109 protein-coding genes and 5 tRNA genes (2 of these 114 running past the window's edge) are annotated in these 114,845 nt (G+C 54.7%); 83 read left to right on the top strand and 31 right to left on the bottom strand.

The window, feature by feature from the left end:
- The 10 genes from GXP72_RS16575 to pdxK form a co-directional block, all read left to right on the top strand.
- Positions 1–40: the 3' portion of a GNAT family acetyltransferase gene (locus GXP72_RS16575; protein ID WP_024907604.1), read on the top strand. Its footprint begins 386 nt before the window's first position; only the last 40 of its 426 coding nucleotides appear in the window; its start codon lies off the left edge, out of view; the stop codon is at positions 38–40.
- Positions 27–476 (top strand): DUF2919 domain-containing protein, encoded by a 450-nt coding sequence (locus GXP72_RS16570; RefSeq protein ID WP_208763133.1) that lies wholly within the window; start codon positions 27–29, stop codon positions 474–476. Before GXP72_RS16575 ends, GXP72_RS16570 begins: the two co-directional genes overlap by 14 nt.
- A gap of 63 nt (positions 477–539) precedes the next feature.
- Positions 540–1,115: an RpoE-regulated lipoprotein gene (locus tag GXP72_RS16565; RefSeq protein WP_032659315.1), complete on the top strand. Its 576-nt coding sequence runs from the start codon at positions 540–542 to the stop codon at positions 1,113–1,115.
- A 92-nt stretch (positions 1,116–1,207) separates the two neighbouring features.
- Positions 1,208–2,107 carry a Dyp-type peroxidase gene (locus GXP72_RS16560; protein WP_208763132.1) on the top strand — a complete coding sequence of 300 codons (900 nt, stop codon included), beginning with the start codon at positions 1,208–1,210 and terminating at the stop codon, positions 2,105–2,107.
- A gap of 173 nt (positions 2,108–2,280) precedes the next feature.
- Positions 2,281–3,294, top strand: a complete 1,014-nt coding sequence (locus GXP72_RS16555) for a sulfate ABC transporter substrate-binding protein (protein WP_023344640.1) — start codon at positions 2,281–2,283, stop codon at positions 3,292–3,294.
- Positions 3,294–4,127 carry a sulfate/thiosulfate ABC transporter permease CysT gene (gene cysT / locus GXP72_RS16550; RefSeq protein ID WP_004123378.1) on the top strand — a complete coding sequence of 278 codons (834 nt, stop codon included), beginning with the start codon at positions 3,294–3,296 and terminating at the stop codon, positions 4,125–4,127. The genes GXP72_RS16555 and cysT overlap by 1 nt, the downstream gene beginning before the upstream one ends.
- Positions 4,127–5,002 (top strand): sulfate/thiosulfate ABC transporter permease CysW, encoded by an 876-nt coding sequence (gene cysW, locus GXP72_RS16545; protein ID WP_090420070.1) that lies wholly within the window; start codon positions 4,127–4,129, stop codon positions 5,000–5,002. Before cysT ends, cysW begins: the two co-directional genes overlap by 1 nt.
- Positions 4,992–6,086 (top strand): sulfate/thiosulfate ABC transporter ATP-binding protein CysA, encoded by a 1,095-nt coding sequence (cysA, locus tag GXP72_RS16540; RefSeq protein WP_008501607.1) that lies wholly within the window; start codon positions 4,992–4,994, stop codon positions 6,084–6,086. Before cysW ends, cysA begins: the two co-directional genes overlap by 11 nt.
- A 117-nt stretch (positions 6,087–6,203) precedes the next feature.
- Positions 6,204–7,115, top strand: coding sequence for a cysteine synthase CysM (gene cysM / locus GXP72_RS16535; protein ID WP_208763131.1), 912 nt, complete (start codon positions 6,204–6,206; stop codon positions 7,113–7,115).
- A gap of 5 nt (positions 7,116–7,120) precedes the next feature.
- Positions 7,121–7,957, top strand: a complete 837-nt coding sequence (gene pdxK, locus GXP72_RS16530; protein WP_208763130.1) for a pyridoxine/pyridoxal/pyridoxamine kinase — start codon at positions 7,121–7,123, stop codon at positions 7,955–7,957.
- A 44-nt stretch (positions 7,958–8,001) separates the two neighbouring features.
- On the opposite strand, the gene crr is transcribed toward pdxK, so the two are convergent.
- The 5 genes from crr to cysZ form a co-directional block, all read right to left on the bottom strand.
- A complete protein-coding gene (gene crr, locus GXP72_RS16525) occupies positions 8,002–8,511 on the bottom strand; it encodes a PTS glucose transporter subunit IIA (protein WP_003861316.1) in 510 nt (169 codons plus the stop codon).
- Positions 8,512–8,551: 40 nt separating this feature from the next.
- Positions 8,552–10,279, bottom strand: coding sequence for a phosphoenolpyruvate-protein phosphotransferase PtsI (gene ptsI, locus GXP72_RS16520; RefSeq protein WP_032646702.1), 1,728 nt, complete (start codon positions 10,277–10,279; stop codon positions 8,552–8,554).
- Positions 10,280–10,323: 44 nt separating this feature from the next.
- Positions 10,324–10,581 (bottom strand): phosphocarrier protein Hpr, encoded by a 258-nt coding sequence (ptsH, locus tag GXP72_RS16515; protein WP_000487600.1) that lies wholly within the window; start codon positions 10,579–10,581, stop codon positions 10,324–10,326.
- A gap of 317 nt (positions 10,582–10,898) precedes the next feature.
- The gene (cysK, locus tag GXP72_RS16510) at positions 10,899–11,870 is read right to left on the bottom strand and encodes a cysteine synthase A (RefSeq protein WP_014884739.1); all 972 of its coding nucleotides are present in this window, start codon (positions 11,868–11,870) and stop codon (positions 10,899–10,901) included.
- 163 nt (positions 11,871–12,033) lie between these two features.
- A complete protein-coding gene (gene cysZ, locus GXP72_RS16505; RefSeq protein WP_024907612.1) occupies positions 12,034–12,795 on the bottom strand; it encodes a sulfate transporter CysZ in 762 nt (253 codons plus the stop codon).
- Positions 12,796–13,025: 230 nt separating this feature from the next.
- On the opposite strand from cysZ, the gene zipA reads away from it, so the two are divergent.
- The 3 genes from zipA (at position 13,026) to GXP72_RS16490 (ending at position 16,326) form a co-directional block, all read left to right on the top strand.
- Positions 13,026–14,024, top strand: a complete 999-nt coding sequence (gene zipA / locus GXP72_RS16500) for a cell division protein ZipA (protein ID WP_208763129.1) — start codon at positions 13,026–13,028, stop codon at positions 14,022–14,024.
- A gap of 69 nt (positions 14,025–14,093) precedes the next feature.
- Positions 14,094–16,109, top strand: coding sequence for an NAD-dependent DNA ligase LigA (ligA, locus tag GXP72_RS16495; RefSeq protein ID WP_208763128.1), 2,016 nt, complete (start codon positions 14,094–14,096; stop codon positions 16,107–16,109).
- A gap of 1 nt (position 16,110) precedes the next feature.
- Positions 16,111–16,326 carry a DUF3820 family protein gene (locus GXP72_RS16490; protein WP_003861328.1) on the top strand — a complete coding sequence of 72 codons (216 nt, stop codon included), beginning with the start codon at positions 16,111–16,113 and terminating at the stop codon, positions 16,324–16,326.
- On the opposite strand, the gene GXP72_RS16485 is transcribed toward GXP72_RS16490, so the two are convergent.
- The gene (locus tag GXP72_RS16485; protein ID WP_024907615.1) at positions 16,323–17,318 is read right to left on the bottom strand and encodes a bile acid:sodium symporter family protein; all 996 of its coding nucleotides are present in this window, start codon (positions 17,316–17,318) and stop codon (positions 16,323–16,325) included. The genes GXP72_RS16490 and GXP72_RS16485 overlap by 4 nt on opposite strands.
- 89 nt (positions 17,319–17,407) lie before the next feature.
- Between GXP72_RS16485 and GXP72_RS16480 the strand changes: the two genes are divergently transcribed.
- The gene (locus GXP72_RS16480; RefSeq protein ID WP_148770405.1) at positions 17,408–18,343 is read left to right on the top strand and encodes a LysR family transcriptional regulator; all 936 of its coding nucleotides are present in this window, start codon (positions 17,408–17,410) and stop codon (positions 18,341–18,343) included.
- Here GXP72_RS16480 and GXP72_RS16475 read toward each other — a convergent pair.
- Entirely contained in the window at positions 18,340–18,678 is a 339-nt protein-coding gene (locus tag GXP72_RS16475; RefSeq protein WP_032659298.1) for a FlxA-like family protein, read from the bottom strand. The two genes, GXP72_RS16480 and GXP72_RS16475, sit on opposite strands and share 4 nt — an antisense overlap.
- A gap of 207 nt (positions 18,679–18,885) precedes the next feature.
- On the opposite strand from GXP72_RS16475, the gene xapA reads away from it, so the two are divergent.
- From xapA to GXP72_RS16460, 3 genes are all read left to right on the top strand, one after another.
- Positions 18,886–19,710 (top strand): xanthosine phosphorylase, encoded by an 825-nt coding sequence (gene xapA / locus GXP72_RS16470; protein WP_148770407.1) that lies wholly within the window; start codon positions 18,886–18,888, stop codon positions 19,708–19,710.
- 51 nt (positions 19,711–19,761) lie between these two features.
- Complete coding sequence (locus tag GXP72_RS16465) at positions 19,762–21,018, top strand: nucleoside permease (protein ID WP_090420055.1); 1,257 nt, start codon at positions 19,762–19,764, stop codon at positions 21,016–21,018.
- A 67-nt stretch (positions 21,019–21,085) separates the two neighbouring features.
- Positions 21,086–21,976, top strand: a complete 891-nt coding sequence (locus GXP72_RS16460; protein WP_061714688.1) for a LysR family transcriptional regulator — start codon at positions 21,086–21,088, stop codon at positions 21,974–21,976.
- A 47-nt stretch (positions 21,977–22,023) separates the two neighbouring features.
- Here GXP72_RS16460 and GXP72_RS16455 read toward each other — a convergent pair.
- The 3 genes from GXP72_RS16455 to GXP72_RS16445 all read right to left on the bottom strand — a co-directional run bounded on the left by GXP72_RS16455 (position 22,024) and on the right by GXP72_RS16445 (position 22,296).
- Positions 22,024–22,099, bottom strand: a tRNA-Lys gene (locus tag GXP72_RS16455).
- A gap of 4 nt (positions 22,100–22,103) precedes the next feature.
- Positions 22,104–22,179 (bottom strand) — tRNA-Val (locus GXP72_RS16450).
- 41 nt (positions 22,180–22,220) lie between these two features.
- Positions 22,221–22,296: transfer RNA gene (locus GXP72_RS16445), tRNA-Val, on the bottom strand.
- Between the two features lie 258 nt (positions 22,297–22,554).
- Between GXP72_RS16445 and gltX the strand changes: the two genes are divergently transcribed.
- Positions 22,555–23,970 (top strand): glutamate--tRNA ligase, encoded by a 1,416-nt coding sequence (gene gltX / locus GXP72_RS16440; RefSeq protein ID WP_024907621.1) that lies wholly within the window; start codon positions 22,555–22,557, stop codon positions 23,968–23,970.
- Between the two features lie 38 nt (positions 23,971–24,008).
- On the opposite strand, the gene GXP72_RS16435 is transcribed toward gltX, so the two are convergent.
- A complete protein-coding gene (locus GXP72_RS16435; RefSeq protein WP_032645222.1) occupies positions 24,009–24,401 on the bottom strand; it encodes a YfeC-like transcriptional regulator in 393 nt (130 codons plus the stop codon).
- A gap of 1 nt (position 24,402) precedes the next feature.
- On the bottom strand, positions 24,403–24,765 hold the full coding sequence (locus tag GXP72_RS16430) for a YfeC-like transcriptional regulator (RefSeq protein WP_048992413.1): 363 nt from the start codon (positions 24,763–24,765) through the stop codon (positions 24,403–24,405).
- A gap of 217 nt (positions 24,766–24,982) precedes the next feature.
- Between GXP72_RS16430 and GXP72_RS16425 the strand changes: the two genes are divergently transcribed.
- Positions 24,983–25,058: transfer RNA gene (locus tag GXP72_RS16425), tRNA-Ala, on the top strand.
- A 215-nt stretch (positions 25,059–25,273) separates the two neighbouring features.
- Positions 25,274–27,463, top strand: a complete 2,190-nt coding sequence (locus GXP72_RS16420; protein ID WP_208763127.1) for an EAL domain-containing protein — start codon at positions 25,274–25,276, stop codon at positions 27,461–27,463.
- 45 nt (positions 27,464–27,508) lie between these two features.
- On the opposite strand, the gene GXP72_RS16415 is transcribed toward GXP72_RS16420, so the two are convergent.
- Positions 27,509–28,696, bottom strand: coding sequence for a NupC/NupG family nucleoside CNT transporter (locus GXP72_RS16415; protein ID WP_024907625.1), 1,188 nt, complete (start codon positions 28,694–28,696; stop codon positions 27,509–27,511).
- 348 nt (positions 28,697–29,044) lie between these two features.
- On the opposite strand from GXP72_RS16415, the gene GXP72_RS16410 reads away from it, so the two are divergent.
- Positions 29,045–30,283, top strand: a complete 1,239-nt coding sequence (locus GXP72_RS16410; protein ID WP_024907626.1) for an Nramp family divalent metal transporter — start codon at positions 29,045–29,047, stop codon at positions 30,281–30,283.
- Positions 30,284–30,316: 33 nt separating this feature from the next.
- Here GXP72_RS16410 and GXP72_RS16405 read toward each other — a convergent pair whose 3' ends face one another.
- Together GXP72_RS16405 and mgrA are read right to left on the bottom strand one after the other, a co-directional pair.
- Entirely contained in the window at positions 30,317–30,667 is a 351-nt protein-coding gene (locus GXP72_RS16405; RefSeq protein WP_024907627.1) for a DUF2502 domain-containing protein, read from the bottom strand.
- A gap of 127 nt (positions 30,668–30,794) precedes the next feature.
- Positions 30,795–31,793 (bottom strand): L-glyceraldehyde 3-phosphate reductase, encoded by a 999-nt coding sequence (mgrA, locus tag GXP72_RS16400; protein WP_208763126.1) that lies wholly within the window; start codon positions 31,791–31,793, stop codon positions 30,795–30,797.
- A gap of 187 nt (positions 31,794–31,980) precedes the next feature.
- Between mgrA and ipdC the strand changes: the two genes are divergently transcribed.
- The gene (ipdC, locus tag GXP72_RS16395) at positions 31,981–33,639 is read left to right on the top strand and encodes an indolepyruvate decarboxylase (protein ID WP_208763125.1); all 1,659 of its coding nucleotides are present in this window, start codon (positions 31,981–31,983) and stop codon (positions 33,637–33,639) included.
- Here ipdC and GXP72_RS16390 read toward each other — a convergent pair whose 3' ends face one another.
- Positions 33,640–34,875 (bottom strand): ion channel protein, encoded by a 1,236-nt coding sequence (locus tag GXP72_RS16390; RefSeq protein ID WP_024907630.1) that lies wholly within the window; start codon positions 34,873–34,875, stop codon positions 33,640–33,642.
- 205 nt (positions 34,876–35,080) lie between these two features.
- On the opposite strand from GXP72_RS16390, the gene glk reads away from it, so the two are divergent.
- Complete coding sequence (glk, locus tag GXP72_RS16385; RefSeq protein ID WP_208763124.1) at positions 35,081–36,046, top strand: glucokinase; 966 nt, start codon at positions 35,081–35,083, stop codon at positions 36,044–36,046.
- A 35-nt stretch (positions 36,047–36,081) separates the two neighbouring features.
- Here glk and GXP72_RS16380 read toward each other — a convergent pair whose 3' ends face one another.
- Positions 36,082–36,813 (bottom strand): LytTR family DNA-binding domain-containing protein, encoded by a 732-nt coding sequence (locus tag GXP72_RS16380; RefSeq protein ID WP_208763123.1) that lies wholly within the window; start codon positions 36,811–36,813, stop codon positions 36,082–36,084.
- Positions 36,814–36,816: 3 nt separating this feature from the next.
- The gene (locus GXP72_RS16375; RefSeq protein WP_024907633.1) at positions 36,817–38,523 is read right to left on the bottom strand and encodes a sensor histidine kinase; all 1,707 of its coding nucleotides are present in this window, start codon (positions 38,521–38,523) and stop codon (positions 36,817–36,819) included.
- A gap of 386 nt (positions 38,524–38,909) precedes the next feature.
- Here GXP72_RS16375 and alaC point away from each other — a divergent pair, with 386 nt between their 5' ends.
- Positions 38,910–40,148 (top strand): alanine transaminase, encoded by a 1,239-nt coding sequence (gene alaC / locus GXP72_RS16370; protein ID WP_090420042.1) that lies wholly within the window; start codon positions 38,910–38,912, stop codon positions 40,146–40,148.
- Positions 40,149–40,200: 52 nt separating this feature from the next.
- On the opposite strand, the gene ypdK is transcribed toward alaC, so the two are convergent.
- On the bottom strand, positions 40,201–40,272 hold the full coding sequence (ypdK, locus tag GXP72_RS16365) for a membrane protein YpdK (RefSeq protein ID WP_099458937.1): 72 nt from the start codon (positions 40,270–40,272) through the stop codon (positions 40,201–40,203).
- A gap of 358 nt (positions 40,273–40,630) precedes the next feature.
- The gene (gene lpxP, locus GXP72_RS16360) at positions 40,631–41,551 is read right to left on the bottom strand and encodes a kdo(2)-lipid IV(A) palmitoleoyltransferase (protein ID WP_090420251.1); all 921 of its coding nucleotides are present in this window, start codon (positions 41,549–41,551) and stop codon (positions 40,631–40,633) included.
- A gap of 12 nt (positions 41,552–41,563) precedes the next feature.
- On the opposite strand from lpxP, the gene GXP72_RS16355 reads away from it, so the two are divergent.
- The 24 genes from GXP72_RS16355 to GXP72_RS16240 all read left to right on the top strand — a co-directional run bounded on the left by GXP72_RS16355 (position 41,564) and on the right by GXP72_RS16240 (position 71,977).
- A complete protein-coding gene (locus GXP72_RS16355; RefSeq protein WP_159427010.1) occupies positions 41,564–41,701 on the top strand; it encodes a hypothetical protein in 138 nt (45 codons plus the stop codon).
- Positions 41,702–42,340: 639 nt separating this feature from the next.
- The gene (gene tssB / locus GXP72_RS16350; protein WP_024907635.1) at positions 42,341–42,838 is read left to right on the top strand and encodes a type VI secretion system contractile sheath small subunit; all 498 of its coding nucleotides are present in this window, start codon (positions 42,341–42,343) and stop codon (positions 42,836–42,838) included.
- A gap of 32 nt (positions 42,839–42,870) precedes the next feature.
- Entirely contained in the window at positions 42,871–44,415 is a 1,545-nt protein-coding gene (gene tssC, locus GXP72_RS16345) for a type VI secretion system contractile sheath large subunit (protein WP_208763122.1), read from the top strand.
- Between the two features lie 18 nt (positions 44,416–44,433).
- On the top strand, positions 44,434–45,771 hold the full coding sequence (gene tssK / locus GXP72_RS16340) for a type VI secretion system baseplate subunit TssK (protein WP_208763121.1): 1,338 nt from the start codon (positions 44,434–44,436) through the stop codon (positions 45,769–45,771).
- Entirely contained in the window at positions 45,768–46,421 is a 654-nt protein-coding gene (tssL, locus tag GXP72_RS16335; RefSeq protein ID WP_048990073.1) for a type VI secretion system protein TssL, short form, read from the top strand. Before tssK ends, tssL begins: the two co-directional genes overlap by 4 nt.
- Before the next feature lie 3 nt (positions 46,422–46,424).
- Complete coding sequence (locus GXP72_RS16330) at positions 46,425–48,149, top strand: OmpA family protein (RefSeq protein ID WP_157189526.1); 1,725 nt, start codon at positions 46,425–46,427, stop codon at positions 48,147–48,149.
- A 4-nt stretch (positions 48,150–48,153) separates the two neighbouring features.
- On the top strand, positions 48,154–48,645 hold the full coding sequence (locus tag GXP72_RS16325; protein WP_090420027.1) for an Hcp family type VI secretion system effector: 492 nt from the start codon (positions 48,154–48,156) through the stop codon (positions 48,643–48,645).
- Positions 48,646–48,803: 158 nt separating this feature from the next.
- The gene (tssH, locus tag GXP72_RS16320) at positions 48,804–51,437 is read left to right on the top strand and encodes a type VI secretion system ATPase TssH (RefSeq protein ID WP_208763120.1); all 2,634 of its coding nucleotides are present in this window, start codon (positions 48,804–48,806) and stop codon (positions 51,435–51,437) included.
- 25 nt (positions 51,438–51,462) lie between these two features.
- Complete coding sequence (locus GXP72_RS16315) at positions 51,463–52,104, top strand: hypothetical protein (protein ID WP_061714694.1); 642 nt, start codon at positions 51,463–51,465, stop codon at positions 52,102–52,104.
- A gap of 291 nt (positions 52,105–52,395) precedes the next feature.
- Positions 52,396–54,906 (top strand): type VI secretion system tip protein VgrG, encoded by a 2,511-nt coding sequence (gene vgrG / locus GXP72_RS16310; protein WP_090420018.1) that lies wholly within the window; start codon positions 52,396–52,398, stop codon positions 54,904–54,906.
- 13 nt (positions 54,907–54,919) lie between these two features.
- Complete coding sequence (locus GXP72_RS16305; RefSeq protein WP_024907643.1) at positions 54,920–57,232, top strand: hypothetical protein; 2,313 nt, start codon at positions 54,920–54,922, stop codon at positions 57,230–57,232.
- Entirely contained in the window at positions 57,232–58,203 is a 972-nt protein-coding gene (locus GXP72_RS16300; RefSeq protein ID WP_208763119.1) for an SUMF1/EgtB/PvdO family nonheme iron enzyme, read from the top strand. The genes GXP72_RS16305 and GXP72_RS16300 overlap by 1 nt, the downstream gene beginning before the upstream one ends.
- Positions 58,200–59,171, top strand: a complete 972-nt coding sequence (locus tag GXP72_RS16295) for an SUMF1/EgtB/PvdO family nonheme iron enzyme (protein WP_244319926.1) — start codon at positions 58,200–58,202, stop codon at positions 59,169–59,171. Before GXP72_RS16300 ends, GXP72_RS16295 begins: the two co-directional genes overlap by 4 nt.
- A gap of 70 nt (positions 59,172–59,241) precedes the next feature.
- Positions 59,242–59,637, top strand: a complete 396-nt coding sequence (locus GXP72_RS16290; protein WP_024907646.1) for a hypothetical protein — start codon at positions 59,242–59,244, stop codon at positions 59,635–59,637.
- Positions 59,638–59,784: 147 nt separating this feature from the next.
- Complete coding sequence (locus tag GXP72_RS16285; RefSeq protein WP_071994475.1) at positions 59,785–60,042, top strand: PAAR domain-containing protein; 258 nt, start codon at positions 59,785–59,787, stop codon at positions 60,040–60,042.
- A 2-nt stretch (positions 60,043–60,044) separates the two neighbouring features.
- Positions 60,045–61,226: a hypothetical protein gene (locus GXP72_RS16280; protein ID WP_061714699.1), complete on the top strand. Its 1,182-nt coding sequence runs from the start codon at positions 60,045–60,047 to the stop codon at positions 61,224–61,226.
- A 21-nt stretch (positions 61,227–61,247) separates the two neighbouring features.
- On the top strand, positions 61,248–64,670 hold the full coding sequence (locus GXP72_RS16275; RefSeq protein WP_032645225.1) for an ImcF-related family protein: 3,423 nt from the start codon (positions 61,248–61,250) through the stop codon (positions 64,668–64,670).
- On the top strand, positions 64,670–66,265 hold the full coding sequence (gene tssA, locus GXP72_RS16270; protein WP_024907649.1) for a type VI secretion system protein TssA: 1,596 nt from the start codon (positions 64,670–64,672) through the stop codon (positions 66,263–66,265). The genes GXP72_RS16275 and tssA overlap by 1 nt, the downstream gene beginning before the upstream one ends.
- A gap of 20 nt (positions 66,266–66,285) precedes the next feature.
- The gene (tssF, locus tag GXP72_RS16265) at positions 66,286–68,049 is read left to right on the top strand and encodes a type VI secretion system baseplate subunit TssF (protein WP_061714702.1); all 1,764 of its coding nucleotides are present in this window, start codon (positions 66,286–66,288) and stop codon (positions 68,047–68,049) included.
- Positions 68,004–69,107: a type VI secretion system baseplate subunit TssG gene (gene tssG / locus GXP72_RS16260; RefSeq protein WP_090420010.1), complete on the top strand. Its 1,104-nt coding sequence runs from the start codon at positions 68,004–68,006 to the stop codon at positions 69,105–69,107. Before tssF ends, tssG begins: the two co-directional genes overlap by 46 nt.
- Entirely contained in the window at positions 69,088–69,624 is a 537-nt protein-coding gene (gene tssJ, locus GXP72_RS16255; RefSeq protein ID WP_198314009.1) for a type VI secretion system lipoprotein TssJ, read from the top strand. The genes tssG and tssJ overlap by 20 nt, the downstream gene beginning before the upstream one ends.
- Positions 69,617–70,069, top strand: a complete 453-nt coding sequence (gene tssE / locus GXP72_RS16250) for a type VI secretion system baseplate subunit TssE (RefSeq protein ID WP_208763118.1) — start codon at positions 69,617–69,619, stop codon at positions 70,067–70,069. Before tssJ ends, tssE begins: the two co-directional genes overlap by 8 nt.
- A 14-nt stretch (positions 70,070–70,083) precedes the next feature.
- Complete coding sequence (locus GXP72_RS16245; protein WP_208763117.1) at positions 70,084–70,554, top strand: hypothetical protein; 471 nt, start codon at positions 70,084–70,086, stop codon at positions 70,552–70,554.
- 91 nt (positions 70,555–70,645) lie between these two features.
- On the top strand, positions 70,646–71,977 hold the full coding sequence (locus GXP72_RS16240; protein WP_090419995.1) for a VasL domain-containing protein: 1,332 nt from the start codon (positions 70,646–70,648) through the stop codon (positions 71,975–71,977).
- A 49-nt stretch (positions 71,978–72,026) separates the two neighbouring features.
- Here the strand turns inward: GXP72_RS16240 and GXP72_RS16235 are convergent.
- Positions 72,027–72,098: transfer RNA gene (locus tag GXP72_RS16235), tRNA-Arg, on the bottom strand.
- A 75-nt stretch (positions 72,099–72,173) separates the two neighbouring features.
- Entirely contained in the window at positions 72,174–73,103 is a 930-nt protein-coding gene (locus GXP72_RS16230) for a formate/nitrite transporter family protein (protein ID WP_032646643.1), read from the bottom strand.
- A gap of 316 nt (positions 73,104–73,419) precedes the next feature.
- Between GXP72_RS16230 and mlaA the strand changes: the two genes are divergently transcribed.
- A complete protein-coding gene (mlaA, locus tag GXP72_RS16225; RefSeq protein WP_024907657.1) occupies positions 73,420–74,172 on the top strand; it encodes a phospholipid-binding lipoprotein MlaA in 753 nt (250 codons plus the stop codon).
- A gap of 44 nt (positions 74,173–74,216) precedes the next feature.
- Here the strand turns inward: mlaA and fadL are convergent, their stop codons facing one another.
- Positions 74,217–75,500 carry a long-chain fatty acid transporter FadL gene (gene fadL, locus GXP72_RS16220; RefSeq protein WP_024907658.1) on the bottom strand — a complete coding sequence of 428 codons (1,284 nt, stop codon included), beginning with the start codon at positions 75,498–75,500 and terminating at the stop codon, positions 74,217–74,219.
- 372 nt (positions 75,501–75,872) lie between these two features.
- On the opposite strand from fadL, the gene GXP72_RS16215 reads away from it, so the two are divergent.
- From GXP72_RS16215 to sixA, 4 genes are all read left to right on the top strand, one after another.
- Positions 75,873–76,157 (top strand): YfcZ/YiiS family protein, encoded by a 285-nt coding sequence (locus GXP72_RS16215; protein WP_208763116.1) that lies wholly within the window; start codon positions 75,873–75,875, stop codon positions 76,155–76,157.
- A 277-nt stretch (positions 76,158–76,434) separates the two neighbouring features.
- The gene (gene fadI, locus GXP72_RS16210) at positions 76,435–77,745 is read left to right on the top strand and encodes an acetyl-CoA C-acyltransferase FadI (RefSeq protein ID WP_021241580.1); all 1,311 of its coding nucleotides are present in this window, start codon (positions 76,435–76,437) and stop codon (positions 77,743–77,745) included.
- On the top strand, positions 77,745–79,892 hold the full coding sequence (gene fadJ, locus GXP72_RS16205; protein WP_208763115.1) for a fatty acid oxidation complex subunit alpha FadJ: 2,148 nt from the start codon (positions 77,745–77,747) through the stop codon (positions 79,890–79,892). The genes fadI and fadJ overlap by 1 nt, the downstream gene beginning before the upstream one ends.
- A 209-nt stretch (positions 79,893–80,101) precedes the next feature.
- Positions 80,102–80,587, top strand: coding sequence for a phosphohistidine phosphatase SixA (gene sixA, locus GXP72_RS16200; protein ID WP_024907662.1), 486 nt, complete (start codon positions 80,102–80,104; stop codon positions 80,585–80,587).
- Between the two features lie 46 nt (positions 80,588–80,633).
- On the opposite strand, the gene smrB is transcribed toward sixA, so the two are convergent.
- On the bottom strand, positions 80,634–81,185 hold the full coding sequence (smrB, locus tag GXP72_RS16195) for an endonuclease SmrB (protein WP_008502613.1): 552 nt from the start codon (positions 81,183–81,185) through the stop codon (positions 80,634–80,636).
- A gap of 145 nt (positions 81,186–81,330) precedes the next feature.
- Between smrB and prmB the strand changes: the two genes are divergently transcribed.
- Genes prmB through GXP72_RS16165 form a run of 6 tightly spaced genes read left to right on the top strand, consistent with a single transcriptional unit; the run spans position 81,331 to position 85,882 of the window.
- A complete protein-coding gene (prmB, locus tag GXP72_RS16190) occupies positions 81,331–82,263 on the top strand; it encodes a 50S ribosomal protein L3 N(5)-glutamine methyltransferase (RefSeq protein WP_025757143.1) in 933 nt (310 codons plus the stop codon).
- Between the two features lie 60 nt (positions 82,264–82,323).
- Positions 82,324–83,409 (top strand): chorismate synthase, encoded by a 1,086-nt coding sequence (aroC, locus tag GXP72_RS16185; RefSeq protein ID WP_024908934.1) that lies wholly within the window; start codon positions 82,324–82,326, stop codon positions 83,407–83,409.
- A 2-nt stretch (positions 83,410–83,411) separates the two neighbouring features.
- On the top strand, positions 83,412–84,236 hold the full coding sequence (gene mepA, locus GXP72_RS16180; RefSeq protein WP_024908935.1) for a penicillin-insensitive murein endopeptidase: 825 nt from the start codon (positions 83,412–83,414) through the stop codon (positions 84,234–84,236).
- Positions 84,236–85,045 carry a sulfite exporter TauE/SafE family protein gene (locus GXP72_RS16175; RefSeq protein ID WP_024908936.1) on the top strand — a complete coding sequence of 270 codons (810 nt, stop codon included), beginning with the start codon at positions 84,236–84,238 and terminating at the stop codon, positions 85,043–85,045. The genes mepA and GXP72_RS16175 overlap by 1 nt, the downstream gene beginning before the upstream one ends.
- Positions 85,045–85,590, top strand: a complete 546-nt coding sequence (locus tag GXP72_RS16170) for an elongation factor P hydroxylase (protein WP_048992652.1) — start codon at positions 85,045–85,047, stop codon at positions 85,588–85,590. The genes GXP72_RS16175 and GXP72_RS16170 overlap by 1 nt, the downstream gene beginning before the upstream one ends.
- Before the next feature lie 13 nt (positions 85,591–85,603).
- Positions 85,604–85,882, top strand: a complete 279-nt coding sequence (locus GXP72_RS16165) for a YfcL family protein (protein WP_032646635.1) — start codon at positions 85,604–85,606, stop codon at positions 85,880–85,882.
- A 57-nt stretch (positions 85,883–85,939) separates the two neighbouring features.
- Here GXP72_RS16165 and mnmC read toward each other — a convergent pair whose 3' ends face one another.
- Positions 85,940–87,937, bottom strand: a complete 1,998-nt coding sequence (gene mnmC, locus GXP72_RS16160; protein WP_208763114.1) for a bifunctional tRNA (5-methylaminomethyl-2-thiouridine)(34)-methyltransferase MnmD/FAD-dependent 5-carboxymethylaminomethyl-2-thiouridine(34) oxidoreductase MnmC — start codon at positions 87,935–87,937, stop codon at positions 85,940–85,942.
- Between the two features lie 158 nt (positions 87,938–88,095).
- Between mnmC and fabB the strand changes: the two genes are divergently transcribed.
- Positions 88,096–89,313: a beta-ketoacyl-ACP synthase I gene (fabB, locus tag GXP72_RS16155; RefSeq protein ID WP_023336433.1), complete on the top strand. Its 1,218-nt coding sequence runs from the start codon at positions 88,096–88,098 to the stop codon at positions 89,311–89,313.
- Positions 89,314–89,521: 208 nt separating this feature from the next.
- The gene (locus tag GXP72_RS16150; RefSeq protein WP_208763113.1) at positions 89,522–90,700 is read left to right on the top strand and encodes an MFS transporter; all 1,179 of its coding nucleotides are present in this window, start codon (positions 89,522–89,524) and stop codon (positions 90,698–90,700) included.
- 90 nt (positions 90,701–90,790) lie between these two features.
- Here GXP72_RS16150 and flk read toward each other — a convergent pair whose 3' ends face one another.
- Positions 90,791–91,795 carry a flagella biosynthesis regulator Flk gene (gene flk, locus GXP72_RS16145; protein ID WP_032646631.1) on the bottom strand — a complete coding sequence of 335 codons (1,005 nt, stop codon included), beginning with the start codon at positions 91,793–91,795 and terminating at the stop codon, positions 90,791–90,793.
- 113 nt (positions 91,796–91,908) lie between these two features.
- On the opposite strand from flk, the gene pdxB reads away from it, so the two are divergent.
- From pdxB to hisP, 15 genes are all read left to right on the top strand, one after another.
- Complete coding sequence (pdxB, locus tag GXP72_RS16140; protein WP_024908942.1) at positions 91,909–93,045, top strand: 4-phosphoerythronate dehydrogenase PdxB; 1,137 nt, start codon at positions 91,909–91,911, stop codon at positions 93,043–93,045.
- A gap of 67 nt (positions 93,046–93,112) precedes the next feature.
- Entirely contained in the window at positions 93,113–94,126 is a 1,014-nt protein-coding gene (locus GXP72_RS16135) for an aspartate-semialdehyde dehydrogenase (protein ID WP_024908943.1), read from the top strand.
- A complete protein-coding gene (gene truA / locus GXP72_RS16130) occupies positions 94,126–94,938 on the top strand; it encodes a tRNA pseudouridine(38-40) synthase TruA (RefSeq protein WP_023312566.1) in 813 nt (270 codons plus the stop codon). The genes GXP72_RS16135 and truA overlap by 1 nt, the downstream gene beginning before the upstream one ends.
- 28 nt (positions 94,939–94,966) lie before the next feature.
- Positions 94,967–95,626: a DedA family protein gene (locus GXP72_RS16125; RefSeq protein WP_008502599.1), complete on the top strand. Its 660-nt coding sequence runs from the start codon at positions 94,967–94,969 to the stop codon at positions 95,624–95,626.
- A 154-nt stretch (positions 95,627–95,780) separates the two neighbouring features.
- Positions 95,781–96,686, top strand: coding sequence for an acetyl-CoA carboxylase, carboxyltransferase subunit beta (accD, locus tag GXP72_RS16120; RefSeq protein ID WP_003861408.1), 906 nt, complete (start codon positions 95,781–95,783; stop codon positions 96,684–96,686).
- A 70-nt stretch (positions 96,687–96,756) separates the two neighbouring features.
- The gene (folC, locus tag GXP72_RS16115; RefSeq protein ID WP_032646627.1) at positions 96,757–98,025 is read left to right on the top strand and encodes a bifunctional tetrahydrofolate synthase/dihydrofolate synthase; all 1,269 of its coding nucleotides are present in this window, start codon (positions 96,757–96,759) and stop codon (positions 98,023–98,025) included.
- Positions 98,015–98,719: a cell division protein DedD gene (gene dedD / locus GXP72_RS16110; RefSeq protein WP_208763112.1), complete on the top strand. Its 705-nt coding sequence runs from the start codon at positions 98,015–98,017 to the stop codon at positions 98,717–98,719. Before folC ends, dedD begins: the two co-directional genes overlap by 11 nt.
- 229 nt (positions 98,720–98,948) lie before the next feature.
- Positions 98,949–99,437: a colicin V production protein gene (gene cvpA, locus GXP72_RS16105; RefSeq protein WP_000262116.1), complete on the top strand. Its 489-nt coding sequence runs from the start codon at positions 98,949–98,951 to the stop codon at positions 99,435–99,437.
- A 33-nt stretch (positions 99,438–99,470) separates the two neighbouring features.
- Entirely contained in the window at positions 99,471–100,988 is a 1,518-nt protein-coding gene (gene purF, locus GXP72_RS16100) for an amidophosphoribosyltransferase (RefSeq protein WP_024908947.1), read from the top strand.
- Between the two features lie 89 nt (positions 100,989–101,077).
- Complete coding sequence (locus GXP72_RS16095; RefSeq protein ID WP_029740194.1) at positions 101,078–101,647, top strand: UbiX family flavin prenyltransferase; 570 nt, start codon at positions 101,078–101,080, stop codon at positions 101,645–101,647.
- A gap of 291 nt (positions 101,648–101,938) precedes the next feature.
- Complete coding sequence (gene argT / locus GXP72_RS16090) at positions 101,939–102,721, top strand: lysine/arginine/ornithine ABC transporter substrate-binding protein ArgT (RefSeq protein WP_023312560.1); 783 nt, start codon at positions 101,939–101,941, stop codon at positions 102,719–102,721.
- A gap of 226 nt (positions 102,722–102,947) precedes the next feature.
- Entirely contained in the window at positions 102,948–103,730 is a 783-nt protein-coding gene (hisJ, locus tag GXP72_RS16085) for a histidine ABC transporter substrate-binding protein HisJ (RefSeq protein ID WP_024908950.1), read from the top strand.
- 88 nt (positions 103,731–103,818) lie between these two features.
- On the top strand, positions 103,819–104,505 hold the full coding sequence (locus tag GXP72_RS16080; protein ID WP_208763111.1) for a histidine ABC transporter permease HisQ: 687 nt from the start codon (positions 103,819–103,821) through the stop codon (positions 104,503–104,505).
- Positions 104,502–105,218: an ABC transporter permease gene (locus GXP72_RS16075; RefSeq protein WP_008502590.1), complete on the top strand. Its 717-nt coding sequence runs from the start codon at positions 104,502–104,504 to the stop codon at positions 105,216–105,218. Before GXP72_RS16080 ends, GXP72_RS16075 begins: the two co-directional genes overlap by 4 nt.
- Positions 105,219–105,226: 8 nt before the next feature.
- Positions 105,227–106,000 carry a histidine ABC transporter ATP-binding protein HisP gene (hisP, locus tag GXP72_RS16070; RefSeq protein ID WP_010433274.1) on the top strand — a complete coding sequence of 258 codons (774 nt, stop codon included), beginning with the start codon at positions 105,227–105,229 and terminating at the stop codon, positions 105,998–106,000.
- Positions 106,001–106,099: 99 nt separating this feature from the next.
- On the opposite strand, the gene GXP72_RS16065 is transcribed toward hisP, so the two are convergent.
- The 4 genes from GXP72_RS16065 to yfcG all read right to left on the bottom strand — a co-directional run bounded on the left by GXP72_RS16065 (position 106,100) and on the right by yfcG (position 108,643).
- On the bottom strand, positions 106,100–106,618 hold the full coding sequence (locus tag GXP72_RS16065; RefSeq protein ID WP_157189504.1) for a GNAT family N-acetyltransferase: 519 nt from the start codon (positions 106,616–106,618) through the stop codon (positions 106,100–106,102).
- A gap of 44 nt (positions 106,619–106,662) precedes the next feature.
- Positions 106,663–107,556, bottom strand: a complete 894-nt coding sequence (locus GXP72_RS16060; RefSeq protein ID WP_032646624.1) for a TIGR01777 family oxidoreductase — start codon at positions 107,554–107,556, stop codon at positions 106,663–106,665.
- A 13-nt stretch (positions 107,557–107,569) separates the two neighbouring features.
- The gene (gene folX / locus GXP72_RS16055) at positions 107,570–107,938 is read right to left on the bottom strand and encodes a dihydroneopterin triphosphate 2'-epimerase (RefSeq protein ID WP_023312555.1); all 369 of its coding nucleotides are present in this window, start codon (positions 107,936–107,938) and stop codon (positions 107,570–107,572) included.
- Between the two features lie 75 nt (positions 107,939–108,013).
- Positions 108,014–108,643, bottom strand: a complete 630-nt coding sequence (gene yfcG / locus GXP72_RS16050) for a GSH-dependent disulfide bond oxidoreductase (protein ID WP_024908954.1) — start codon at positions 108,641–108,643, stop codon at positions 108,014–108,016.
- 140 nt (positions 108,644–108,783) lie between these two features.
- Here yfcG and yfcF point away from each other — a divergent pair, with 140 nt between their 5' ends.
- The 3 genes from yfcF to yfcD are packed head-to-tail and all read left to right on the top strand — an operon-like array spanning position 108,784 to position 110,646.
- Positions 108,784–109,428 carry a glutathione transferase gene (gene yfcF, locus GXP72_RS16045; protein ID WP_048029676.1) on the top strand — a complete coding sequence of 215 codons (645 nt, stop codon included), beginning with the start codon at positions 108,784–108,786 and terminating at the stop codon, positions 109,426–109,428.
- Between the two features lie 56 nt (positions 109,429–109,484).
- A complete protein-coding gene (gene yfcE / locus GXP72_RS16040; RefSeq protein WP_048029677.1) occupies positions 109,485–110,036 on the top strand; it encodes a phosphodiesterase in 552 nt (183 codons plus the stop codon).
- Positions 110,037–110,091: 55 nt separating this feature from the next.
- Complete coding sequence (yfcD, locus tag GXP72_RS16035) at positions 110,092–110,646, top strand: NUDIX hydrolase YfcD (protein ID WP_032646619.1); 555 nt, start codon at positions 110,092–110,094, stop codon at positions 110,644–110,646.
- A gap of 3 nt (positions 110,647–110,649) precedes the next feature.
- Here the strand turns inward: yfcD and GXP72_RS16030 are convergent, their stop codons facing one another.
- Positions 110,650–111,669, bottom strand: a complete 1,020-nt coding sequence (locus GXP72_RS16030; RefSeq protein WP_024908958.1) for a LacI family DNA-binding transcriptional regulator — start codon at positions 111,667–111,669, stop codon at positions 110,650–110,652.
- 234 nt (positions 111,670–111,903) lie between these two features.
- Between GXP72_RS16030 and GXP72_RS16025 the strand changes: the two genes are divergently transcribed.
- The 4 genes from GXP72_RS16025 to GXP72_RS16010 form a co-directional block, all read left to right on the top strand.
- Positions 111,904–112,347, top strand: coding sequence for a PTS sugar transporter subunit IIA (locus tag GXP72_RS16025; protein WP_090419968.1), 444 nt, complete (start codon positions 111,904–111,906; stop codon positions 112,345–112,347).
- 80 nt (positions 112,348–112,427) lie between these two features.
- A complete protein-coding gene (locus GXP72_RS16020; protein WP_024908960.1) occupies positions 112,428–112,700 on the top strand; it encodes a PTS sugar transporter subunit IIB in 273 nt (90 codons plus the stop codon).
- A 21-nt stretch (positions 112,701–112,721) separates the two neighbouring features.
- Positions 112,722–114,113: a PTS ascorbate transporter subunit IIC gene (locus GXP72_RS16015; protein WP_023312548.1), complete on the top strand. Its 1,392-nt coding sequence runs from the start codon at positions 112,722–112,724 to the stop codon at positions 114,111–114,113.
- Positions 114,110–114,845, top strand: partial view of a transketolase gene (locus GXP72_RS16010; protein WP_024908961.1) — the 5' portion only. The gene runs 95 nt beyond the window's last position; 736 of the gene's 831 nt are visible here — the first part of the coding sequence; its start codon is at positions 114,110–114,112; its stop codon lies beyond the right edge, outside the window. Before GXP72_RS16015 ends, GXP72_RS16010 begins: the two co-directional genes overlap by 4 nt.

Here is a 114,845-nt window from a genome sequence, read left to right as displayed (position 1 = left end):
GACTTTGGGCAAGCGTCTGATCGAAGATGAAGAGTACTGAGATCCATCCGGCTGACTTTGACGCGCAGGGCCGCGTCAGGCTGCCCTTTTTATTCTGGTGCGTTCTGCTGCTCCAGGCCCGGACCTGGGTGCTGTTTGTGATGGCCGCCGCGTCGCGCGGGCAGGGCGACACGCTGTTGAATCTCTTTTACCCCGATCACGACGCCTTCTGGCTCGGACTACTGCCGGGCGTACCGGCGGTGGTGGCGTTTTTGTGCAGCGGCCGGCGGCAGGCGATCCCGCGTTTGTGGCGCGCGCTTCGCGGGCTGCTGATCCTTGCCCAGATTGCGCTGCTCTTCTGGCAGCCGGTACTCTGGTGGTTCGGTGAGCCGCTAACGGGCATCGGTATTGCGCTGGTGGTGGCCGATATTGTGGCGCTGCTGTGGCTGCTGACAAACCCGCGTCTTCGCGCCTGTTTTGCGCCTCAGGATGATTAATCCGGCACTTTTTGCCGATGTCGCACTCCAACAAGCGTTGATTTAATTAGAAAGGACGTTTCAATGAAATCGCTGCGTTTACTTTTATGCGCTCTCCCGCTGGCATTGACCGGCTGTTCGACGCTCTCCTCCATTAACTGGTCCGCCGCGTATCCGTGGAACTGGTTTGGCTCATCAACGGAAGTGACCGAGCAGGGCGTGGGGAAAATTACCGCCGCGACGGCGCTGGATCAGAATGCTATTCAGGATGCGCTCAGCAGCGATTACCGCCTGCGCAGCGGCATGAAAACAGAGAATGGCAATATAGTGCGCTATTACGAAGCGCTGAAGGGCGACAAGCTGGCACTGGTGATCAACGGTGACAAAGGCACGGTAAACCGGATTGCCGTCATGGATGAAGATATTCCGACCGCCAGCGGCGTGAAGGTCGGGACCCCGTTTAGCGATCTTTATAAGCAGGCTTTTGGCAATTGCACCAGCGTGCCGTCTGACGACAAGGTCGCGGTGGAATGTAAGGCGGAAGGCAGCCAGCACATCAGCTATGTCTTCACCGGAACCTGGAGCGGACCGGAAGGACTGATGCCGTCTGACGACACGCTCAAGAGCTGGAAAGTGAGCAAAATACTCTGGAAGCAGTAATTTGCGCCTGAACAAACCGCCTCGCTGAAATCCGGGTATAATACCCGCCATCAATGCCACGCTGACGTGGCATCTTTATTTCAGGAGGAGCGATGTCTCAGGTTCAGAGTGGCATTTTGCCAGAACATTGCCGCGCGGCGATTTGGATTGAAGCCAATGTTAAAGGGGACGTGGATGCCCTGCGTGCGGCCAGTAAAGCGTTTGTTGATAAGCTGGCCACCTTCCAGGCCAAATTCCCGGAAGCCCACCTCGGCGCCGTTGTTGCCTTTGGCAATAACGTCTGGCGTCAGCTGAGCGGTGGCGAAGGGGCGGAAGAGCTGAAGGACTTCATCCCTTACGGCAAAGGTCTGGCACCTGCGACCCAGTACGACGTGCTGATCCACATTCTCTCCCTGCGTCACGACGTGAACTTCTCCGTTGCCCAGGCCGCTGTGGCGGCCTTTGGCGACAGCATTGAGGTGCAGGAAGAGGTTCACGGCTTCCGCTGGATCGAAGAGCGCGATCTGAGCGGCTTTGTCGACGGGACGGAAAACCCGGCGGGTGAAGAGGTTCGTCGCGACGTGGCGGTGATTAAAGACGGCGTGGACGCGGGCGGTAGCTACGTGTTCGTGCAGCGCTGGGAGCACAACCTCAAGCAGCTTAACCGTATGAGCGTGCACGACCAGGAGATGATGATTGGTCGTACTAAAGAAGCCAACGAAGAGATCGACGGCGACGACCGTCCCGTTACCTCTCACCTGACCCGCGTTGACCTCAAGGAAGACGGCAAAGGGCTGAAGATTGTTCGCCAGAGCTTGCCGTACGGTACCGCAAGCGGCACGCACGGCCTCTACTTCTGCGCCTACTGCGCGCGCCTGTATAACATTGAGCAGCAGCTGCTGAGCATGTTCGGCGATACCGACGGTAAGCGCGACGCCATGCTGCGCTTCACCAAACCGGTGACCGGCGGCTACTACTTTGCGCCGTCCGTTGAGCGTCTGCTGGCGCTGTAATAGCCTTTCTCCCTCTCCCTGTGGGAGAGGGCTGGGGTGAGGGCATCAGGCCGCACCCCTTATTCCCTTTTCTGCTTCTAAATCACCAAACGGTATATAAAACCGTTACTCCTTTCATCCCCGTTATAAATATTATGACTATAAGATAGTCATCACATTTATAAGGGTGCGCAATGGCCGTTACTGTACTAAAAAAAGGAACTCTGGCGCTGGCAGGTTTACTGCTGGTGGCACAGGCGCAGGCGACTGAACTGTTAAACAGTTCGTATGACGTCTCCCGCGAGCTGTTTGCCGCCCTTAACCCACCGTTCGAACAGCAGTGGGCGAAAGACAATAACGGCGATAAGCTGACCATCAAGCAGTCCCACGCCGGGTCGTCCAAGCAGGCGCTGGCGATTTTGCAGGGCCTGAAAGCGGACGTGGTGACCTACAACCAGGTGACTGACGTGCAGATCCTGCACGACAAAGGCAAGCTCATCCCGGCGGACTGGCAGAGCCGTCTGCCGAACAACAGCTCCCCGTTCTATTCCACCATGGGCTTCCTGGTGCGTAAGGGCAATCCGAAGAATATCCACGACTGGAGCGACCTGGTGCGTTCCGACGTGAAGCTGATTTTCCCGAACCCAAAAACTTCCGGTAACGCGCGTTATACCTATTTAGCCGCGTGGGGCGCGGCGGACAAGGCTGACGGTAACGATAAAGCCAAAACCGAGCAGTTCATGACCCAGTTCCTGAAAAATGTCGAAGTGTTTGATACCGGCGGCCGTGGGGCGACCACGACCTTCGCAGAACGCGGTCTCGGCGATGTGCTGATCAGCTTCGAGTCGGAAGTGAACAACATCCGCAAACAGTACGAAGCGCAGGGCTTCGAGGTGGTTATCCCGAAAACCAACATTCTGGCCGAATTCCCGGTCGCATGGGTGGATAAAAACGTGCAGGCAAACGGTACCGAGAAAGCGGCAAAAGCCTATCTCAACTACCTGTACAGCCCGCAGGCGCAGACCATCATTACCGATTACTACTACCGCGTGAACAACCCGGACGTGATGAACAAGCTGAAAGACAAATTCCCGCAGACCGCGCTGTTCCGCGTGGAAGATCATTTCGGCTCCTGGCCAGACGTGATGAAAACGCATTTTGCCAGCGGCGGTGAGTTAGACAAACTGCTGGCTGCGGGGCATAAGTAATGTTTGCAGTTTCGACAAAACGCGTGCTGCCGGGCTTTACCTTAAGCCTCGGGACCAGCCTGCTGTTCGTCTGCCTGATCCTGCTGTTGCCGCTCAGCGCGCTGGTGATGCAGCTTGCTCAGATGAGCTGGGCGCAGTACTGGGACGTGGTCACCAACCCGCAGGTGGTGGCGGCCTATAAGGTGACCCTGCTATCGGCGTTTGTCGCCTCCATTTTTAACGGCGTGTTTGGCCTGCTGATGGCGTGGATCTTAACCCGCTATCGCTTCCCGGGCCGCACGCTGCTTGACGCCCTGATGGATCTGCCGTTTGCGCTGCCGACGGCGGTGGCGGGCTTAACCCTCGCGTCGCTCTTCTCCGTGAACGGGCTGTACGGCGAGTGGCTGGCGAAATTTGACATCAAGGTGACCTATACCTGGCTCGGTATCGCGGTGGCGATGGCCTTTACCAGCATCCCATTTGTGGTCCGTACCGTGCAGCCGGTGCTGGAAGAACTGGGTCCGGAATACGAAGAAGCGGCGGAAACGCTGGGCGCCACGCGCTGGCAGAGCTTCCGCAAGGTGGTGCTGCCGGAGCTCTCTCCGGCGCTGATGGCGGGCGTCGCGCTGTCGTTTACCCGCAGCCTCGGCGAGTTCGGCGCCGTGATTTTTATCGCCGGGAACATCGCCTGGAAAACGGAAGTCACTTCGCTGATGATTTTCATCCGTTTGCAGGAGTTTGATTATCCGGCGGCGAGCGCAATTGCCTCGGTGATCCTGGCGGCCTCGCTGCTGCTGCTGTACTCGATTAACACTCTGCAAAGTCGCTTTGGTCGACGTGTGGTAGGTCACTGATGGCGGAAGTTACGCAATTGAAGCGATACGATGCACCCCGCATCAACTGGGGTAAATGGTTTCTGATTGGGGCGGGCGTACTGGTGTCCGCCCTCATTCTCGTCGTGCCGACGATTTATATCTTCGTTCAGGCGTTCAGCAAGGGTCTGATGCCCGCGCTGGAAAACCTGGCGAACCCGGATATGCTGCACGCCATCTGGCTGACCGTGCTGATTGCCCTGATTACCGTTCCGGTGAACCTGGTGTTCGGTACCCTGCTGGCGTGGCTGGTAACGCGCTTTAACTTCCCGGGACGTCAGCTGCTGCTTACCCTGCTGGATATTCCGTTTGCCGTGTCGCCGGTGGTGGCGGGCCTGGTATACCTGCTCTTTTACGGCTCCAACGGCCCGCTGGGCGGCTGGCTGGATGCGAATAACCTGCAGATCATGTTCGCCTGGCCAGGCATGGTGCTGGTTACCATCTTCGTGACCTGTCCATTTGTGGTGCGCGAGCTGGTGCCGGTGATGTTAAGCCAGGGGAGCAACGAAGACGAAGCGGCGGTGCTGCTGGGGGCTTCGGGCTGGCAGATGTTCCGCCGCGTGACGCTGCCGAACATTCGCTGGGCGCTGCTTTACGGCGTGGTGCTGACCAACGCCCGCGCGATTGGTGAGTTCGGTGCCGTTTCCGTTGTTTCCGGTTCCATTCGCGGTGAAACCCTGTCGCTACCGCTACAGATTGAACTGCTGCAGCAGGACTACAACACCATCGGCGCGTTTACTGCCGCAGCGTTGCTGACGCTGATGGCCATTTTGACCCTGTTTTTGAAGAGTGTGGTGCAGTGGCGTTTAGAAAATCAGGAAAAACGTCAGCATCAGGAGGGAAATCATGAGCATTGAGATTGCCAATATTAAGAAGTCTTTTGGTCGCACCCAGGTGCTGAATGATATCTCGCTGGATATCCCTTCCGGACAAATGGTGGCGCTGCTGGGGCCGTCTGGCTCGGGTAAAACTACGCTGCTGCGTATTATCGCCGGGCTTGAGCATCAGACCAGCGGGCATATCCGCTTTCACGGCACCGACGTGAGCCGCCTGCATGCCCGCGATCGTAAAGTAGGTTTTGTGTTCCAGCATTACGCGCTGTTCCGCCACATGACCGTGTTCGACAACATCGCGTTTGGCCTGACCGTGCTGCCGCGTCGCGAGCGCCCGGATGCAGCAACCATTAAGGCGAAGGTGACCAAACTGCTGGAGATGGTGCAGCTGGCTCATCTGGCGGATCGTTTCCCGGCCCAGCTGTCCGGCGGGCAGAAACAGCGCGTGGCGCTGGCGCGTGCGCTGGCCGTTGAGCCGCAAATTCTGCTGCTGGATGAACCTTTCGGCGCGCTGGATGCACAGGTGCGTAAAGAGCTGCGCCGCTGGCTGCGTCAGCTCCATGAAGAGCTGAAATTCACCAGCGTCTTCGTGACCCATGACCAGGAAGAGGCGATGGAAGTCGCGGATCGCGTGGTGGTCATGAGCCAGGGCAACATTGAGCAGGTTGACGAGCCGGAGCAGCTCTGGCGCGAACCGGCGACCCGCTTCGTGCTGGAGTTTATGGGCGAGGTAAACCGTCTTCAGGGTACTATTCGCGGTGGGCAGTTCCACGTGGGCGCGCACCGCTGGCCGCTGGGCTATACCTCCGCGCATCAGGGACCGGTCGATCTGTTCCTGCGTCCGTGGGAAGTGGACGTGAGCCGCCGAACCAGCTTGGATTCACCGCTGCCGGTGCAGGTGCTGGAAGCTAGCCCTAAAGGTCACTACACCCAATTGGTGGTACAGCCCCTGGGCTGGTATACCGAGCCGCTGACCGTGGTCATGCGCGACGACGTGCCGCCGCACCGGGGAGAGCGCCTGTTTGTCGGTCTGCAGCACGCCCGTATCTATCACGGCAAGGAGCGCATCGAGACGCGCGAGGATATTGCTCTCGCGGAGTCAGCCTGATAGGTTATTAGGATGTTTATCGCCCGGTGGCACTGCGCTTACCGGGCCTACAGTTATCACTGCGTCTTGTAGGCCGGGATTGCTGCGCGCGCCCGGCTTTTTTATTGAGTAAAAAACGTGAATACACTCGAAAACACCATCGGCAACACGCCTCTGGTCAAGCTTCAGCGCATGGGGCCAGACAACGGCAGCGAAATCTGGGTCAAACTCGAAGGCAATAACCCGGCGGGGTCGGTGAAAGACCGCGCGGCGCTGTCGATGATTGTCCAGGCCGAAAAGCGCGGCGAGATTAAGCCGGGCGACGTGCTGATTGAAGCCACCAGCGGCAACACCGGTATCGCGCTGGCGATGATTGCGGCGCTGAAAGGCTATCGCATGAAGCTGCTGATGCCGGACAACATGAGCCAGGAGCGCCGCGCCGCGATGCGTGCCTACGGAGCCGAGCTGATTCTGGTGACCAAAGAGCAGGGGATGGAAGGCGCGCGCGACCTGGCGTTAGAAATGGCCGAGCGCGGCGAAGGTCAACTGCTCGATCAGTTTAATAACCCGGACAACCCGTACGCGCACTACACCACCACCGGCCCGGAAATCTGGCAGCAAACCGACGGGCGTATCACCCATTTTGTCTCCAGCATGGGTACCACCGGCACTATTACCGGGGTATCGCGCTTTCTGCGCGAGCAGGATAAAGCCGTCACCATTGTCGGCCTGCAGCCGGAAGAGGGGAGCAGCATTCCGGGCATTCGCCGCTGGCCTGCGGAGTATATGCCCGGCATCTTTAATGCGCAGCTTGTGGACCTGGTGCTGGATCTTCACCAGCGCGAGGCGGAAAATACCATGCGTGAGCTGGCCGTGCGCGAAGGCATCTTCTGCGGCGTCAGCTCGGGCGGCGCGGTAGCGGGTGCGATTCGGGTAGCAAAGGCAAATCCGGGCGCGGTGGTGGTGGCGATTATTTGCGATCGCGGCGATCGCTATCTGTCTACCGGCGTCTTTGGTGAAGAGAGTTATTCGCAGGGGGCGGGGATTTAAGCGTCATGGAGATGATTCTATTCCGGGATAATACCCGGGCGCAGCAAACCGATATTGTCGCCGTGCAGTCGCAGGTGGTTTACGGCAGCGTGGGGAACAGCATTGCGGTACCGAATATTCGAACCCACAGGCTGAACGTCACCGCCGTGCCGACGGTACTGTTTAGCAACACGCCGCACTACGACACATTTTATGGTGGAGTGATCCCCGACGAGTGGTTCAGCGGTTACCTGAAGGCGCTGGAAGAGCGCGAGATCCTGCGCGAGCTTAAGGCGGTCACTACCGGCTATATGGGAAATGCCAGCCAGATCGTCCTGCTGGCGCAGTGGCTGAAGGCGGTCAAAGCGCAGCATCCCGACCTGCTGGTGCTGGTCGACCCGGTTATCGGCGATATCGACAGCGGAATGTACGTGAAGCCCGAGATCCCCGAAGCGTATCGGGAGCACCTGCTGCCGCTGGCGCAGGGGATCACGCCAAACGTCTATGAACTGGAAGTGTTAAGCGGCAAACCGTGCCGCACGCCGGAAAGCGCCATCGCGGCGGCACAGGGACTGCTCTCTGACAGCCTGAAGTGGGTGGCGATTACCAGTGCACCGGTCGCTGACGACCCGCAGAACATCCACGTGGTGCTGGTGACGAATGAAGGCGTGACCATCAGCGCGCATCCGCGGGTAGAAACCGATCTGAAAGGGACGGGCGACCTGTTCTGTTCAGAACTGGTGAGCGGCATTGTTGAGGGGAAAACCGTTGCCGATGCCATTCGCATGGCCGGCGATCGGGTGACGGACGTGATGCTTTATACCCAGTCGAAAGGTTACGACGAGCTTATCCTCCCCGCATAAACAAAAATGGCGCCCGAAGGCGCCATTTTTCTGTGCGGCAAGAATTACTTCTTGATGCGGATAACCGGGGTTTCACCCACGGTGACGCTGCCAGACAGTTTGATCAGTTCTTTGATTTCGTCCATGTTGGAGATAACAACCGGAGTCAGGGTAGACTTGGCTTTTTCTTCCAGCAGTGGCAGATCGAATTCAATCACCGGGTCGCCAACTTTAACACGCTGGCCTTCTTCCGCGATACGTTTGAAGCCTTCGCCTTTCAGTTCAACGGTGTCGATACCGAAGTGAACGAACAGTTCGATACCGCTATCAGATTCGATAGAGAACGCATGGTTGGTTTCAAAAATTTTACCGATGGTGCCGTCAACTGGAGCAACCATTTTGTTGCCAGTTGGTTTGATAGCAATGCCATCACCAACGATTTTCTCAGCAAACACTACATCCGGCACGTCTTCGATGTTGACGATCTCGCCGGAGAGCGGAGCAACAATCTCAATAGTTCCGGAGTCTTTTTTATCATCAGAAACCAGAGATTTCAGTTTATCGAACAAACCCATGATCTTCTCCTAAGCAGTAAATTGGGCCGCATCTCGTGGATTAGCAGATTGTTTTTTCTTCAATGAACTTGTTAACCAGCGTCATTAACTCGTCCGTTGTCGGTTGAGCAAGAGCCTGCTCTGCTAATACCTTCGCATCTTCGAAGTTCGTGTTACGGATAATCTTCTTAATGCGCGGGATGGAAATGGCGCTCATAGAGAATTCGTCCAGACCCATACCCAGCAACAGAAGTGTAGCACGTTCGTCGCCTGCAAGCTCACCACACATGCCAGTCCATTTACCTTCTGCATGAGAAGCATCAATAACTTGCTTGATCAAGTTCAGTACGGACGGTGACATTGGCTGGTAGAGATGTGAAATCATATCATTACCACGGTCAACTGCCAGGGTGTACTGCGTTAAATCATTGGTACCGATACTAAAGAAATCAACTTCTTTGGCTAAATGACGCGCAATGGTCGCCGCCGCCGGTGTTTCCACCATCACGCCGATCTCGATTGACTCGTCAAACGCTTTACCTTCGTCACGCAGTTCCTGTTTGTAGATTTCGATCTCTTTCTTCAGTGCACGCACTTCTTCAACAGAGATGATCATCGGGAACATGATGCGCAGTTTACCGAAAGCAGAGGCGCGCAGGATCGCACGAACCTGGTCACGCAGGATCTCTTTACGATCCATCGCGATACGCACGGCACGCCAGCCCAGGAACGGGTTCTCTTCTTTCGGGAAGTTCATGTACGGCAACTCTTTGTCGCCACCGATGTCCATGGTACGGACGATAACCGCCTGAGAGCCACACGCTTCAGCCACGGCTTTGTAAGCAGCAAACTGCTCTTCTTCCGTTGGCAGCGCGTCGCGGTCCATGAACAGGAATTCTGTACGATAGAGACCGACACCTTCCGCACCGTTGCGCTCAGCGCCATCAACGTCGCGGACGGTACCGATGTTTGCGCACACTTCAACCTGATGGCCGTCCAGGGTGATGGCTGGCAGGTCTTTCAGCTTAGCGAGTTCCGCTTTTTCAGTCGCAACCTGCTCCTGAACCGCGCGCAGTTTATCGATCTCTTCATTGGTTGGGTTGACGTAAACCAGATTGTTTACGGCATCCAGAATCAGATAGTCGCCATTTTTCACCTGAGAGGTGACGCTACCGGTACCCACGATGGCAGGCAGTTCCAGAGAACGCGCCATGATAGATGTGTGGGAGGTACGGCCACCCGCGTCGGTGATGAAACCGAGGACCTTTTTCAGGTTCAGCTGTGCGGTTTCAGACGGGGTGAGGTCAGCGGCAACCAGGATCACTTCATCCTGAATCGCGCTCAGGTCGATGATGGCCAGGCCCAGGATGTTGCGCAGCAGGCGCTTACCGATATCACGTACGTCAGCCGCACGCTCTTTCAGGTATTCATCATCCAGTTCTTCCAGGGCAGTTGCCTGACCTTCGATAACTTCATGCGCAGCCGCGTCGGCCGTCATGCCTTTATCTTTAATCAGGGCTATGATTTCCTGCTCCAGCTCCTCATCTTCGAGCAGCATGATGTGCCCTTCGAAGATGGCTTCTTTTTCTTCACCGAAAGTTTCGCCAGCTTTAGTTTTGATTGCTTCCAGTTGCGCAGATGCCTTGGCACGACCGCTCAGAAAACGTTCAACTTCCTGATCAACCTTGTCGGCAGAAATTTTTTTCCGGTCGATGACGATCTCGTCTTCTTTCAGCAGCAGTGCCTTGCCGAAAGCGATACCCGGGGATGCTAAAATGCCTGAAATCATAACCCTACCTTACTTGTGACTGATATTTAAAAGAACCCGGAAACTTACTCGAGCTCAGCCATCAGTTTAACCAGATGCTCAACTGCTTTCTGCTCGTCTTCACCTTCTGCAGAGATGGTGACAACGGTGCCCTGAGTCAGGCCCAGAGTCTGCAGTTTGAACAGGCTTTTTGCGCTCGCGCTTTTGCCGTTGGAAGTCACAGTGATTTCAGAAGTGAAGCCTTTTGCTTCTTTAACAAACTGAGCAGCAGGGCGGGTGTGCAGACCGTTCGGAGCGGTAATGGTAACTTCTTGCTGGAACATTGTATTTCCCCAACTTATAGGTTTAGTGTTGTGGAACTAAAGTCTAGCCTGGCGACTGAACTTTAGCCTGTATTGTTAGCGCTGACGTTTCGATCGTCATTAAACATTATGCAGCGAAAGCAAGACTTGAACCAAATCATAAAATCGATTCAGCAAGGCTATTTCGTTTGCCGATTAATTTCACGCATCAAAATAATTGCTGGTTTAAATACCAGACCCTTCGGGGTGAAGCAATGCCAGGAGGGGTAAAAGTTTGAAGCAGGCCACAAAAAAGCACCTGAAAAGGTGCTTTTTTACGCGTTATTAACATGCTGGCACTACTGTTGCAGCTCTTTTTCGGTAAACAGATCGGCAAACAGTGCGGTGCTCAAGTAACGCTCACCCGAGGACGGAAGGATAACCACAATATTCTTATTGGTAAAGGCTTCATCTTCCTGAAGCTTGAGCGCTGCCGCAACGGCCGCACCGGAAGAGATACCCGCCAGAATGCCTTCTTCGTCCATCAGGCGACGCGCGGTAGAGATGGCTTCTTCGTTAGTGATGGTAACCACTTTATCGATCAGCTTCAGATCCAGGTTGCCCGGAATGAAGCCTGCGCCAATACCCTGAATTTTGTGTGGGCCGGGTTTGAGCTCTTCACCCGCCAGTGCCTGGGTGATAACCGGTGAGTCGGTTGGCTCAACGGCAACGGTGATCAGGTCTTTTTTACCCTTTGTGCCTTTAATATAGCGCGACACGCCGGTCAGCGTACCGCCGGTACCCACGCCGGAGATAAAGACGTCAACCTGGCCGTCGGTATCTTCCCAGATTTCCGGACCGGTGGTCTTCTCGTGAATTTCCGGGTTAGCCGGGTTGCTGAACTGCTGCAGCAGCAGATATTTCGCCGGATCGCTGGCCACAATCTCTTCGGCTTTCTGAATGGCGCCCTTCATGCCCTTCGCGCCTTCGGTCAGCACCAGGTTCGCGCCCAGCGCTTTGAGCAGCTTACGACGCTCGATGCTCATGGTTTCTGGCATGGTCAGCGTCAGCTTGTAGCCGCGCGCGGCAGCCACATAGGCCAGAGCGATACCGGTATTGCCGCTGGTCGGTTCCACCAGCTCAACGCCTGGCTTCAGTACGCCACGTTTTTCAGCATCCCAAATCATGTTTGCACCGATACGGCATTTTACGCTGAAGCTCGGGTTACGTGATTCGACCTTCGCCAGAATGCGTCCATTACCGATACGGTTCAGTCGAACCAGGGGCGTATGACCGATAGTCAGCGAGTTGTCTTCATAAATCTTACTCATGGCCTGTCCTTAACTGTATGAAATTGGGATACCGACCCAGCATACCTGCTAAGCAGGTAGGGGGAAGTAAGGAATTCGCATATCTATATACTGCAAGGAAATAATGGGGATCAGTATGGAATAAGGGGCGGCATAAGCCACCCCTGCTTTACACATTTTTGCATTATTTCCATAACGCGTGCTTAGCACGGTAGCAGTCGACCCACATCGCCGTCGCGCCGCAGACGGCGACGGGCATGATGAACAGATTCAGGAAGGGAATCATGGTGAACAGGCTGGTCAGCGCGCCAAACTGCATATTGGCGACCTTCTGGCTGCGCAGGGCGGTGCGCATCGTTTTAAATGGCACCTTGTGGTTATCGAACGGATAATCACAGTACTGGATGGCCAGCATCCAGGCGCTGAACAGGAACCACAGCACGGGTGCCACCGTCTGGCCAATGCCTGGCACAAAGTAGAGGATAAGCAGCACAACCGCGCGGGGCAGGTACCAGGCAAACTTTTGCCATTCACGCTTCATAATGCGAGGGAGGTCTTTCATGATCCCCCATATGCCCGTGTCCGGCGGCGTCGCGCCGGTAAGCCGCGCTTCCAGCTGTTCCGCCAGCAGACCGTTAAACGGTGCGGCTATCCAGTTCGCAATCGTCGAGAAGAAATAGCCAAACACCAGCAGCACGGAAATCACCGCCACCGGCCAGAGCAGGTAGTTCAGCCACTGCAGCCAGTCCGGCACATGGCTCATCAGCGACGGGATCCAGCTCTCCAGCTTGGTGAACAGCCACCAGAACGCGCCGCCCATCAGAATAATATTGATCAACAGTGGGAGAATGACGAAGCGTCGAATCCCCGGCAGGGAGACCAGTTTCCAGCCCTGAGAAAAATACCAGACGCCGCTGCGCGGGGGAGAAGAAGATGTTGAAACCATAGCCAGGCTGTACTCCTTTTTACACAACCAGTGGAATTGCCCGCCTATATTATCCACTTACGGAGCAATGACCAGTTCGGAAATGTTCGAAAAACCAGCAAAAAGCACGATTTCCTTCATCTTTATGCTGTGAATGCTCTGCACACACTTGCACTTGACGTAAACGGCAAATACTCTTAGTGAGTAAATGTTTGCCGTGGTGGCAAGGTGTTAGAACAACAGAGAATATAATGATGCAGGATTTGCGTCTGATATTAATCATTGTTGGCGCGATCGCCATAATCGCTTTACTGGTACATGGTTTCTGGACCAGCCGTAAAGAGCGTTCCTCGATGTTTCGCGATCGCCCACTGAAGCGCATGAAGTCCAGTCGTGATGACGATGACAGTGAAGATGACATCGACGGCAGCGACGACGACGGCGTGGGTGAAGTTCGTGTTCATCGGGTCAATACTGCGCCCGGCGCAGGCCATGGGGAGCAAGAAGCACCTCGTCCTTCGCAGCACCAGTATCAACCGCCGTATGCTTCCGCACAGCCGCGCCAGCCAGCGCAGCAGCCTGTGGAAGAGCCGGTGCGCCAGCCGCCGCAACAGCCTGTCTATCAGCAGCCTGCCCAGCCGGTTCAACAGCAACCGGTGCAGCAGCCCGTGCAACAACAGCCTGCTCAGCCGGTACAACAGCCTGCTCAGCCGGTACAACAACCGCAGCAGCCTGTTCATGTACAGCCTGCGCCTCAGCCCGCTCCGGCACCGCACGTTGAGCCTGAGCCCGTTGTAGAGCCAGAGCCGGTTGTTGAAAAACCGCAGCGTAAAGAAGCGGTGATCATTATGAACGTGGCCGCGCATCACGGTAGCCATCTCAACGGTGACGTTCTGCTTAACAGTATTCAACAGGCAGGCTTCAAGTTTGGCGATATGAACATTTTCCATCGTCACCTGAGTCCTGACGGTAGCGGCCCGGCGCTGTTCAGCCTGGCCAACATGGTTAACCCAGGTACCTTTGATCCGGACATGACCGGTGATTTCGTTACGCCTGGCGTCACTATCTTTATGCAGGTGCCGTCTTACGGCGACGAACTGCAAAACTTTAAGCTGATGCTGCAGTCCGCTCAGCATATCGCTGACGAAGTCGGTGGTGTGGTGCTCGACGATCAGCGTCGAATGATGACCCCGCAGAAACTGCGCGAGTATCAGGACCGCATCCGCGAAGTTAAGGAAGCCAACGCGTAATCGCCGCGTTGACTTCAACTCCTCCTCAACCCCCGCCTGTCGGGGGTTTTTTCTCATTGATGGTGCGATATGGACTCAATCGAACAACAACTCACTGAACTGCGAACCACGCTTCGCCATCATGAATATCTCTATCATGTTATGGACGCACCGGAAGTTCCGGATGCGGAGTATGACCGCCTGATGCGCGAGCTGCGCGAATTAGAGGCGCAGCATCCAGAACTCATCACGCCGGATTCCCCCACCCAGCGCGTCGGCGCAGAGCCGCTGGGGGCCTTCAGCCAGGTGAGACATGAAGTGCCGATGCTGTCGCTGGATAACGTCTTCGATGAAGAGAGCTTCCTCGCGTTTAACAAGCGCGTGCAGGATCGCCTGAAAAGCAGCGACGCGCTCACCTGGTGCTGCGAGCTGAAGCTGGATGGCCTGGCCGTCAGCCTTCTCTATGAAAACGGCGTGCTGGTGCGTGCCGCGACGCGTGGCGACGGCACGACGGGTGAAGACATCACCACTAACGTGCGTACCATCCGCGCGATCCCGCTGAAGCTTCAGGGTGACAACATTCCTGCGCGTCTGGAAGTGCGCGGCGAAGTGTTCCTGCCCCAGGCGGGCTTCGAGAAAATTAACGAAGAGGCGCGTCGCACCGGTGGGAAGGTGTTTGCTAACCCGCGTAATGCGGCGGCGGGCTCTCTGCGCCAGCTTGACCCGCGTATCACCGCGAAGCGACCGCTTACTTTCTTCTGCTACGGCGTCGGTATTCTGGAGGGCGGCGAGCTGCCGGATACCCATCTCGGGCGTCTGCTGCAGTTTAAAGCGTGGGGCCTCCCGGTGAGCAACCGCGTTCAGCTCTGCGACTCGCCGGAAGCGGTACTGGCGTTCTACCACAAAGTGGAAGAGGACCGTCCGACGCTCGGGTTTGATATTGATGGCGTGGTCATCAAGGTGAACTCACTGGCGCTGCAGGAGCAGCTGGGCTTTGTGGCGCGCGCGCCGCGCTGGGCGGTGGCGTTTAAGTTCCCGGCTCAGGAGCAGATGACCTTCGTCCGCGACGTGGAGTTCCAGGTCGGCCGTACGGGCGCCATTACCCCGGTTGCCCGTCTGGAGCCTGTGCAGGTTGCGGGCGTGCTGGTGAGTAATGCCACGCTGCATAACGCCGATGAAATCGAACGCCTGGGCCTGCGCATTGGTGACAAAGTGGTGATTCGCCGCGCGGGGGACGTGATCCCGCAGGTGGTTAACGTCGTGGAGTCAGAACGTCCTGATGATACGCGCGAGATTGTCTTCCCGACCCATTGCCCGGTGTGCGGATCTGACGTAGAGCGTGTGGAAGGTGAAGCGGTGGCGCGCTGCACGGGGGGCTTAATCTGTGGCGCACAGCGTAAAGAGTCACTGAAGCACTTCGTCTCCCGTCGGGCGATGGACGTCGACGGCATGGGCGATAAAATTATCGATCAGCTGGTTGAGAAAGAGTATGTCCACACGCCAGCGGATCTCTTCAAACTGACGGCGGGCAAACTGACTGGTCTGGACCGCATGGGGCCGAAGTCAGCCCAGAACGTGGTTAACGCGCTGGAAGCCGCCAAAGAGACCACCTTCGCCCGTTTCCTGTACGCGCTGGGCATTCGTGAAGTGGGTGAAGCAACCGCAGCAGGTCTGGCAGCATACTTTGGTACGCTGGAGGCGCTGGAAAAGGCGAGCATCGAGGAGCTGCAGAAAGTTCCGGATGTCGGCATCGTTGTCGCCACGCACGTCTTTAACTTCTTCGCCGAAGAGAGCAACCGCGAAGTCATCGGCAAACTGCTGGAAGAGGGCATCAGGTGGCCTGCACCGGTAGTGGTCAACGCCGAAGAGATCGACAGCCCGTTCGCCGGTAAAACGGTGGTGCTGACCGGCAGCCTGAGCCAGCTTTCACGCGACGATGCAAAAGCGCGTCTGGTGGCGCTGGGGGCAAAAGTGGCGGGCAGCGTGTCGAAGAAAACCGACCTGGTGATCGCCGGGGAAGCGGCGGGTTCGAAGCTGGCGAAAGCCCAGGAGCTCGGCATTGAGGTTATCGACGAAGCGGAAATGATGCGTCTGTTAGGAGAGTAACGTGGAGAAAGAGCAGCTCGTTGAGATCGCCAATACCGAGATGCCGTTCGGTAAATACAAGGGCCGCAGGCTGATCGATTTGCCGGAGGAGTATCTGCTGTGGTTTGCCCGCAAGGATGAATTCCCGGCAGGGCGACTGGGCGAGCTGATGGCTATCACGTTACTGATCAAAACCGAGGGGCTGACCCAGCTGGTTCAGCCCCTGAAACGCCCTTAAGCCTTCGCGGCGCGGGTCTCTTCCTGCGCCAGCTTTTCGGTCTGGCGTTTGTAGCGACGCGCCAGCACCGCGCAGACCATCAGCTGGATCTGATGGAAAATCATCAGCGGCAGCACCATCATTCCAATCACCGAGGTCGGGAACAGAATGTTGGCCATCGGGATACCGTTAGCCAGACTCTTCTTCGAACCGCAGAACACAATCGTAATTTCATCCGCTTTGTTGAAGCCGCACTTGCGTGCCACAAAGACGTTTACCGCTATTACAATCGCCAGCAGGACAATGCTGACCACCACGATAAACAGCAGCGAGCCTGCCCCCACCTTGTGCCAGATCCCGTTCACGACTGCTTCGCTGAAGGCGGAGTAAACCACCAGCAGAATCGAGGTCTGGTCGGTTTTTGAGATCCACTTTTTATGCTTCGCCACAAATGCGCCGGTCCACGGACGGGAGAGATGGCCCAGGACAAACGGCAGCAGCAGCTGCAGACAGATTTTACCCACCTGCTCAAGGTTACCTTCCGCACCGTGCATGTTCATCAGCAGGCCCACCAGCAGCGGAGAGACGAAAATCCCTAACAGGCTGGATGCGGATGCCGAGCAGACCGCGGCCGCCACGTTCCCTCCCGCGAGAGAGGTAAAGGCAATGGCGGACTGCACCGTGGCCGGCAGAATACAGAGATACAGGAAGCCAGTGTAGAGTGCCGGGTCAACATTAACCGGTGCCCACCAGGCAAACAGCACCCCGAGGATCGGGAACAGAATGAACGTGCTGCACATCACCCATAGATGCAGTCGCCAGTGTCCGCCGCCTGCGATAATGGCTTCGCGGGAGAGTTTGGCACCGTGCATAAAGAACAGCAGGGCGATGGCCGCCGTGGTCAGCCCTTCAAAGAATGGGACGAAACCGCCGCGAGCCGGGAAAAATGAGGCCAGTAAAACGGTAACCACCAGGGTAAGCGTGAACGGATCAAGGATACGAAAAAGTTTCATAATCTCTCCTGAAAACAGATGTCGCTATTGTGCTTTCTTCCGTTTGAGAAATAAAATTGATTTATTGCATCCATTCATGAATTAAATAGATGAATTATTCATTACGTCAGCTTCGTGTTTTTGTCACCGTGGCGCAGGCTCGTAGTTTTAGCCGGGCAGGGGAGATGATTGGCCTGAGCCAGTCGGCGGTCAGCCACAGCGTGAAAGAGCTGGAGAATCAGACCGGGGTGAAGTTGCTTGACCGTACCACGCGCGAAGTGGTGTTGACCGAAGCAGGTCAGCAGCTGGCCCTGCGCCTCGAGCGGCTGCTGGATGAGCTGAACAGCACGCTCAGAGACGTGGGGAGGCTGGGGCAGCAGCTTTCGGGTACCGTGCGGGTCGCGGCCAGCCAGACGATCTCTGCGCACCTTATTCCGCAGTGTATAGCCGAGGGCAGTCATCGCTACCCGGACATTGATTTTGTCCTGCATGACAGGCCGCAACAGTGGGTGCTGGAGAGCATCCGTCAGGGAGATGTGGATTTTGGTATTGTTATCGATCCCGGTCAGGTGAGCGATCTGACGTGCGAAAGCATACTTTCGGAGCCCTTTTTGCTGCTCTGTCGTGACGACGATCCGCTGGCCACATTGCCGGAAGTCAGCTGGCAGTCCCTGCAGGGCGCGAACCTGGTTTTACAGGATTATGCCTCGGGCAGCCGTCCGCTGATTGATTCCGCGCTGGTGAATCAGGGCGTAAAGGCAACGATTGTCCAGGAGATTGGTCACCCGGCGACGCTGTTTCCGATGGTGGAAGCCGGGATTGGCATCAGCGTGTTGCCAGCCCTGGCGCTTCCCCTGCCGCAGGGAAGCCGGCTGGCCGTCAAGCGATTAACACCCGTTGTCGAGCGAAAGCTGATGCTGGTGCGGCGAAAAAATCGTTCACTCTCGGGGGCGGCGCAGGCTATCTGGGAAGTGGTGCGTATCCAGGCACAACGATTAACCGAAGCCCGCATACGCGACCCACTGTTTAACGCATCAGAAGATTAGATGTAGATATCGATCTGATTATTGTCTGACGGGCTGTTCACCCCTTCCACTTTGCCCAGCTTTTGATCCTGCTTCTTCTGGGCCTCTTCAGCCTGCTGGCGCTGCAGTGCGGCGAGCTGCGCCTGCAGCACTTTGATCTGGGTCTGAATAAGTTCCTGCTGCTTCTTCTTCTCATCCGTGCTGACGGGGCTGTTCGCCAGCTCTTTTAACTGCTGGGTCAGCTTTTTGATCTTGTCGAGAATGCGGGTGATTTGCGCAGAGATATCGTTACTGCTCGAAGTGCCACTCGCGCCGCTGGTTTGAATCTGTTGGGTTGAAGCCTGAATGGTCGTCATACTTTTTCCTCGCGTTATAAAACAGAGGTATCGGCACCGACGGGATTAGCTTGAGCAAAACTGCCATATCTGGCAGGGAGTTGCATCGATACACAATCAGTATTGATGGTGCGGTGAAAGTGTATTGGAGGTCACCGGCAGGCTGCGGATATAAGACGTAAGTCATGCGATCCCCGCTATCGCGATTTTCATCCTTAAGGAGCCTCTATGACCCTCTCGAATAATCCGTGGTACTGCGCCGATATCATTCGCGCCGCTAAGCCGAACTTCACGCCTCGCGTGGCGTTTATTCTCGGCTCTGGCCTGGGCGCACTTGCCGACCAGATTGATGACGCCGTTTCCCTGAGCTACGAAAAGCTGCCGGGCTTCCCGGTGAGCACCGTGAATGGCCATGCCGGCGAGCTGGTGCTCGGGCATCTGGCCGGGGTGCCGGTTGCCTGCATGAAGGGGCGCGGCCATTTCTATGAAGGGCGCGGGATGACCATCATGACCGATGCGATCCGCACCTTTACGCTGCTGGGGTGCGAGCTGCTGTTTAGCACCAATGCGGCGGGCTCACTGCGCCCGGAGGTTCAGCCAGGAAGCCTGGTTGCCCTGAGCGACCATATCAACACCATGCCGGGCACGCCGATGGTGGGGCTGAACGATGAGCGCTTTGGCGATCGTTTCTTCTCTCTGGCCAATGCTTACGACGCGGATTACCGTGCCGTTCTGCAAACCGTGGCAACGAAAGAAGGCTTCCCGCTGCATGAAGGGGTGTTTGTCTCTTATCCCGGCCCGAACTTTGAGACGGCGGCCGAGATCCGCATGATGCAAATTATCGGCGGCGATGTGGTGGGGATGTCCGTGGTGCCGGAAGTGATTTCCGCGCGCCACTGCGGCCTGAAGGTCGTGGCCGTTTCTGCAATTACCAATCTCGCCGAAGGGTTGGGGGAGGTCAAACTCTCGCATGAACAAACCCTCGCTGCCGCCGAGCTCTCCCGCCAGAACTTTATCAATCTTATCTGCGGTTTTCTTCGCCATATTGCCTGAGTAAAACAATAAAGTGGCCCGTCAGGGCCACACTGCTATAAGGAATGAGTTATGAACATCACGACTCGCTTAAAGCTGATGTCCTTTATGCAATATTTTATCTGGGGGAGCTGGCTGGTAACTCTCGGCGCTTACATGATTAACACCCTACACTTTACCGGCTCCGACGTGGGCATGGTGTACAGCTCCAAAGGACTTGCCGCGATTGTTATGCCCTCGCTGGTGGGAATTATTGCCGACAAATGGCTGCGGGCAGACCGTGCTTACGTGATTTGCCACCTCGTCTGCGCCGTCGCGCTCTGCTATGCCGCACAGGTCAATGAGCCCGGCCTGATGTTCTGGGTCATGCTGGTGAATGCGATGGCCTTCATGCCCACGATTGCGCTGTCGAATACGATTTCTTACTCCTGTCTTGAACAGGCAGGGCTGGATACGGTGAGCCATTTTCCGCGAGTACGGGTGTATGGCACCGTGGGCTTTATTGCCGCGATGTGGGCCATAAGCCTGATGGGGGCGGAGCTGAGCAACGTGCAGCTCTATATTGCGGCTGCCGCTTCCCTGCTGCTGGCGCTCTATTCTCTGACATTGCCAGCCATTCCAGTTGCACAGGCGAAAACCTCTCAGTCGCTGGCAAGCAAGCTGGGCCTCAATGCGTTTATCCTGTTTAAACAGCCCCGCATGGCGGTGTTCTTTTTATTCGCGATGCTGCTGGGCGCCGTGCTGCAGATAACCAACACGTTTGGCAGCCCCTTTCTGCATGATTTTGCGCGTAATCCGGCGTATGCCGATAGCTTTATTGTCAAATACCCGTCCATCCTGCTCTCCGTTTCGCAAATGTCTGAGGTGTTCTTCATTCTGACCATTCCGTACTTCCTCGGACGCTTTGGCATTAAAGCCGTTATGCTGATGAGCATGGTGGCCTGGATGCTGCGGTTCGGTCTATTCGCCTTTGGCGATCCGTCCGCGACGGGCTTCGTGCTGCTCATGCTCTCAATGATTGTCTACGGCTGCGCGTTCGACTTCTTCAATATTTCCGGCTCGGTATTTGTTGAACAGGAGGTCAGCGCCGATATCCGCGCCAGCGCGCAAGGGCTGTTTATGACGACCGTTAACGGTATCGGGGCGTATTTCGGATCGGTATTGAGCGGTATGGCCGTTGATTATTTCTCGCTGGACGGGGTGAAGGACTGGCAGACGATCTGGCTGGTATTTGCGGCCTATGCCCTGGCGCTCGCGGTAGTCTTTTACTTCAGCTTTAACTATCGCCACACCAGCAAAAACAGCGGGATGCGCACAGTTGCGCACTAAATTTCCCCTCCGGACGCGGAAAGGCTTTAAGGTAGGCGCATAAGTGTTATCGCCAGGATATGTTTTGATGGAACGCGTCTATCGGACCGATCTCAAGCTGCTGCGCTATTTTCTGGCCGTGGCGGAGGAACTGCATTTTGGACGGGCTGCGGCCCGTCTCAATATGTCTCAGCCGCCGTTAAGCCTGCATATTAAAGAGCTGGAAAGCCAGCTGGGCACGTTATTGTTTATTCGCCACTCGCGGAGCGTCGCGTTGACGCATGCCGGTAAAGTGCTGATGGAAGAGTCACGACGGCTGCTCGCCAGCGCAAACCAGGCTCTGGCTCGCGTCGAGCAAATTGGCCGGGGGGAAGCAGGGCGCATTGAGCTGGGGATTGTGGGCACCGCCATGTGGAGTGAGGTGCGCACGGTTATGCGCGCTTTTTTGAAAGAACATCCGAATGTTGATGTCGTTTTTCGCGAGAAATCCCCGGTCATGCAGATGGCGCTGCTTGAGCGCCGGGAGCTGGATGTCGGGATCTGGCGAATGGCAACGGAACCTACCGCGGGGTTTACCAGCGTGCGGTTACGTGAGGCGGCTTTTCTGGTGGCGATGCCGGAAGATCACCGGCTGGTCAGGGAACCTTCTATTGCGCTCGCAGAATTGCAGGACGAGTATTTTGTCACGATGCCGTCGGCTCACTCTGACTGGGCGTTTTTACATCGCGTCTGCCAGCAGGCCGGTTTTTCGCCGATGATTGTGCGCGAAGCCGTTGAACCGCAAACGGTGCTGGCGATGATCAGCATGGGCATGGGAATTACGCTCGCCGCAGACAGCTACGCGCAAATGCAGTGGCCGGGCGTGGTGTTCCGTCCGCTGAAAGAGCGGATACCGGCAGATTTATATGTGGTGTATGACGAGAAGCAGGCGACGCCAGCGGTGAAGACGTTAATTGCGACGTTGACGGCTGGGAAGTAGACAAATCGCAGATAGCAAAAAAGCGCCTTTAGGGCGCTTTTTTACATTGGTGGGTCGTGCAGGATTCGAACCTGCGACCAATTGATTAAAAGTCAACTGCTCTACCAACTGAGCTAACGACCCGAAATGGTGGGCGATGACGGGCTCGAACCGCCGACCCCCTCCGTGTAAAGGAGATGCTCTACCAACTGAGCTAATCGCCCAATCTCAATTCTTATCTACACTGCGAGTCTACCGAAGTAGATGGTGGGTGATGACGGGCTCGAACCGCCGACCCCCTCCGTGTAAAGGAGATGCTCTACCAACTGAGCTAATCACCCCCGCTGTGTGGAGTCGCATTATAGGGAGAGTTGAAAATGAGTCAACGCATTTTCTAAAGTTTTTATTCGTTCGTCGTAAAATTAAACAAAACGATCGCGAAACGGGCTGTGGCGCATGATTTCTAAACAAAAATCGCAAACCCGGTCATGATAAAGGGATCAACATTGAGGATTCCCCCCACAGTGATAGAATATTGCCCATCGTTTTTTCCCCAGGATTTGCCGATTGCCGGCATCTTTATAACGTAAGGCCATTTCATGAAAATCAAAACTCGCTTCGCGCCGAGCCCGACAGGCTATCTGCACGTCGGTGGTGCACGTACCGCTCTCTATTCCTGGCTTTTCGCACGCCACAACAAAGGTGAGTTCGTGCTGCGTATTGAAGACACCGATCTTGAGCGCTCCACGCCGGAAGCAATTGAAGCCATTATGGATGGGATGAACTGGCTGAATCTGGAATGGGACGAAGGCCCGTATTTCCAGACCAAACGCTTTGACCGCTATAACGCCGTCATTGATGAGATGCTGGTCGCGGGCACGGCGTATAAGTGCTACTGCTCAAAAGAGCGTCTGGATGCGCTGCGCGAAGAGCAGATGGCGAACGGTGAGAAGCCGCGTTATGACGGCCGCTGCCGCCACGACCACAGCGAGCATGCTGCTGATGAACCTTGCGTCGTGCGTTTTGCTAACCCGCAGGATGGCTCGGTGATCTTTGACGACCAGATCCGTGGCCCGATCGAATTCAGCAACCAGGAGCTGGACGATCTGATCATCCGTCGCACCGATGGTTCCCCAACCTACAACTTCTGTGTTGTGGTTGACGACTGGGATATGGAAATTACCCACGTTGTGCGCGGTGAAGACCACATCAACAACACGCCACGTCAGATCAACATCCTGAAGGCACTGAACGCGCCGGTGCCTGTTTATGCGCACGTCTCCATGATCAACGGTGATGACGGCAAAAAACTGTCTAAACGTCACGGTGCGGTGAGCGTCATGCAGTATCGTGACGACGGTTATCTGCCGGAAGCGCTGCTGAACTATCTGGTGCGCCTGGGCTGGGCCCACGGTGATCAGGAGATCTTCAGCCGCGAAGAGATGATCGAACTGTTCTCTCTGAGCTCTGTGAGCAAATCAGCGAGCGCATTTAATACCGACAAGCTCCTGTGGCTGAACCATCACTACATCAATACCATGCCGCCAGAATATGTGGCGACGTATCTGCAGTGGCACATTGAGCAGGCAAATATTGATACCCGCACTGGCCCTGAGCTGGCGGATCTGGTGAAACTGCTCGGCGAGCGCTGCAAAACCCTGAAAGAGATTGCCGAAAGCTGCCGCTACTTCTATGAAGAGTTTGATGCGTTCGACGCGGACGCCGCGAAGAAACACCTCCGTCCGGTTGCGCGTCAGCCGCTGGAAGTGGTGCGTGATAAGCTGGCTGCACTCACCGAGTGGACCGCTGAGAATGTGCATCACGCCATTCAGGCAACGGCAGACGAGCTGGAAGTCGGCATGGGTAAAGTCGGTATGCCACTGCGCGTTGCGGTGACCGGTGCGGGTCAGTCTCCGGCGCTGGACGTAACGGTTCATGCCATCGGCAAATCACGCAGCGTGGCGCGCATTAACAAGGCGCTGGACTTCATCGCTGAACGTGAAAATCAGCAGTAATCACGTCTACAAAAACGGCAGGGTAACCTGCCGTTTTTTTATGCCTCTTTTTCCGCGATACCCAGACGTGTAAGAAAACCGTGTATACCCTCGCGTTTCAATAAAGCGTCCAGACGCTTCTGCTCTGACGGAGTCATACTCTCCAGCGTCTCAATAATGCCCGGAGACAGGTTTGAAGAGGGTCCATTATAGGCAGACGTTGCCTCCGCGAGATGGTAAACCGCCTGACGGTTACGGATCGCCGGGAGGCTTATAATATGTTCCTTCACGCGCGCATCAACATGAATGAGCCGAGCCCGACCCCCCTTTACGCCGTTGAGTCCTTCCGTTTTCCACCCCTGCTGGCGTATCCAGCGATTAACCGTTTGTCTGGCCACGCCTAAACACTCCGCCAGCTCTTCCGTGGTCATTTTGCTACGTAATTTTTTCATATCAGTTCTGATCGCGAATCCCTAAACGTTGCAACAATCCGGTAATCCCTTCCCGCATTAAAAGCGATGTCATCTGCTTCTGCTCTTCCGGCGTCATTTCATTGGCCAGCGTCAGGAGTAGGGTGTGAAGCGAACCGTCATGGCTGGTGCCTTCCGGCAGTTCGGACGTTTCACTTGCCCGACGTGCGCTGCGGATAAAGTCACGGACTTTTTCGTTCACATGCACCAGGCGCGCTTTCCCGCCCTGGACGCCTGGCTTTGGTGATGTAATCCAACCCTCTTTGCGTACCCATTTATTGATGGTCTGGCGGCTATAGCCAGTGAGGAGGGCTAACTCTTCTGGCGTCATTCGTTCCTTGATCATGCAATTTCCTGAATATCTGTGGGGTTAATTAACGGCTCATTTTATAGCACCGTTTTACGTGAAAACGTGACAGGCTTAACTCCTGACTGCGAGCAGGCTCGCAAAGTGATTCATTTGCATGATTTTTCGGCGATTGAATGGCTTGAATTGATTTTGCCGTTGACACTCCGCAGCGGAATTCATATTATGCCGCCCGTCAACATGACAGCTTTACGATGGGGCTATAGCTCAGCTGGGAGAGCGCTTGCATGGCATGCAAGAGGTCAGCGGTTCGATCCCGCTTAGCTCCACCAAAATTGTAAACCCTCGTCAAAAGACGAGGGTTTTTTTTATGTGTTTGTAACACACTCTCCCGTATTTTGTTATCAAAAAGAAGGTATTCTCGTACCTCACCTCAATCGACATCAATAAAGCAGTCTATAAATAGACTTGAACTTGATTCGTGCAATTAATAAACCTATTATCCACCCGGTCAATGATTCGAACGGATAATATACTCATCAGCTTAATGAATAGAAAAACGTACAATAATGTAAAGATATTTATAATTGCCCTGACACTTTGTCTGATTGCGGTACCTGTCTCCCGTTATCTCTCCCCCCGCGCAATGGTTAATGGTCACGACGTTTATTTAGCATGGCTACCGCTAAGCGTTATGCTGGCAGTAATTCTGCTATTTGGGCGCAGGGCAATTCTTCCCATTGTGTTAGGTTTTACTGTCACTAATTTATTTTATGTTAATTTAGCACCGCTACATTATTCAGTTTTACTGTTCTGTCAGACCTTTGCGCTGTTTGCGGTGTGCGGCCTGCTGCGCCTCATGCTGGGCAAGCGCTGGCGTCACAGCATCCCTAACAAGCACATCGGGCTACGTATATTCTGGCTCGGTTTTATTGTGCCATTAGGTATTAAACTGTCGATGTATATGGCAGGCTATTTGTTTGATTTTCCGGTGACTATTTCCACCTTTTTCGGCGAAGGAACGGTAATTTATAACGTTGTGGATATACAAAGCCTGATATGTGCGGCATTGATTTTTACCATGATGTTCTATTACCCATTAAGAATGATAATTAATCCTCGTTATGCCATGACCTTCTGGCGGCGAAGCGTGAAGCCCGTGTTTAATCACAAGAATCTATTATTTATTTTTGTCTGGCTGATGCTTTTAGGCTTCATTCTCGTCATTTTATGTGGTCCTTTTGAATCACCGGTCATTGCGGGCTACTTGATGCCGCTGATTTTTATTCTTTTTACCTTAGCGATAAGCCGCCTGAGCTATGCGCTTATCTCTCTGCTGTGGGCTGCATCCGCGCTCCTGCTGTTGACCTACAACTACAACTTCCTTAACGGGGTGGAATCGGGCCATTCGCTCTCTTTTATCCTGTCCGTGCTTATCTCTTTTGCTATCTGTCTGCTTTACATGTCACGAATTTACCAGCGCAGCGAGTGGTTGAAACGGGGCTGGCAGGGCAGGGCGCTGACCGATCCGCTGACCGGTTTGCCCAATATTCGTGCGCTGGAGGATTACCTCGAGATTCATCCGGAAGCCAAAGTGTGCATTCTGCGTATGGATAACCTGGAGTTTTTGAGCCGCCACTACGGGATTATCATGCGGGTCCACTGCAAACGTACGATCGCCACGTCGCTACAGCCGCTTTTGCAGAAAGATGAGACGCTCTTCCAGCTTCCGGGAAGCGAACTGGTGCTGGTATTACTGGGACCGGGAACCGCCGAGCGTCTCCAGCACATGGTCGATCGGCTGAACAGCCGTAAGATTTTCTGGAACAACACCGGGCTGGATATTGAATTTGGCGCGTCCTGGGGAATGGTCGAAAACGGCGAAAAGCTGCATCACACGCTGGGACAGTTGAGCTGGCTGGCAGAGCAGGCCTGCGGAGAGCAAAACGTTCTCGCGCTCACAAATAGCCTTGAGGCGGCATCAGGCCAAACGACAGAGCGTGTCCTGATGCTGGCGCGAATTAAGCATGCCCTTGAGGCGGGGCAGTTCCATTTATACGCGCAACCGATCCAGAAGGCGGACGGGAGCGGGTATTACGAAATCCTGGCGCGTATGGAGAGCGAGGGCGAGATCTTCACCCCTGACCGCTTTATTCCGCTGATTGCCCAGTTCAACCTCAGCCATCGGTTTGATATGTGCGTCATGGAAAAATTACTGGTATGGCTGCGCGATCACCCTGCAACGCAGGCCGGTGCCCGTTTCTCTGTCAATTTGATGCCGCTCACGCTGATGCAAAAAGAGGTGGCGAACGAGATTTGCGCGCTCTTTGAACGCTACGGCGTTGCGCCGCAGGCCGTCGTGATTGAGATCACCGAAGAGCAGGCCTTCTCAAACTCTGGCTGCAGCATCCACAATATTCAGCAACTGCGGGATTACGGTTTCCGGATTGCCATTGATGATTTTGGTACTGGCTACGCCAACTACGAGCGTCTCAGACGCCTGCAGGCAGATATCATTAAAATTGACGGCTGTTTTGTTAAAGACATTTGTACCGACGATATGGATGCGATGATCGTCCAGTCGATGTGTAATCTGGCAAAGACGAAATCGCTGTGCGTTGTAGCGGAATATGTAGAAACACCTGAGCAGCGGGAGATGCTGCTTCGCTTCGGCGTGGATTACCTGCAGGGCTACCTGATAGGTAAACCCAAACCGCTGGAAGAGTTGCGGGCATAAAAAAACCGGGAGCCAGGCTCCCGGTTTTTTGTTTAACGGTAAACGTTACAGTACCAGTGCCGCGATGGAAGCAGACAGGACGCTCACCAGCGTAGAGCCGTAAACCAGCTTCAGGCCAAAGCGAGAAACCACGTTACCCTGTTCTTCGTTCAGACCTTTAATCGCACCCGCGATAATCCCGATGGACGAGAAGTTAGCGAAGGAGACCAGGAACACGGAGAGAATGCCTTCCGCGCGCGGAGAAAGCGTGCTGGCAATTTTCTGCAGATCCATCATCGCAACGAATTCGTTAGATACCAGCTTGGTTGCCATGATACTGCCCACCTGCAGCGCTTCGTGCGCAGGAACACCCATCACCCATGCAACAGGGTAGAAGATGTAGCCCAGAATCCCCTGGAAGGAGATACCCAGCACCGCGGCGAACAGGGCGTTCAGGCCAGAAATCAGCGCAATGAAGCCGATCAGCATGGCGGCAACGATAATCGCAACTTTGAAACCAGCCAGAATGTATTCACCCAGCATTTCGAAGAAGCTCTGGCCTTCGTGCAGGTTTGACATCTGGATGTTCTCTTCGCTGGCGTCAACGCGGTACGGGTTGATCAGCGACAGAACGATAAAGGTGCTGAACATGTTCAGAACCAGCGCCGCAACAACATACTTTGGCTCCAGCATGGTCATATACGCGCCCACGATAGACATGGAAACGGTAGACATTGCGGTTGCCGCCATGGTGTACATGCGGTTGCGGGACATTTTGCCGAGAATATCTTTATACGCGATGAAGTTCTCAGACTGACCGAGGATCAGGGAACTGACGGCGTTAAAGGATTCCAGCTTGCCCATGCCGTTCACTTTGGATAACAGGAAGCCAATTCCACGAATAATGAACGGCAGAACGCGGATGTGCTGCAGAATACCGATCAGTGCGGAGATGAAGACGATTGGGCAGAGAACCTTCAGGAAGAAGAACGCCAGACCTTCGTCGTTCATTTTACCGAAGACAAAGTTGGTCCCTTCATTGGCGAATCCGAGCAGTTTTTCGAACATTTCGGAGAAGCCTTTTACGAAGCCGAGGCCTACGTTGGAGTTCAGGAAGAACCACGCAAGTAAAACTTCAATGACCAGCAGCTGGACAACATAACGGATACGAATTTTTTTGCGGTCTGTGCTGACCAGCAATGCGAGTGCAGTAACGACAACAAGTGCCAGGACAAAATGAAGGACGCGGTCCATATTTGCTCCAAATATGAGGCAGGTTTAATTTTCGTGCACATTCTATGTAACAAGGGAAAAGAAAACGAGATCGAGGACACACTATAGTTACATCCTGTGACGAGTCTCAAAAATAGTGATCCACAATACATTTTTGTTATGTTAGGTAAATGAGTGAAAAGTTAAGTTTGTGTGCTAGTCTTCACAAAAGCGCGCGCGATTTCAGTTTCTGTTAGATCGCCCCACTTACCCGCCCGTCTATCGTTCAAAGCTATCAGAGAAATCACTGTAAACTTCACAAATGAACTTGATAATCATTCTCATTTTGATAGCATTAAACATAGCAAAGGCTATATTTCAGAGGCAGAAATGACAAACAGTCGCGTAGAGGGTAGCAGTGGCAGAGCCGCGCGCAAGTTGCGGTTCGCATTAATGGGACCTGCGTTCATCGCTGCCATTGGCTATATCGATCCAGGTAACTTTGCGACCAATATTCAGGCCGGGGCCAGCTTCGGCTATAAGCTGCTGTGGGTGGTCGTCTGGGCTAACCTGATGGCGATGCTGATTCAGATGCTCTCTGCAAAGCTGGGGATTGCCACGGGCAAAAACCTGGCGGAGCAAATTCGCGACCATTATCCGCGTCCGGCCGTCTGGCTCTACTGGATTCAGGCGGAAATCATCGCTATGGCCACTGACCTCGCTGAGTTTATCGGCGCAGCGATCGGCTTTAAGCTGATTCTGGGCGTGTCGCTGTTGCAGGGGGCGGTACTCACCGGGATTGCCACGTTCCTGATCCTGATGCTACAGCGTCGGGGTCAAAAGCCGCTGGAGAAGGTCATTGGCGGTCTGCTGCTGTTTGTCGCGGCGGCCTATATCGTCGAACTGATTTTCTCACAGCCGAATCTGGCGCAGCTCGCTAAAGGGATGGCGATCCCAAGCCTGCCAACCTCGGAAGCGGTGTTCCTGGCCGCCGGGGTATTGGGGGCGACCATCATGCCGCATGTGATTTACCTGCACTCCTCGCTGACGCAGCATCTCCACGGTGGGACGCGCAAAGAGCGTTACTCCGCCACCAAATGGGACGTGGCGATCGCCATGACCATCGCCGGGTTTGTCAATCTGGCGATGATGGCTACCGCAGCTGCCGCTTTCCACTTTAACGGTCACACCGGTATTGCCGATCTCGACCAGGCGTATCTCACGCTGGAGCCGCTACTGAGCCATGCTGCCGCCACGATATTTGGTCTTAGCCTGGTGGCTGCCGGTCTTTCTTCCACGGTGGTGGGCACGCTGGCAGGCCAGGTGGTGATGCAGGGGTTTGTCCGGTTCCATATTCCGCTGTGGGTGCGTCGCTCCGTCACCATGCTGCCGTCATTTGTGGTGATTCTGATGGGGCTCGACCCAACGCGAATTCTGGTCATGAGCCAGGTGCTGCTAAGCTTTGGCATCGCACTGGCGCTGGTGCCGCTACTGATCTTTACCAGCGACAAAAACCTGATGGGCGAACTGGTCAACTCAACGCTGGTGAAACGGACCGGGTGGGCCATCGTGGTGGTGGTGGTGGCGCTGAACCTGTGGCTGCTGATTGGCACAGCGTTGGGACTCTAAAAGAAAAAGGAGCCGTGAGGCTCCTTTTTGCTGTTAGTCGTCATGACCGTGGTGGCCATGTCCGTGACCTTTGCCGCGACCCCAGCCGCCGCGACGGTCATCACGATCGTTCCACCCTTCACGGTAGCCGCGCTCGTAGGCGCTGTCTTTATACCAGCCGCGGTGTCTGCCGTTATCATGTTTCCACCAGCGGTCTCCGCGCCACTCATAGTGACGGTTCCAGTAGTCACGGTCGCGCCAGTAGCCACCGTCCCAGTATCTGCCGTAGTCATCACGATCGCCAATTTGTAATTTTACTGATGGCAACAGGGTGATTTCGCCCGCAGTGGCGATCAGCGGGGCTGAAGCCAGTAATACCGCTGCAAGAATCAGTGACCTGAACATACTCTTTCTCCTTCACGATCGGGGCCTTTGTGGGGCCTGTTAACGCAATTTTACGAGTTGGTAAAGCCTCGTTTCATCGCCTCAACTCCGAATTCCTGAGGGAGAGCACTTTTTGCTAAAAGTGGTTCTATTTTGAGCTGTTCAGAATGCCTTCTATACGGGACAGTTCTTCCGCAGAGAAATGGCGGTTTGCCAGCATGCCCACGGCGTCATCAATCTGCGACGCTTTACTTGCCCCAATCAGTACTGACGTCACATTCTCATGGCGTAATACCCAGGCCAGCGCCATCTGGGACAGCTTCTGGCCGCGCTCTTCCGCCATGGCATTCAGCTTTCTAACCTTCTCCAGCTTCTCTTCGGTTATCTGGTCAGGGTTAAGGAACTTACTGCCGCTTGCCGCGCGTGAGTCTGCCGGAATGCCGTTCAGATAGCGGTTGGTCAGTTGCCCGCCGGCCAGGGGCGAGAAGGGAATACAGCCAACCCCTTTTTCCTGCAGCACGTTCAGCAGTCCCGCTTCCGGCGCACGTTCAAAGAGGGAGTATTTCGGCTGGTGGATCAGGCAGGGCGTACCGAGGTCATTAAGGATATCAATCGCCTGGCGAGCCAGAACAGCCGAGTAGTTGGATAACCCGACATACAGGGCTTTTCCCTGGCGCACCACATGGTCAAGCGCTTTCATGGTTTCCTGCAGCGGCGTTTCCGGATCTGGCCGGTGATGATAGAAGATATCCACATACTCCAGCCCCATGCGCTTCAGGCTTTGATCGAGGCTTGCCAGCAGATATTTGCGTGATCCCCAGTCGCCGTAAGGCCCCTCCCACATGGTATAACCCGCTTTGGTAGAGACGATCAGCTCGTCGCGCCAGGGCAGGAAATCCTCCTGCAAAATACGGCCGAAATTACGTTCGGCCGATCCGGGAGGCGGGCCATAGTTGTTGGCAAGGTCGAAATGCGTAATGCCCAAATCGAATGCACGCTGTAAAAGTTGACGGCTGTTTTCGATAAGGGTTGTGTCACCAAAGTTATGCCACAGCCCAAGCGAGATGGCGGGCAACCTGAGCCCGCTTTGCCCGCAGCGGCGATACTCCATTGTCCCGTAACGATTTTTATCCGGCTGATAACCCATTTTCGTAACCTCTGGCGCTGAAGTAAAAAATCAGTGTATGCGTTTACATTTACGTGAAAAAAAGCAGCATAGCGCAGCCTTTTTTGTAAAGCATTCTTTCCATGGTCTTCTTATCGCCAATTCTGGACAGCCATCACGCTTATTTAATACTCAAGGTGAGGTCAAAACATTAGAAGGATACCTGTTTATGCGTACCCCATACTGCGTCGCCGATTACCTGCTGGACCGTCTTACAGATTGTGGAGCCGATCATCTGTTTGGCGTGCCGGGCGACTATAACCTGCAGTTTCTCGACCATGTGATAGACAGCCCGGATATCTGTTGGGTGGGCTGTGCCAACGAGTTAAACGCCTCTTACGCCGCTGATGGATATGCCCGATGTAAGGGCTTCGCCGCGCTGCTGACGACATTTGGCGTGGGAGAGTTAAGCGCCATGAACGGCATTGCGGGCAGCTACGCCGAGCACGTTCCGGTCTTGCATATTGTGGGTGCGCCGGGTACGGCGTCACAGCAAAGAGGTGAGCTGCTGCACCATACGCTGGGCGACGGTGAGTTTCGTCATTTTTACCATATGAGCGAGCCGATCACCGCTGCACAGGCGATCCTGACCGAACAAAACGCCTGTTATGAAATCGACCGGGTATTAACGACCATGCTCCGGGAACGTCGTCCCGGCTATCTGATGCTGCCCGCCGACGTGGCTAAAAAGGCCGCCACACCGCCTGTAAACGCTCTCACGCTCCGGCACGCGCATGCCGATAGCGCCTGCCTGAAAGCGTTCCGGGATGCCGCAGAGAACAGGCTTGCCAGGAGCAAGCGTACTGCGCTGCTGGCCGATTTCCTTGTCCTGCGCCATGGCCTGAAGCATGCGCTACAGAAATGGGTCAAGGACGTGCCGATGGCGCACGCCACCATGCTGATGGGTAAAGGCATATTTGACGAGCGTCACGCTGGTTTTTACGGCACGTACAGCGGTTCGGCGAGCGCTGGCGCGGTAAAAGAGGCGATTGAAGGGGCGGATACCGTGCTGTGCATCGGCACGCGATTTACCGATACCCTGACCGCCGGCTTCACGCATCAGCTTACCCCGGCTCAAACGATAGAAGTTCAGCCTCACGCCTCACGCGTCGGTGATATCTGGTTTACCGGCATCCCCATGCTCCAGGCAATCGAAACGCTGGTGGAGCTGTGTAAACAGCATGTACACGATACGCCGGTACCGTCCTCTCAAAGCGCGATGGCCTACCCGCAGCCGGATGGCTCGCTGACGCAGGCGAATTTCTGGCAAACGTTGCAGACGTTTATCCGCCCTGGAGACATCATTCTTGCGGATCAGGGCACCTCGGCCTTCGGCGCGATCGACCTTCGTCTGCCGGCTGACGTGAATTTTATCGTCCAGCCGCTGTGGGGATCGATCGGCTATACGCTGGCGGCGGCATTTGGCGCGCAAACGGCCTGCCCGAACCGGCGCGTGATTGTGCTGACGGGGGATGGCGCGGCGCAGCTCACTATTCAGGAGCTAGGCTCGATGCTGCGGGATAAACAGCACCCCATCATTCTGGTTCTGAACAACGAAGGGTACACGGTAGAAAGGGCGATCCACGGGCCTGAGCAGCGGTATAACGACATTGCGCTATGGAACTGGACGCAAATCCCGCAGGCACTGAGCCTTGATCCTCAGGCCCAGTGCTGGCGGGTCAGTGAAGCGGAGCAGCTGGCGGACGTCCTTGAAAAAGTGGCGCACCACGAGCGGCTCTCGCTGATTGAGGTGATGCTGCCGAAAGCAGATATCCCACCGCTGCTGGGGGCGCTTACCAAAGCGCTGGAAGCGCGCAATAACGCCTGACTACTTGTCGTTTCGCCAGGCCATCATCATCGGTTTGCCCGCCAGCAGGAGCCAGGCGGGCAACATCACGATACAAAGCAGAGGGAAAAGCGTCGAATCCGGTACGACTACCGCCGCCATGAACAGGCTGAGCCACGCGTCGCGCGTGACCACCAGAACCAGTCCCAGAATAGAGCAGGAGACGGTAATCGCCGCCGGCACCGCATCGACATGTTCGTGCAGCATCAGCCCCAGCGCGACGCCGACAAAGACCGCCGGGAAGATGCGTCCACCGCGGAAACCGCAGGCGGCCGCCACCACCAGCGCTGCCAGCTTGATTACGGCAAACAGCAGATAGTCGGAGACGCTAAATACCTGGCTGAAGGCCAGCTGCTGCATCTCGTCCAGACCTTTAAACAGCGTCACCGTCCCACCGATTGCCCCTAAAATACCGAGGATCAAACCGCCAGCCCCCAGAATTAACACCGGGTGTTTGAGTCTATGCATTAGCCGGTGCAGACGTGGAAGGCACCATACCGCCACCATCCCCAGCGCGATGGCGATAGCGACGACGATGGCGCCGCTGAAAATATCGGCGATTTGCATCTGGCCGTAGTGGGGGAGTGAGAGTGAAAAATGAGGATGGAAAAACAGGCTGGTGGTCAACGCCCCGGCGGCGGCGGCCATCAGCGGCGCAAAGAGTTTATCCCAGAGGGGGACGTCGTTATTGCTGCTGAGCGTCTGCGAAAAGATCAGTGCGGCAGCGACGGGTGTACCGAAAAGCGCTCCGATGGTGCCTGCGGAGGCGAGAATGGTCCAGTCCAGCGCGCCGACGCGGGGCAAAATGCGTGAACCGAGGAAAACCGCCAGGCCAATGTTGACCGCCATAATCGGATGCTCTGGTCCCAGGCTGACGCCACCGGCCAGACCGAGAATCAACGCGATAATCAGCCCCGGCAGTGCCGAAGGAGAAACCGGGGCACCAATCAGCGGTTCCTGTGCCGGGTCTGGTCCAGCATGGCCAGGACTGAAACGGATCACCAGGCCCACCGCAATACCGGTCAACGTTAGCATCACAACGATCCAGGCAGGAGAATCCGCGGTGACCCCCAGTCCTGCAGGAAGCGCGTTCCATAATAGTGTTTGCAGCACCGACGCGACTTTCATCACGACAATGAGCACCAGGCTTGAAACCACGCCAATGATTAGCGCCGGAATGGCCAGCAACAGCATGGTTCTGGCTCGCGGGTGGAGCATGATGATTTCCTTGTACAAAACGGTATTACGTTACTTTGCACATTAAGCTTTATGGCAATAGTGCAAAAGGTGCTGAAACGGTAAAGTTATTCTGTGACGAAGATCGATAATCCATGGGCATTCACCTTACGGCCGTTGTTGTTATCACGCCTTGAATTTACAGTGTCCCAAAGATTTATTCTGACTTTAGCGGAGCAGTAGAAGAATGACAAAGTATGCTTTGGTAGGTGATGTGGGCGGCACAAACGCGCGCCTCGCATTATGCGATGTAAGTAGCGGTGAAATTTCCCGGGCGAAAACCTACTCAGGGCTGGATTATCCAAGCCTTGAGGCCGTTGTCCGCGTCTATCTGGACGAGCATCAGGTTAGCGTTGAAGATGGCTGCATCGCCATTGCCTGCCCGATAACCGGCGACTGGGTCGCAATGACCAACCATACCTGGGCATTCTCCATCGCCGAGATGAAAAAAAGCCTCGGCTTTGCGCATCTTGAAATCATCAATGACTTCACCGCGGTGTCCATGGCGATCCCGATGCTGAAGCCGGAGCATCTGATCCAGTTTGGCGGCGCTGAACCTGTCGAAGGTAAGCCGATTGCGGTTTACGGGGCCGGTACCGGCCTGGGCGTTTCACATCTGGTGCACGTTGCTCAGCGCTGGGTGAGCCTGCCGGGTGAAGGCGGCCACGTAGACTTTGCGCCAAACAGCGAAGAAGAGGGCATTATCCTCGAAGAATTACGCGCTGAGATCGGCCACGTCTCCGCCGAGCGTGTCCTTTCGGGGCCAGGGCTGGTGAACCTGTATCGGGCGATTGTGAAATCTGACGGTCGTCTGCCGGAAAACCTGCAGCCGAAAGACGTCACCGAACGCGCGCTGGCGGACACCTGCATTGACTGCCGTCGTGCCCTGTCGCTGTTCTGCGTGATTATGGGACGCTTCGGCGGCAACCTGGCGCTGACGCTGGGAACCTTCGGTGGGGTCTATATTGCGGGCGGGATCGTACCGCGCTTCCTCGACTTCTTTAAAGCCTCGGGCTTCCGCGGCGGGTTTGAGGATAAAGGGCGCTTCAGAAGCTACGTGCAGGACATTCCGGTTTATCTGATCGTGCATGATAATCCAGGCCTGCTGGGGTCGGGTGCCCACCTGCGTCAGGTTCTCGGTCAAATTCTCTGATGCATGGCCCTCTCCCGCGGGAGAGGGCTTTTTCTTTACAGGTGCATCAGTTGGCGGAACTCTTTCACCTTGCTGCGGCTCACCGGCACCTGAAAATCCAGATCCTTCAGGCGCAAAATGTAGGTGTTGTTAAACCAGGGTTCGATCTCGCGGATCTTGTTTAAATTCACGCAGAACGACCGGTGGCAGCGGAAAAAGTGCGACGCAGGCAGCTTGCTGCAAAACTCGGTGATGTTCATCGCCATCACGTAAGATTCCCGCCGCGTATAAACAAACGTCATCTTTTCATGGGCTTCGGCATAGTAGATATCATTGACCGGCGTCACGATGATGCGCTCATCTTTGACCAGATTAATGGTGTCGTTTTCCCGTACCGTTGGGGTGGCGCTAGCGGGGGCGGTCTGCTGCTGCCATGCGGCCTCCAGCTTTTGCAGCATGCTGACAATCCGCGACTCCTGGTAAGGCTTAAGGATATAGTCAAACGCCTCCAGCTCGAAGGCCTCAACGGCGTGCTCTTTCCAGGCGGTAACGAAAACGATAAACGGCTTATGGGCAAATTGATTGATGTTTTGCGCCAGCAATACGCCATCCAGCGACGGAATGTTGATATCCAGGAAGATAGCGTCGACCCGGTTATGCTGCAAAAACTTCAGCACGTCCAGACCATCATCAAACGTACCCACAATCTCCATCTTGCTGTGGGTGTTGATAAGCCAGGTGAGCTCCTGTTGAGCCAGGAATTCATCTTCTACGATGATAACTTTCATGGGTTACTCCACCTGGGGCAACAGTGATGTTGTCGAATGAACGGGAGAGCGCTCATTCGGGACGTAAAAAGCAATTTCGGTGCCCGGCTCAAGACGCTGAATATGCAGTCCGTCGCCGTAAAGCAGCTTGACCCGGTGGTGCACGTTCAGCAGGCCGATTTTATTCCCGGGCATCTCGTTAGACTCCACGCGCTCAATGACTTTTGGGTCAATCCCGTGGCCGGTATCGCGCACGGCAATGCGTACCCGGTTACCGCTTTCGGTAATGCTGATGGTGACTACCCCTTTGCCTTTACAGGGCTGAATGCCGTGAACAATCGCGTTTTCGACCAGCGGCTGGATAAGCAGGCTCGGAATCACGCAGTTGACCTCTTCATCAATATCGTAAATGACCGTGAGCTTGTCACCAAAGCGCGCCTGTTCAATGGCGATGTAGTCCTTGATCTGATACAGCTCTTTTTTGATGTCGATCTGCTCGTCATCTTTCAGCTCGATGTTGTAGCGCAGATAGCGGGACAGGTTAAAAATCAGCTGGCGCGCGGTGTCCGGATTAAGACGAATGGACGAGGAGATCGCGTTCAGCGCGTTAAACAGGAAATGGGGATTGATTTTGCTCTGCAGCGCGCGCAGCTCTGCCTTATTTGCCATCTCACGCAGCTGTTCTGCACGGGAGACTTCCAGCTGAGTGGAGATAATCTGCGACAGGCCAATCGCCATCTCCTGCAGGGAGGAGGTGATCTGATGCGCGTGACAGTAATAAATTTTCAGCGTGCCCGTCACGACGCCTTTCTCCCACAGCGGGATCACCAGCATGGAGTGGATTTCCGGCGTTCTGTGGGCTTCGTCATTGTTTTTAATAATGATTTTACCGTAATTGATCGCCTGTCTGGTGGTTGGGCTGATGGTGTCATCGTTGTCGCGATAGTTGTGTTCCCCGACGCCAACGTAGGCCAGCACGTGGTCAATATTGGTGATGGCGACGGCGTCTGCGTGGATGTCGTGGCGGATAATCTCGCAGACCTGACGCAACGATTCCGCGTTAACGTGGCGGAAAAGCGGCAGCGTTTTGTTGGCGATATCCAGCGCCAGCTTGGCCTGACGGGCGGCGCTGGCCTCTTTTTCCCCTTCAACGCTTTGCACCAGCAGCACGATAAAACCGATGCACACGCTGCCCAGGATCATCGGAATCCCGATTTTCGAGACGATATCCAGCCCCAGCGCGGTGGTGGGGGCCCAGACGACGACCAGGATCATAGTCAGCGTTTCGCACACCATGCCTGCGACGATCCCGGCGCGCCAGCGCTGTTTTTTCGGGATTTTGCGGCTGATCCAGCCGGAGAGCACCCCGGCGATAATGCTGGTAATAAAGCACGGCACCGCCGTTACGCCGCCGATATCAATCAGGTAGCGATGGGTTCCGGCAATCACGCCGGTGATAACGCCCACCCACGGGCCAAACAAAATTCCGCCGGACATCACGGCGATAATGCGCACGTTAACCAGCGAGCCCTCTACAGGCACGCCTGACCAGGTGCTGAACAGGGCGAACAGCGAAAAGATAGCGGTAACGGCCAGCAGCTCTTTTGGCGAGTGGGCGGATTTGTGCAACAGCTCGCGAAACAGGCGAATGCGGATGAGGAAGAACAGGCAAATCAGCATTAATGCCGCACGGTCAAAAACCGCCAGCAGCATAGTGAATATTTCGTGCACGAGTAGACCTGGGAAAACGGGAAAGAACCATGATAAAAAACCTGGCGCGTATTGACCAGCTATCCGTCAGGTTTATCAAATGAGGAAAAACCATAATTATTAAAGGGGATTGTCCGGAGGTAACGGACACGGCCTGATTTTTTATAGCCAGCGCATCGTCAGGTAACTGTTTTGATATCATCCTGTTAAATAACGGCTATCAGAAAGCCAACCCTGAAACAGGGGCTTCCGCTTTTTGGCACTGCCGGGTTCCGGTTTTCAGGCGATCGCTTTTTTTTCATTTCCCTCTCGACAGCATGATTTTTTTCAGGTTATTTTCTAAGCATGCCACATCGGTGGCAGCGTCGCTCGGACGGTCCGGGCGCTAACGTTAATCTGAGGAATCTATGGCTGAATTCAGTCCTGAACGCCGTTTTACGCGTATCGATCGTCTCCCCCCTTATGTTTTCAATATCACTGCTGAACTGAAAATGGCTGCGCGTCGGCGCGGCGAAGATATTATTGATTTCAGCATGGGTAACCCTGACGGCCCAACGCCGCCGCATATCGTTGAAAAGCTCTGCACGGTTGCCCAGCGTCCGGATACGCACGGCTACTCGACCTCTCGCGGTATTCCCAGATTGCGTCGCGCGATCTCGCGCTGGTATCAGGATCGCTATCAGGTTGATATCGATCCGGAAAGTGAAGCGATTGTCACCATCGGCTCGAAAGAGGGGCTGGCACACTTGATGCTGGCCACGCTGGATCATGGTGATACGGTGCTGGTGCCTAATCCAAGCTACCCGATCCACATCTACGGCGCGGTGATTGCCGGGGCGCAGGTCCGTTCCGTTCCGCTGGTGGAAGGTGTCGATTTCTTTAACGAACTGGAGCGTGCGATTCGCGAAAGTTATCCGAAACCGAAGATGATGATCCTCGGTTTCCCGTCGAACCCAACCGCCCAGTGCGTGGAGCTCGATTTCTTCGAGAAAGTCGTCGCCCTGGCTAAACGTTATGACGTGCTGGTGGTTCATGATTTAGCCTACGCTGACATCGTCTATGATGGCTGGAAAGCCCCTTCCATTATGCAGGTCCCGGGGGCGCGTGACGTGGCGGTAGAGTTCTTTACGCTGTCAAAAAGCTACAATATGGCGGGCTGGCGTATTGGCTTTATGGTGGGTAACAAAACGCTGGTGAGTGCCCTGGCGCGCATTAAGAGTTACCACGACTACGGTACCTTCACGCCGCTACAGGTCGCGGCTATCGCTGCCCTGGAAGGCGACCAGCAGTGCGTTCACGAGATTGCCGCCCAGTATAAGCGCCGCCGTGACGTGCTGGTAAAGGGCTTGCATGAAGCAGGCTGGATGGTGGAAATGCCGAAGGCGTCCATGTACGTCTGGGCGAAAATTCCGGAGCCGTATGCGGCGATGGGATCGCTGGAGTTTGCCAAAAAGCTGCTGCAGGATGCGAAGGTGTGTGTGTCACCGGGCATTGGCTTTGGTGATTACGGCGACACCCACGTGCGATTTGCACTGATTGAAAACAGCGATCGTATCCGTCAGGCGGTGAGGGGCATCAAGAGTATGTTCCGGGCCGACGGTCTTCTCACTTCAAAGAGCGCCGCTGAACATCCCGCGTCGTCATGACATAAAAAAACAGGAGCCGATGGCTCCTGTTTTTTTGACTGCATATTCTTCACTAGATCATCAGGGCAAAGGTTCCGGCCCAGACTAAAACAATCACCGAAATGCCCATAAAGAAATATTTCACGTTTCATCGCTCCGCGTATCTTGTGGTACGCATTTAAAAACAGAGTCCACCTGATTATAGAGAACTGAAATCCGGTCAAAACGGAAATGAGAATTTTCCCGTTACGCCGTTAACTCCAGTTCAGAATTCTGTGCTTTCCTGTTGCCAGACGGCGCTAATGTACGCCTAAAAATGAGGGGTGACAAGAGGCATTTTTTTAAATAATTTCCGTTACTTACGAGTGTCGTGGAACGGCGACAGTTTGATTTCGCATCGCAATAAATTCACTTTGGGCGACGCAACGAAAGAGGGCTTCTCAACGGGATGACAGGTGATTGAAAAGGTTAGTTTCTTAGCGAAACTAACCTTCCTGAAAGACTTAAATATAGAGAGAGGCTTCGCCAAGAGGGCGGGTTTTGAAACGGCGATGCATCCACAGATACTGCTCTGGCGCACGCATGATTTCAGTTTCGATGACTTTATTGATAAACGCTGCGGCTTCGCACTCGTTTTCCGGATAGTTAGCCATTTCAGGGGAGATGTGCAGACGATAGCCTGACTTATCTGCTTTTCTCACCATCGTTACGGTCAGCATGGAAGCGCCCGACAGACGCGAAATGACAAAGGTGCCGTTAGTCGTCGCAACGTCTTTCACCGCAAAGAAGGGCGCAAAGCTGCTGCCTTTACGTCCATAATCCTGATCGGGTGCAAACCAGACGGCTTCACCTTTCTTCAGAGCACCGACCATGCCGCGCAGGTTGTTACGGCTGATCATCGCCTTATTGGAACGCATGCGGCCACGCGTCTGGACCCACTCCATCAGCGCACTGTTGTGGGGTCGATAGGTCGCCATCATTGGCTGGCAAAGGCCCATCACGCGGCCACCCAGCTCCAGCGACATAAAGTGAACGCCAACGACCATCACGCCGCGTTTTTGCATCTGCGCGCGTTTAAGGTTATCCAGTCCTTCTACATCAAACCACTTACGGACACGCTCATCCGGCCAGAACCAGGCCATGCCGGTTTCAAGCAGCGCCATGCCGATAGACTTAAAGTTTTCAGCGATGAGCTTCTCGCGCTCTTCGGCATTGTACTGCGGAAAGCAAAGCTCAATATTTTTCCGTGCGATGGATTCGCGACGTTTCAGGAAGAAGCGGGAAGCGCTGCCCAGTTTCGACCCCAGCAAACGCAGTACAGGGTACGGAAGTTGAACCAGCAGCCAGAGTACGCCAAGACCAAACCATGTAAACCAGTAACGCGGGTGTAAAAACGCGCGTTGAAATTTGGATTGAGACAAAATAGTAAAACCTATGTGAAGCCTGTAAAGGTAGCGCAGAGTTTGCGATACGACGTGCCGATAAGACCGTTCTTCAAGGTGATGGTTGCAGGCTTTACCGAACTTTACGGCGTTGCCTGGCCACTGCTGATTTGGGCGGGCGGCGTAATGTAGCACCGTTATACGATATGTGCTATTACTCGTTTTTGATTAAAAAAGCGGCAGTTCGGAAGGTGATTGATTTTACAGATTTTATAGGCAGTCGCATGAAAGCGCCTTTCCTGCCTGAGCGAAAGGCAAAAGCGTTAGCGTTCAGAGGGAAGGCGTAAAGAAAAAAACGGCATAGTTGATTTGCGCCAAATTAAACATTTACACCTTTATTTATTCCTCCACATAATAAATAAGAATTTTCTTCGTGAAAATTCTTAAGCGTTATTCATACCATCAATGGAATAGTCATCTGCTTTCATCCATTCCTGTCTTCTTTTAATCGTGCCGCAATAAGATATTGTCGTTCTTTCTCGCTTTTTGACGTAATGCTGTGATGCAAATCAAAACAAGATGTTTTTATAAACATCTCTCTGGCTACAACCCCTTCTGCGATACAAATATTCGATTTGTGCGAAAAGAGCAGTTTCTTTTCCTGATTTGATTGGCCTATTTACGATAATGTCTTAGTGGAAAATTCTTAAGAAAATTCTTGAATCGGATTAATGATCTGTGTATTTGATTTTGTTCCGATCATTATTCTATTATTGCGCATCAAGAACGATACCGTGAAGTTGGCATAGCAAAACAAAGAGGGATGATTAGATGGCTGACAGTTTTCAGAATGAGGTGCCTAAGGCACGTATTAACCTGAAGCTTGACCTGCATACTGGCGGAGCAAGCAAGAAAATGGAATTACCCTTGAAATTGCTTGTTGCGGGTGATTTCAGTAATGGGCAGGAATCTGCGACAATATCTGAGCGCGAAAAGATTAACATCACCAAAAATAATTTTGACAGCGTTCTTTCCGAATATTCCCCAAAAGTTAACCTGGCCGTTAAAAATACGCTGTCTGACGATGGTGGTGAGGACAACATTCAGCTGGCTTTCCAGAGCATGAAAGATTTCACGCCAGAGCAGGTGGCTGCCCAAATTCCACAGCTGAAGGCGATGCTGGCGATGCGCAACTTGCTCCGCGATCTGAAAGCCAATCTGCTGGATAACCAGACTTTCCGAAAAGAGCTGGAGAAAATCGTTCTTGACCAGTCACTTAGTGCTGAGTTGCGAAATGAACTATCCGCACTGGCTTCAAAAAAACCTTAACCATCATGCTGTTTTAACGGATTAATCAAGGAATGCTCATGTCTGTACAAAATAATACTGCTGGCGGGGAAAGCGTGGTGCTGGAACGCCCTGGTGTGGGTGGGGTATACGCCTCACTGTTTGAGAAAATCAATCTGAACCCTGTCTCCGAGCTGAGCGCGCTGGATATCTGGCAAGATGCGCAGGCGATGTCGGATGCGACCGCTGACGAGCGTCTGACCGCAGGTATGCAGGTCTTTCTGGAATGCCTGACAAAGGCAGGCTCGAAGGTCGAAAAACTGGATAAAAGCCTGATCGATTACCACATTGCTGAGCTCGATTACCAGATAAGCCGCCAGCTCGACGCCGTTATGCACCATGAAGAGTTTCAGGGGGTTGAGAGCCTGTGGCGCGGCGTGAAGTCGCTGGTTGATAAAACGGATTTTCGCCAGAACGTGAAAATTGAGCTTCTGAGCATGTCTAAAGAAGACCTGCGCCAGGACTTTGAAGACAGCCCGGAAATTATCCAGAGTGGTCTCTATAAACACGCCTACATTGATGAATACGATACCCCGGGCGGCGAGCCGATTGCGGCGCTGATTTCCGCTTATGAGTTCGATGCTTCAGCGCAGGATGTCGCTCTGCTGCGCAACATCTCTAAAGTATCCGCGGCTGCGCATATGCCGTTCATCGGCTCGGCAGGCCCGAAATTCTTCCTCAAGGAGTCCATGGAAGACGTCGCGGCGATTAAAGATATTGGTAACTATTTTGACCGCGCAGAGTACATCAAGTGGAAATCGTTCCGCGATACGGACGACGCTCGCTACATCGGTCTGGTGATGCCCCGCGTACTGGGTCGTTTACCGTATGGCCCGGATACCGTTCCGGTTCGCAGCTTCAACTATGTTGAAGAAGTCAAAGGTCCGGATCACGACAAATACCTGTGGACGAATGCGTCGTTTGCCTTCGCGTCCAACATGGTGCGTAGCTTTATCAATAATGGCTGGTGCGTACAAATCCGTGGCCCACAGGCCGGCGGTGCGGTTCAGGATCTGCCTATCCATCTGTATGACCTGGGTACCGGCAATCAGGTAAAAATCCCGTCTGAGGTCATGATCCCTGAAACGCGTGAATTCGAGTTCGCGAATCTGGGCTTTATTCCTTTGTCCTACTATAAAAACCGCGACTACGCCTGCTTCTTCTCAGCCAACTCCGCTCAGAAACCGGCTCTGTATGACACCGCAGATGCGACGGCTAACAGCCGCATCAACGCCCGCCTGCCGTACATCTTCCTGCTGTCGCGTATCGCCCACTACCTGAAGCTGATTCAGCGCGAGAACATCGGTACCACCAAGGATCGCCGACTTCTGGAGCTTGAGCTGAACACCTGGGTCCGCAGTCTGGTGACCGAAATGACCGATCCGGGCGACGAACTTCAGGCTTCTCATCCACTGCGTGATGCAAAAGTGGTGGTGGAAGATATTGAGGATAATCCTGGCTTCTTCCGCGTGAAGTTGTATGCGATCCCGCACTTCCAGGTGGAAGGGATGGACGTAAACCTGTCGCTGGTTTCCCAGATGCCGAAAGCGAAATCGTAAGGCGAGGGGTGATCAGGGATGAAAATTTACCGCCCACTTTGGGAGGATGGGGCCACTCTGGCCCCGCAACAGTTCCAGCAGCAGGTCCGCTGGATTGAGCACGTTGCCAGCATGGTCGCCCGGATGGGTATTTCTCATCCCTGGGGCGTGGTTGCGGCAGAATTTGATGATGCTGCACTTGCGCTCTCGCGTCTGAATGCCATCCGTCTGGTCGTAAGTTTCCAGGATGGCACGATTGTTGATACGGATCTGGCGGATAATATTCCGCCGGTCTGTGATTTGTCTGCCGCAAACGGCGCAGAGGCCGTTGAGGTGGTTGCCGCATTGCCGCTGCTGAGCGCCAGTGGTGGCAACCTCGATAACGGACAGGACAGTGAACGCCCGCGTCGCTGGAAAGCCGAACGTGTGGTGGTGCAGGAACTGGCTGGGTATGAAAGCGGAGAGTTGGCCATTTTGCGTCATGCGCTGACCCTGCGTTTGTCCAGCCAGGAAAATACGGCATACCTGACCTGTCCGGTGACCCGCCTGGTGCGTAATGCTCAGGGGCAGTGGAGCCGGGACCCGGCTTTCATTCCGCCGATGCTTTCCCTTTCTGCAAGCCCGTCGCTGGCCACCGAACTGGGTGACCTGCTGGTTCGTCTGCAGGCCCGCCGCCGTCGCCTGATGGCTATGCGCCGTGAAAGCAATGAGCGGATGGCAGACTTTGCTGTCGCGGATGTCTCCCTGTTCTGGCTGCTGAATGCGCTGAACAGCGCCGAGCCGGTGTTAACGGAACTTCTGCAGACGCCTGATCGTCACCCGGAACTCCTGTACCGCGAACTGACTCGTCTTGCCGGCAGCCTGCTGACATTCTCCCTGGAACATGACGCCGGGGACATTCCTGCTTATCAGCACGATGCACCGGAACGGGTATTCCCGCCTTTGCTGGCATTGCTGGACAAGCTCTTTGAAGCGAGCCTGCCGTCGCGGGTCGTAAGAATCCACCTCGAGCATCAGGACCAGATCTGGAAAGGTGCCCTGCACGACGCGCGTCTGCGCGAAGGGGCGGACTTCTACCTCTCAGTACGTTCTTCCATGCCGAACCATGAGCTTCAGACAAAATTCCCGCAGTTGTGTAAAGCGGGCAGCTTTGATGATGTTTCGGATGTGGTGAATGTAGCGCTGAGTGGGATGCTGATTAAGCCTTTGACGCATGTTCCGGCCGCTATCCCGTTGCGCCTTGAGAATCAGTATTTCTCGCTGGATCTGAGCAGTGAGGCGGCTCGCGCCATGCTTGAGATGGGCTGTTGCACCTTCTATACCCCGCGCTCGCTGGGGGATGTTGATCTCGAACTCTTTGCGGTGCTGCGTACATGAATAAATCTGAACTCAGCCAGATAGAACGTATTTTCTACCCGGGCTGGCTGATGGCCAGCCAGATACGGGGCGGTCAGGAAGTCCGTGACGGGGAAGGGCTATACCGGAGGGCCTGCCGTCTGGTGCAAGAGGCGAAAGCGGCGCTCACTGAGGCTGGTTACAGCGACATCAGCCGTGACCATATGGTGTATACCCTGTGTGCACTGCTTGATGAGAGCGTGATGAACCGGGGAACCACCGATGCTGGCTACCTGACCTGGCGCCGTGACCCGCTGCAGGCACACTTCTTTGGTACCCTCAACGCAGGTGAAGAGCTGTGGGAAAGGATCCGTAACCTGCTGAAAGAAACAGCCCCTGATACCGCCGTCCTGACCTGTATGTACCGGGCTCTGCAACTGGGGTTCGTGGGACAGTATCGCGCTCAGGATGATGAGCGTAGGGAAGATATTGTTCGCGCTCTCGCAGAGCGGGTGCCCGCCTTCACATTGGCACAAGATGCCCCCATTGTTGCCCGCGCATCGCGTCTGCGCAGCGGCCGTCGCTGGTACTGGCTGAGCTGGGTTGTGGCCGCTGTCGCCCTGGCAGCGCTCTGGTTCTTCCTTTCGTCTTCGCTTACCGAACTGGTAAGCCAGATCGTCAGGCCGGGGTAAGCGATGCGGGATATGTACCGAAGTCTGTTAACTGCCCTGGGTGCCATTCTGGCGCTGTGGCTCGTTCTGGGATTCTGGCCACTGTCCACGGGCAGCCGTGTAGCACTCGGTCTTCTGGTTGCTCTGGCGGCCGGAGTTATTTTCTGGTGCCAGCGTCGGGGTTCTCTGGCGAGGGCAACCGCTGTTCGTGAGATCGTGGATGAAAGCCTGCCGCCGGAAGATTTTCAGGGGGCGGTTATCTTTGTCTGTGGTGATAACGCTCCACTCTTTGTGTCCGGAACCCGTCACCGGGAAACCCGGCAGGGCTGGTATCTGTGGGTAAAGGATGCAGAGCAACTACCGCTCTTTGCACAGCACCTGAGTTTGGTGCGCCCGGCTCTGGTGTCGCAAATCTCGGTCATGCTGGCGGTTGTGCCTGAGCAGCACATATCCAGCGATGATTTTACCCAGTCTCTTCGGGGCTGGCAGCGTGCTGTCGTCCAGTGTCGCGCGGCATTCGGCACGCTCCCTCCATTATGGACCGTAACCTGGGTGTCACCACCGGCGGCGTATGCGGAAGCCGATCCTGTCTGGTTTACCACGGTAAGCCAGCGGAGCGGTATTCAGGTCTATCAGCCTGGTCAGGGCAATGTGTCACTGACGGAGTGGGCCCGGGATACTGGGTCAGACGGACGTTTTTCCCGTCTGAGTCAGATCCTGTGGCTGGACAGTCTGCTTGCCTGGCAGAAGAGCGCGGTGAATGACTTGTTGTCGGTACGGCGGGGTGAGTTACCCGTGATGAAGCCCTGTGTGCAGGGCATGTGCATGGTGCGAGTGAACGGTATCGCGGGCAATCTCTGGCAACAGCACATTACCTCTGTGACGGCGCTGCCGCCGGATGCGGCCGTGACCACAGAGCCACTGCCGCTACCTGAACTGCTTCTGCCGGCGTTACCACGCCGACATGGTATTAGCCGTCGGAAGGTATTCTGGGGTTATGCCGGGCTACTCGGGGGCATTTTCCTTGCGTTGGCGATGCTGGCGTCCTGGATGAACAATCAGCGTCTCATCCGTAACGTTGGCGATCATCTTGCACTGTATCACCAACTGAGCGGTAAGCCTGTTGAACCGAAACTGCACGCGCAGCAGCGCCTGCGGGCTGATAGTGCGTTGCTCGACGACTGGCTGCGTCGTGGGGAACCACTACGTTATCGCCTGGGACTATATCAGGGGCTGCGCCTGGTTCCGCTCGTTGAGGCCGCTCTCAGCGACTGGGCACCTCCGCCACCGCCTCCACCAGTCATTAAGAAAATCATCCAGGGACCGAAAACCATTCGCCTCGACAGCATGTCGCTGTTCGATTCCGGCAAGTTCGTGCTGAAAGCGGGTTCCACCAGGATGCTGGTGAATTCACTGGTTGGCATCAAAGCGAAACCGGGCTGGCTGATTGTCGTCTCCGGGCATACCGATAACACGGGCAATCCGCAGCTGAACCAGACGCTGTCTCTGAAACGCGCCGAAGCGGTGCGCAACTGGATGCGTGACACCGGCGACGTGCCCGAAAGCTGTTTTGCGGTGCAGGGCTATGGCGAAAGCCGTCCTGTCGCAACCAACGACACCCTGGAAGGGCGTGCGCTCAACCGCCGTGTCGAAATCAGTCTGGTACCGCAGGCGAACGCCTGTCAGATACCCGGCAAACACCCGGCGCCATCGCAGGATGATGGCGCTTCACTACACAATGGAGAGTAATTCCATGGCAATTCCTGTTTATCTTTGGCTGAAGGACGACGGCGGCGCGGACATCAAAGGGTCTGTTGACGTTCAGGATCGTGAAGGCAGCATCGAAGTGGTTGCACAGGAGCATAACCTGTACATCCCAACCGACAACAACACCGGCAAGCTGACCGGCACCCGTATCCACACGCCGTTCCAGTTCACGAAGGAAATCGATTCCTCCAGCCCGTACCTGTACAAGGCGGTGACCACCGGTCAGACCCTGAAATCCGCTGAATTCAAGTGGTACAAAATCAACGACGCGGGCCAGGAAGTGGAGTACTTCAACACCAAACTGGAAAACGTGAAGGTAGTGAAAGTGAATCCTGAAATGTATGACATCAAGGATTCTTCTAAAGAGAAGCACAACCACCTTGAACGCGTTGAACTGCGTTACGAAAAAATCACCTGGACCTACAAAGACGGCAACATCATTCATTCCGATTCCTGGAACGAACGCGCCACGGCGTAATCCTGATGCGGGCAGGTTTTCCTGTCCGCAGTTTTTTGCTGAGTGCCTGAGATGCGGGCACTCAGCAAAGAAAAAACAATCTGCCTGCCTGACCTTATGCGCTTTGGTGAACAGCGAGGGGCGGTAGCGTGTCCAGGAACCGACAAAGAGAGAATCTCATGGAAAATCCAGCCATCCTGTTACGTCGTCTGAACCCTTACTGTGCCCGAGCGATGGAAGGCGCAGCTTCGCTCTGTCAGACCCGTGCCCATGCCGAAATTCTGCCGGAGCACTGGCTGCTGAAGCTGCTGGAGCAGGGGGAAGGTGACCTGACGGTGTTGGCGCGTCGCTATGAATGGGATATGGATGGCATCTGGCAGGATTTGCTTGGCTGGCTCGACAGACAACCTCGCTCCGTGCGCCATCGGCCCCAGCTCTCTGATGACATCCAGACTCTGATGCAGCAAGCCTGGCTACTGGCCTCGCTCAATGGCGAAGAGCACATTCGCAGCGTCCATCTGCTGATGGCGCTGGTGGAAAAACCAAAACTGGCACGTTGTGACGGCCTTTGGCCGTTGTTAACGCTTGCTCAGAGCCAGCTGGAACGTCTGCGACCTTTGCTGGATGCGCAATCGGATGAGCGTCCGGAAATGCAGCGCGAAGCCGAGCTGGCACAGAATCATGGTGGTGAGGTGGAGTTTGTCGGGCGTCCGGCTGGTGCGGAAATGAAAGAGGGGGAACTGAGTCCTGCGCTGCAGAACGCGCTGGATAAATTCACCCTCGACGTCACCGCCAAAGCGAAGGAAGGGAAGATCGATCCGGTGTTTGGCCGTGACACAGAAATCCGCCAGATGGTGGATATCCTCTCTCGTCGCCGCAAAAACAACCCGATTCTGGTCGGTGAGCCGGGCGTGGGGAAAACCGCACTGGTTGAAGGTCTGGCGTTGCGTATTGCCGAGGGTAATGTGCCTGAATCACTGAAAACGGTCACTCTGCGTACCCTTGACCTGGGCCTGCTGCAGGCCGGTGCAGGCGTGAAAGGCGAGTTCGAACAGCGGCTGAAAAACGTTATCGATGCGGTGCAGCAATCCCCGTCCCCGGTCATGCTATTTATTGATGAAGCGCATACCATCATCGGCGCGGGCAACCAGGCGGGGGGCGCCGATGCAGCGAACCTTCTGAAACCGGCGCTGGCGCGTGGCGAACTGCGTACCATTGCGGCCACTACCTGGAGCGAGTACAAGCAGTACTTCGAACGCGACGCGGCCCTGGAGCGTCGTTTCCAGATGGTAAAAGTCGATGAGCCTGACGACGACACCGCCTGCCTGATGCTCCGTGGTTTGAAATCCCGTTACGCCGAGCACCATCACGTGCACATTACCGACGATGCGGTGCGCGCTGCTGTTACGCTTTCCCGCCGCTATCTGACGGGCCGCCAGTTGCCGGACAAGGCGGTTGATCTGCTCGACACCGCCGCAGCGCGCGTCCGCATGAGCCTCGACACGGTGCCGGAACAGCTGACCTGCATTCGCTCGCAGATTACCTCACTTGAAATAGAGAAGCAGGCGCTGCTGGAAGATATTGCTGTCGGCAATCAGAGCCATGGTGAACGCCTGACCGTCATTGAGCAGGAAGAGAACGCTCTCATCGTTGCTCTCGACGAGCTTGAAACGCAGTACGGGCAGGAATTGAAACTCTCCGAACAACTGCTGGAAAGCCGCCAGGACATCTCCCGTCAAAGCGAGACGCGCGCGCTGCAGCAGGAACTGAACGGCATGCAGCACAGCAACCCGCTGCTCTCTCTGGATGTGGATGTACGCACCGTTGCCAACGTGATTGCTGACTGGACAGGCGTTCCGCTGTCATCGCTGATGAAAGATGACCAGACCGAACTGCTGATCCTGGAAAATGAAATGGGTAAACGTGTCGTCGGGCAGGATGTAGCGCTCGCGGCCATCGCCCGGCGTTTGCGTGCGGCAAAAGCGGGTCTCACCTCCGAGAATGGCCCGCAGGGCGTATTCCTGCTGGTGGGGCCGAGCGGCGTGGGGAAAACTGAAACCGTGCTTGCGCTGGCCGATGTCATGTACGGCGGCGAGAAGTCACTTATTACGATTAACCTCTCTGAATACCAGGAACCACATACGGTTTCCCAGCTAAAGGGCTCGCCGCCGGGCTACGTCGGTTATGGCCAGGGGGGGATCCTGACCGAAGCCGTGCGCAAGCGACCGTACAGTGTGGTTTTGCTCGATGAAGTCGAAAAAGCCCACCGCGACGTGATGAACCTGTTTTACCAGGTCTTTGACCGCGGCTTTATGCGCGACGGTGAAGGGCGTGAAATCGACTTCCGTAACACCGTTATTCTGATGACCTCTAATCTTGGCAGCGACCACCTGATGCAGCTGCTCGACGAACAACCGGAGGCCAGCGAAGGCGATCTTCACGAGCTGCTGCGTCCGATACTGCGCGATCACTTCCAGCCCGCGTTGCTGGCCCGCTTCCAGATCGTCATTTACCGTCCGCTGGCGGAAGCGGCTATGCGTACCATCGTGGAAATGAAGCTGTTACAGGTTAGCAAGCGCCTGCATCGACACTACGGCCTGAGCACGCACATTGATGAAAGTCTTTATGACGCGCTGACCTCAGCCTGCCTGCTGCCGGACACCGGTGCACGCAACGTCGACAGCCTGCTCAATCAGCAAATTCTGCCGGTGCTGAGCCAGCAGCTGCTCACGCACATGGCCGCGAAGCAGAAGCCACACAGCCTGACGCTGGGTTGGGATTACGAAGAAGGGATTGTGCTGGCGTTTGATTAACTGGTTTATCTAAAAGGTAGCAATTATGGACAGCGCAAAAGAGATTGCCAGAGATATGCTTGAGGCCATTCATATCGATGGGGCTGGGTTTATCGGTGCTGTGGCGAAAGGTGTTATTTCCTTACCCGTCAGCCTTGCCTATCTTGGCTATGATTTTATAGATACGGAACACCGCAGAGAGAATCAGGATGATAAATTTCGGTTAGCAGCACTGGTTAAAAAAGTAACTTTTAACGATGAGGTTATTTATAAGGTTATTAAACCATTTATAGATGATTTTGTTTCTCATGTAGACACGCAGAAAATTTCATATTTTTCAAGAAATATATCTGGAAGTGTTATAGGTAAAATGATGTTCTCGCAGTTTACGGGGGTTAACCTCGGAAGGGCGATTATATCTCAAGGAGTTGGTGCCTTTTTTTCTGGTTCTGTTGCTGGTGGTGTATTGGGAGTTGGTGCTGAGGCATCAAGATCTATTTATACATCGCGGTACTTGCGTGAAAGAAACCCCATAATGTATGAGAAATTAAACAGTATGGGTGATTTTGATCTTTTTTATTATCTTGTTGAGGACATTGTTAGGCCTTATGAGACGGCTTGTGAAATTGAAAAGATAAATCCTGAAGAGTTTAATAATGTCTGCGAATACTTCTTTGGAGGTTTATGAATATAAAAGATTTTATACTTATCATTATTTCACGGATCGTAGCCAGTATCGGGATGACGCTAGGAACTATCAGTATGGTTTACTCTTTCTACTGTTTCTTTTTTTCAGCCGATCCTTACCGCTTTATTCTGGGTGGGGCAGGTATAGTAGCCTTTCTCATAGGTTATGGACTTTATAAATTCGCCTTGAAATATATTTATGATGAATGGGAACATTATAGATGATATTTATCATGTTTGTTGAGTTTGGTTCTATTTAATATCATTCTAACCCAGGACAGGAATTATAGAAATGGAAAATACATTTAAAATGACAGAGGGTATCCTTAATCGCTATAAACTGGATATTCCTTCCTGCCCTTATCCATTGGATGTGGAACGTTTTGATGGTTTAGAACAAATGAGTGCTCTCTATCATTACACCATTCGTTTTACCAGTTCACATCCGGATCTTACGGCTGAAATGATGTTAAGTAAAACCGCTACGCTGAGCATGGGGGTGGGGAAACTATTAGATTCTGTTGTCGGTAAAATTGTTCATGGTGTGGTGACAAATTTCCGACGCCTGGCCGGTTCACGCGATCAGGTTACGTATGAAATTATTCTGGAACCTTTTATATCCTTACTAGATAAGCAGTTTCGTACTCACCGTTTCTTCGTCAACAAATCAGTGCCTGAAGTGGTAGAGCAAATTCTTGGTGAGCATGGTTTGAAGGGGTGGGAATATGAATTCAAGCTTAAACAAACCTACCCAAAACGGGAACAGATAAATCAGTACCAGGAAAGTGACCTCGCGTTTATCGAACGTCTGCTGGCTGAGGTGGGGATTTTTTACTTCTTCACCCTTCAACCGGATACCCAGACTGAAGTGGTGCACTTTGCGGATAAGCAGAGCGCCTGGACATTCGATAAAAAACTGCCACTTAACAGCCCTTCGGGCACCAATGACAATGCCGTTGACTCGGTGTGGGATATCCACGTCTGGCACAACGTGGTGGAACGTTCGGTCACCGCCAGCGACTATAACCATCGCGAAGCGCAGAATATTCTGACGTCCGTCCCGGCAGACATGACCCGGGGCGACGGTGACGGTATCACTTATGGTGATGTGTATCACTATCGTCCGCGTCACCTCGAGCGGGGTGACAAAATTACCCCTGCAACCGAAACCGGTAACTTCTGGGCTCGTCTGGAGCATGAACGTTTTTTGTCCGCCCAGACTACAGTGACCGGCAGCAGTACGGACCACACCCTGGGCCCGGCGCAGGTTCTTACCATTACCGAAACCGCTATCTCGCCGACACTACCCCGTGAAACGGAGAATGGTGTTGTTATTATCCGCACTGGCTACTACGGCAGCCGTAAGAATGCCTTGAAAGTGACATGGGTAGCGATGCCGTACTACGAGAACCGATGCTGGCGTCCAGCCGCGAAAAAGCGTCCGGTGGTCAGCGGCACCCTGATGGCGCGTGTGACCAGTGCCAAAGATAACGACATCTACGCCTGGCAGGATGCATCCGGCATGTACCGGGTGAAGTTTGATGCCGACCGTGATGATAAAAAGCAGGGCATGGAAAGCATGCCAGTGCGCTTTGCCAAGCCTTATGGTGGGGACAAATACGGATTCCACTTCCCGTTGATCCAGGGTACTGAAGTCGCCATTGCCTTCCATGAAGGCGATCCGGATCGGCCGTATATTGCCCATGCCATGCACGACTCCCGCCACGTCGACCACGTCACTGAGGCCAACAGCACGCGCAATGTTATCCGCACAGCCGGCCTGAACAAGCTGAGGATGGAGGACAAGCGGGGTGAGGAGCATATCAAGCTCAGCACGGAGTACGGGGGTAAGACGCAGCTTAATTTAGGACACCTGGTTAATGCAGAAAGGGCATTGCGCGGTGAAGGCGCTGAGTTGCGAACGGATGACTGGGTGAGTATCCGGGGTGGAAAAGGAATTTTCATAAGCGCCGATGATCAACCCAAAGCGCAGGGAAAAATGTTGGATATGAATGCAGCTGTTGCACAGTTACAGGACGCGCTACAGCTGGTGACCTCCCTGGCAGAAAGCGCCAAAGCATCCGGAGCAATGGAAGCCGATACGGGGTCTCAACAACAGCTTGGTAAGGTTCTTGCGCAATTAAAAGGGGCTGGACTACTGGCTTCAGCGCCTGCCGGTATTGGTTTTGTGACACCAAAAAATATCCAGATTTCTGCAGGTCATACGCTGACTGCAACTGCAGGTGAGAATGTGGATATGGGCATAATGAAAAAACTCACTGTAGCTGCGGGTGAAGCCATAAGCTTATTTGCCCAAAAGATGGGGATGAAGATATTCGCCGCAAGAGGCAAAGTGGATATTCAGGCGCAAACCGATGCCATGCGACTTCAGTCTGACAAAGCAATGAACCTCAACAGCGTCAGCAGTGAGATTGTGTTGAACGCGGCTCAGGGAATAACCCTGACTAGTAAAGGTGGTGCCTATATAAAAATCAAAGACGGCGCAGTGGAAATCGGAGCTCCCGGTAAAATAGATCTCAAAAGCGGGTCTATCTTATGGGGGGGAAGTGCGTCGCTTGAACAGGCTCTTTCTCCTGTGACGGTGAGTGATCCCGAGTTTCATAATCCTATGAATGGTGGATTCCAAATAAAAGATCAGGCTAATAATCAGCCTAAACCGTACATTCCTTATCGGATCGAGACAGAGGATGGACAGGTTATTCGTGGCGTCACGGATGAGAATGGATATACACAGGCCCATTATGGTGTGGATCCTAAAGCAATCAAATTATTTTTTGAATAATCAGGGGGGGATAGTGAACAAACAAGGAACACCCGTTGCGGAACATTCTTTAAGTAAAGTCGAAAAAAATGTTAAAGTTGTTCTGCACAAGTCATGTCAGTGTTATTTTCGCATAGAGACGCTTGAGTTAATTTTTATTGATGAGGGCGATGCCGCGGAGCTTGAAAAACTGATGAGCAAGCTTAGCGAGGTAATAGATAAACAACATAAGGCCAAGATCAATTATTCTCAGGCAATAGAGGATTATGGTAATAATCTGAAAGATATTGCGAATAAAGATAAATTGCCTGGATATGAGGATAAGATCACTACGGCTGAAGCTGCTCTCGACAAAGCAACGAAAAATCTTCAGGCTGAACTAGGTGAATTTGATGAGAGTACGGGTTATAAACCCGTGATTGAGATGATTCCTGTTCAACCCTTAAATAAAGGAATGTTTGGACGTTGCTACTCTTATATAAAACAGTCTGATTATGACGCGCTTAAAAGCAAATTTACTATTCTTTCGGTTGATACATTCAGCGGTGATGCGATCTTTACTAAGGATGATAAAGGCAATATTACCGGAATCAATATCGGTGCGTTAAAAACTAAGCTAGTTGCTGCACAAAATGCCATCAAGCAGATGATGGATAACACCATGACGGTCAGTGGAGATATTAGCTATGAAGCTACGCTGACTGAATGGGCTAATGCATGGAATAATCAATATAAAGAATATAGTAAAGACGGTAATTATATTGATGTTTCTGCTGGCGCGCAATTCTTGAGGCTTACGGCTAATGCCTCAACGTTGAATACCTGGAACCCGGATACGGGGAATGTACATATTAAAGGCGAGGCGAAAGCGGCTTTGACCGTCTTTTGCGGCAAAGTGAATTCAACTATTTATGTTCCAGATCGGGTCGGCTGGGAACTAAAATTTATGGTAAGTGATACCAAGGAAGCGAAAATTGGGATTTTGAGAGCAAAGATTGAGGGGGAGTTGAGGGGGTATGTAGGCGCCTCGGCGCAGGCGGAAGGCAACCTGCAGTTTGTTACGTTTGGTAATAAGCAGTTGCTGATGGGAAACCGAACGCCTGGTTCGCGTTTCGCTACCCGAAAAAAAGAAGGCGTAACAATTAAAGACAGCAAAGAGAACCCAAAAGGGTTGGAACTTAAAGGGGAAGCCTTTGGTGGCGCAAAAGTCGGTGGTAGCATGGGGGGGGCTTTGCAATGGTTAAAGCCTTTCGATTCGCTGGTTGACGAACTCCCGAATATGTTGCATACCTTTGGGCTGGATTCTCCGGCGCTAAAAGAAATTCTTCCTCCCATTAGTCAGTCAGAGAAGAAAAAAGGAGCGTATCTGGGGGAATTTCAGGATTTCGCTTCGCTAACTCTTGGGGGCGATGCGGAGTTAGGCATAGGTTTGAGTGGTGAATTTAAAGTCCGTTTCGTAAAAGGTAAGTTCAGATTCCATATTAAAGGTAGCCTCTGTCTGGGCGCAGGTGCGAAAGGCGAGGTAGAAGGTGAAATTACGCCTGAACTGTTTCCTGAGTTTGCTATCTGGGTTATTTATCAGTTATATGGCATTGATTATAAGCATTTGACTATAATTACTAAAGAAGCGTTTATGGCGTTATCTTATGTTTTGATTATGGGGGGGCGAGCTATTTATGAGGAATATTATAAGAGTATTTCTGCTGAATTTGAAGATATAAAGTCGGATTTTAATGATTTTATTGATAAAATATCAACGCAGCTAACTGATGCCAAGCGTAGATCAACAGAGCGTAATGATTTTGCGAACGTGATTAATGCTAAGCCTGGCAGTGTGTATCTATTTTCTCCTGAGGCAAAGGGTATTGCTCTATATATCCTTATGGGTGACGGTGCATATGACCGTATAGATATCAATAATCAGGGGGATGGTTTTTTACCTGACCCCAATAAAAATAGAAAGAAAGCTGTATTACATATTTTGTCCAGCATTCAGACGAAGCGGGAATGGAAGAAGGTGTTGACACGCATAACAAAAGATGGAAGCGTCCGCCCTGGCAAGGAAGAGGCAATCGTCAAGCTAGCTCAGGAAGATTTAGCAATATTCTTACAGATAGGATTCAACCGGGATAAAGAACTCGAGGCTATTATTGATAAGTTAAACCTGAGGGATTTTGATGAAGTCATGAGTCGCCTGAAAAATAGCCCTGCCTACGGATATGCATTCTCACCGAACTGTTCGAAACAGTATTTTTTACACTGTGACGAAAACCCGTTTTATTCCTCGTTATGTCATTTTGTGCCTGTAGATACCCAGTATAACCAAAAATGGGAGAGAAATGAATAATGTCAAAAAATCGTCTGGGTAAATATAGTCTCATTTTAATGGTTTTTGTCAGTTGTTGTGATAATTCAGCGAGTGCAATAAAGCATACACCGCAAGAGAAAGCAGAGATTCAGCGCTATCTAAGCCGTGTTAAAGCGGATTTAGTCTATGTCCATGGGGGTACCTTCTGGATGGGCGATTTCTGCAAGAAAATGAGGGATGGTGGTCCCTACTGCTCACCAGAGAAAGACACAAAACCACTTCATGAAGTAGAACTCAGTAGTTATTCGATAGGTAAATTTAAAATCACACATGAAGACTATAATTTTTATCTAAAAATGGCAGGTTTGCCAGAGAAGCGTTTCGAAAAAAAATGGAGGAATGATATATTAGCTGAAATGACGCACTTTAATAATAGTCCTGCTATAGTAACCTGGAATGAAGCAAATAACTACTGTAATTGGTTGAAATATGAAACTGGATTACCCTTTTCCCTCCCCACTGAAGCCCAATGGGAATATGCCGCACGTAGCCGTGGAAGGAATATTTTAGTGGCAACGGATGATGGGGTTTGGCGAGAAAATGAGAAAAATGGAGAAGGAGAAAACTATGCAACTGATGAAGACCGAAATAAAGTTGAAGAACGGTTTGGGGTAAATGGTTTGCTTGTGTTTTTTCCAGTTGATAAGTATCCACCAACTTCATTCGGTTTATATGGCATGGCAGATAATGGTTATGAATGGGTTAAGGATTGGTATGACCCTGAATATTATCAACACTCCCCAAGGAAAGATCCTCTGGGGCCAGAAAAACCTGTTGTTAAAGATGAGGATACCGGGCAGTACTGGAAGGTGCGGCGCGGAGGAGATCATCCGGATCCTACTGGCGATGTTGGTCTGACTTTTTTCCGCGGTTATAATATTCCAGATAGTGATTACCCTGATGGCACAACAGTCCGATGCGTGGTTAATAATGCGGAGCCTGTAAATTGAAAAATATAAAAAAGCAATGGAGTATTTTATTGGTTCTTATTATTTGCGGTTGTGATGATTCAACGAACTCAATAAAACATACCCCGCAAGAACAAGCAGAGATTCAGCGCTATCTAAGCCGTGTTAAAGCGGATTTAGTCTATGTAAAAGGAGGGACTTTCTGGATGGGCGATTTCTGCAAGAAAATGAGGGGAGACGGCCCATACTGCTCTTCAGAAAAAGATACTAAACCACTTCATGAAATTGAATTGAGCAGTTTTTCCATAAGTAAATTTAAAGTTACCCATGAGGACTATAAGTTCTACCTCAAAATTAATAATCTGCCTGCCCAAATATTCGACAAAAAATGGAAGAATGCTACATTGGCAGAAATGAATCATTTCAAAAATAGTCCAGCCATAGTGAATTGGACTGAAGCCAATAATTACTGTGTTTGGTTGGGAAGGGTAACTGGTTTACCCTTTTCACTCCCGACTGAAGCTCAGTGGGAATATTCTGCTCGTAGCCGTGGTCAGTATATTCTTGTAGCAACTGATGATGGTGTGTGGCGAGAAAATAAAAAAAATGGGAAGGGAGTAAATTATGCTACGGATGTGGATCGCCAGGCTGTAGAGGATATGGTCGGGATTAATAGCACATCCGTTCATTTTCCCGTCAATGCATATCCTCCATCGCCTCTTGGACTTTATGGCATGGCCGATAACGGTTATGAGTGGGTGAAGGATTGGTATGATCCTAATTATTATAATGTAGCCGACAAAAAAAATCCGCAAGGGCCTGAGAAACCTGTTATTAAGGATGAGCGAACAGGCCAATACCGAAAAGTATTGCGTGGCGGTAATAACCCAGACCCCACCGGTGATGTAGGATTAACATTTTACCGTGGTTTCAGAATTACAGATAACCCTTATCCTGTTAGCACTACGGTTCGATGTGTAGTTAATACACCTGACCCAATAAAAGAATGACTGACTCACTTTTACTAATGTTCATTTATAAACACTTCAGGTATTTATAACGATAATAACAGGAGGTGATATGAATAGTGATCGAGTTATTCCTCTTTCGGAATTAAAATGTCGACTTATGGAATTGAATCAGGATGGCGGTATTCCGTTTTCTGTAATTGAGCAAGGAGATAAGCTAGTTGCTTCATGGAAGATTGTGGATGCGAAATGGATCGAGTTATTCGGCGTTGATGGCCTGAAGAAGCAATACAAATTGACATTGATTTTTAATGAAGCAAAGAACAGAGTGAGTTACAGAGAAAAATCAACCGATATCGAAACTGAACTAAGCATTGAGGCAGTGGGTTTAAAAAAACAAGTTCAATGGGGTAGTCGCAAAGAATTTAGTTTTGAAAAATCCTGGGGGATAAAAAAGATGGGGCGATTGGAGAACAGTATTCTTATAAATTTAGTTCATCAGATATAAAGAGTCCTGTATTTAGTATTGTCAATGGCTCAGGTTGGGAACTCAAAAAAAGCTTGGTGGATAAATATCGCTCCATATTTCTCTGGCTTATCTTTATCGCGATGGTGTTACTCGGGGCTATGTATTATCTGGTTTAAAGGAATAATTATGCAGGGTGTAATTCGAATTAATGATAAAACGACTCACGGTGGCACTGTAATTGAAGGAAGTTCCGGTGTGAAATTTATGGGGTTAGAGGTTGCTTGTCTGATGGATAAAGTAACCTGCCCTATGCATGGTCAAACGTTTATTGCAGAGGGCGATGAAGGTTCAAAAATTAATGGCAGACCTGTTGCATTACATGGCCATCGCTGCGGCTGTGGTTGTACGCTCATTTCTTCATTACTTGTTGCCGGAAAACGTTAATTATGCCAGTTGATCTTAAACAGATCCCGAAGGCAGAGCCATTACCCGTTCCTCCGAGTAAGTCTCGCTGGGTTCTAGCGATTGTTATTATCCTGATTGCGGGAGCCTTATTGGTGCTTTCTTTTTGGCCAAAAGGGTTGAGTACGCATTCCGCCTGGTTCTGGTTTTGTTCGCTTCTTATTCCTTTCTCGGTGGGAATGGCCGGTTATATTGCCAGATTAAGGCACTATGAGAACGAACGAGATCGCGTGATGTGGTGGAATCATTTACACCAAAAGCAGCATAATGAACAAGTTTTATTGGGGCAGCAAGCCGTTGGAGTGCTTGGGATGAGCTATACCACGCCTGTTGCCAGTAACAAACTTGCTGCAGCACTTTTGCAGGGATCAAATGCACTTCAGACAAACTATTATCCATCTCTTCAGTCCACGCTGACTTCGGCCTCACTCCATACGGCATCGAAAGTACGTAATGAAGCCGAGTATCTGTCCTTCCTGGATGTGGTACTGACCCGCGTTAGCCAGCAGTTACACGGAGAGATAGCAAAATTCACCGGTAACTTCGTTGTTCGCCTTCATCATGATGGCGTGTTGAAAGATGAGCAAATTTTCACTACCTGGCGAAGAGCTTTTCCTGAATTACATGCTGTTAACGACATTACCATCAGTACCGAAAACAATGGATTGATGTGGGTAGATGAGTGGCTCGACAAACAGGATGATACGCTGCTCCTTTCCGTTGAAATCAATTTATTTCTGCTGGCCCGCGATCGACAGGCGGAATCGGTATCCGCTTTATTGCTGGCTTCTCCTTTGTGCATGGAGCGGCTGCATATTAAACCGCAAGCGTGGATACACCGCCCAGTTGTTGTGGGAGATGCCGAAAATAGTGTTGCGGATACTGCAAATTGGGGAAAAGTAACTTCTGGATTACCCTGGTATTTCTGGCGGGCCCAGGTGAAAAACGATGCACTGTCCGTTGTTCTTCAGATGATGGACAAGTGGGGATTTTTAACTGCTAAAAAAGGGGAGCAGGTTCTGGATGATGCCTTTGGCAGGCCAGCTGCTGCAGTGGGCAATATAACGCTGATTTGCGCTTGCGAACATGCTGTTACTTCGGGTTTGCCTCAGTGGTTACTTGTTGGCGCTCGAACTACCCAAATGGCTATTGTCCGCCCTGCATAATGCTACGCAAAGGATAGTGATGTGAAAAAGAAAAAACGCCTCAGTACCTGGCTAGTCGTACTGCTCATTGCGGCTATAGGCGGTGGACTGATATGGACTGAAAATCCCTTTGTTTATCTTCGTTCTCCAGAGAAAAAAATGGCGGCTTCCCTGGCTGTCTCGGGCTTATGTTTGTTCATTTTACTCTGTGATGATTTATTTGTCCGATTGTGGCAATGGTTTATTTCTTTAAGTTTTATGAAACAGCTTCGTGAATTAACCGGGAAAAGTCATCAAACGGAACACATATCGCGTGCGGAGCAAGGAAAATGCAGTGAAACGATTAATATTCTCCACCTTGCTATGCGCAACCTCTATGGCCGTCGCTGGGGACGCAAAACGCGCATCCTCCTGATAACCGGTACGGCGGCTGAAGTTGAGCAACTGAATCCCGGCCTCACCACCCAGCTCTGGCAGGAAGATCGCGGCACGTTGCTGTTGTGGGGCGGTGACCTCAACACCCCAGCCGACAGTGTCTGGCTGACCGCACTGCGTAAGCTGCGCCGCCGTCCGGTGGATGGCATGGTGTGGGTCACCTCAGCATTTGATAGGCTTTTAGCGCCGGGGTTGGAGCAACCGTTACCGGTTCCCTCTGAAAGCATCATGGATTCCCTGTCTCATGCCATCAGTAACCGCATGGATGCGCTTGGCTGGAAACTCCCCCTGTACGTCTGGTCCCTACATCCGCGCGCCGGTAAGCCGGAAGGCCGCATCGTGCAGGCGACAGGTTGTCTGCTGCCCGCCGGATGCAGTCTGGAAGCGCTGGCTGACCAACTCGCGGCACTGACGCCGGCATTGACCTCACAGGGTGTGCAGCAGACCTGTGACAAGGTAAGGCATAACTTCCTGCTGTCCCTTGCCGATCAGCTCATTCGTGAGCCGGAAAGCGTGACCGCACCGCTGTCGGTGATGCTCAATCCGTATCGCCCGCTGCCGCTGGCCGGTGTGGTGTTCAGTCAGCCTTCAGCCGGTGCAGAACGCACTGTGCCGCACCACTGGGGCATGGATAAGCGCTGGAATGTTCTGCCTGAATCAGTCCGGACGCTTCCTGACGGGCTGCGTCCTCGCAAGCCCGGTATTCCATGGCGCAAGGTAATGGCATCTGCTGCTGCGCTCACGATGGTGAGCTGGGTTATGTGGATGGGCATCGCGTATGTCACCAACCGCAGCCAGATTGCAGGTGCGAATGCCCAGACCGCACTTGCCGCCCTACAGAATCAGCCGCTGGAGCAGCGCCTGCACGCGCTGTCTGAACTTCAGAAAACCATGGCCCGTCTGCAGTACCGCTCTGAGCATGGCGTGCCGTGGTATGAAAAGGCCGGGCTGAGCCAGAATAACGCCCTGCTGGCCGCACTCTGGCCACGCTATCAGGACAGCGCGTTGCCGCTGTTGCGGGATGCGGCTGCAGACCATCTGCAGAAGCAGGTCAGTGCCTTTAACGCGCTGCCTCCGGATAGCCCGCTGCGCGAGCAGAGGGCAAAAGCGACCTATGACCAGCTGAAACTTTACCTGATGCTGGCGCGTCCTGAGCATATGGATGGTGCCTGGTTTAGCACGGTGCTGCTTCAGGACTGGCTGAAGCGTGACGGTGTGAAGGACGGTATCTGGCTAGGCGTGGCCCCGTCGCTGCTGTCGTTTTATGGTGCACAACTGGTCACACATGCTGAGTGGAAACTGCGAGCTGATGAAAACATGGTCAGCCAGGCGCGTTCCCTGCTGGTTCGCCTGATGGGGGTGCGTAATAGCGAATCGACTCTGTACCAGAAAATGCTTTCACAGGTGGCACATCTGTATGTGGATATGCGTCTTGAAGATATGACAGGTGATACCGATGCTGCCCGCCTGTTCAGCACCACCGAAATTGTACCTGGCATGTTTACCCGTCAGGCCTGGGAGCAGGCCGTTCAGCCCGCCATCGAGAAGGTGGTGAAGGCGCGCCGGGACGAGCTCGACTGGGTGCTGACTGACAGCAAACGTCCGGTCAATAAGCAGGATGAAATCTCCCCGGAAGCACTTAAAAATCGCCTGACGGAGCGTTATTTTGCCGATTTTGGCGGCGCCTGGCTGGAATTCCTCAACAGCCTGCGCTGGAACCAGGCCACCACGCTGTCGGACTCCATTGACCAGTTGACCCTGATGGCCGACGTGCGTCAGTCGCCTCTGGTGGCGCTGATGAACACTCTGAATGTTCAGGGGCGTACCGGACAGACAGGCGAAGCGATATCAGATTCACTGGTGAAATCAGCCAAAAATCTGCTGGGTGGCGACAACAAAGATGCCATTGACCAAAGTGCCGGTGTTCATGGCCCGCTTGATGCGACCTTTGGCCCGGTCCTGGCACTGATGGATAAAAGCCGCACGGGAGCACAAGAGCAGAGTCTGCAGTCGTATCTGACACGTGTGACGCAGGTGCGTCTGCGTCTGCAGCAGGTGACCAATGCCGCCGACCCGCAGGCGATGACCCAGACCATTGCCCAGACCGTATTTCAGGGTAAAGCTGTGGACCTCACCGAAACCCGCGACTACGGCAGCCTGATTGCCGCCGGTCTGGGGCAGGAGTGGAGCGGCTTTGGCCGAACGGTGTTTGTGAATCCAATGGAGCAGGCCTGGCAGCAGGTGCTGACCCCTGCGGCCAACAGCCTCAATGCCCAGTGGCAGCAGGCGGTAGTGGCTGAGTGGAACAGTGCCTTTGGTAGCCGCTATCCGTTTAACAACTCAAGTAGTGATGTCTCGTTGCCGCTGCTGGCCAAATACCTCAACGCGGATTCCGGGCGTATCGCTCAGTTCCTGCAGACCCGTCTCAAAGGCGTGCTGCACAAAGAAGGAAACCACTGGGTGCCGGACAGCATCAACTCGCAGGGGCTGGCCTTTAACCCAGAGTTCCTCAATGCCATTAACACCCTGAGTCATATCTCCGATGTGGCCTTCACCGAAGGCAATGCAGGGATGAACTTCGAACTACGTCCAGGTACTGCCGATGGCGTGATGCAGACCACCATGATTATCGACAGCCAGAAGCTGATATACGTTAACCAGATGCCAGCCTGGAAGCGCTTCACCTGGCCTGCGGATACTGAGGCTCCTGGTGCGAACCTGAGCTGGATAAGCACCCAGGCAGGCACCCGTCAGTATGCGGATATTCCAGGCGCCTGGGGCTGGATACGACTGCTCGACAAAGCTGCCGTCAGTGCTTATTCGGGCGTGGGTAGCAGCTACAGTCTGAGCTGGACGGCGCAGGACGGTCGAACACTCAATTACACCCTGCGTACCGAAGCGGGAGAGGGTCCTCTGGCGCTGCTGAAACTGCGTAATTTCCGCCTGCCAGAGACCATCTTCAGCACGAAAGGCGTGGCAGCATCAGACCAGGTCGCCAGCGCAAGCAATGATACAGAGGACGTATATTGATGAGCACGCTCAACGCTTTACTCCGCGCCTGCCAGACTGAGCAGGAACCACTCCTTGCGACCACCCGTGAGCGGGTTAGGCTCTGGGATAGCTGGCTGCAGCCGCTGTCCGGTCCATCTCCTCAGGGTGACGACCCGGGTTATGACGATGACTTTCAGCAGATGCGCGAGGAGGTCAACAAACTCTCAGGTGCAGATACCGAACTTATCTGCCAGCTTGCAGAGAAGCTTCTGACCACGACCGCCAAAGATATCCGTGTGGCCACCTACTACTGCTGGGCAAAGCTGCACCGCGAAGGTGAGCAGGGGCTCGCTGAAGGTCTTGAACTGCTGTGCGGCCTGCTGGAGCGCTTTGGTACACAACTGCATCCACAGCGTGAGCGCAGCCGTAAGGCGGCACTGGAATGGCTGGCGGGATCGCGAATGACTGACTCTCTTTCCCTGTACCCCGAAGTGGTCAGGAACGATGCGATACGTACCACCGGGGCACTGCTGTTGATAGAGCAACTGACGGAAAATGAGCCGGATGAAATCCGACCGGAACTCAATACGCTGTATGGTGCTCTTGAAAGCCGCTTGCAGAAAGCGGGTGGTGTGGATGCGGTTGTGCCGCAGAACGCCAGTGCCTGCGAAACCCCTGCGACTGCTAGCCACTACGATGCCCCGGTCATCGGACGTATCACCTCCGGTCAGGATTTGCTGGCACAGGCCCGCACGCTCGCCGAATATCTGCGCGAACAGCCGGACGGGTGGCTGTCCGCACACCATCTGATGAAGAGCCTGCGTCACGATACTCTGCGGGCAATTCCGGCCCCGGATGCGCAGGGCCGTACCCGCATCGAACCGCCAAGAGCAGACCAGCGCGCGTTACTTAAACGTCTCTATCTGCAGCAGAACTGGGTAGAGATGCTTGAAACGGCAGATAGCGCCTTTTCCCGCGGTGCTAATCACCTTTGGCTGGATTTGCAGTGGTACATCCACCAGGCCCTGACGAAATCAGGTCAGGACACTCTGGCTGGCATTATTGCCGCTGACCTGAAAGGGTTGCTCACCCGTCTGTCCGGTCTGGAAACGCTCGCGTTCAGTGACGGAACGCCATTTGCGGATGAAGTAACGCTGAACTGGATCCAGCAAAGCGTGATGGACACAACTGGCGGGTGGGGCAATGACACCCCATCCGCTCAGATGTCTGCCAGCAATGATGACATTCTGGCGCTGGAGCCAGAAGCCGTGGTGCTGGCGGACAGTGAAGGCCCGGATACTGCGCTGGCCTGGCTACAGAAGCGCCCGGGTGTGACCACCGATCGCCAGAAGTGGCTGTTACGTCTGCTGATGGGCCGCATTGCTGAGCAGTACGGTAAAAATGAGCTGGCGATGCATCTGTTTGCTGAACTGGGTGATCGCGCCAGAGACGTGACTCTCAGCAACTGGGAGCCTGAGCTGCTGTTCGAGGTACAGGCCCGTCATCTGAAACTCCTGCGCCTGAAAGCCGGCCGCAGTGAGGCTGATAAGGCACGACTTACACCGTTAATGGACAAGTTACTTGCCGGGCTGATCGCTGTCGATCCAGCACGTGGTGCCGTGCTTTGCGGTTAAATGCACAGGAGCAGAAAAAAATGGAAGATTTGACTCTGCGTTATTACGACGCGGAAATGCGCTACCTCCGTGAAGCGGCTAAAGAATTTGCCCAGACCCATCCGGACCGGGCAGCCATGCTGGACCTGGATAAAGCCGGCACACCCGATCCGTATGTAGAGCGCCTGTTTGAAGGCTTTGCTTTCTCTATGGGGCGGCTGCGCGAAAAGATTGACGACGACCTGCCGGAGCTGACTGAAGGACTGGTCAGTATGCTCTGGCCACATTACCTGCGGACCATTCCGTCACTCTCGGTGGTCGCGTTCACGCCTGCGCTTCAGACCGTTAAGATGGCAGAGGTGATGCCCGCGGGGCTGGAAGTGTACTCCCGCCCGGTGGGGCCGAAAAATACGGTCTGCCGTTACCGCACAACCCGCGATGTGATGCTCAACCCGCTGAATATCTCTCGGGTGACCATGACCACTGAGCCGGACGGGCGCTCGTTACTGCGAATGCGCTTTGCCTGCAGCACACAGGCGGACTGGTCCCATGCGGACCTCAGTGACCTGAGCCTCTATCTAGGGGCGGATGCACCGGTCAGCAGCCAGCTACACCTTATGCTGACCAAACGGCAGGCCGCACTCTATATGCGCCTGCCTGGTCAAACTGACCGTATCCGGCTTGACGGATATTTCTCACCGGGCGGCTTTCGTGACGAAGACTGCCTGTGGCCGAAAGGCGATACCGCGTTCAGCGGCTACCAGCTTCTGCTGGAGTATTTCACCTTCCGCGACAAGTTTATGTTTGTCCACCTTAACGGCCTTGAGGGCATCACGCCGCCAGCGGGGGCTGAGTATTTTGATGTTGAAGTGGTGTTCAGTACGCCATGGTCATCTGACCTACCGGTCACTGATGATGCGGTTCGCCTCCACTGCGTGCCGGTGATTAACCTGTTTACGCTGGAGGCTGACCCGCTCACCATCACCGGGCTTGAAAACGAATACCTGCTGCGTCCAAAACGTCTGCAGGACGGACATACCGAGATTTATTCGGTGGATTCAGTCACTGGCTCAAACCGCACCAATGACGCGGAGTATGTTCCGTTTAGCAGCTTCAGGCACAAGGGCGGGATGATGCGCCGTTATGCTCCCCCCCGTTATTACCACACCCGCGTTAAGCGCAGCGTGACCGGGCTCTATGACACCTGGCTTATCCTTGGCGGGCACCAGTGGGAAGATGACCGCCTGTTTGAGCGTGAGGCCGTGTCGCTGCAAATCACCGGCACCAACGGTCAGTTACCACGCCGGGCATTACAGAGCACACTGCTTGACCGCTGTGAGCAGGTGGTGAGTACGCAACTTTCAGTACGTAACCTCTGCAAACCAACGCTGCCAGTCTATCCGCCTTCTGAAGACCGCTTTCACTGGCGGGTTCTGAGCCACCTGGGATCCGGTTTCCTGAACATGATGAGTACCGCCGAAGTGCTGCGCGGCACGCTTGCCCTGTATAACTGGCAGGAAGATGAAATGAACACCCGGCGTCTGGAGGCGATTCAGCATGTAAAGCATCATCGCCTTCAACGCTTTGAACAGGGCTACCTGCTGCGGGGGCTGGATATCGAGGTAACCCTCGACAGCAACGGCTTCACCGGTGAGGGTGATATTCACCTGTTCGGTGAAATGCTCAACCGATTCTTTGCGCTGTATGCCGATATGAACCAGTTCAACCAGCTTACCCTCATTGTTCAGCCAGAAGGAAAATGCATCCGGTGGAAAGAGAATCACAGTCCGCGTCTGCCAGGCTGATAGCGCAACTGGGCGACCGGCTGCCGTACATGAATTTTTACCGTTTCTGTCAGCTACTGGAGCAGGGCCAGCCGGATAAACCGGTCACCGGCAGCACCTGGCAGGTGCGACATGAGCCGGTTCGTTTCCGACCCCATGCGGGGATGGGGTTCCCAGCCTCTGAAATCAAAGGAGCAGAGCTACCGGAACATCCGCACCTTCCACCCACAATCCGTACCACCTTTATGGGGCTCTACGGCGTGGAGTCTCCGCTGCCGACGCACTATATCGATGACATCGCTCAGCGACGGGAAGGGTACGAAGCTAACGCGGACTTCCTCGATATCTTCAACCACCGGCTGATTGCTCAGTACTACCGTATCTGGCGTAAATATTCGTATCCGGCAACGTTTGAAGAAGGCGGTAAGGACAGAACTTCACAGTATCTGCTGGGTTTGGCTGGGCTTGGGATTGACGGCTGCACAGAAAGTATAGCGGCGCCTGCCTCACGCTTTCTGGCGCTGCTGCCGGTGATGTTGTTGCCAGGACGTACTGCGGAAGGCATGGCTTCACTGGTACGTCTTCTGGCACCTAATACGCAGGCGAAAATCTGGCACCACGACAGGCGTCGGGTACCGCTGAAGAAACCTTTGAGAATGAGCGTTAGCCAGCCTGTCACACTGACGCATCGCCCGGTGATGGGCAGTTATGCCACCGATGTGAACAGCCAGGTACTGATGCGTCTGACCACCACAGACCCTGTGGAAGTACCGGGTTGGTTGCCCGGCGGGGTGCTTTACACGGATCTAATGGCGCTATTGCACGTCTATCTTGGCTCTCGCCTGGATGTCCGCCTGCAGTTGTGTGTCGACCGTAGACTGCTGCCGGACGCGATAATGAGCACTCAACCCAAAGCGGGTGCAGTGCAACTGGGCCGCACTGCCGTGATGCGACCGCTGAATGCGGCTAAGACAACATCACACCCAAAAACAATAACCATCAATCTTGGCCGCTACGAGCGCGTACAGGAAAACATTCACCGCAAGGAGACTGATGAAGATGGCGATTACCGCTGGTAAATTTCCTCTGGTTACGCTGGCTGTAGGCATTACGCTGATGCTGGCTGGCTGTGGACTTACTCAGAGTGTTACGGACGGCACTGTCGCCGTGACTAAATCGATTTTTTATAAGCAGGTGAAGATTCTGCATCTCGATATTCGTGCCCGTGAAGCCGTGAACAGCAATGCTGGAGGTGTCGCTCTGTCGACGGTGGTGCGTATTTATCAGCTTAAAGACCGCAATACCTTTGACAGCACGGACTACCCGTCATTGTTTAAAGACGACAGCCAGGCCGTCAAGGCAGACCTCGTGGCGGAGAAAGATATAAGGTTGCAGCCGGGGGGGGCGGTCACGGTTGATATGCCAATGGAAAAAGATGCGCAGTACGTGGCAGTGGCCGGGATGTTTATGTCACCGGACCAGGAAAACAACACCTGGCGTGTAGTATTGAGCCGCGATGAGCTTGATCCGGATAAGACACGGGTGATTGAAGCGGGCAACAATCGACTGACTCTGCAGGCGCTGAAAGATGAGTGAGTCATCCCGTCCTTCACTGTATGAAACACTTTATGGCAACTTCACCGGCGGCCTCGACCTGCATCAGGTCAGCGAGCAGAACCAGGTCATTTTGTCCGTACTCGATAACATGCAGCGTATCCTCAACTATCGTGCCGGCACGCTGGCGCATCTGCCGGACTACGGCCTGCCGGATATGACCAAAATCCTGCAGGGCATGCCGGGAACGGCCCATGAGCTGATGGGCACTTTGTCTGCCGTCCTGCTCAAGTATGAACCGCGCCTGAAAAAAATAACCGTTGTCCTGCTGGAACAGAACGTCCCCGGTGAACTGCGCTATGCCATTGATGCTGAACTTAAAGGGATTGGCCTGGTGCGCTACGGGACTGAATTTATGCCCGAAGGACGGGTCCTGTTAAGGCATCTCAGACAACAGCAGTATCTCGACACCACTCTTCGTATATAAGGTCCCATAGCATCATGTCCGTAAAATCACAGTTCCTGAAGAAGTTGCAGGCACGCCAACCTGCACCTGTTCCTGCTATCAGCAAGAGTCAGGCTGATATTGCAGAGTTTCGCCAGCGAATGGCCCAGCTTCAGGATCAAATGGACGCGTGGCTGACGGATACGGGACTGAAAGTGGAACCACTGACCGTATCCGTTCCGGATCTGCTGGTGGAGGGCGGGGCTTTTGAGATTTCCGGTATCGTTTTGCGCTATGACAGCCGGGCGGTCAAATTTATGCCGATCTTTCTGTATGGACAGGGCGTCGCCGGTTGTGTCGAGGTGACTTTCTATTCCGGGGACAAGGTGATTTCTCAAGGACGTCTGTTCATGAGGGTGGGGAAAGCAAATGGCTGGATCTTTACTCCCCCTGATACCTCATCCCGGTCCGGACAACTATTTGATGAAGGTGTATTTTTCGGTCTGATTTTAGCGCTGCTGCCATAGCGATATTTCTGAGTCATTGCACTTTTAAACGCAAAATAGCCCTTCACATCAACTGACGAAATTAACCACACGGATATGCAGGCCCTCCAGGATGACCACAAATATAACGTTAAAAACCGGCGGCGACCCGCGCACGCTGCCAGATTACGCCGCCCTCCGCGATGAGCTCAGCAAGCTGACGCATCCTGCTCGCCCGGATGTGAACTGGCAATATGTCGAAAAACGCTGTCTCTCTCTGTTTGAACAAAACGGTGTGGAGTTGCAGACTGCGGCCTGGTACACCCTTGCCCGGACTCACCTGTCTGGATTGACTGGTCTGAACGAAGGGCTGGCGATTCTGGAGGCCCTTATTAGCCACCAGTGGCACGTTTTCTGGCCGAAGACGCTACACGCTCGTATGGAAATCCTGAGCAGCCTGAGCCAGCGCCTGCAGCAGTGCATGCGTATGCTTCCACTCAACAACAGCCATCTTAGTGAGCTTTATCGTGCTGAAGCGTTGCTTACCCGGCTGAGTGCGGTGCTCCAGCGCCTTGAGCTCAAACACCTTAGCCAGTTCGATACGTTACGAACGTTGATACGTTCAAATGCCGAACGGTTGGAAAACAGTAATGACGCATCAGATTTGAATGCGAGCATAATGCCCGGTCGCGAATTACCTCTGGAGAGGGCAGAGCCGTTTGACGAAGTGAAATGGGTCTATGTTGTGCAGCCGGAAAACCAGCCTAATGCTGAGGGGCTTACGACAGCGCACGGGTCGGTCAGACCATGGAAGCCCTTTGTCGCCGGGATGTGTTCTATGCTGGTGGTCTGCGTCGCCGTGGCGTGGGGAGGGGGCTTTGTGTCCAGACCCGATCCCTTAACGACTCAGGCTGTTGCCTCGCTGGCGCCGTTACCTGGAGTGCTTACTCCTGCTCAGCAAGAGGCGTTAGCACAGCGAGGCACTTTACCGTCCACGTTTATCACAGAAACGCAGCAGCAGCTTGCCCGACTGGAGAAGCTGCCTCCTGACTGGAATATTTCCTACAGCCTTCAGCTGTTAGCACAACTTCAGACATTGCAGCCGGAGGAAGCGAAGCCGCTCGCCGTGCAGTGGCAGCAAAAATTTAACGCGGCAGCGTTGCCTGTTGAAGCCATGAACAGCTGGAATCAGGGAATGATGAAGCTTCAGCAACTGAGCCACCGGCTGAGTAGTCTGGATGAACAGAAAGGAAAATACATCACGGTGAGTGAGCTTAAATCGGTGGTTTTTTCGACTATACAGTCATTTAACCAAACAATACCGGCTGAAGAACAACTCAGACGCCTGTCACAGCATCCCGCAGGAGGTGTGCTTCCTGAAGCCGAAAAGACCCAGCTGGAGTTGCGTCTTAAACAGCTGGCAACGCGTTACGCTCAAATAAAAAGGGATTCTTCGTCGCAGTGAATTCTGCGGTGGACAGGCGAATTTGTTCAACAACGCGTGGAAGTCAAAGTGTCCCCTGCAGGAATCGAACCTGCAACTAGCCCTTAGGAGGGGCTCGTTATATCCATTTAACTAAGGGGACGAGGCGGCACGAGTATAGCCTTATTTACACTGTGCGTTAAGCGCATCGCCGCCTGACTGCTCAAAGAGTCACCATTCAGGTCGGTTTTTTTGTCGATTTATCATCATTTTCCCGTGCCTTAAGCTCGGCTTTGCGTTTGTTCGACATATCGTTACGGATTTGAGCATGGCTTAACAGCGCGAAGATAAACGTTCCGCCGCAGATGTTTCCTGCCAGCGTCGGAAGGGCGAACGGCCAGAAAAAATCGCTCCAGTGAAGCGTACCGTTGAAGACCAGATACAGTATTTCAACGGTACCGACCACGATATGCGTGGTGTCCGCGAGCGCAATCAGCCAGGTCATCAGTATGATCACCACAATTTTGGCGCTCCCCGCTGAAGGAAACATCCAGACCATTGTGGCAATGATCCAGCCGGAGATGATGGCATTCGAGAACATCTCCACCGGCGTGTTTTTCATCACATCCATGCCAATTTTCACAAACGCGTCCCGGGTGGGTTCATCAAAGATCGGCATGTGTTCAAACGCCCAGGCCGCGATGCCCGTGCCGATGATATTACCCAGCAGGACGACGCTCCACAGACGCATCAATAAACCGAAATTGCCGAGGGTGGGGTTTTGCATTACAGGCAGAACGGCGGTCACCGTGTTTTCGGTAAACAGCTGCTGGCGGGCCATGATGACAATAATAAAGCCGAAGGTATAGCCGAGGTTCTCCAGTAAAAATCCGCCGGGTACACCCTCCAGCTGCACATGAAATATCCCTTTCGCAAGCAGAGATGCGCCCATTGAGAGCCCGGCAGCGATGGCTGACCAGAAGAGGGCCATCGCGTCGCGCTCCATCTCCTTTTCACCATCCTGGCGTATATGTTCGTGGATGGCCATCGCGCGGGAGGGGAGGCGATCTTCATCAATTTCTATCTTCTCGCCGCGCGCTTTCTCCTCGCTTTCAATTTCAAGTTCCTCACTGTTCTCGCCAATTTTTTCTTCGCCCACGTCTTTCATATTTGCTCCCGGAGGTTGATCTTTTTGTTAAGCGTAGCGGCTTTTATCGGAATGCCTGTGGGGATGCTCTTAAATTGGCGGCAATGGCAACAAAGGTGATACATCTCTTTCAAAAGACATTATAAAATTGCCAGCGAAACGAATTCCAAAAGCCAGGCTATGCTGAGATCAGAGTCACGGTGGTTACTGCCCGTAATTGTGCTCATAGACATCGGTAAACGTGCTGTTACAATCGCTTGCACGTTTACAGACGGAGCGTCAACGGCTCCGTTACGGATGGCAATCAACGATAGCCATACTGAACAGGGAGATATTTATGAAACTTCGGCTGTCGGCGCTTGCGCTGGGCGCGACGATGCTTGTGGGCTGCGCCAGCTCCGGTGAGCAAACGGGACGCTCCGATCCTCTCGAAGGATTTAACCGCTCAATGTATAGCTTCAACTACAACGTGCTGGACCCGTATGTGGTTCGCCCGGTGGCAGTAGCATGGCGCGATTATGTTCCACAGCCCGCGCGTAACGGATTAAGTAACTTTACCAGCAACCTCGAAGAGCCTGCGGTAATGGTGAACTATTTCCTGCAGGGCGATCCGTATCAGGGGATGGTGCACTTTACCCGCTTCTTCCTGAACTCCATTCTGGGGATGGGCGGCTTTATTGATGTCGCAGGTATGGCGAACCCGAAACTGCAGCGTGAACAGCCGCACCGTTTTGGTAGTACGCTGGGGCATTATGGCGTTGGTTACGGTCCTTACGTTCATCTGCCGTTCTATGGCAGCTTCACCGTGCGTGATGACGGCGGCGATATGGTCGATACGCTATATCCGGTTCTGTCGTGGCTGACCTGGCCGCTTTCTGTGGGTAAATGGACGGTGGAAGGGATTGAAACCCGTGCGCAACTGCTCGACTCTGATGGTCTGCTGCGCCAGTCTTCTGACCCGTACATTATGGTGCGTGAAGCGTACTTCCAGAATCATGACTTTATCGCCAACGGCGGTAAGCTGAAGCCGGAAGAGAATCCAAACGCGAAGGCTATCGAAAACGAACTAAAAGATATCGATTCACAGTAAATAAAAAAGGTGAGCAATGCTCACCTTTTTTGATTCCAGTACGATTAGAACGCGTAGTTGAAGTTCGTACCGAACAGCCAGGCTTTACCTTCAGAGGTAAACTCGTAAGGGCCTTCCTGGAACGTCACTTTCTGACCGTGCATATAAGAAACGCCCGCATCGATGGATGCATTCTCGTTGAACGCATATGTCGCGCCTGCACTTAACCAGAAGCGGTCCTGATCCGGAATCGAAATGGAACGCTTGTCTGCCGGAACCGGGCTGTCGTCAAATGCGATACCGGAGCGGAAAGTCCAGTTTTTATCGTAGTAGTAGGTGGTACCCAGCGCAATACGATAGGCGTCGTGGAAGCTTTCGTCCTTATAGAACAGCGTTTGACCATTGGTTCCGGTCGCTTTCAGCTCCTGGAACTGGCTCCAGCTGGTATAGGCCAGGCTATAGTGAATAGCCCATTGTGGTGCAACGCGGTTGTAACCGGACACTTCCCACATTTCTGGCAAATGCAGCGACAGTGAACCTGGAACGGTCTGGTTTGACGTTCCCCAAGGAATGGTGGTACCTGCACCGGGAACCAGGTTGTTCACAGGCTTCAGGATGCCGCTCTTGTAATCGCCGTCGAAGTCAATTTTCACTTCGGAACGATAGGTCAGACCCCAGCGGTTGTTTTTATCCAGTTCGTACAGGATACCGGCGTTCCAGCCATAGCCCCACTCATCACCTTCAAGGCTGGCAATTTTATTGCTGTTTTTTGGCAGGCGAGCAGTCTGTTCCCCGGAATAACGTTCGATTTTGGCATCGGCGTAGACGGCATCAAAGCCCAGGCCAAAACTCCAGTTATCGTTCAGGCGATACGCACCGCTCAGGTTGAGGTTCAGCGTGGTAAGGTCTGTTTTACCGCCGTATTCACCTGCCGGGTAGTTGTTATTGAACTCGGTAGCAAGGCCGTAGTTAGACGTTACGGATGCACCCCAGCCAAACTGTTCATTGATAGGCGCAACGAAGTGCAGGTTAGGGATCCATGCTGTTGGGGCAATATTGTCCGCTTTAAGACTCGCACCCGTATAAGGCGACTTACCGGAAATGTTTACATCAGGATCGATATAAACCGCACCAGCAGAGAAGGTCGGACGATCAAACATCATGATCAATGCAGGGTTACGACTCGCGTTACCTGCATCATCAGCAATAGCGCCTTCCCCGGAATATGCGCGGCCAAGGCCAGAGGAAGAAAATTCGTTTAACTGAAAGCCCGCTGACCATGCGGAAGTGGAGACGAGTGCCACTGCGACTGCCAGCGCAGTCTTGTTGAACAGGGTTTTCTGGCTCATGACCATAACCTCATTGAGTTATTTTTATTCAATAATTGTTACATACCGTAACAGGAGCGCGAAGTGTAGGGTCTGAGGTATGACAGACAAATCAGACCAGTGGCCAGAGTATAGGTCTGACCAGCCGGAATGTTGCAAGTTTGTTTATTAATATTTTCAAACATGTTTCGTGAAACGAGATCTGGTTGGCAAAATTGTGACCATCGAGACTCACCCAAAAGGGTGGTTTTTGTTTTAGATCATTTTTTAGTGTGATATTGGTCACTTATCCGATTTTGCGCCATTAACGGCTGGAGAGAGCCCGCGCCGGGGCGTAAAATAGCAGCATCGTGTTTATCTCGCGCGCTGCGCGAATACAGAGGAAATTGAGCTATGAGTAAATGCAGTGCTGATGAAACCCCGGTTTGCTGCTGTATGGATGTTGGAACCATCATGGACAACACCGATTGCACCGCCTCTTACAGCCGCGTATTCACCAACCGTGCCGAAGCGGAAGAGACCCTTACTGCGCTGAGCAAGCGTGCGCGTGACGTTGAATCCGATCCTTGTGAAATCAAGTCTACCTTTACCGAAGTGGAAGGTGGCGTGAAGCTGGAAATCGACTTTGTCTTCGCCTGCGAAGCAGAAACGCTGATTTTCCAGCTGGGTCTGCGTTAATTTCTGCGGCCTGATGCCCTCACCCCGACCCTCTCCCACGGGAGAGGGCGCAAACATTAAAAACGGTAACCTACGGGTTACCGTTTTGCTTTTACCTTGCGCACCCGGCAACATACCGCACAAATGCCCCTGCCATGCAGGGGCATTTTCTTTTTCTTCTCTGTGTTTTAGCTCGCACTTTTTCGTTTCCCCGATTGGCTGAATGTAAAAAAATGGTTAAGACTATTATCAGGTCAGACCACTTTGAGTTTGCAAAAATTTTTTACAGGGGAGTGTTATGAGTCAGGCATTACCGCTTATTACCCGTCAGGGCGATCGCATTGCCATCGTCAGTGGATTGCGCACGCCATTTGCGCGTCAGGCAACGGCGTTTCATGGCATACCGGCCGTCGACCTGGGGAAAATGGTAGTGGGGGAGATGCTGGCTCGCAGCGAAATTCCGCCTGAGGTCATCGAACAGCTGGTTTTCGGCCAGGTCGTGCAGATGCCTGAAGCCCCCAACATTGCGCGGGAAATCGTCCTTGGTACCGGGATGAATGTGCACACCGATGCCTACAGCGTCAGTCGCGCCTGTGCGACCAGTTTCCAGGCCGTGGCGAACGTCGCCGAAAGCCTGATGGCGGGGACTATCCGCGCCGGGATTGCGGGCGGGGCGGACTCCTCTTCGGTACTGCCGATTGGGGTCAGTAAAAAGCTGGCGCGTATCCTGGTCGATGCTAACAAAGCCCGTACGACGGGTCAGAAACTCAAACTCTTCTCGCGTTTACGTCTGCGCGATCTGATGCCCGTGCCACCTGCCGTAGCGGAATATTCCACTGGCCTGCGCATGGGCGATACCGCCGAGCAGATGGCGAAAACCTACGGCATTACCCGTGAACAGCAGGATGCGCTGGCGCATCGCTCGCATCAGCTTGCGGCAAAAGCCTGGTCGGAAGGCAAGCTGACCGACGAGGTCATGACCGCCTACATTCCACCCTATCGCGAACCGCTTGCGGAAGATAACAATATTCGCGGCACCTCGACGCTGGCAGATTACGCCAAACTGCGCCCGGCGTTTGATCGCAAGCACGGCACGGTGACGGCGGCGAACAGTACGCCGCTGACGGACGGGGCCGCCGCCGTGATCCTGATGACCGAATCCCGTGCGAAGGAGCTGGGCATTACTCCCCTCGGCTATTTACGCAGCTATGCCTTCACCGCCATTGATGTCTGGCAGGACATGCTGTTAGGTCCGGCGTGGTCCACGCCGCTGGCGCTGGATCGCGCGGGGCTGACGCTGGCCGATTTAACCCTGATTGATATGCACGAAGCATTTGCCGCGCAAACCCTGGCCAACGTCCAGCTGCTGGCAAGCGAGCGTTTCGCACGCGATGTGCTGGGCCGCGCCCATGCTACAGGTGAAGTGGATCAGAGCAAATTCAACGTGCTGGGCGGCTCTATCGCCTATGGTCATCCGTTTGCCGCCACAGGGGCGAGGATGATCACGCAAACATTACATGAACTCCGTCGCCGTGGCGGCGGGTTTGGCCTTGTTACCGCCTGTGCGGCGGGCGGCCTTGGCGCAGCAATGGTTCTGGAGGCTGAATAATGGATATGCCATCTGCATTTAATCTGACGGTTCGCCTCGATAACGTGGCCGTTATCACTATTGATGTGCCTGATGAAAAGATGAATACCCTGAAGGCCGAATTTGGTGTTCAGGTGCGCGCGATGCTAAAGCAGATCCGCGAGAACAAAGCCATTCGCGGCCTGGTGTTTATCTCTGCCAAACCCGACAACTTTATAGCCGGGGCGGATATCAACATGATCGCCCGGGCGCAAAGCGCGCTGGAAGCCGAAGAGCTGGCGCGTCAGGGCCAGCAGGTGATGGCGGAGATCAACAGCCTGCCGATCCCGGTTATCGCCGCGATCCACGGGGCGTGTCTGGGCGGTGGGCTGGAGCTTGCGCTGGCGTGCCACAGCCGTATATGTACCGACGATCCGAAAACCATTCTGGGTCTGCCGGAAGTGCAGCTGGGCTTGCTGCCAGGCTCCGGCGGAACGCAACGACTGCCGCGCCTGGTGGGCGTCAGCACGGCGCTGGAGATGATCTTAACCGGTAAACAGCTGCGCGCCCGTCAGGCGCTGAAGGCCGGTCTGGTCGATGACGTCGTGCCGCAGTCCATTTTGCTGGAGGCCGCCGTTGAGCTGGCGCTGAAAGGGCGTCAGGTAAGACGTCCTTTGCCGGTACGCGAGCGCGTGCTGGCAGGGCCACTGGGGAGAACGCTCCTGTTCAACATGGTGGGCAAAAAGACCGAACAAAAAACCAAAGGTAACTATCCGGCGGCAAAGCGGATCCTCGAGGTGATTGAGACCGGGCTGTCCCAGGGTAGCAGCAGCGGCTATGCCGCAGAGGCCAAATCCTTTGGCGAACTGGCGATGACGCCGCAGTCACAGGCGCTGCGCAGCATCTTCTTCGCCAGCACGGACGTGAAAAAAGATCCCGGTAGCGAGGCGCAGCCCGCGCCGCTGCGTGCCATTGGCGTACTGGGTGGAGGACTCATGGGCGGCGGTATCGCTTTTGTTACCGCCAGCAAAGGCAAATTGCCTGTACGCATCAAAGACATCAATCCTAAGGGGATCAACCACGCGCTGCAGTACAGCTGGCAGAACCTTGATCAAAAGGTCAAGCGCCGCCATATCAAGGCAAGCGAGCGTGATAAAACCCTGGCGATGATCTCCGGCACGACGGATTACAGCGGTTTTGCGCACCGCGATCTGGTGATTGAAGCCGTGTTTGAGGATCTTGCGCTTAAGCAGCAGATGGTGGCAGACGTTGAACAGCATTGCGCCGCGCATACCATTTTTGCCTCCAATACGTCGTCATTACCGATTGGCGATATCGCGGCGAAAGCCACGCGTCCGGAGCAGGTGATCGGGCTGCACTTCTTTAGTCCGGTGGAAAAAATGCCGCTGGTGGAAGTTATTCCACACGCAACCACCAGTCCGCAAACTATCGCCACGGTAGTCAAGCTTGCGAAGAAGCAGGGTAAAACGCCGATCGTGGTTGCAGATAAAGCCGGCTTCTACGTCAACCGCATTCTGGCGCCCTACATTAATGAAGCCATGCGGCTGCTGACGGAAGGCGAGAAGATCGAACATGTCGACGAGGCGCTGGTAAAGTTTGGTTTCCCCGTTGGCCCAATCCAACTTTTGGATGAGGTGGGAATAGACACCGGCACTAAAATTATACCTGTACTGGAGGCGGCTTATGGCGATCGTTTTAGCCCGCCTGCAAACATTGTTTCTGCAATTTTGAAGGACGATCGCAAAGGCAGAAAAAATGAACGCGGTTTCTATCTTTACGGCGCGAAAGGGCGTAAAAGCAAGAAACAGGTCGACCCTTCGGTTTATGGGCTTATTTCGACCACCGGTCAGGGAAAACTGTCCGCCGTTCAGTGCGCTGAACGCTGCGTGATGATGATGCTCAATGAAGCGGCGCGCTGCTTTGGTGAAAAGGTGATCAAGAGCTCGCGCGATGGCGACATCGGCGCGGTATTTGGCATTGGTTTCCCGCCGTTCCTTGGCGGCCCGTTCCGTTACATGGATACGCTCGGCGCGGGTGAAGTGGTTGCTATCCTGCAACGTCTGGCTTCGCAATATGGTCCACGGTTTACACCGTGTGACGAATTATTGCAGATGGCGGAACGGGGCCAGACATTTTGGCCTGCAAGGGAAACTGTCCTCGTAAGCTGAGGTCAAAGAAGGGTAAATCCTGAAGTGAATGAACCTGTTCTGGCGATTTTGTAAACAGAGATTGACTATACTTACGCCATTGAGGTAAAAAACAGCGTTTCATTCACCGAATGGATCAGGCACAATGCCCGACCATCGGGTTTTCTACCTCTCAGCATTTATCGCGGGTAGTTAACGCCGGTGATTCTGGTTAACAAAAGCGGTGCAATATGCAAGTTTTTATCATGCGTCACGGCGACGCGGCACTCGATGCCGCCAGTGACTCAGTACGTCCTTTGACCGTCTGTGGCTGCGACGAATCTCGTCTGATGGCGAACTGGCTTAACGGTCAAAAAGTGGACATCGAACGCGTTCTGGTGAGTCCGTTCCTGCGTGCAGAACAGACGCTGGACGTGGTAGGGGAGTGTATGAACCTGCCATCCAGTGTGGATGTTCTCCCTGAACTCACCCCGTGTGGCGATGTCGGCCTTGTCAGCGCTTATCTTCAGGCGCTGTGCAATGAAGGTGTCGCTTCCGCGCTGGTCATTTCCCACCTGCCACTGGTTGGCTATCTGGTATCTGAGCTGTGCCCTGGCGAGACCCCGCCGATGTTTACGACATCCGCCATTGCTAATGTTTCTCTCGACGAAACGGGCAAAGGTGTCTTCAACTGGCAAATGAGTCCGTGCAACCTGAAGATGGCAAAAGCCATCTGACGTGACGTGCGATATGGCGGGGTGCAATGTGCTTCCCGCCATTCTGTCAGGGCAACTCTGGCGGCTGCCACTCTTCCACTTCAATCAACACCAGCAATGCGGCATCTCCACCGTACTCTTTTGGTGCCTGATGAAACGCCATCACGTGTGGATGCTGAGCCAGCCACAGCGGCGTCTGCTGCTTGAGGATATGTTTACCGTGGCCATGCATCACGCAGGCGCAGAAAACATGTTCACGACGACAGGCTGCAATCAATGCCCCCAACTCCTGTTTCGCCTGCATCTGCGTTAAACCGTGCAGATCGAGAAACAGCTCCGGCGAATAATCTCCGCGACGTAACTTTTTGAGCTCAAAATGGCTGACGTCTTCGCGTACGTATTTCACCGCACCCTGAGTATTGAGCAGCGGCTGAAATTCATCTGAAAAATAGTGGCTGTTATCCGCCTGCTCCTGCAGCAGACGTTTGACCGGTACTTCGCTGATTTTTTTACGCTGCGGGCGATGGACAATGGTGTCCTGCGCGATTTTACGCGTCCCGGTCATTAGCTGCCGGAAGAGCGCCTGATCCTCCTCGCTGAGCGATGTTTTCTTTTTCATTCGTCATTCTCATCTCGTATTTCCGACAGTGTACCCGACTAAACGCATTTTTTAACCTCAAGCGAGACGCGTCATTGCTGATTTATCGCCGTCTTCATGGCAAACTAGCCGCCGAAAATTATGCGAGCATGCCCTGGAGGAAAGAGTGGATAAAATTTTTGTCGATGAAGCAGTAAACGAGCTGCATACCATACAGGACATGTTGCGCTGGTCGGTTAGCCGCTTCAGCGCCGCCAATATCTGGTACGGACACGGTACCGACAACCCGTGGGATGAAGCCGTGCAGCTGGTGTTGCCGTCCCTCTACCTGCCGCTGGATATCCCGGAAGACATGCGCACCGCGCGCCTGACCTCCAGCGAAAAACACCGCATCGTTGAGCGCGTGATCCGCCGCGTGAACGAACGTATTCCGGTCGCCTATCTGACCAATAAAGCCTGGTTCTGCGGCCACGAGTTCTATGTCGATGAACGCGTGCTGGTGCCGCGCTCGCCGATTGGTGAGCTGATCAACAACCACTTTGAAGGTCTGATCGGCCATCAGCCGCAGCACATTCTGGATATGTGTACCGGCAGCGGCTGTATCGCCATCGCCTGCGCGTACGCCTTCCCGGAGGCGGAAGTGGACGCTGTCGATATCTCCACCGACGCGCTGGCCGTGACCGAGCACAACATTGAAGAGCACGGTCTGATCCATCACGTTACGCCAATTCGCTCTGACCTGTTCCGCGATCTGCCGACGTTGCAGTACGATCTGATCGTCACTAACCCGCCGTACGTCGATGCGGAAGACATGTCCGATCTGCCGAGCGAATACCGTCACGAGCCGGAGCTGGGTCTGGCGTCAGGATCTGACGGCCTGAAGCTGACCCGCCGCATTCTGGCCTGCGCGCCGGATTATCTGACCGACGACGGCGTTCTGATTTGTGAAGTGGGCAACAGCATGGTACATCTGATAGAGCAGTACCCGGATGTGCCGTTCACCTGGCTTGAGTTCGACAACGGCGGTGACGGTGTCTTTATGCTGACCAAAGCGCAGCTGCTCGACGCGCGCGAACACTTCAGCATCTATAAAGATTAATCCAGCGGGCTTCGGCCCGTTTCACAACGCTCAAACACAAACAACAACATCGGAGCCGTGATGGCAGGAAACAGTATTGGACAGTTATTCCGCGTGACCACCTTTGGCGAGTCGCACGGGCTGGCGCTGGGCTGTATCGTTGATGGCGTACCGCCAGGCATCGAACTGACCGAAGCCGATTTGCAGCACGACCTCGACCGTCGTCGTCCGGGCACCTCTCGCTACACCACGCAGCGTCGCGAGCCGGACCAGGTCAAAATTCTCTCTGGCGTCTTTGAAGGCCGCACTACAGGCACCAGCATTGGTCTGCTGATTGAAAACACCGATCAGCGCTCCCAGGACTACGGCGCCATCAAAGACGTGTTCCGTCCGGGCCATGCCGACTATACCTACGAACAAAAGTACGGTTTCCGCGACTATCGCGGCGGCGGGCGTTCTTCCGCGCGTGAAACCGCGATGCGCGTGGCGGCTGGCGCCATTGCCAAAAAATACCTGCAGCAGAAATTTGGCATCGTTATCCGCGGCTGTCTGACCCAGATGGGCGACATTCCGCTGGCGATCAAAGACTGGGATCTGGTCGAGCAAAACCCGTTCTTCTGTGCCGATGCCGACAAGCTGGACGCGCTGGACGAACTGATGCGCGGCCTGAAAAAAGAGGGCGACTCCATTGGGGCGAAAGTGACCGTCGTGGCCGACGGCGTCCCACCAGGCTGGGGCGAGCCGGTATTTGACCGTCTCGACGCCGACATCGCCCACGCGCTGATGAGTATCAACGCGGTGAAGGGCGTTGAGATTGGCGACGGTTTTGACGTGGTATCCCTGCGCGGCAGCCAGAACCGTGACGAGATCACGAAGGCGGGCTTCCAGAGCAACCACGCGGGCGGCATTCTGGGCGGTATCAGCAGCGGGCAGCAGATTATTGCCAACATCGCGCTGAAGCCAACCTCCAGCATTACCGTGCCGGGCCACACGATTAACCGCGATGGCGAAGAAGTTGAGATGATCACCAAAGGACGTCACGATCCGTGCGTGGGGATCCGCGCGGTGCCGATCGCAGAAGCGATGCTGGCGATCGTGCTGATGGATCACTTCCTGCGCCAGCGCGCGCAGAATGCGGACGTGACGACCACCATTCCACGCTGGTAAACATGAAAAAAACCGCAATTGCTCTGCTGGCGCTGCTGGCCAGTGGAGCCAGTCTGGCCGCAACGCCATGGCAAAAAATCACCCACCCGGTGGCGGGGAGCGCGCAGTCCATTGGCGCCTTTTCCAACGGCTGTATCGTCGGTGCCCAGGAGCTTCCTCTCCAGTCTGATACCTATCAGGTGATGCGCACCGATCAGCGGCGTTATTTCGGCCACCCGGATCTGGTGCTGTTCATCCAGCGTCTGGGAAATCAGGTGCATAACCTGGGGCTGGGCACGATGCTGATTGGCGATATGGGGATGCCTGCCGGGGGTCGCTTTAACGGTGGACACGCCAGTCACCAGACCGGACTGGATGTCGATATCTTCCTGCAGCTGCCGAAAACCCGTTGGACCTCCGCCCAACTGCTGAAACCGCAGGCGCTGGATCTGGTGGCGAGCGACGGCAAGCGTGTTGTGCCGTCCCTGTGGACGCGAGACGTATCCAGCATGATCAAGCTGGCCGCGGAAGATAACGACGTCACGCGGATTTTCGTTAACCCGGCCATCAAGCAGCAGCTTTGTCTGGATGCCGGAACCGATCGCGACTGGCTGCGCAAAGTGCGCCCGTGGTTCCAGCATCGTGCGCACATGCACGTTCGTCTGCGCTGTCCGGCGAATAGCCTGGAATGTGAAGATCAGCCGCTACCTCCGCCAGGCGATGGCTGCGGTGCGGAACTGCAAAGCTGGTTTGAACCGGCAAAACCTGGAACCTCAAAGCCTGAGAAGAAGACACCGCCTCCGTTGCCGCCTTCCTGCCAGGCGCTACTGGATGAGCATGTACTTTAATGGATAATTTCGTCGATCTGTTTATGGTGTCACCGCTGCTGCTGGTGGTGCTGTTCTTCGTGGCCATGCTGGCCGGTTTTATTGATGCCCTTGCGGGCGGTGGCGGGTTATTAACCGTACCCGCGCTGCTGGCGGCGGGCATGAGCCCGGCGCAGGCGCTTGCCACCAACAAGCTGCAGGCCTGCGGCGGCTCGCTCTCGGCGTCTCTCTATTTTATCCGCCGCAAGGTGGTGAGCCTGGCCGACCAGAAGCTCAATATCCTGATGACCTTTATCGGTTCCACGTCGGGCGCGCTGCTGGTTCAGCACGTGCAGTCGGATATTTTGCGCCAGATCCTGCCGGTTCTGGTCATCTGCATCGGTCTCTACTTCCTGCTGATGCCAAAGCTCGGCGAGGAAGACCGCCAGCGTCGTCTGCACGGCCTGCCGTTTGCCCTGATTGCCGGGGGCTGCGTCGGCTTTTACGACGGATTCTTCGGCCCGGGGGCAGGCTCGTTTTATGCGCTGGCGTTCGTGACGCTGGCCGGGTTTAACCTCGCCAAATCGACCGCTCATGCCAAAGTGCTCAACGCGACCTCGAACCTCGGCGGTCTGCTGCTGTTTATCATTGGCGGCAAGGTCATCTGGGCAACCGGATTCGTCATGATGGCAGGGCAGTTCCTGGGCGCACGCGCGGGTTCGCGTCTGGTGTTAAGCAAAGGACAAAAACTGATTCGCCCGATGATTGTCATCGTCTCGGCCGTAATGAGCGCCAAACTTCTTTATGACAGCCATGGACAGGAGATCCTCACCTGGTTGGGGATGAATTAATGAACAGTACGCATCACTACGAACAGCTGATTGCGATTTTCGACGGCTGTTTTGCTGACGATTTTAATACCCGTCTGATTAAAGGCGACGACGAACCGATCTATCTTCCTGCTGATGCAGAGGTTCCGTATAACCGTATCGTGTTTGCGCACGGCTTTTACGCCAGCGGTCTTCACGAGATTTCGCACTGGTGCATTGCGGGGAAAGCGCGGCGCGAGCTGGTGGATTTCGGTTACTGGTACTGCCCGGACGGACGTGATGCCGCCACCCAGGGGCAGTTTGAGGATGTGGAAGTGAAGCCGCAGGCGCTGGAATGGCTATTCTGCGTCGCGGCGGGTTTCCCGTTCAACGTGAGCTGTGACAACCTTGAAGGCGACTTCGAGCCAGACCGTATCGTCTTCCAGCGCCGCGTTCATGCGCAGGTGATGGAATATCTTGAGAAAGGCATCCCGGAACGTCCGGCGCGCCTGATCGAGGCCTTACAGAATTATTACCACACGCCGGCGATAGCGGCGGAATGCTTCCCTTGGCCGGAAGATCTTTAACAGAGGAAAGAAGATGATCGCAGAATTTGAATCACGCATTCTGGCGTTAATTGATGACATGGTGGAACACGCCAGTGATGATGAGCTGTTCGCCAGCGGTTATCTGCGTGGTCACCTGACGCTCGCGGTAGCCGAGCTGGAAGCGGGTGACGATCACTCTGCCGACGCTGTTCACGCTGAAGTCACCCGCAGCCTGGAAAAAGCCATTCTGGCCGGGGAGCTCTCTCCGCGCGACCAGTCACTGGTGCTGGGCATGTGGGACAATTTGTTCCGGCAGGCGAAAGCGAAGTAAGTGTTTCACCACCCTCTCCCTGTGGGAGAGGGACGGGTGAGGGCACTAGGCCGCCCCCTACTTAACCTTCTTCCCCTTCAGCAGTTTCCGTACCCACAAGCGATTCGGATTCAGCCCCGCAAGCGTAACACTGTCCAGCGGAACCGGCTCGTCGCTCATTTGCGCGGCCAACACTTCTGCCAGCAGCGGGGCAGAGCACAACCCGCGAGACCCTAATCCACCCAGCATATACAGCTCCGGATAAACCGGCGCGCTTACCGCGTTATCCCGGTTATCAGCAAGGTCCTGATAGGCCTCAAGCGTTGCCTCATAGTCCGGCACATTTCCCGCCATCGGCAGATGATCGCGGGTGGCACAGCGAACGCCGCAGCGCGCTTCCCCCTCGCTGACGTCAACCTCTTGCGCCCATGCCGCATCCGGGAAACAGTCAATCAGGCGCTGGCGGTTTTGCGCCTGATCCGCGTCGCTGTAGCGCATATCCGTTTCGCCACGATGATAGCTGGCCCCGATGCAGTGATGGCCATTAGACGGATTTTGTGGCGTCAGGTAGCCGTCATAGCACAGCACCTGACGCAGTTTGCTCAGTTCAGGTGCGGAAGGAATATGGCTCACCTGGCCGCCGACCGGATAAACCGGCAACGTTTCTGTCTGGATAAACTGATTGATGTTATGCCCGTTTGCCAGCACAACGCTGGCATGGCTTACCGCTTTGCCATCCGCAAAACGCAGATTCCAGCGCTCGCTTCGGCTCAGCGATTCAACGGTGTGAGCATAATGCGCCGTCAGCCCGCGCGACTGCGCCAGGGAAATGACCGCCGCGGTCAGTTCAGCCGGGCACAGCCAGCCGCCGAGCGGATACTGAATGCCCCCACAGCCGGTTTCCACGCCAGCGGTGGCTGCCACCTCCTGCGCGCTTACCGCGCGAGCAATCTCGTCAGGCAGGCCCAGCGACAGCATCTGCGTGATTTTTTGCTGGCTCTTTTCATCCCAGCCGAGCTGCGTCACGCCGCACCAGTCATGATCGAACGCCACCGGCAGGGCGTCGTAGAGGCGACGAGCAAAGGTAAACGCCGCCGGGAAAAACCGGAACAGGGCCGGATCGTGCGCGCTTAAAAGCGGATAGAGCGCCCCCTGGCGGTTGCCGGACGCGCCGCTAGCTGGCGCATCGTCAGCACAGTAGAGCGTGACCTGCCAGCCACGGTGGAGAAGCGCGAGAGACAGCAGGGCGCTGGCGATCCCCCCGCCGACTATCGCCACCTCACGTGATGCACTGGCGCGGCGTGCAAACCAGGGCGCCTGAGCGGGAACGTCCAGCGTCTGATCCATCCTGCCGACCAGCATGTCGCGCTTGCGGCCAAAGCCTTTGGTCTTCTGCATGATAAAGCCCGCCTCCTGCAGCCCGCGGCGGACAAAGCCCGCCGAGGTGAAGGTGGCAAGCGTTGCGCCAGGGCGCGCCAGCCGCGCCATCGCGCTAAACAGGTGCTGGCTCCACATGTCCGGGTTTTTGGCGGGGGCAAAGCCGTCCAGGAACCACGCGTCCACCGTCTGATTCATCGAATCATCGAGCGTATCGGTCAGGTCATTGATGTCGCCAAGCCATAAATCCAGCGTCACGCGTCCGCCGTCCAGAATCAGACGGTGGCAGCCGCCGATGTGAGGCGGCCACTGTGCCTGAAGCTGTTCCGCCCAGGTGGCAAGCTCTGGCCAGCGCTGATGAGCGAGCCGCAGATCGTGCGCGGTGAGCGGGAATTTTTCGAAACTGATGAAATGTAATCTTTGTAGCGTAGCCTCAGGGTGTGCAGCGTGAAACTGGTTAAACGCCTGCCAGAGGGTTAAAAAATTCAGCCCGGTACCGAACCCACTTTCCGCGACCACAAACAGGCTCCGCGGATGCGCCGGGAAGCGGGTGCTGAGCTGGTTTCCGTCGAGGAAAACATAGCGAGTTTCTTCGAGCCCGTTATCATTAGAAAAATAGACGTCATCAAAATCTCGGGAAACAGGTGTACCCTCAGCGTTGAATTCGAGGTTGGCGGGTTGTATAGCGTTTTGTTTCACGTAAGTTACTCGTCTGACAGGCAGTGGCACGATCTTAACGATGTGAGTCCATCGGTGCAAATTTCCGCAGAAAATGTCTGATCGGACTTGTTCGGCGTACAAGTGTACGCTATTGTGCGACTCGAAACTTACTATAGTGCGACTTACAGAGGTATTGAATGAAACGTGCAGTGATTACTGGCCTGGGCATTGTTTCCAGCATCGGTAATAACCAGCAGGAAGTCCTGGCATCTCTGCGTGAAGGACGCTCCGGGATCACTTTCTCTGAAGAGTTTAAAGATTCAGGTATGCGTAGCCACGTATGGGGTAACGTCAAACTGGACACCACCGGTTTGATTGACCGCAAAGTGGTTCGTTTCATGAACGATGCCTCTATTTATGCTTATCTCTCCATGCAGGAAGCGATCAAAGATTCTGGCCTGAGCGAAGAGGTTTATCAGAACAACCCGCGCGTGGGTCTGATCGCCGGTTCTGGCGGCTCATCTAAAGCGCAGGTATTCGGTGCTGACGCAATGCGTAGCCCGCGTGGTCTGAAAGCGGTAGGTCCGTACGTGGTCACCAAAGCCATGGGCTCTGCGGTTTCCGCGTGCCTGGCGACCCCATTCAAAATCCACGGTGTGAACTACTCCATCAGCTCCGCGTGTGCGACTTCCGCGCACTGCATCGGTAATGCTGTTGAGCAGATCCAGCTGGGTAAACAGGACATCGTATTTGCTGGCGGCGGCGAAGAGCTGGGCTGGGAAATGGCCTGTGAATTCGACGCGATGGGCGCACTGTCCACCAAGTACAATGAGACCCCGGACAAAGCATCTCGTACCTACGATGCACACCGTGACGGTTTCGTTATCGCGGGCGGCGGCGGTATGGTTGTGGTTGAAGAGCTGGAGCACGCACTGGCGCGTGGCGCGCACATCTACGCTGAAATCGTGGGCTACGGTGCAACGTCTGACGGCGCCGACATGGTTGCGCCATCCGGCGAAGGCGCGGTGCGCTGCATGAAGATGGCGATGCACGGCGTTGACACCCCAATCGACTACCTGAACTCCCACGGTACCTCTACGCCGGTAGGCGACGTAAAAGAGCTGGGTGCGATCCGTGAAGTCTTCGGCGACAACAGCCCGGCGATCTCCGCGACCAAAGCCATGACCGGTCACTCTCTGGGTGCGGCTGGCGTGCAGGAAGCGATCTACTCGCTGCTGATGCTGGAAAACGGCTTTATCGCTCCAAGCATCAACATTGATGAGATGGACGAGCAGGCTGCTGGCCTGAACATCGTGACCAAACCAACAGAAGCGACGCTGACCACCGTCATGTCCAACAGCTTCGGCTTCGGCGGCACCAACGCCACGCTGGTCATGCGTAAGCTGAAAGCATAAGTTTTATGTTTGATTCAGAAGGGGAGCCATAAGGCTCCCTTTTTTTATGCATTGACAAGCAGCTGATCTCACAGGCAAACTTCACCACTCAACATTATCCTCACGATAATGCGTAAGCGTTTAACGTCAACCAACGCACCTTAATCCTGATAATCAGGTAGAGGGGGCGTGGCATTTCCCCGCCTTACTCTTCATTTCGGAGTAAAGCATGACTGCAGTAACTCAAACAGAAACAACCCCTTCAGCGAACGTCTCGCTGTTCCGTATCGCCTTTGCGGTATTCCTGACCTATATGACCGTTGGCCTGCCGCTGCCGGTGATCCCGCTGTTCGTTCATCAGGAGCTGGGCTATGGCAACACCATGGTCGGCATTGCCGTGGGCATTCAGTTTTTAGCCACGGTATTAACCCGCGGTTACGCCGGACGGCTGGCGGATCAGCACGGTGCCAAACGCTCGGCGCTGCAGGGGATGTTTGCCTGCGGGCTGGCGGGCGGCGCCTGGCTGCTGGCGGCTCTCCTGCCGGTAGACGCCGCGTATAAATTTGCGCTGCTGGTGCTAGGCCGTTTAATTCTTGGCTTCGGTGAAAGCCAGCTGCTGACCGGCACCCTGACCTGGGGAATGGGGCTGGTGGGGCCAGCACGTTCCGGCAAGGTGATGTCCTGGAACGGCATGGCCATCTACGGCGCGCTGGCCGCCGGTGCACCGCTTGGCCTGCTGATCAACAGCCAGTTCGGGTTTGCGGCGCTGGCTGCAACGACCATGGCGCTGCCGCTGGTGGCATGGGCGTTTAACGGCTCGGTGCGTAAGGTACCTGCGCACAAAGGCGAGCGTCCTTCCCTGTGGAGCGTGGTCGGCCAAATCTGGCAGCCGGGCCTGGGCCTGGCGCTGCAGGGCGTGGGTTTTGCGGTAATAGGGACGTTTGTATCGCTCTATTTTATGAGCCGAGGCTGGGCGATGGCCGGTTTTACGCTTACTGCCTTTGGCGGCGCGTTTGTTCTGATGCGCGTGCTTTTTGGCTGGATGCCGGATCGCTTTGGCGGCGTGAAGGTGGCGGTGGCATCGCTGGTCATTGAAGCTATCGGTCTTCTGCTGTTGTGGAATGCTCCCGTGGCATCCGTGGCCCTGCTGGGTGCTGCGCTGACCGGCTGCGGCTGTTCTCTGATCTTCCCGGCGCTGGGCGTTGAAGTGGTGAAGCGCGTGGCCCCGCAGGTGCGCGGGACGGCGCTCGGCGGCTATGCGGCGTTTCAGGATATCTCATACGGGGTAACCGGACCGCTGGCCGGGCTGTTAGCGACCTCGTTTGGCTATCCGTCCGTCTTTCTGGCCGGTGCGGTTTCTGCGGTGGTGGGGATCGTGGTGACGCTGGTGGCGTTTCGCAGGCGTTGAGCCGTTGTTGCCGGGTGACGGCTGTGCCTTACCCGGCCTACGATTCGAGCCGTTGTAGGCCCGGTAAGCGCAGCGCCACCGGGCAAAACCTCAGGCAACCAGCCAGAAAATCGCCAGCGCAATCAGCAGTGCAATAAACATCAGCCCCGGACGCGCAGAGAGCGTTCTGAATGTCTCGACGACCGGCGCAAACAGCGGGCTGTAGATCGGCTGAACGTTTCTCACCTCCGGCACGCCGCCCTCGCGCTCGGCGCGACGAACGAAGATTTGATTGAGCAGATCCTGCACCTGCGCGGTGGTCAGCACCGTCTGCGGCGTGGCCTGCCAGTTTTGCTGGGCGTAATCCCGAATCACGTCGAACTCGTGCGGCTCAAGCGGCTGTTTCAGTGCCGCCTGGACGGTATGCAGGGTAGGGGCATTCTGGGTGCTGAGCGTCTGGCGCGCCTGGAGCCAGGTCACCAGATGAGTAAACTGTTTGGCCGGGATCAGTTCACCCGCCTTCACGCCGGACAGCTCCAGCATGGATTGCCAGATAAGCTTCGTCGGTTCGCCAGTGGCCGCAGCCAGCTTTGTCACCATCTGCTTGAGCGTGTTGTGCTCGGCGGGCAGCAGCGGACGCTCGGTCGACGGGCGCACCTGAGGCTGCGGAATAGACAGCTCGTTGTTCTGCAGCAGGGTCAGTACGGTTTTAAGCTGGTCGGGCGTCAGCTGCCCTAGCGCGGTCTGACCATACTGCTGGCGAATAAAATCACTCACCGCCTGGCGGTTATTACCCTGGCCCAGCAGCTCCGTCAGCTGAGCAACAATCTGGCGCGTGGTGTGGTTCTGCTGCGCGGTCGTAATACGCTGGTTCAGATTTTGCTCGGCAGCAGGGAAATGACGCGACTGCAGCGGTGCGTCGTTCCTCACGCCTAAATCATGCTTTACCCCGGCCCAGACTTCCGCATTCTGCTGTGAAGTCAGCGCAATCAGGCGCGTGATCAGTCGCTCCAGCACGGTGCGCTGTTGCGTGGATAGCGGTTGTTCACCGGCAACGTTTGGCGTGACGGGGCCTTCACCCGGAGGGCGTGGCGGCGTACCTGAAATGGGCTGCATCGTCAAAAATCCTTAAAGTCAAAACTCAGCGTAAACCAGGTATACGTATATGCCTGGCGGCCAGATTATGGCACACTTGGCAGGTTTTCTTCCTCTCAAACAGGTACTCAGACGTGAAAATCCTCGTTGATGAAAATATGCCTTATGCCCGTGAGCTGTTTAGCCGCCTGGGTAACGTTAAGGCTGTCCCTGGTCGCCCGATCCCGGTCAACGAACTGGATGACGCAGACGCGCTGATGGTGCGTTCGGTGACCAAAGTAAATGAGGCGTTGCTCGCCGGTAAAGCGATTAAGTTTGTCGGAACCGCAACGGCAGGGACCGATCATGTGGATGATAAGTGGCTGACGCAGGCTGGAATCGGTTTTTCCGCCGCGCCGGGCTGTAACGCCATTGCCGTTGTGGAATACGTTTTCTCCTCGCTGCTGATGCTGGCCGAGCGCGACGGGTTTGCGCTGAAGGACCGCACCGTGGGGATTGTTGGCGTGGGTAACGTCGGCGGACGCCTGCAAAAGCGTCTTGAAGCGTTAGGGATCCGCACGCTGCTGTGCGATCCGCCGCGCAAAGACAACGGTGATGACGGGGATTTCCGCTCGCTGGACGAGCTGGTCGAACAGTGCGACGTGCTGACTTTCCACACGCCGCTGTTTAAAGAGGGGCCGTATAAGTCGCTGCATCTTGCTGACGAGGCGCTGATCCGTCGGCTGAAGGCTGGCACTATTCTGATAAATGCCTGCCGTGGCCCTGTGGTCGATAACGCTGCGCTGCTGACATGTCTGAATGAAGGACAAGACCTCAGCGTGGTGCTGGACGTCTGGGAGCCGGAGCCGGATCTCAACGTTGAGTTGCTTAACAAGGTGGACGTGGGCACAGCGCATATCGCCGGTTATACCCTCGAGGGGAAAGCGCGCGGCACGACGCAGGTCTTCGAGGCCTACAGCGCTTTTATCGGCCATCCGCAGCAGGTGGCGCTGGATACCTTACTCCCCGCGCCTGAATTTGGCCGCATTACCCTGCATGGTCCGCTCGATCAGGCAACGCTGAAAAGGCTGGTGCATTTGGTGTATGATGTGCGCCGCGATGATGCGCTGCTGCGTAAAGTGGCGGGGATCCCGGGTGAGTTTGATAAGCTGCGCAAGAACTATGTTGAGCGCCGCGAGTGGTCTTCCCTGTATGTAATGTGCGACGACGCCTCGGCGGCGACGCTGCTGCATAAGCTGGGGTTTAACGCCGTTCATCATCCGGCACGTTAATGTCTTCTTAATGCTCCCTGTCGGATACTCCGACAGGGACGCTTTTTTATTTCTGGAGTAAACCACCATGTCTGAAGGCTGGAACATTGCCATTTTAGGTGCCACGGGTGCCGTGGGCGAAGCCCTGCTCGAAACCCTTGCTGAGCGTCAGTTCCCGGTGGGCGATATCTATGCGCTGGCGCGTACCGACAGTGCAGGTGAGCATCTGCGTTTTAACAGTAAATCCGTGATGGTCCAGGACGCGGCAGCATTCGACTGGACCCAGGCGCAGCTGGCGTTTTTCGCTGCGGGCGCTGAAGCGACTGCTGCGTATGTTGAAGAGGCGACCAACGCAGGCTGCCTGGTGATCGACCTGAGCGGCCTGTTCTCAATGGAGCCGGATGTGCCGCTGGTGGTGCCGGACGTGAACCCGTTTGTGCTGGCTGACTACCGCAACCGTAACGTCATTGCGGTGCCCAACAGCCTGACCAGCCAGCTGCTGACTGCCCTGAAACCGCTGATCGACGACGGCGGACTGTCGCGCATTACCGTCACCAGCCTGCTCTCCGCGTCCGCGAACGGTAAAAAGGCCGTTGACGCGCTGGCCGGGCAGAGCGCGAAGCTGCTGAACGGTATCCCGATTGATGAAGATGATTTCTTTGGCCGCCAGCTGGCGTTCAACATGCTGCCGCTGCTGCCGGACCGCGAGGGTTCCGTGCGCGAAGAGCGTCGTATCGTCGATGAAGTGCGTAAGATTTTGCAGGACGATGGCCTGATGATCTCTGCGAACGTCGTGCAGTCCCCGGTCTTTTACGGCCACGCGCAGATGGTCGGCTTTGAAGCGCTGCGTCCGCTGGCAGCAGAAGAGGCGCGCGATGCGTTTGGCCGCGGTGAAGACATCGTGCTCTCTGAAGAGAGCGAGTTCCCGACCCAGGTGGGCGATGCCACCGGCAGCGCGCATCTTTCCGTTGGCTGCGTGCGTAACGATTACGGCATGCCGGAACAGGTTCAGTTCTGGTCCGTTGCCGACAACGTTCGCTTTGGCGGCGCGCTGATGGCGGTCAAAATTGCTGAAAAACTGGTGCAGGAGTACCTGTACTGATGTCAGACGTGGAACAAAAGCCGGTCCATAGAATTGCCCTCGGCATTGAGTACGACGGCAGTAAGTATTATGGCTGGCAGCGTCAGAACGAGGTGCGCAGCGTCCAGGAGAAGCTGGAAAAAGCGCTCTCTCAGGTGGCAAACGAGCCGATTAACGTCCTGTGCGCAGGACGTACGGACGCGGGTGTTCACGGTACGGGGCAGGTCGTGCACTTTGAAACCACCGCCGTGCGTAAGGATGCCGCCTGGACCCTGGGTGTAAATGCGAATTTGCCTGGTGACATTGCGGTGCGTTGGGTAAAAGCTGTGCCGGATGATTTTCACGCGCGTTTCAGCGCCACGGCGCGTCGCTACCGTTATGTCATCTACAACCAGCGCCTGCGTCCGGCGGTGTTAAGCCAGGGCGTGACGCATTTTTATGAACCGCTTGATGCTGAACGTATGCATCGCGCGGCGCAGTGTCTGATTGGTGAAAATGACTTTACGTCGTTTCGTGCGGTGCAGTGTCAGTCCCGCACGCCGTGGCGAAACGTCATGCACATAAACGTCAGCCGTTTTGGCGCGTATGTGGTGGTGGATATCAAAGCCAATGCCTTTGTACATCATATGGTTCGGAATATTGTGGGCAGCCTGATGGAAGTGGGCGCCGGACACCAGCCGGAGAGCTGGATTGCAGACCTGCTGGCAGCGAAGGACAGAACGCTTGCGGCAGCTACGGCGAAAGCGGAAGGGTTGTATCTGGTCTCGGTAGACTATCCGGATCGGTTTGACCTGCCGAAACCGCCAATGGGCCCGCTTTTTTTAGCGGACTAAACAAAGGTGCAATTAGGGCTTAGACAATATGGACGTAATTCGTTTTTTGATTGATTTCATCCTGCATATTGATGTTCACCTGGCGGAGCTGGTCGCGCAGTATGGCGTCTGGGTTTACGCTATTCTGTTCCTCATTCTGTTTTGTGAAACCGGTCTGGTCGTTACCCCATTCCTGCCAGGGGATTCCCTGCTGTTCGTTGCCGGCGCGCTATCGGCGTTACCCACTAACGATCTGAACGTGCATCTTATGGTGGTGCTGATGGTGATTGCCGCCATCGTCGGTGATGCGGTCAACTACACGATTGGACGCGTATTCGGTGAGCGGCTGTTCAGCAATCCGGATTCGAAAATTTTCCGTCGCAGCTATTTAGACAAAACCCATGCGTTTTATGAACGCCATGGCGGAAAAACCATTATCCTTGCGCGCTTTGTGCCTATTGTGCGCACATTTGCACCGTTTGTGGCGGGAATGGGGCATATGTCCTATCGTCATTTTGCCATGTATAACGTCGTGGGGGCGCTGTTGTGGGTGCTGTTGTTTACCTATGCAGGCTACCTGTTTGGCGATCTCCCGGTGGTTCAGGAAAATCTTAAGTTACTGATTGTAGCGATTATTGTGCTTTCCGTACTGCCGGGCGTTATCGAAATTATTCGTCATAAACGTGCGGCGGCAAAACAAGCGAAGTAAATGCACGCTGGCGGTTCGACCACTTTTTTATCCAAAGTTTCGTGCTGTTATGTTTTAATGTGCAACATTCATGGTCTGTTGGAGGCAAAAATGGCATTATTCGCCTCTTATAGCAAAACTGGCAAACGACCAGGTTCAGGCAGAAAGGTTATCAATGAGCTGGATTGAACGAATTAAAAGCAACATTACCCCAACGCGTAAAGCGAGCATTCCTGAAGGGGTATGGACGAAGTGTGATAGCTGCGGTCAGGTTCTGTATCGCGCAGAGCTGGAGCGCAACCTTGAGGTGTGTCCGAAGTGTGACCACCATATGCGTATGTCGGCGCGCAACCGCCTGCATAGCCTGCTGGACGAAGGCTCTCTGGTAGAGCTGGGTAGCGAACTTGAGCCAAAAGACGTGCTGAAGTTCCGCGATTCCAAAAAATACAAAGATCGTCTGGCCTCTGCACAGAAAGAGACTGGCGAGAAAGACGCGCTGATCGTCATGAAAGGCACCCTGCATGAGATGCCGGTTGTTGCCGCTGCGTTTGAGTTCTCCTTTATGGGCGGCTCAATGGGCTCTGTGGTTGGTGCGCGCTTCGTGCGTGCCGTTGAGCAGGCGCTGGAAGACAACTGTCCGCTGATCTGCTTCTCTGCCTCCGGCGGTGCGCGTATGCAGGAAGCGCTGATGTCGCTGATGCAGATGGCGAAAACCTCTGCTGCGCTGGCGAAAATGCAGGAGCGCGGTCTGCCGTACATCTCCGTGCTGACCGACCCAACCATGGGCGGCGTCTCCGCGAGCTTCGCGATGCTGGGCGACCTGAACATCGCTGAGCCTAAGGCCCTGATCGGCTTTGCCGGTCCTCGCGTTATCGAGCAGACCGTTCGCGAGAAACTGCCGCCGGGCTTCCAGCGCAGTGAGTTCCTCATCGAGAAAGGCGCCATCGACATGATCGTCCGCCGTCCGGAAATGCGCCTGAAGCTGGCGAGCATCCTGGCGAAGCTGATGAATCTGCCAGCGCCGAACCCGGATGAGCCGCGCGAAGGCGTGGTGGTACCGGATCAGGAACCCGAGGCCTGATAACTGAAAAGGGCAGGGCCGGTTGGCGCTGCCCTTTTGCTTTCTAATCTGTTAATGACAACCGGGCATTATGGAAAATAAAAGCATTCCCCAAGCCACGTCGCCCCTGGCCGCGTGGCTTTCTTATCTGGAAAACCTGCACAGTAAAACCATCGATATGGGGCTTGAGCGCGTAAGCCAGGTCGCCGCGCGTCTTGATGTGCTCAAACCGGCACCTTTCGTGTTCACCGTCGCGGGGACCAACGGTAAAGGCACGACCTGCCGCACGCTGGAATCTGTCCTGATGGCCGCGGGTTACAAAGTTGGCGTGTACAGCTCGCCACACCTGGTCCGCTATACCGAGCGCGTTCGTGTGCAGAACCGCGAACTGCCGGAATCGGCGCATACGGCGTCGTTCGCGGAAATTGAAGCCGCACGCGGTGAGATCTCATTAACCTATTTTGAATACGGCACCCTGTCGGCGCTGTGGCTGTTCAAACAGGCGCAGTTGGATGTGGTGATTCTTGAGGTTGGCCTCGGCGGACGTCTTGATGCGACCAATATGGTGGATGCGGACGTGGCGGTGGTCACCAGCATCGCGCTGGACCATATCGACTGGCTGGGACCGGATCGTGAAAGCATTGGCCGCGAGAAGGCCGGTATTTTCCGCGCAAATAAGCCCGCGGTGGTCGGCGAGCCGGATATGCCGCATACCATTGCTGACGTGGCGAACGAGAAGGGCGCGCGTCTGCTGCGCCGCGATGTTGACTGGCAGTACGAGGTCCAGGATAACGGCTGGCGCTTTAGCGACGCGCAGGGCGCGCTCGACAACCTGCCGCTGCCGCAGGTACCGCAGCCGAACGCAGCAACCGCGCTGGCGGCACTGCGCGCCAGTGGCCTCACGGTCAGCGAGCAGGCGATCCGCGACGGCATTAAGAATGCGCTGTTGCCCGGGCGTTTCCAGATCGTCAGCGAGTCACCGCGCCTGATTCTGGACGTGGCGCATAACCCCCATGCGGCGGCGTATCTCGCGGGACGTCTCAATTCGTTACCAAAAACCGGGCGCGTGCTGGCGGTTATCGGTATGCTTCATGATAAAGATATCGGCGGGACGCTGGCCTGCATGGAGAGTGTGGTCGATAGCTGGTATTGTGCTCCTCTGGAGGGGCCGCGCGGCGCGACGGCTGAGCAACTGATGGAACATCTCGGCAAAGGCGCAATCTACAGTAGCGTGGCTCAGGCCTGGCATGCCGCGATGGCGGATGCTAAACCAGAAGATACCGTGCTGGTGTGTGGGTCATTCCACACGGTGGCACATGTCATGGAAGTGATGGACGCGGGGAGAACCGGTGGCGAGTAAGTTTCAGAACCGTTTAACAGGAACCATTGTGCTGGTCGCGCTCGGGGTGATTATTCTCCCGGGTCTGCTCGACGGGCAGAAAAAGCATTATCAGGATGAGTTTGCCGCTATTCCGCTGGTGCCGAAGCCGGGTGACCGCGATGAGCCGGATATGCTGCCTGCGGCAACGCAGGCGCTGCCTGCTCAGCCGCCGGAAGGGGCGGCGGAAGAGGTGCGTGCAGGCGATGCCGCCGCACCATCGCTCGATCCGTCTCGCCTGGCGGCAGCGAGCAACAGCGATATCGATCCGGTGCCGGTCGAGCAGTCTAAACCGGTTGAAAAACCGAAGCCGGTTGAGAAGCCGCAGCCGCAGCCGAAACCGCAGCGGGATAAAGCCGCAGAACAGCTAGCCGCGGCGTCAGAGACACCTCCGCCAGCAAAACCGGCGCAGCAGGATGCCGCCGCCCCAACGGGTAAGGCCTACGTGGTGCAGCTTGGTGCGCTGAAAAACGCCGATAAGGTCAACGAGGTCGTGAGCAAACTGCGCAGTGCGGGATATCGTGTTTACACTTCACCTTCCACGCCGGTGCAGGGTAAAATTACCCGTATCCTCGTGGGGCCAGAAGCGTCTAAAGATAAGCTTAAAGGTTCGCTCGGTGAGCTGAAGCAGATCTCCGGCCTGAGCGGTGTGGTGATGGGCTACAGCGCGAACTGATAAGATCTTACCCATCCCCGGAATGGTTTGCTCCCTCTCCCTTGAGGGAGAGGGTTGGGGTGAGGGGGGAGCAGACGTCCACAGAGACGTCAAATGGACCGTGGCGTTGAACATTTTTTCAGCGCCTTTTTTATTTACGCGCGGGAAGGAAATCCCTACGCAAACGTTTTCTTTTTCTGTTAGAATTCGCCCCGAACTGGATGACAGGGCGTTAAATCGTGGGACACATATGGTCTGGATTGATTACGCCATCATTGCGGTGATTGGTTTTTCCTGTCTGGTTAGCCTGATCCGTGGCTTTGTTCGTGAAGCGTTATCGCTGGTGACATGGGGTTGTGCTTTCTTTGTTGCCAGTCATTACTACACTTACCTGTCTGTCTGGTTCACGGGCTTTGAAGATGAACTGGTCCGAAATGGAATCGCTATCGCGGTGCTGTTTATCGCAACGCTGATTGTCGGCGCTATCGTGAATTACGTGATAGGTCAGCTGGTCGAGAAAACCGGTCTGTCAGGAACGGACAGGGTGCTCGGGATCTGTTTCGGGGCATTACGAGGCGTGCTGATTGTGGCCGCGATCCTGTTCTTCCTGGATACCTTCACCGGGTTCTCCAAAAGCGAAGACTGGCAAAAATCGCAGCTCATTCCAGAGTTCAGCTTCATCATCAGATGGTTCTTTGACTATCTGCAAAGCTCGTCAAGTTTTTTGCCCAGGGCATAAACCCTGAGATGTGGCTTAACGAGGAAAAGACGAATGTGCGGTATTGTCGGTATCGCCGGTTTCATGCCGGTAAACCAGTCGATTTATGACGCGTTAACGGTGCTTCAGCACCGTGGGCAGGATGCTGCGGGTATCATCACCATTGATGCAAACAACTGCTTCCGTTTACGCAAGGCGAATGGCCTGGTAAACGATGTGTTTGAAGCCCGCCATATGCAGCGTCTGCAAGGTAATATGGGGATCGGTCACGTTCGTTATCCTACTGCTGGCAGTTCCAGCGCCTCTGAGGCACAGCCTTTCTACGTCAACTCACCGTATGGCATTACCCTTGCTCATAACGGAAACCTGACCAACGCGCATGAGCTGCGTAAAAAGCTGTTCGAAGAGAAACGTCGCCACATTAACACCACCTCTGATTCTGAAATCCTGCTCAATGTGTTCGCCAGCGAGCTGGATAACTTCCGTCACTATCCGCTGGAAGCAGACAACATTTTTGCCGCGATTGCCGCGACAAACCGTCAGATCCGCGGCGCGTACGCCTGCGTTGCGATGATCATCGGTCACGGTATGGTCGCCTTCCGCGATCCTAACGGCATTCGTCCGCTGGTGCTCGGTAAGCGCGACCTCGGCGATGGCCGTACTGAATATATGGTTGCCTCTGAGAGCGTGGCGCTGGATACCCTGGGCTTCGAATTCCTGCGCGACGTTGCGCCGGGCGAAGCGGTCTACATCACCGAGAAGGGCCAGCTGTTTACCCGCCAGTGTGCCGACAACCCGGTCAGCAACCCGTGCCTGTTTGAATACGTTTACTTTGCCCGTCCGGATTCCTTCATCGACAAGATTTCCGTCTACAGCGCGCGCGTCAACATGGGCACCAAGCTGGGCGAGAAGATTGCCCGCGAGTGGGACGATCTCGACATCGACGTGGTGATTCCTATCCCGGAAACCTCCTGCGATATCGCGCTGGAGATCGCCCGCATTCTGGACAAGCCATACCGTCAGGGCTTCGTGAAGAACCGCTACGTTGGCCGCACCTTTATCATGCCGGGGCAGCACCTGCGCCGTAAGTCCGTGCGCCGCAAGCTGAACGCCAACCGCGCGGAATTCCGCGACAAGAACGTTCTGCTGGTGGATGACTCCATCGTTCGCGGCACCACCTCTGAGCAGATTATCGAGATGGCGCGCGAAGCGGGTGCGAAGAAAGTCTATCTCGCCTCTGCTGCGCCGGAGATTCGCTTCCCGAACGTGTACGGCATCGATATGCCAACCGCCAACGAGCTGATCGCTCACGGCCGTGAAGTGGATGAAATTCGCCAGATCATCGGTGCCGACGGCCTGATTTTCCAGGATCTGAACGATCTCATCGACGCGGTACGTGCTGAGAACCCGGAAATTCAGCAGTTTGAATGCTCCGTGTTCAACGGTATTTACGTGACCAAAGACGTTGACCAGCAGTACCTCGACTATCTTGATTCGCTGCGCAACGACGATGCGAAAGCCGTCCAGATGCAGAACGATCTCGAAAGTTTAGAGATGCACAACGAAGGTTGATGCTCCGGCAGGTGAGGGCGAATGCCCTCACTTGCAACTCCCCGCAAAATCCTGCACAGTCTGCCCTGAAATCAGTAAGGGCGAAAATCATGAAACGACTCATTGTTGGGCTCAGCGGCGCCAGCGGCGCGATTTACGGCGTACGTCTGTTACAGGTTCTACGTAACGTGGCGGAAGTCGAGACCCATCTGGTGATGAGCCAGGCGGCGCGTCAGACCCTCTCTCTGGAAACCGATCTCTCCCTGCGCGATGTTCAGGCACTGGCGGATGTGGTTCACGATGCCCGTGATATCGCCGCCAGCATCTCCTCAGGCTCGTTTAAAACGGCCGGCATGGTTATCCTGCCCTGTTCCATTAAAACGCTCTCCGGCATTGTGAACAGCTATACCGACACCCTGGTAACGCGCGCGGCGGATGTGGTGCTGAAGGAGCGTCGTCCTCTGGTGCTCTGCGTGCGGGAAACGCCGCTGCACCTTGGCCACCTGCGTTTGATGACCCAGGCCGCGGAGCTGGGAGCCATCATCATGCCGCCGGTACCGGCATTTTATCATCGCCCGACCTCGCTGGATGATGTGATTAATCAGACCGTTAACCGAGTGCTGGATCAGTTTGACATCGACCTGCCTGAAGATCTCTTCACCCGCTGGCAGGGTGCCTGAATCTGTGCACAAACCAGGTGCATGAAAAGACAAGTTGCCCTGTTTCAGGGCAATTATGCAACGGCGATCATATCCTCGACATTTAATTCGTTTTTTCCCTTTTTCTCTCTCCGGTTCGTTCGGCAGACCTGCTATCTTTCACCATTAAGGCAGTATCGCAACGTTTTATTAACATATTTAACGTCGAAGTTTTGACCAGACGGCAATGTGGCATAAGACCTGCAAGATGAAGCCTGCAACACAACACACAACACAATACATAATAAAATCACGGTACTTGAGGGTAAATGTATGAAGAAGACGGTTCTGGCTCTGTCTTTGCTCGTGGGGTTAAGTGCGGCAGCAGGTAGCTACGCAGCGCTTCCACAGACGGTTCGTATCGGTACAGACGCAACCTACGCGCCATTCTCTTCCAAGGATGCGAAAGGCGATTTCGTGGGGTTTGATATCGATCTGGGAAATGAAATGTGCAAACGCATTGCGGTGAAATGCACATGGGTGGGCAGCGACTTTGACGCGTTAATCCCGTCGCTGAAAGCCAAGAAAATCGACGCCATTATCTCTTCTCTCTCCATCACCGAAAAACGCCAGCAGGAGATTGCCTTCTCTGACAAGCTCTACGCCGCGGATTCTCGCCTGATTGCGCCAAAAGGCTCCCCGATTAAGCCCACCATCGACTCGCTGAAAGGCAAGCATGTTGGCGTGCTTCAGGGATCGACCCAGGAAGGTTATGCCAATGCCACCTGGCGTGAGAAGGGTGTAGACGTGGTGGCCTATCAGAACCAGGATCTGATCTACTCTGACCTGGCGGCAGGCCGTCTGGATGCGGCATTCCAGGATGAAGTCGCCGCGAGCGAAGGCTTCCTGAAACAGCCTGCGGGGAAAGACTACGCGTTTGCGGGCCCGTCGGTGAAAGACAAAAAATACTTTGGTGACGGCACCGGTATTGGCCTGCGTAAGGATGATACCGAGCTGAAAGCCGCCTTCGACAAAGCCTTTGCAGAGCTGCGTAAAGACGGTACTTACGACAAACTGGCGAAGAAATACTTCGACTTCAACGTATACGGTGAATAATACCTGGCGCTAACGCACCGGAAAGGTGCGTTACGGGAACGGTTGACCCAATACGGTGCGCTCGTTGCACCGTATTGGATCGCTTTGTGCATACTTACGCATTTATAATGCAAAAATTCCCGCCTGAAGGGCATTAGTCTTTGCCTGTCAGAGGGAATTAATGGCACATTAGCACCACCCCGTCGTCGTAAAAATCCCGTATGAAGACAGTTTGTTGAGGACAAATATGAAAAAACTCGTGTTGTCACTATCTCTGGTGCTGGCCTTTTCCAGCGCCACCGCGGCATTCGCAGCCATTCCGCAGAAAATTCGGATCGGTACCGATCCCACCTATGCGCCGTTCGAATCGAAGAATTCAAAGGGTGAACTGGTTGGTTTTGACATCGATCTGGCCAATGAGCTGTGCAAACGCATCAAAGCACAGTGTACCTACGTTGAGAACCCGCTGGATGCGCTGATCCCGTCCCTGAAAGCGAAAAAAATCGACGTGATCATGTCCTCGCTCTCCATCACTGAAAAACGCCAGCAGGAGATTGCCTTCACAGACAAACTTTACGCGGCCGATTCTCGTCTGGTGGTGGCTAAATCGTCTGACGTTCAGCCAACGCTGGAGTCCCTGAAAGGTAAACGTGTCGGCGTGCTGCAGGGCACTACCCAGGAAACCTACGGTAACGAACACTGGGCGCCGAAGGGGATTGAAATCGTCTCCTATCAGGGCCAGGAAAATATCTACGCTGACCTGACGGCAGGCCGAATTGATGCGGCATTCCAGGATGAAGTCGCGGCAAGCGAAGGCTTCCTGAAAACGCCGGTCGGTAAAGATTACAAGTTTGGCGGCCCGTCCATTAAGGACGTGAAGCTGTTTGGTGTGGGCACCGGTATGGGCCTGCGCAAAGAAGACAACGAGCTGCGTGAGGCGCTGAACAAAGCGTTTGCTGAAATGCGCGCTGACGGCACCTACGACAAGCTGGCGAAAAAGTACTTTGATTTTAATGTTTACGGCGGCTAATCGCCCCGTCAAATAACGTGCGGCCCCTCCCTCCGTGGGAGGGGGAAAGACACGGTTCCACCACTCACGATACGACAGGGCTCGCGGTATGCTGTACGGATTTTCTGGCGTTATTTTACATGGCGCGCTTGTCACCCTTGAGCTGGCTATCAGCTCCGTGGTGCTGGCGGTGCTGATAGGTCTGGCAGGCGCAGGGGCGAAGCTTTCGGCTAACAAACCGCTGGCGCTAATTTTTGAAGGCTACACCACGCTTATTCGCGGCGTTCCCGATCTGGTGCTGATGCTGCTTATCTTTTACGGTCTGCAGATTGCGCTGAACAGCGTGACGGACGCGATGGGCATGGGACAAATTGATATCGACCCGATGGTGGCCGGTATTATTACCCTCGGTTTTATCTACGGTGCCTACTTCACCGAAACCTTCCGCGGTGCTTACATGGCCGTGCCGAAGGGGCACATTGAGGCGGCAACCGCATTTGGTTTTACCTCTTCACAAACGTTTCGTCGGATTATGTTCCCGGCCATGATGCGTTACGCGCTGCCGGGCATCGGCAACAACTGGCAGGTTATCCTCAAAGCGACAGCGCTGGTCTCGCTGCTCGGTCTGGAAGACGTCGTGAAAGCGACTCAGCTGGCGGGCAAGAGCACCTGGGAGCCGTTTTACTTTGCGGTGGTCTGCGGCGTGATTTATCTGGTCTTTACGACCGTCTCCAATGGTGCGCTGCTTCTGCTCGAGCGTCGCTACTCCGTGGGTGTGAAGAGGGCTGACCTGTGATTGAGATTATTCAGGAATACTGGAAATCGCTGCTGTGGACAGATGGCTACCGCTTTACCGGCGTGGCGATTACGCTCTGGCTGCTGATCTCCTCCGTGGTGATGGGTGGCATTCTGGCGGTGTTTCTTGCCATTGGCCGCGTGTCGAACAATAAATTTATCCAGTTCCCGATCTGGCTGTTTACCTACGTGTTTCGCGGTACGCCGCTGTACGTACAGCTGCTGGTGTTCTATTCGGGGATGTATACGCTTGAGATCGTAAAAGGCACTGAGATGCTGAATGCGTTCTTCCGCAGCGGTCTGAACTGTACGGTGCTGGCGTTGACGCTCAACACCTGCGCCTATACCACCGAGATTTTCGCGGGAGCCATTCGTTCGGTTCCGTACGGTGAAATTGAGGCGGCGCGCGCGTACGGCTTTTCCTCAGTGAAACTTTATCGCTGCATTATTCTGCCGTCGGCATTGCGTATCGCGTTACCGGCGTACAGTAACGAAGTGATTTTGATGCTGCACTCCACCGCGCTTGCCTTTACCGCGACGGTGCCGGATCTGCTCAAAATCGCGCGCGATATTAACTCCGCGACCTATCAGCCGTTTACCGCGTTTGGCATTGCGGCGGTGCTCTATTTAATTATCTCTTATGTTTTGATTAGCCTGTTCCGTAAGGCTGAAAAACGCTGGTTGCAGCATATAAAACCTTCTTCGACGCACTGAGAAAGATGATGGCTGAGAACAAATTAAACGTTATTGATTTGCACAAACGCTACGGCGAACATGAAGTGCTGAAAGGGGTGTCGCTGCAGGCTAACGCAGGCGATGTAATCAGTATCATCGGTTCATCCGGCTCGGGTAAAAGTACTTTCCTGCGCTGCATTAACTTCCTCGAAAAGCCGAGCGAAGGCTCGATCGTGGTGAGCGGGCAGAACATCAACCTGGTGCGTGACAAAGACGGCCAGCTGAAGGTGGCGGATAAACACCAGCTGCGCCTGCTGCGTACGCGCCTGACGATGGTGTTCCAGCATTTTAACCTCTGGAGCCACATGACGGTGCTGGAGAACGTGATGGAAGCGCCGGTTCAGGTACTGGGGCTGAGCAAGCAGGAAGCCCGCGAGCGTGCGGTGAAATACCTGGCGAAAGTGGGCATCGACGAGCGCCAGCAGATGAAATACCCCGTGCATCTCTCCGGCGGTCAGCAGCAGCGTGTCTCCATCGCGCGCGCGCTGGCGATGGAACCGGAGGTGCTGCTGTTCGACGAACCAACCTCCGCGCTCGACCCGGAACTCGTTGGCGAAGTGCTGCGCATCATGCAGAAGCTGGCCGAAGAGGGCAAAACGATGGTGGTGGTGACGCACGAGATGGGCTTCGCCCGTAACGTCTCCAACCACGTTATCTTCCTGCACCAGGGGAAAATTGAAGAGCAGGGGCATCCGGACGAGGTGCTGGCGAACCCGCAAAGCCCACGTTTGCAGCAGTTCCTGAAGGGGTCGTTGAAGTAGGTTTGCCTTTCTCCCTCTCCCTGTGGGAGAGGGGCGGGGTGAGGGCATCAGGCCGCAGTACAGCCCAATCGCCCGGTGGCGCTTCGCTTACCGGGCCTACTAATTCTGTTGCTGGCCGGCATACTCCAGCCGATACACCCAATCGTCATAGCGCACGCCGTCAATTTCATACGCCTTTTCCAGCACCTGCGTACGCACAAACCCGGCTTTCTCCAGCACGCGCACCGATCCGCCGTTGTCCGCCAGCACGTACGCGTTAATCGCCTTCACGCCGGTCTGGTTGAACGCATAATCACACACCGCGCGCAGCGCCTCGCTGGCGATACCTTTCCCTTGCGCGGCAGGTACAACCGTATAGCCGATATCGGCCTCCTCATGATTCTCATGGCTGATTTGCAGGCCAATATCGCCAAGCGGCGTATCATCATCCCGGGCGCGAATGACAAACACATGAGCAGCAGCGAGTCGCGCGGCAAACACGCGTCGGGTCTCTTTTTCTGGCGCGATGGCGGCCATGTAGCGCATGATACGGCGATCTTCACGCAGCGAGCGGAAGAAGGCCCAGTCAGTGGGTTCGAAAGGGGTGAGGTAAAGCCGGGGAGTGGTGATCGTTGCCATTGTGACGCCATATTTTCGGAACATGGCCTGTCACTGTAACATATTCACCGCACCACATCCCCCAGCGCCTCTTCTAATTCATACCAGCGGAACGCAAAGCCGGCCGCTTCCAGCCGTTTTGGCAGCGCCCGCTGCCCGCCTAATACCAGTACAGACGCTTCTCCCATCAGCAGACGAATGACCGTGGCAGGCACGCGCAGTATCGCCGGACGGTGCAGGGCATGTCCCAGCGCGTGGGCAAACTGTTCATTACGCACTGGATACGGCGCAACCATGTTAAACGGTCCGCGCAGATCGTTATCCAGCAGCCAGAGAATACCGTTGACCATATCGTCGATATGGATCCACGCCATATATTGACGGCCATTACCGATGGGACCGCCGAGTCCGAGCCTGAAAGGGGGAAGCATCTTCGCCAGGATGCCGCCTTTCGGCGCGAGGACGACACCGGTCCGCAGCAGGCAGACGCGGGTACGATCGCTTTGCGCCGCACAGGCGATACGCTCCCACTGGGCGCAAAGTTTATGGGTAAACTCGTTATGGGGCGGCTCTTCCTCGGTCACCACCACCTCGCCGAGATCGCCGTAATAGCCCACCGCTGAACCCGAAATAAGCACTGAAGGTGGGGTGTGGCTATTACGGATCAGCTCGACGAGCTTTTCGGTAATGTTCCACCGGCTGCTGCATAACAGCTGTTTTTGCTCTTCCGTCCAGCGCTTATCGGCGATGGGTTCACCCGCGAGGTTAATGACGGCGTCGAAACCGTCCAGATTTTGCTGCTCGGCCAGATTTTTCCAGATATCGACACCCGCCCCCAGCACCTGACGCGCTTTCTCCGGGCTGCGCGTGACCACGGTGATGTCGTGATGCAAGGCCTGCAGACGCGCAATGAGGTGACGACCAATCAGGCCTGTCCCGCCGGTCAGCAAAATCTTCATACAACCTCCAGGTTTACGCCTGGCGCCGCCAGCTTAACGTCATGGAGACGGAATCGGCGTAGCGCAGGGCGTGAAGTTTATCGATCTCAACTTCAGCATAAGTGACCCAGTGATGTTCGCGTGCGATATCGAGCACATCCTGAGTTAATTTTTCCAGCAGAGAGAAGCGGTTATTCTCCACGTACTGAATGATGTTTTTGGTTATTGTGCGGTAGTTGAGCGCGTCGTTGATGTCTTCGCTGGCCCGCGCTTTATCTGCGGGGTAGTGAATCACCACGTTAATGACAATATCCTGACGGTTGGCGATCTCTTCCTCTTTGATACCGATAAAGGTACGCAGGCGTAAATTTTTTATACGAATAATGGCGTCTGGCTGTGACATTGCAGGTCTTCTCCGTGTCAGTATTTCCTGCCCATAATACATGAGTGCCTCACAGGCACCCAGCCTCATACCGGGTTAAATTTGCTGGATTTTTTGCATCGCCCGCTCGGTCGCCGGGCGGGTCCGGATGCGCTCGAACCAGTTGTTTACCGCCGGGTAAGAGGCCAGGTCAATTCGGTGTTTTTCATGCGTATTCACCCATGGCCAGCAGGCGATATCGGCAATGCTGTAATGATCCCCCCCGAGCCACGGCGTTTTCTTCAGCCGACGGTTCAGAACGTCATAGAGCCGCTGCGTCTCGACCTGATAGCGTTCTATCGCATAGGGAATGGGTTGCGGGGCGTAAGCGGTAAAGTGATGGTTTTGACCCAGCATGGGCCCCAGTCCGCTCGCCTGCCAGAAGAGCCACTGCAGGGTATGGTGACGCTCACGCAGCTCGCCGCTCAGCAACTTGCCGGTTTTCTCTGCCAGATAGAGCAAAATTTCACCGGATTCAAACAGGCTCAACGGTCTGCCCCCGTCCGCCGGATGGTTATCAATAATGGCCGGGATTTTATTATTCGGCGAGATAGCCAGAAAGAGGGGGCTGAACTGTTCGCCCTTGCTGATATCCACGCGAATGATCCTGTAATCCAGCTCGGCTTCTTCAAGAAAGAGGGTGATCTTATGGCCGTTTGGGGTAGGGGCGTAATAAAGGTCGATCATTCTCAACTCCTGTCCATGCGAAGAGTGGTGCCATGACAAATGAGTATAGGTGGTTGTTGTAAATCGTGAGTTTTCATCAAGTGACAGCGAGGCAAAGAGATTATATGTTGAGTAAAAACCGATCAGCCTATGAGGATGTTATGAACCAGCCCGTCATCACGTTGTGGTCCGATGCGAATTTCTTTTCTCCCTATGTTATGAGCGTATACGTTGCGCTGGCCGAAAAAGGGCTCACGTTTACGCTGAAGACCGTTGATCTCGACGGCGGTGAACATCTTAAACCGCAGTGGCAGGGTTACGACCTGACCCGACGCGTGCCGGTGCTGGAGATTGACGGTTTTGCCCTGAGCGAATCCTCGGCGATTGATGAATATCTGGAAGATCGGTTCGCGCCGCCGGAGTGGGAGCGCATCTATCCTCACGACCTGCAAAAACGCGCCCGGGCGCGGCAGATCCAGGCGTGGTTGCGAAGCGATCTGGTACCGATTCGCGTCGAACGCTCGACGGACGTCGTGTTTGCCGGGGTGAAAAAACCAGCTCTCAGCGCAGAAGGTGCAGAAAGCGCGCAAAAACTCATTGAAACCGCCACCTCGCTCCTCGCACACGGCAACCCGAACCTGTTCGGCGAGTGGTGCATTGCTGATGCCGATCTGGCGTTGATGCTAAACCGCCTGATCCTCAACGGCGATGAGGTGCCGCAACTGCTGGTGGATTATGCCGCGTTTCAGTGGCAGCGTGCCTCCGTGCAGCGCTATGTGGCACTCTCGGCTAAGCGCGTGGGCTGATAAGCCCTGCCGCTTCAGGTATCATGGGGGCAGTCTGTTTTCCCGAGGAGTGACTGATGAAACTGATGTTTGCGTCGGATATCCATGGATCGCTGCCTGCTACCGAGCGTGTCCTTTCCCTGTTTGCACAAAGCGGTGCGCAGTGGCTGATTATTTTGGGCGACGTGCTCAATCACGGCCCGCGCAACGCGCTGCCGGAGGGCTATGCCCCTGCGCAGGTCGCGGAAAAACTCAACCAGTCCGCCTCGCGCATCATTGCCGTTCGCGGCAACTGCGACAGCGAAGTGGACCAGATGCTGCTGCATTTCCCTCTTACCGCACCGTGGCAACAGGTGCTGCTTGAACAACACCGCCTGTTCCTGACTCACGGGCATCTTTTCAGCCCGGATAATCTTCCGGCTCTCGCGGCTGGCGATGTCCTGGTTTACGGTCATACTCATATTCCGGTTGCGGAAAAACGCGGTGAGATTTATCACTTTAATCCGGGCTCGGTCAGCATCCCAAAAGGCGGATATCCTGCGAGCTACGGCATGCTGGAAGGAAATACCCTGAGCGTTATCGCACTTAATGATCAGCAAGTTATTGCGCAAGTAGCGATTAATCCGTAAGTTACACCTCAACTGCAAACGCGCCGAAAGAGCGCTTAGAAGAGAAGGTTTCCCGATGGTGGAGCAGAGTCATTTGGCAAGTACAGAGTGGGTTGACATTGTCAGCGAAGAGAATGAAGTGATCGCGCAGGCCAGCCGCGAACAAATGCGTGCGGAGCGTCTGCGCCACCGCGCAACGTACATCGTTGTGCATGACGGGATGGGCAAAATTCTGGTCCAGCGCCGTACGGATACCAAAGATTTTCTCCCGGGTATGCTGGATGCCACTGCAGGCGGTGTTGTCCAGGCAGATGAAGTGCTGCTGGATTCCGCACGTCGTGAAGCAGAAGAAGAGTTAGGCATTGCCGGTGTGCCGTTTGCCGAGCACGGTCAGTTCTATTTTGAAGACGAAAACTGCCGCGTCTGGGGCGGGCTGTTTAGCTGCGTTTCTCACGGCCCGTTTGCCCTGCAGGAAGAAGAGGTGAGTGAGGTCAGCTGGATGACGCCGGAAGAGATCACCGCGCGCTGCGACGAGTTCACGCCGGATTCGTTAAAAGCGCTGGCGCTCTGGATGAGCCGCAACGCCAATAACGAATCGACAAAATCAGAGAAAGAGGAAGAGGCTGAGTAAGCTTCAGCAACTCTCTCTCAGACACAGACTGGACGCGATGGGCTTTTGATCGCGCCAGTCTCCGCCATTCAGGCGCTCCAGTAACGCTTTCCCGGCTTCAATTCCAATCTTACGATGCGGCACCGCCATGGTCGTCAGCGGCGGCTGACAGACGCGGCTCACGTCGCTATCGCCAAAGCCTACTACCGCCAGATCGTCCGGAACTTTGATTCGCCTGCGCTGGCACTCGTACAGCGCGCCGCACGCCAGCTCGTCAGAGACGCACACCAGCGCATCCAGCTCCGGCCAGGCCAGCAGGAACTCGGGCAGCTGTGCTGCACCGGTCGAGAAGCTCGGCGGCATCGCAGCGTTAATGACCCGGTTCGGCGACATATGGTGGCGAAGCATGGCTTTGTACCAGCCCTGCAGATGCTGCTGGAAAATCCACTGTTCCTGGTTGGCGCACAGCAGGCCTATGTTTTGGTAGCCGCGCTTAATCACCATTTCCGTGAGTTCATACATGGCCGCCACGTTATCAATCCCGATATTCATATCAATCGGATCGGCGCGCATGGCACCCATCTCCATCACCGGGATAGAGGCATTTTTCAGCCAGTGGCGAACGGTGTCGGTATGTTCAACGCTGAGCAGGATAGCGGCGGCAATATTCGACGCCAGAAGCGTCTCCAGCAACTTCTCCTCCTGCTCAAGACGATGCTGGGATTCTGCCAGCATGATCTGATATCCGGCAGGCTGTAGCACCTGCTGTAGCCCGGCGAACATCTCCGAGCAGCCGGCTTCGGAGAGGTTGGGCACTACCATGGCTATCGTCCATGACGACGCCGAGGCCAGCGCGCTGGCGGCAAGATTAGGCATATAACCCAGCTCCTGCACGGCAGCTTCAATTTTTTCACGTAGCTTATCGGAAACCTGTTCGGGCGTGCGGAGTGCACGGGACACGGTCATCGTGCCCACACCGGCAAGCTGTGCGACATCGGCGAGTGTCACTTTACCAGTACTGCGCCGTTTTCGGGTTAGAGACATACACCTTCCTGCTGACCAGACGCGTTCTTCTTTTCCTTCGTTTCACGTGACAGGCAGTATACGCCTTAAATCCCTTTTTTTGCTGTGATTTAGCAACGTGATTGCAATTTGATAGCGCTATCACATTTCTGCATGTTAACCATTGGTAGCGCTATCTTTGTGATCGCGATCGCAGTCAATCACTGATGCGTTGAATAAAGTTTGCTCATCTTAAGCGTGTAGCGGGAGTGAAAAGTGCTCAAAAAATGGATATATGATACAACCATCACGCTGCAGGAGAGCGTGGAAAACTGGCCGCAGGCGCTGGAGCTGTGCGCGAAGCCGCTGCTGGATTTGCAGGTGATTGAGCCTGAATACGTCACGGCCATCATCCAGCAGCACCACACGTTAGGACCTTATTATGTGCTGGCACCAGGGCTGGCGATGCCGCATGCGCGGCCGGAGGAAGGCGCCAAAGGACTGGGGTTGTCGTTATTAAAACTAAAACAGGGCGTCTCGTTTGGTGCCGGTGAGTTTGACCCTGTCAACGTCATTATTATGCTCGCGGCACCCGACAAAAATAGCCATATCGAGATGATCTCGTCGCTGGCAGAGTTATTTTCCAGCGATACCGATATGGACGAACTGCATCAGGTGAATACCCTGGAGGAAATTAAAACGATTATTAACCGCTTCTGATTTAATTCTTTAATCCGGTTTTTCACAACATTACGCGTCAGCGTGATGGGGCGTACTCTACTCAAAATAAGGGGACAACAATGAAAATCATGGCTATTTGCGGTTCTGGCCTGGGCAGTAGTTTTATGGTCGAAATGAATATTAAAAAGGTGCTCAAAAAGCTGGAGATTGAAGCTGAGGTTGAACACTCCGATCTCTCCTCAGCCACGCCGGGCGCGGCCGATCTGTTCGTGATGGCAAAAGACATTGCCGCCAGCGCCAGCGTGCCGGAAAGCCAGCTGGTGGTGATCAACAACATCATCGACATTAACGAACTTGAAGCGCAGCTGCGCGGCTGGTTCGAAAGACAATAACCCTGATAAGGCGAGGTGGATATGTTTATCCTTGAAACGCTGAATTTCGTTGTTGATATTTTAAAAGTCCCTTCGGTGCTGGTCGGTTTAATCGCGTTAATCGGTCTGGTTGCGCAGAAAAAAGCGTTTTCCGACGTGGTGAAAGGGACCATTAAAACCATCCTGGGCTTTATTGTGCTGGGCGGCGGCGCTACGGTGCTGGTCGGGTCATTAAATCCCTTAGGCGGGATGTTTGAACATGCCTTTACTATCCAGGGCATCATTCCAAACAATGAAGCGATAGTGTCCATTGCGCTGGAAAAATACGGTGCAGCGACCGCGCTGATTATGGCCTTCGGCATGGTGGCGAATATTATCGTCGCCCGCTTTACCCGCCTGAAGTATATCTTCCTGACCGGACACCACACGTTTTATATGGCGTGCATGATTGGCGTGATCCTGACGGTGGCGGGCTTTGAGGGCGTGGGGCTGGTCTTTACCGGCTCGTTGATCCTCGGCCTGATCATGGCCTTCTTCCCGGCGATTGCCCAGCGCTACATGAAGCGCATTACCGGCAACGATGAGATTGCCTTCGGCCACTTCGGCACGCTGGGCTACGTGCTGTCCGGCTGGATTGGCAGCAAGGTCGGCAAAGGCTCCCGCTCAACGGAAGAGATGAACCTGCCGAAGAACCTTAGCTTCCTGCGCGACAGCTCGATCTCCATCTCCCTGACCATGATGATTATCTACCTGATCATGGCGGTGAGCGCCGGGCGCGAGTACGTGGAGGCCACCTTCAGCGGCGGTCAGAACTACCTGGTCTACGCCATCATCATGGCGATTACCTTTGCGGCGGGCGTGTTCATCATCCTGCAGGGCGTACGCCTGATTCTGGCGGAAATCGTTCCGGCCTTTACCGGCTTCTCGGAAAAACTGGTACCCAATGCGCGTCCTGCGCTGGACTGCCCGGTGGTGTATCCCTATGCGCCAAACGCGGTACTGATTGGCTTCCTGTTCAGCTTCCTTGGCGGGATTGTGGGGTTGTTCATCTGCGGTCAGTTTAGCTGGGTGCTAATCCTCCCGGGCGTGGTGCCGCACTTCTTCACCGGCGCAACGGCGGGCGTGTTTGGTAACGCCACCGGCGGACGTCGCGGGGCGATGATTGGCGCTTTTGCTAACGGCCTGCTGATTACCTTCCTGCCGGTCCTGCTGCTGCCGGTGCTGGGCGCCATTGGCTTTGCCAACACCACCTTCTCTGACGCCGACTTCGGCGCGGTCGGGATTGTCCTCGGCAACCTGGCGCGCTTCCTCTCGCCGCTTGCCATCACCGGGCTGGTCGTGGCGCTGTTCGCGCTGCTGGTGGCGTACAACGTCTTCGCGAAAAACAAACCTGCGGGCGGTAACGCGCAGGAAAACACCGGAGCCAAATCATGAATGAGAAAGAGATAACCGAACTCGCGCGTCAGATCCGTCTTGAGACGCTGAAATCCCTGACGCAGCTCGGCTTTGGCCACTATGGCGGCAGCATGTCGGTGGTCGAAACCCTGGCCGTGCTGTACGGCGCGGTGATGAAAATCGACCCGGCGGATCCGGACTGGCCGGAGCGAGACTACTTTGTCCTGTCGAAAGGCCATGCGGGCCCAGCGCTCTACAGTACCCTGGCGATCAAGGGCTACTTCCCGACAGAAGAGCTGAGCACGCTGAACCAGAACGGCACGCGCCTGCCCAGCCACCCGGACCGCCTGAAAACGCGCGGCGTGGACGCCACCACCGGTTCGCTGGGGCAGGGGATTTCCATCGCGGGCGGCATGGCGCTGTCGCACAGGCTGGCCGGGCGACCGAATCGGGTCTTCTGCATCGTCGGCGATGGCGAGCTGAACGAAGGGCAGTGCTGGGAGGCGTTCCAGTTTATCGCCCACCATCGCCTGAACAACCTGACGGTATTTGTCGACTGGAACAAACAGCAGCTCGACGGCGAGCTGGACGAGATCATCAGCGCGTTTGACCTGGAGGGCAAATTCCGCGCCTTTGGCTTTGATGTGGTGACGGTGAAGGGGGACGACATTCCTGTGCTGCTGGAGGTGACGTCGCGGGTTCCGGCTGCTGATGCGCGTCCGTTAGTCGTCATACTCGACAGTATCAAAGGGCAGGGTGTGCCGTATCTGG

The organism is Enterobacter sp. SES19, assembly GCF_011765665.1.
Classification (GTDB): Bacteria; Pseudomonadota; Gammaproteobacteria; order Enterobacterales; family Enterobacteriaceae; genus Enterobacter; species Enterobacter pseudoroggenkampii.
This window is presented reverse-complemented; position numbering and strand designations above follow the sequence as displayed.

Excerpts from the sequence above, each read along its gene's own strand:
- GXP72_RS16570 (WP_208763133.1), top strand. The coding sequence starts at position 27 with ATGAAGAGTACTGAGATCCATCCGGCTGACTTTGACGCGCAGGGCCGC.
- GXP72_RS16565 (WP_032659315.1), top strand. The coding sequence starts at position 540 with ATGAAATCGCTGCGTTTACTTTTATGCGCTCTCCCGCTGGCATTGACC.
- GXP72_RS16560 (WP_208763132.1), top strand. The coding sequence starts at position 1,208 with ATGTCTCAGGTTCAGAGTGGCATTTTGCCAGAACATTGCCGCGCGGCG.
- GXP72_RS16555 (WP_023344640.1), top strand. The coding sequence starts at position 2,281 with ATGGCCGTTACTGTACTAAAAAAAGGAACTCTGGCGCTGGCAGGTTTA.
- cysT (WP_004123378.1), top strand. The coding sequence starts at position 3,294 with ATGTTTGCAGTTTCGACAAAACGCGTGCTGCCGGGCTTTACCTTAAGC.
- cysW (WP_090420070.1), top strand. The coding sequence starts at position 4,127 with ATGGCGGAAGTTACGCAATTGAAGCGATACGATGCACCCCGCATCAAC.
- cysA (WP_008501607.1), top strand. The coding sequence starts at position 4,992 with ATGAGCATTGAGATTGCCAATATTAAGAAGTCTTTTGGTCGCACCCAG.
- pdxK (WP_208763130.1), top strand. The coding sequence starts at position 7,121 with ATGGAGATGATTCTATTCCGGGATAATACCCGGGCGCAGCAAACCGAT.
- crr (WP_003861316.1), bottom strand. The coding sequence starts at position 8,511 with ATGGGTTTGTTCGATAAACTGAAATCTCTGGTTTCTGATGATAAAAAA.
- ptsI (WP_032646702.1), bottom strand. The coding sequence starts at position 10,279 with ATGATTTCAGGCATTTTAGCATCCCCGGGTATCGCTTTCGGCAAGGCA.
- ptsH (WP_000487600.1), bottom strand. The coding sequence starts at position 10,581 with ATGTTCCAGCAAGAAGTTACCATTACCGCTCCGAACGGTCTGCACACC.
- cysK (WP_014884739.1), bottom strand. The coding sequence starts at position 11,870 with ATGAGTAAGATTTATGAAGACAACTCGCTGACTATCGGTCATACGCCC.
- cysZ (WP_024907612.1), bottom strand. The coding sequence starts at position 12,795 with ATGGTTTCAACATCTTCTTCTCCCCCGCGCAGCGGCGTCTGGTATTTT.
- zipA (WP_208763129.1), top strand. The coding sequence starts at position 13,026 with ATGATGCAGGATTTGCGTCTGATATTAATCATTGTTGGCGCGATCGCC.
- ligA (WP_208763128.1), top strand. The coding sequence starts at position 14,094 with ATGGACTCAATCGAACAACAACTCACTGAACTGCGAACCACGCTTCGC.
- GXP72_RS16485 (WP_024907615.1), bottom strand. The coding sequence starts at position 17,318 with ATGAAACTTTTTCGTATCCTTGATCCGTTCACGCTTACCCTGGTGGTT.
- GXP72_RS16480 (WP_148770405.1), top strand. The coding sequence starts at position 17,408 with ATGAATTATTCATTACGTCAGCTTCGTGTTTTTGTCACCGTGGCGCAG.
- GXP72_RS16475 (WP_032659298.1), bottom strand. The coding sequence starts at position 18,678 with ATGACGACCATTCAGGCTTCAACCCAACAGATTCAAACCAGCGGCGCG.
- xapA (WP_148770407.1), top strand. The coding sequence starts at position 18,886 with ATGACCCTCTCGAATAATCCGTGGTACTGCGCCGATATCATTCGCGCC.
- GXP72_RS16465 (WP_090420055.1), top strand. The coding sequence starts at position 19,762 with ATGAACATCACGACTCGCTTAAAGCTGATGTCCTTTATGCAATATTTT.
- GXP72_RS16460 (WP_061714688.1), top strand. The coding sequence starts at position 21,086 with ATGGAACGCGTCTATCGGACCGATCTCAAGCTGCTGCGCTATTTTCTG.
- gltX (WP_024907621.1), top strand. The coding sequence starts at position 22,555 with ATGAAAATCAAAACTCGCTTCGCGCCGAGCCCGACAGGCTATCTGCAC.
- GXP72_RS16435 (WP_032645222.1), bottom strand. The coding sequence starts at position 24,401 with ATGAAAAAATTACGTAGCAAAATGACCACGGAAGAGCTGGCGGAGTGT.
- GXP72_RS16430 (WP_048992413.1), bottom strand. The coding sequence starts at position 24,765 with ATGATCAAGGAACGAATGACGCCAGAAGAGTTAGCCCTCCTCACTGGC.
- GXP72_RS16420 (WP_208763127.1), top strand. The coding sequence starts at position 25,274 with ATGAATAGAAAAACGTACAATAATGTAAAGATATTTATAATTGCCCTG.
- GXP72_RS16415 (WP_024907625.1), bottom strand. The coding sequence starts at position 28,696 with ATGGACCGCGTCCTTCATTTTGTCCTGGCACTTGTTGTCGTTACTGCA.
- GXP72_RS16410 (WP_024907626.1), top strand. The coding sequence starts at position 29,045 with ATGACAAACAGTCGCGTAGAGGGTAGCAGTGGCAGAGCCGCGCGCAAG.
- GXP72_RS16405 (WP_024907627.1), bottom strand. The coding sequence starts at position 30,667 with ATGTTCAGGTCACTGATTCTTGCAGCGGTATTACTGGCTTCAGCCCCG.
- mgrA (WP_208763126.1), bottom strand. The coding sequence starts at position 31,793 with ATGGGTTATCAGCCGGATAAAAATCGTTACGGGACAATGGAGTATCGC.
- ipdC (WP_208763125.1), top strand. The coding sequence starts at position 31,981 with ATGCGTACCCCATACTGCGTCGCCGATTACCTGCTGGACCGTCTTACA.
- GXP72_RS16390 (WP_024907630.1), bottom strand. The coding sequence starts at position 34,875 with ATGCTCCACCCGCGAGCCAGAACCATGCTGTTGCTGGCCATTCCGGCG.
- glk (WP_208763124.1), top strand. The coding sequence starts at position 35,081 with ATGACAAAGTATGCTTTGGTAGGTGATGTGGGCGGCACAAACGCGCGC.
- GXP72_RS16380 (WP_208763123.1), bottom strand. The coding sequence starts at position 36,813 with ATGAAAGTTATCATCGTAGAAGATGAATTCCTGGCTCAACAGGAGCTC.
- alaC (WP_090420042.1), top strand. The coding sequence starts at position 38,910 with ATGGCTGAATTCAGTCCTGAACGCCGTTTTACGCGTATCGATCGTCTC.
- tssB (WP_024907635.1), top strand. The coding sequence starts at position 42,341 with ATGGCTGACAGTTTTCAGAATGAGGTGCCTAAGGCACGTATTAACCTG.
- tssC (WP_208763122.1), top strand. The coding sequence starts at position 42,871 with ATGCTCATGTCTGTACAAAATAATACTGCTGGCGGGGAAAGCGTGGTG.
- tssK (WP_208763121.1), top strand. The coding sequence starts at position 44,434 with ATGAAAATTTACCGCCCACTTTGGGAGGATGGGGCCACTCTGGCCCCG.
- tssL (WP_048990073.1), top strand. The coding sequence starts at position 45,768 with ATGAATAAATCTGAACTCAGCCAGATAGAACGTATTTTCTACCCGGGC.
- GXP72_RS16330 (WP_157189526.1), top strand. The coding sequence starts at position 46,425 with ATGCGGGATATGTACCGAAGTCTGTTAACTGCCCTGGGTGCCATTCTG.
- GXP72_RS16325 (WP_090420027.1), top strand. The coding sequence starts at position 48,154 with ATGGCAATTCCTGTTTATCTTTGGCTGAAGGACGACGGCGGCGCGGAC.
- tssH (WP_208763120.1), top strand. The coding sequence starts at position 48,804 with ATGGAAAATCCAGCCATCCTGTTACGTCGTCTGAACCCTTACTGTGCC.
- GXP72_RS16315 (WP_061714694.1), top strand. The coding sequence starts at position 51,463 with ATGGACAGCGCAAAAGAGATTGCCAGAGATATGCTTGAGGCCATTCAT.
- vgrG (WP_090420018.1), top strand. The coding sequence starts at position 52,396 with ATGGAAAATACATTTAAAATGACAGAGGGTATCCTTAATCGCTATAAA.
- GXP72_RS16300 (WP_208763119.1), top strand. The coding sequence starts at position 57,232 with ATGTCAAAAAATCGTCTGGGTAAATATAGTCTCATTTTAATGGTTTTT.
- GXP72_RS16290 (WP_024907646.1), top strand. The coding sequence starts at position 59,242 with ATGAATAGTGATCGAGTTATTCCTCTTTCGGAATTAAAATGTCGACTT.
- GXP72_RS16285 (WP_071994475.1), top strand. The coding sequence starts at position 59,785 with ATGCAGGGTGTAATTCGAATTAATGATAAAACGACTCACGGTGGCACT.
- GXP72_RS16280 (WP_061714699.1), top strand. The coding sequence starts at position 60,045 with ATGCCAGTTGATCTTAAACAGATCCCGAAGGCAGAGCCATTACCCGTT.
- tssA (WP_024907649.1), top strand. The coding sequence starts at position 64,670 with ATGAGCACGCTCAACGCTTTACTCCGCGCCTGCCAGACTGAGCAGGAA.
- tssF (WP_061714702.1), top strand. The coding sequence starts at position 66,286 with ATGGAAGATTTGACTCTGCGTTATTACGACGCGGAAATGCGCTACCTC.
- tssG (WP_090420010.1), top strand. The coding sequence starts at position 68,004 with ATGCATCCGGTGGAAAGAGAATCACAGTCCGCGTCTGCCAGGCTGATA.
- tssJ (WP_198314009.1), top strand. The coding sequence starts at position 69,088 with ATGGCGATTACCGCTGGTAAATTTCCTCTGGTTACGCTGGCTGTAGGC.
- tssE (WP_208763118.1), top strand. The coding sequence starts at position 69,617 with ATGAGTGAGTCATCCCGTCCTTCACTGTATGAAACACTTTATGGCAAC.
- GXP72_RS16245 (WP_208763117.1), top strand. The coding sequence starts at position 70,084 with ATGTCCGTAAAATCACAGTTCCTGAAGAAGTTGCAGGCACGCCAACCT.
- GXP72_RS16240 (WP_090419995.1), top strand. The coding sequence starts at position 70,646 with ATGACCACAAATATAACGTTAAAAACCGGCGGCGACCCGCGCACGCTG.
- GXP72_RS16230 (WP_032646643.1), bottom strand. The coding sequence starts at position 73,103 with ATGAAAGACGTGGGCGAAGAAAAAATTGGCGAGAACAGTGAGGAACTT.
- mlaA (WP_024907657.1), top strand. The coding sequence starts at position 73,420 with ATGAAACTTCGGCTGTCGGCGCTTGCGCTGGGCGCGACGATGCTTGTG.
- fadL (WP_024907658.1), bottom strand. The coding sequence starts at position 75,500 with ATGAGCCAGAAAACCCTGTTCAACAAGACTGCGCTGGCAGTCGCAGTG.
- GXP72_RS16215 (WP_208763116.1), top strand. The coding sequence starts at position 75,873 with ATGAGTAAATGCAGTGCTGATGAAACCCCGGTTTGCTGCTGTATGGAT.
- fadI (WP_021241580.1), top strand. The coding sequence starts at position 76,435 with ATGAGTCAGGCATTACCGCTTATTACCCGTCAGGGCGATCGCATTGCC.
- fadJ (WP_208763115.1), top strand. The coding sequence starts at position 77,745 with ATGGATATGCCATCTGCATTTAATCTGACGGTTCGCCTCGATAACGTG.
- sixA (WP_024907662.1), top strand. The coding sequence starts at position 80,102 with ATGCAAGTTTTTATCATGCGTCACGGCGACGCGGCACTCGATGCCGCC.
- smrB (WP_008502613.1), bottom strand. The coding sequence starts at position 81,185 with ATGAAAAAGAAAACATCGCTCAGCGAGGAGGATCAGGCGCTCTTCCGG.
- aroC (WP_024908934.1), top strand. The coding sequence starts at position 82,324 with ATGGCAGGAAACAGTATTGGACAGTTATTCCGCGTGACCACCTTTGGC.
- mepA (WP_024908935.1), top strand. The coding sequence starts at position 83,412 with ATGAAAAAAACCGCAATTGCTCTGCTGGCGCTGCTGGCCAGTGGAGCC.
- GXP72_RS16175 (WP_024908936.1), top strand. The coding sequence starts at position 84,236 with ATGGATAATTTCGTCGATCTGTTTATGGTGTCACCGCTGCTGCTGGTG.
- GXP72_RS16170 (WP_048992652.1), top strand. The coding sequence starts at position 85,045 with ATGAACAGTACGCATCACTACGAACAGCTGATTGCGATTTTCGACGGC.
- GXP72_RS16165 (WP_032646635.1), top strand. The coding sequence starts at position 85,604 with ATGATCGCAGAATTTGAATCACGCATTCTGGCGTTAATTGATGACATG.
- fabB (WP_023336433.1), top strand. The coding sequence starts at position 88,096 with ATGAAACGTGCAGTGATTACTGGCCTGGGCATTGTTTCCAGCATCGGT.
- GXP72_RS16150 (WP_208763113.1), top strand. The coding sequence starts at position 89,522 with ATGACTGCAGTAACTCAAACAGAAACAACCCCTTCAGCGAACGTCTCG.
- flk (WP_032646631.1), bottom strand. The coding sequence starts at position 91,795 with ATGCAGCCCATTTCAGGTACGCCGCCACGCCCTCCGGGTGAAGGCCCC.
- GXP72_RS16135 (WP_024908943.1), top strand. The coding sequence starts at position 93,113 with ATGTCTGAAGGCTGGAACATTGCCATTTTAGGTGCCACGGGTGCCGTG.
- truA (WP_023312566.1), top strand. The coding sequence starts at position 94,126 with ATGTCAGACGTGGAACAAAAGCCGGTCCATAGAATTGCCCTCGGCATT.
- GXP72_RS16125 (WP_008502599.1), top strand. The coding sequence starts at position 94,967 with ATGGACGTAATTCGTTTTTTGATTGATTTCATCCTGCATATTGATGTT.
- accD (WP_003861408.1), top strand. The coding sequence starts at position 95,781 with ATGAGCTGGATTGAACGAATTAAAAGCAACATTACCCCAACGCGTAAA.
- folC (WP_032646627.1), top strand. The coding sequence starts at position 96,757 with ATGGAAAATAAAAGCATTCCCCAAGCCACGTCGCCCCTGGCCGCGTGG.
- cvpA (WP_000262116.1), top strand. The coding sequence starts at position 98,949 with ATGGTCTGGATTGATTACGCCATCATTGCGGTGATTGGTTTTTCCTGT.
- purF (WP_024908947.1), top strand. The coding sequence starts at position 99,471 with ATGTGCGGTATTGTCGGTATCGCCGGTTTCATGCCGGTAAACCAGTCG.
- GXP72_RS16095 (WP_029740194.1), top strand. The coding sequence starts at position 101,078 with ATGAAACGACTCATTGTTGGGCTCAGCGGCGCCAGCGGCGCGATTTAC.
- argT (WP_023312560.1), top strand. The coding sequence starts at position 101,939 with ATGAAGAAGACGGTTCTGGCTCTGTCTTTGCTCGTGGGGTTAAGTGCG.
- hisJ (WP_024908950.1), top strand. The coding sequence starts at position 102,948 with ATGAAAAAACTCGTGTTGTCACTATCTCTGGTGCTGGCCTTTTCCAGC.
- GXP72_RS16080 (WP_208763111.1), top strand. The coding sequence starts at position 103,819 with ATGCTGTACGGATTTTCTGGCGTTATTTTACATGGCGCGCTTGTCACC.
- hisP (WP_010433274.1), top strand. The coding sequence starts at position 105,227 with ATGGCTGAGAACAAATTAAACGTTATTGATTTGCACAAACGCTACGGC.
- GXP72_RS16065 (WP_157189504.1), bottom strand. The coding sequence starts at position 106,618 with ATGGCAACGATCACCACTCCCCGGCTTTACCTCACCCCTTTCGAACCC.
- GXP72_RS16060 (WP_032646624.1), bottom strand. The coding sequence starts at position 107,556 with ATGAAGATTTTGCTGACCGGCGGGACAGGCCTGATTGGTCGTCACCTC.
- folX (WP_023312555.1), bottom strand. The coding sequence starts at position 107,938 with ATGTCACAGCCAGACGCCATTATTCGTATAAAAAATTTACGCCTGCGT.
- yfcG (WP_024908954.1), bottom strand. The coding sequence starts at position 108,643 with ATGATCGACCTTTATTACGCCCCTACCCCAAACGGCCATAAGATCACC.
- yfcF (WP_048029676.1), top strand. The coding sequence starts at position 108,784 with ATGAACCAGCCCGTCATCACGTTGTGGTCCGATGCGAATTTCTTTTCT.
- yfcE (WP_048029677.1), top strand. The coding sequence starts at position 109,485 with ATGAAACTGATGTTTGCGTCGGATATCCATGGATCGCTGCCTGCTACC.
- yfcD (WP_032646619.1), top strand. The coding sequence starts at position 110,092 with ATGGTGGAGCAGAGTCATTTGGCAAGTACAGAGTGGGTTGACATTGTC.
- GXP72_RS16030 (WP_024908958.1), bottom strand. The coding sequence starts at position 111,669 with ATGTCTCTAACCCGAAAACGGCGCAGTACTGGTAAAGTGACACTCGCC.
- GXP72_RS16020 (WP_024908960.1), top strand. The coding sequence starts at position 112,428 with ATGAAAATCATGGCTATTTGCGGTTCTGGCCTGGGCAGTAGTTTTATG.
- GXP72_RS16015 (WP_023312548.1), top strand. The coding sequence starts at position 112,722 with ATGTTTATCCTTGAAACGCTGAATTTCGTTGTTGATATTTTAAAAGTC.